93 protein-coding genes, 3 tRNA genes, 1 other RNA gene and 4 pseudogenes are annotated in these 108,651 nt (G+C 57.0%); 56 read left to right on the forward strand and 45 right to left on the reverse strand.

The features are described from left to right. From C7534_RS26745 to C7534_RS26800, 10 genes are all read right to left on the reverse strand, one after another. Positions 1-173: PAAR domain-containing protein (locus C7534_RS26745; RefSeq protein WP_177412285.1), on the reverse strand; the 173-nt coding region annotated here is incomplete at its 3' end. 652 nt (positions 174-825) lie between these two features. Beyond that, the gene (locus tag C7534_RS26760) at positions 826-1,566 is read right to left on the reverse strand and encodes a hypothetical protein (RefSeq protein WP_109787579.1); all 741 of its coding nucleotides are present in this window, start codon (positions 1,564-1,566) and stop codon (positions 826-828) included. A 136-nt stretch (positions 1,567-1,702) separates the two neighbouring features. Then, positions 1,703-2,100: a transfer-messenger RNA gene (gene ssrA, locus C7534_RS26765) on the reverse strand. A 114-nt stretch (positions 2,101-2,214) separates the two neighbouring features. Then, positions 2,215-2,466: a hypothetical protein gene (locus tag C7534_RS26770; RefSeq protein ID WP_109787580.1), complete on the reverse strand. Its 252-nt coding sequence runs from the start codon at positions 2,464-2,466 to the stop codon at positions 2,215-2,217. A gap of 301 nt (positions 2,467-2,767) precedes the next feature. Continuing rightward, on the reverse strand, positions 2,768-3,043 hold the full coding sequence (locus C7534_RS26775) for a hypothetical protein (protein WP_046031906.1): 276 nt from the start codon (positions 3,041-3,043) through the stop codon (positions 2,768-2,770). Between the two features lie 200 nt (positions 3,044-3,243). Beyond that, on the reverse strand, positions 3,244-6,054 hold the full coding sequence (locus C7534_RS26780) for an FAD-binding and (Fe-S)-binding domain-containing protein (protein WP_109787581.1): 2,811 nt from the start codon (positions 6,052-6,054) through the stop codon (positions 3,244-3,246). Continuing rightward, a complete protein-coding gene (locus C7534_RS26785; RefSeq protein WP_109787582.1) occupies positions 6,051-6,722 on the reverse strand; it encodes a LutC/YkgG family protein in 672 nt (223 codons plus the stop codon). The genes C7534_RS26780 and C7534_RS26785 overlap by 4 nt, the downstream gene beginning before the upstream one ends. Next, positions 6,722-8,176, reverse strand: coding sequence for a LutB/LldF family L-lactate oxidation iron-sulfur protein (locus C7534_RS26790; protein WP_109787583.1), 1,455 nt, complete (start codon positions 8,174-8,176; stop codon positions 6,722-6,724). Before C7534_RS26790 ends, C7534_RS26785 begins: the two co-directional genes overlap by 1 nt. Continuing rightward, positions 8,173-8,997 (reverse strand): (Fe-S)-binding protein, encoded by an 825-nt coding sequence (locus C7534_RS26795; RefSeq protein ID WP_109787584.1) that lies wholly within the window; start codon positions 8,995-8,997, stop codon positions 8,173-8,175. Before C7534_RS26795 ends, C7534_RS26790 begins: the two co-directional genes overlap by 4 nt. Before the next feature lie 151 nt (positions 8,998-9,148). Continuing rightward, a complete protein-coding gene (locus C7534_RS26800) occupies positions 9,149-10,843 on the reverse strand; it encodes a lactate permease LctP family transporter (protein WP_109787585.1) in 1,695 nt (564 codons plus the stop codon). 263 nt (positions 10,844-11,106) lie between these two features. Here C7534_RS26800 and C7534_RS26805 point away from each other — a divergent pair, with 263 nt between their 5' ends. Continuing rightward, positions 11,107-11,874 carry a GntR family transcriptional regulator gene (locus tag C7534_RS26805; protein ID WP_046031912.1) on the forward strand — a complete coding sequence of 256 codons (768 nt, stop codon included), beginning with the start codon at positions 11,107-11,109 and terminating at the stop codon, positions 11,872-11,874. A gap of 125 nt (positions 11,875-11,999) precedes the next feature. On the opposite strand, the gene smpB is transcribed toward C7534_RS26805, so the two are convergent. Then, positions 12,000-12,482, reverse strand: a complete 483-nt coding sequence (gene smpB / locus C7534_RS26810) for an SsrA-binding protein SmpB (protein WP_028623113.1) — start codon at positions 12,480-12,482, stop codon at positions 12,000-12,002. Between the two features lie 118 nt (positions 12,483-12,600). Here smpB and C7534_RS26815 point away from each other — a divergent pair, with 118 nt between their 5' ends. Genes C7534_RS26815 through C7534_RS26825 form a run of 3 tightly spaced genes read left to right on the forward strand, consistent with a single transcriptional unit; the run spans position 12,601 to position 14,753 of the window. Then, positions 12,601-14,004 carry a sodium-dependent transporter gene (locus C7534_RS26815; RefSeq protein ID WP_109787586.1) on the forward strand — a complete coding sequence of 468 codons (1,404 nt, stop codon included), beginning with the start codon at positions 12,601-12,603 and terminating at the stop codon, positions 14,002-14,004. A 7-nt stretch (positions 14,005-14,011) separates the two neighbouring features. Then, a complete protein-coding gene (locus C7534_RS26820; protein ID WP_046031914.1) occupies positions 14,012-14,446 on the forward strand; it encodes a type II toxin-antitoxin system RatA family toxin in 435 nt (144 codons plus the stop codon). Beyond that, positions 14,439-14,753, forward strand: coding sequence for an RnfH family protein (locus tag C7534_RS26825; protein WP_109787587.1), 315 nt, complete (start codon positions 14,439-14,441; stop codon positions 14,751-14,753). The genes C7534_RS26820 and C7534_RS26825 overlap by 8 nt, the downstream gene beginning before the upstream one ends. 61 nt (positions 14,754-14,814) lie before the next feature. On the opposite strand, the gene C7534_RS26830 is transcribed toward C7534_RS26825, so the two are convergent. Beyond that, positions 14,815-15,342, reverse strand: coding sequence for an outer membrane protein assembly factor BamE (locus C7534_RS26830; protein ID WP_109787588.1), 528 nt, complete (start codon positions 15,340-15,342; stop codon positions 14,815-14,817). A 97-nt stretch (positions 15,343-15,439) separates the two neighbouring features. Here C7534_RS26830 and fur point away from each other — a divergent pair, with 97 nt between their 5' ends. Further along, entirely contained in the window at positions 15,440-15,844 is a 405-nt protein-coding gene (fur, locus tag C7534_RS26835) for a ferric iron uptake transcriptional regulator (protein WP_003197684.1), read from the forward strand. A 75-nt stretch (positions 15,845-15,919) separates the two neighbouring features. Here the strand turns inward: fur and recN are convergent, their stop codons facing one another. Further along, a complete protein-coding gene (gene recN / locus C7534_RS26840) occupies positions 15,920-17,593 on the reverse strand; it encodes a DNA repair protein RecN (protein WP_046031917.1) in 1,674 nt (557 codons plus the stop codon). Positions 17,594-17,833: 240 nt separating this feature from the next. Between recN and grpE the strand changes: the two genes are divergently transcribed. The 8 genes from grpE to C7534_RS26890 all read left to right on the forward strand — a co-directional run bounded on the left by grpE (position 17,834) and on the right by C7534_RS26890 (position 28,306). After that, positions 17,834-18,400, forward strand: a complete 567-nt coding sequence (gene grpE / locus C7534_RS26850) for a nucleotide exchange factor GrpE (protein WP_109787589.1) — start codon at positions 17,834-17,836, stop codon at positions 18,398-18,400. A gap of 102 nt (positions 18,401-18,502) precedes the next feature. Then, positions 18,503-20,419, forward strand: coding sequence for a molecular chaperone DnaK (dnaK, locus tag C7534_RS26855; protein WP_007942898.1), 1,917 nt, complete (start codon positions 18,503-18,505; stop codon positions 20,417-20,419). Between the two features lie 297 nt (positions 20,420-20,716). Beyond that, entirely contained in the window at positions 20,717-21,841 is a 1,125-nt protein-coding gene (gene dnaJ / locus C7534_RS26865) for a molecular chaperone DnaJ (RefSeq protein ID WP_046031919.1), read from the forward strand. Positions 21,842-21,850: 9 nt separating this feature from the next. Next, entirely contained in the window at positions 21,851-22,657 is an 807-nt protein-coding gene (gene dapB / locus C7534_RS26870) for a 4-hydroxy-tetrahydrodipicolinate reductase (RefSeq protein WP_109787591.1), read from the forward strand. A 259-nt stretch (positions 22,658-22,916) separates the two neighbouring features. Further along, positions 22,917-24,053 carry a glutamine-hydrolyzing carbamoyl-phosphate synthase small subunit gene (gene carA, locus C7534_RS26875; RefSeq protein WP_046031921.1) on the forward strand — a complete coding sequence of 379 codons (1,137 nt, stop codon included), beginning with the start codon at positions 22,917-22,919 and terminating at the stop codon, positions 24,051-24,053. 119 nt (positions 24,054-24,172) lie between these two features. Further along, positions 24,173-27,394: a carbamoyl-phosphate synthase large subunit gene (gene carB, locus C7534_RS26880; protein WP_109787592.1), complete on the forward strand. Its 3,222-nt coding sequence runs from the start codon at positions 24,173-24,175 to the stop codon at positions 27,392-27,394. Positions 27,395-27,396: 2 nt separating this feature from the next. After that, the gene (greA, locus tag C7534_RS26885; RefSeq protein WP_046031963.1) at positions 27,397-27,873 is read left to right on the forward strand and encodes a transcription elongation factor GreA; all 477 of its coding nucleotides are present in this window, start codon (positions 27,397-27,399) and stop codon (positions 27,871-27,873) included. Between the two features lie 28 nt (positions 27,874-27,901). After that, a complete protein-coding gene (locus C7534_RS26890) occupies positions 27,902-28,306 on the forward strand; it encodes an MFS transporter (protein ID WP_109787593.1) in 405 nt (134 codons plus the stop codon). 9 nt (positions 28,307-28,315) lie between these two features. On the opposite strand, the gene C7534_RS26895 is transcribed toward C7534_RS26890, so the two are convergent. Beyond that, positions 28,316-28,624: a YhbY family RNA-binding protein gene (locus tag C7534_RS26895; protein WP_046031924.1), complete on the reverse strand. Its 309-nt coding sequence runs from the start codon at positions 28,622-28,624 to the stop codon at positions 28,316-28,318. A gap of 101 nt (positions 28,625-28,725) precedes the next feature. Between C7534_RS26895 and rlmE the strand changes: the two genes are divergently transcribed. The 19 genes and pseudogenes from rlmE to C7534_RS32980 all read left to right on the forward strand — a co-directional run. Beyond that, positions 28,726-29,355, forward strand: a complete 630-nt coding sequence (gene rlmE / locus C7534_RS26900; RefSeq protein ID WP_109787594.1) for a 23S rRNA (uridine(2552)-2'-O)-methyltransferase RlmE — start codon at positions 28,726-28,728, stop codon at positions 29,353-29,355. A 203-nt stretch (positions 29,356-29,558) separates the two neighbouring features. Then, the gene (gene ftsH / locus C7534_RS26905) at positions 29,559-31,469 is read left to right on the forward strand and encodes an ATP-dependent zinc metalloprotease FtsH (RefSeq protein WP_046031926.1); all 1,911 of its coding nucleotides are present in this window, start codon (positions 29,559-29,561) and stop codon (positions 31,467-31,469) included. 8 nt (positions 31,470-31,477) lie between these two features. Then, the gene (gene folP / locus C7534_RS26910; protein ID WP_109787595.1) at positions 31,478-32,329 is read left to right on the forward strand and encodes a dihydropteroate synthase; all 852 of its coding nucleotides are present in this window, start codon (positions 31,478-31,480) and stop codon (positions 32,327-32,329) included. Between the two features lie 16 nt (positions 32,330-32,345). After that, on the forward strand, positions 32,346-33,683 hold the full coding sequence (glmM, locus tag C7534_RS26915) for a phosphoglucosamine mutase (RefSeq protein ID WP_109787596.1): 1,338 nt from the start codon (positions 32,346-32,348) through the stop codon (positions 33,681-33,683). A gap of 66 nt (positions 33,684-33,749) precedes the next feature. Then, positions 33,750-34,505: a triose-phosphate isomerase gene (gene tpiA / locus C7534_RS26920; RefSeq protein ID WP_109787597.1), complete on the forward strand. Its 756-nt coding sequence runs from the start codon at positions 33,750-33,752 to the stop codon at positions 34,503-34,505. 4 nt (positions 34,506-34,509) lie between these two features. After that, positions 34,510-34,893 (forward strand): preprotein translocase subunit SecG, encoded by a 384-nt coding sequence (gene secG, locus C7534_RS26925; RefSeq protein WP_109787598.1) that lies wholly within the window; start codon positions 34,510-34,512, stop codon positions 34,891-34,893. 22 nt (positions 34,894-34,915) lie between these two features. Further along, a tRNA-Leu gene (locus tag C7534_RS26930) sits at positions 34,916-35,001 on the forward strand. A 97-nt stretch (positions 35,002-35,098) separates the two neighbouring features. Further along, positions 35,099-35,175, forward strand: a tRNA-Met gene (locus C7534_RS26935). 138 nt (positions 35,176-35,313) lie between these two features. After that, a complete protein-coding gene (gene rimP / locus C7534_RS26940) occupies positions 35,314-35,772 on the forward strand; it encodes a ribosome maturation factor RimP (protein WP_010463487.1) in 459 nt (152 codons plus the stop codon). Between the two features lie 47 nt (positions 35,773-35,819). Next, complete coding sequence (gene nusA / locus C7534_RS26945; RefSeq protein WP_007900474.1) at positions 35,820-37,301, forward strand: transcription termination factor NusA; 1,482 nt, start codon at positions 35,820-35,822, stop codon at positions 37,299-37,301. A gap of 27 nt (positions 37,302-37,328) precedes the next feature. Beyond that, a complete protein-coding gene (gene infB, locus C7534_RS26950; RefSeq protein WP_109787599.1) occupies positions 37,329-39,860 on the forward strand; it encodes a translation initiation factor IF-2 in 2,532 nt (843 codons plus the stop codon). Between the two features lie 159 nt (positions 39,861-40,019). Then, on the forward strand, positions 40,020-40,421 hold the full coding sequence (gene rbfA, locus C7534_RS26955; protein WP_109787600.1) for a 30S ribosome-binding factor RbfA: 402 nt from the start codon (positions 40,020-40,022) through the stop codon (positions 40,419-40,421). A gap of 3 nt (positions 40,422-40,424) precedes the next feature. Beyond that, entirely contained in the window at positions 40,425-41,342 is a 918-nt protein-coding gene (gene truB / locus C7534_RS26960; protein WP_027924464.1) for a tRNA pseudouridine(55) synthase TruB, read from the forward strand. A gap of 117 nt (positions 41,343-41,459) precedes the next feature. Beyond that, complete coding sequence (gene rpsO, locus C7534_RS26965) at positions 41,460-41,729, forward strand: 30S ribosomal protein S15 (protein WP_003177875.1); 270 nt, start codon at positions 41,460-41,462, stop codon at positions 41,727-41,729. Between the two features lie 198 nt (positions 41,730-41,927). Next, the gene (gene pnp, locus C7534_RS26970; protein WP_007942868.1) at positions 41,928-44,033 is read left to right on the forward strand and encodes a polyribonucleotide nucleotidyltransferase; all 2,106 of its coding nucleotides are present in this window, start codon (positions 41,928-41,930) and stop codon (positions 44,031-44,033) included. Between the two features lie 129 nt (positions 44,034-44,162). Beyond that, positions 44,163-44,238: transfer RNA gene (locus C7534_RS26975), tRNA-Thr, on the forward strand. Between the two features lie 161 nt (positions 44,239-44,399). Further along, positions 44,400-45,629, forward strand: coding sequence for a tyrosine-type recombinase/integrase (locus C7534_RS26980; RefSeq protein WP_109787601.1), 1,230 nt, complete (start codon positions 44,400-44,402; stop codon positions 45,627-45,629). Between the two features lie 226 nt (positions 45,630-45,855). Then, positions 45,856-46,190, forward strand: a pseudogene (locus tag C7534_RS26985) (IS3 family transposase); the annotation flags it as partial. A gap of 70 nt (positions 46,191-46,260) precedes the next feature. Next, positions 46,261-46,657: pseudogene (locus tag C7534_RS32980) on the forward strand (DEAD/DEAH box helicase); the annotation flags it as partial. A gap of 264 nt (positions 46,658-46,921) precedes the next feature. Here the strand turns inward: C7534_RS32980 and C7534_RS26995 are convergent. Next, complete coding sequence (locus C7534_RS26995) at positions 46,922-47,539, reverse strand: class I SAM-dependent methyltransferase (RefSeq protein WP_109787602.1); 618 nt, start codon at positions 47,537-47,539, stop codon at positions 46,922-46,924. A 78-nt stretch (positions 47,540-47,617) separates the two neighbouring features. Next, positions 47,618-48,856: a diaminopimelate decarboxylase gene (gene lysA / locus C7534_RS27000; protein WP_442963234.1), complete on the reverse strand. Its 1,239-nt coding sequence runs from the start codon at positions 48,854-48,856 to the stop codon at positions 47,618-47,620. A 128-nt stretch (positions 48,857-48,984) separates the two neighbouring features. Between lysA and C7534_RS27005 the strand changes: the two genes are divergently transcribed. Beyond that, positions 48,985-49,911 (forward strand): LysR family transcriptional regulator, encoded by a 927-nt coding sequence (locus tag C7534_RS27005; protein ID WP_109787603.1) that lies wholly within the window; start codon positions 48,985-48,987, stop codon positions 49,909-49,911. Positions 49,912-49,942: 31 nt separating this feature from the next. Here C7534_RS27005 and C7534_RS27010 read toward each other — a convergent pair whose 3' ends face one another. From C7534_RS27010 to C7534_RS27050, 10 genes and pseudogenes are all read right to left on the reverse strand, one after another. Continuing rightward, positions 49,943-50,749: a sulfite exporter TauE/SafE family protein gene (locus C7534_RS27010; protein ID WP_109787604.1), complete on the reverse strand. Its 807-nt coding sequence runs from the start codon at positions 50,747-50,749 to the stop codon at positions 49,943-49,945. A 9-nt stretch (positions 50,750-50,758) separates the two neighbouring features. Then, positions 50,759-51,976: an NAD(P)/FAD-dependent oxidoreductase gene (locus C7534_RS27015; RefSeq protein WP_335739953.1), complete on the reverse strand. Its 1,218-nt coding sequence runs from the start codon at positions 51,974-51,976 to the stop codon at positions 50,759-50,761. 45 nt (positions 51,977-52,021) lie between these two features. Further along, positions 52,022-52,375, reverse strand: a pseudogene (locus C7534_RS33165) (TIGR01244 family sulfur transferase); the annotation flags it as partial. Between the two features lie 29 nt (positions 52,376-52,404). Then, positions 52,405-53,268 carry an MBL fold metallo-hydrolase gene (locus tag C7534_RS27020; protein ID WP_109787645.1) on the reverse strand — a complete coding sequence of 288 codons (864 nt, stop codon included), beginning with the start codon at positions 53,266-53,268 and terminating at the stop codon, positions 52,405-52,407. 57 nt (positions 53,269-53,325) lie between these two features. Next, the gene (locus C7534_RS27025; protein ID WP_109787606.1) at positions 53,326-54,084 is read right to left on the reverse strand and encodes an amino acid ABC transporter ATP-binding protein; all 759 of its coding nucleotides are present in this window, start codon (positions 54,082-54,084) and stop codon (positions 53,326-53,328) included. Between the two features lie 4 nt (positions 54,085-54,088). Then, positions 54,089-54,778, reverse strand: coding sequence for an amino acid ABC transporter permease (locus tag C7534_RS27030; RefSeq protein WP_109787607.1), 690 nt, complete (start codon positions 54,776-54,778; stop codon positions 54,089-54,091). Positions 54,779-54,780: 2 nt separating this feature from the next. Next, positions 54,781-55,476, reverse strand: coding sequence for an amino acid ABC transporter permease (locus C7534_RS27035; RefSeq protein WP_109787608.1), 696 nt, complete (start codon positions 55,474-55,476; stop codon positions 54,781-54,783). 44 nt (positions 55,477-55,520) lie between these two features. Beyond that, positions 55,521-56,366, reverse strand: a complete 846-nt coding sequence (locus C7534_RS27040) for an ABC transporter substrate-binding protein (RefSeq protein ID WP_109787609.1) — start codon at positions 56,364-56,366, stop codon at positions 55,521-55,523. 99 nt (positions 56,367-56,465) lie between these two features. Next, positions 56,466-57,644 carry a trans-sulfuration enzyme family protein gene (locus tag C7534_RS27045; RefSeq protein WP_109787610.1) on the reverse strand — a complete coding sequence of 393 codons (1,179 nt, stop codon included), beginning with the start codon at positions 57,642-57,644 and terminating at the stop codon, positions 56,466-56,468. Between the two features lie 22 nt (positions 57,645-57,666). Then, complete coding sequence (locus C7534_RS27050; protein WP_177412289.1) at positions 57,667-58,860, reverse strand: PLP-dependent cysteine synthase family protein; 1,194 nt, start codon at positions 58,858-58,860, stop codon at positions 57,667-57,669. Positions 58,861-58,923: 63 nt separating this feature from the next. On the opposite strand from C7534_RS27050, the gene C7534_RS27055 reads away from it, so the two are divergent. Both C7534_RS27055 and C7534_RS27060 read left to right on the forward strand, forming a co-directional pair. Beyond that, the gene (locus tag C7534_RS27055) at positions 58,924-59,382 is read left to right on the forward strand and encodes an Lrp/AsnC family transcriptional regulator (protein WP_109787612.1); all 459 of its coding nucleotides are present in this window, start codon (positions 58,924-58,926) and stop codon (positions 59,380-59,382) included. Positions 59,383-59,809: 427 nt separating this feature from the next. Continuing rightward, the gene (locus tag C7534_RS27060; RefSeq protein WP_109787613.1) at positions 59,810-61,093 is read left to right on the forward strand and encodes a cystathionine gamma-synthase family protein; all 1,284 of its coding nucleotides are present in this window, start codon (positions 59,810-59,812) and stop codon (positions 61,091-61,093) included. A gap of 445 nt (positions 61,094-61,538) precedes the next feature. On the opposite strand, the gene C7534_RS27070 is transcribed toward C7534_RS27060, so the two are convergent. Next, positions 61,539-62,345 (reverse strand): helix-turn-helix transcriptional regulator, encoded by an 807-nt coding sequence (locus C7534_RS27070; RefSeq protein WP_109787614.1) that lies wholly within the window; start codon positions 62,343-62,345, stop codon positions 61,539-61,541. A 96-nt stretch (positions 62,346-62,441) separates the two neighbouring features. Here C7534_RS27070 and C7534_RS27075 point away from each other — a divergent pair, with 96 nt between their 5' ends. Continuing rightward, positions 62,442-63,398, forward strand: coding sequence for a threonine dehydratase (locus C7534_RS27075; RefSeq protein ID WP_109787615.1), 957 nt, complete (start codon positions 62,442-62,444; stop codon positions 63,396-63,398). A gap of 489 nt (positions 63,399-63,887) precedes the next feature. On the opposite strand, the gene radC is transcribed toward C7534_RS27075, so the two are convergent. From radC to C7534_RS27100, 5 genes are all read right to left on the reverse strand, one after another. Next, a complete protein-coding gene (gene radC / locus C7534_RS27080; protein WP_109787616.1) occupies positions 63,888-64,385 on the reverse strand; it encodes a RadC family protein in 498 nt (165 codons plus the stop codon). Positions 64,386-64,437: 52 nt separating this feature from the next. Then, positions 64,438-65,358, reverse strand: coding sequence for a recombination directionality factor (locus C7534_RS27085; RefSeq protein ID WP_109787617.1), 921 nt, complete (start codon positions 65,356-65,358; stop codon positions 64,438-64,440). A gap of 106 nt (positions 65,359-65,464) precedes the next feature. Next, the gene (locus tag C7534_RS27090; protein WP_109787618.1) at positions 65,465-66,469 is read right to left on the reverse strand and encodes a YqaJ viral recombinase family nuclease; all 1,005 of its coding nucleotides are present in this window, start codon (positions 66,467-66,469) and stop codon (positions 65,465-65,467) included. Between the two features lie 81 nt (positions 66,470-66,550). Then, positions 66,551-67,519 (reverse strand): DUF932 domain-containing protein, encoded by a 969-nt coding sequence (locus tag C7534_RS27095; RefSeq protein WP_109787619.1) that lies wholly within the window; start codon positions 67,517-67,519, stop codon positions 66,551-66,553. Between the two features lie 71 nt (positions 67,520-67,590). Beyond that, positions 67,591-67,920: a hypothetical protein gene (locus C7534_RS27100; protein WP_109787620.1), complete on the reverse strand. Its 330-nt coding sequence runs from the start codon at positions 67,918-67,920 to the stop codon at positions 67,591-67,593. 691 nt (positions 67,921-68,611) lie between these two features. Between C7534_RS27100 and C7534_RS27105 the strand changes: the two genes are divergently transcribed. The 4 genes from C7534_RS27105 (at position 68,612) to C7534_RS27120 (ending at position 71,803) form a co-directional block, all read left to right on the forward strand. Continuing rightward, entirely contained in the window at positions 68,612-69,304 is a 693-nt protein-coding gene (locus C7534_RS27105; protein ID WP_109787621.1) for a YagK/YfjJ domain-containing protein, read from the forward strand. Between the two features lie 83 nt (positions 69,305-69,387). Then, positions 69,388-69,798: a helix-turn-helix domain-containing protein gene (locus C7534_RS27110; RefSeq protein ID WP_109787622.1), complete on the forward strand. Its 411-nt coding sequence runs from the start codon at positions 69,388-69,390 to the stop codon at positions 69,796-69,798. Positions 69,799-70,108: 310 nt separating this feature from the next. After that, positions 70,109-70,312: a helix-turn-helix transcriptional regulator gene (locus C7534_RS27115; RefSeq protein WP_228389621.1), complete on the forward strand. Its 204-nt coding sequence runs from the start codon at positions 70,109-70,111 to the stop codon at positions 70,310-70,312. Positions 70,313-70,324: 12 nt separating this feature from the next. Then, complete coding sequence (locus C7534_RS27120; protein WP_109787623.1) at positions 70,325-71,803, forward strand: YfjI family protein; 1,479 nt, start codon at positions 70,325-70,327, stop codon at positions 71,801-71,803. Between the two features lie 177 nt (positions 71,804-71,980). Here C7534_RS27120 and C7534_RS27125 read toward each other — a convergent pair whose 3' ends face one another. Continuing rightward, the gene (locus tag C7534_RS27125; RefSeq protein WP_146206198.1) at positions 71,981-72,988 is read right to left on the reverse strand and encodes a hypothetical protein; all 1,008 of its coding nucleotides are present in this window, start codon (positions 72,986-72,988) and stop codon (positions 71,981-71,983) included. Between the two features lie 554 nt (positions 72,989-73,542). Continuing rightward, entirely contained in the window at positions 73,543-74,448 is a 906-nt protein-coding gene (locus tag C7534_RS27130) for a hypothetical protein (RefSeq protein ID WP_109787625.1), read from the reverse strand. Positions 74,449-74,764: 316 nt separating this feature from the next. On the opposite strand from C7534_RS27130, the gene C7534_RS27135 reads away from it, so the two are divergent. Next, a complete protein-coding gene (locus C7534_RS27135) occupies positions 74,765-75,070 on the forward strand; it encodes a DUF6388 family protein (protein ID WP_046031932.1) in 306 nt (101 codons plus the stop codon). Positions 75,071-75,121: 51 nt separating this feature from the next. Here C7534_RS27135 and nadC read toward each other — a convergent pair whose 3' ends face one another. Further along, positions 75,122-75,970, reverse strand: coding sequence for a carboxylating nicotinate-nucleotide diphosphorylase (gene nadC, locus C7534_RS27140; protein ID WP_109787626.1), 849 nt, complete (start codon positions 75,968-75,970; stop codon positions 75,122-75,124). A gap of 239 nt (positions 75,971-76,209) precedes the next feature. Between nadC and ampD the strand changes: the two genes are divergently transcribed. From ampD to C7534_RS27160, 4 genes are all read left to right on the forward strand, one after another. Beyond that, positions 76,210-76,770, forward strand: a complete 561-nt coding sequence (gene ampD, locus C7534_RS27145) for a 1,6-anhydro-N-acetylmuramyl-L-alanine amidase AmpD (RefSeq protein ID WP_046031934.1) — start codon at positions 76,210-76,212, stop codon at positions 76,768-76,770. Continuing rightward, the gene (gene ampE / locus C7534_RS27150; protein ID WP_046031935.1) at positions 76,767-77,603 is read left to right on the forward strand and encodes a regulatory signaling modulator protein AmpE; all 837 of its coding nucleotides are present in this window, start codon (positions 76,767-76,769) and stop codon (positions 77,601-77,603) included. The genes ampD and ampE overlap by 4 nt, the downstream gene beginning before the upstream one ends. Before the next feature lie 264 nt (positions 77,604-77,867). Then, positions 77,868-79,898 carry a methyl-accepting chemotaxis protein gene (locus C7534_RS27155; protein WP_109787627.1) on the forward strand — a complete coding sequence of 677 codons (2,031 nt, stop codon included), beginning with the start codon at positions 77,868-77,870 and terminating at the stop codon, positions 79,896-79,898. A gap of 167 nt (positions 79,899-80,065) precedes the next feature. Then, the gene (locus tag C7534_RS27160; protein WP_109787628.1) at positions 80,066-80,455 is read left to right on the forward strand and encodes a hypothetical protein; all 390 of its coding nucleotides are present in this window, start codon (positions 80,066-80,068) and stop codon (positions 80,453-80,455) included. Here C7534_RS27160 and C7534_RS27165 read toward each other — a convergent pair whose 3' ends face one another. Beyond that, positions 80,456-81,232, reverse strand: a complete 777-nt coding sequence (locus tag C7534_RS27165) for a TatD family hydrolase (RefSeq protein WP_109787629.1) — start codon at positions 81,230-81,232, stop codon at positions 80,456-80,458. 3 nt (positions 81,233-81,235) lie between these two features. Continuing rightward, complete coding sequence (gene cra, locus C7534_RS27170; protein ID WP_046031939.1) at positions 81,236-82,231, reverse strand: catabolite repressor/activator; 996 nt, start codon at positions 82,229-82,231, stop codon at positions 81,236-81,238. 290 nt (positions 82,232-82,521) lie between these two features. Here cra and ptsP point away from each other — a divergent pair, with 290 nt between their 5' ends. From ptsP to C7534_RS27190, 4 genes are all read left to right on the forward strand, one after another. Further along, the gene (gene ptsP, locus C7534_RS27175) at positions 82,522-85,383 is read left to right on the forward strand and encodes a phosphoenolpyruvate--protein phosphotransferase (RefSeq protein ID WP_109787630.1); all 2,862 of its coding nucleotides are present in this window, start codon (positions 82,522-82,524) and stop codon (positions 85,381-85,383) included. Then, positions 85,383-86,324: a 1-phosphofructokinase gene (gene pfkB / locus C7534_RS27180; RefSeq protein WP_109787631.1), complete on the forward strand. Its 942-nt coding sequence runs from the start codon at positions 85,383-85,385 to the stop codon at positions 86,322-86,324. The genes ptsP and pfkB overlap by 1 nt, the downstream gene beginning before the upstream one ends. An 11-nt stretch (positions 86,325-86,335) precedes the next feature. Further along, complete coding sequence (locus C7534_RS27185; RefSeq protein ID WP_109787632.1) at positions 86,336-88,075, forward strand: PTS fructose-like transporter subunit IIB; 1,740 nt, start codon at positions 86,336-86,338, stop codon at positions 88,073-88,075. A 149-nt stretch (positions 88,076-88,224) separates the two neighbouring features. Further along, positions 88,225-89,766 carry an alkaline phosphatase D family protein gene (locus tag C7534_RS27190; protein WP_109787633.1) on the forward strand — a complete coding sequence of 514 codons (1,542 nt, stop codon included), beginning with the start codon at positions 88,225-88,227 and terminating at the stop codon, positions 89,764-89,766. A 127-nt stretch (positions 89,767-89,893) separates the two neighbouring features. Here the strand turns inward: C7534_RS27190 and C7534_RS27195 are convergent, their stop codons facing one another. Further along, entirely contained in the window at positions 89,894-92,419 is a 2,526-nt protein-coding gene (locus tag C7534_RS27195) for a PepSY domain-containing protein (RefSeq protein WP_109787634.1), read from the reverse strand. Between the two features lie 130 nt (positions 92,420-92,549). Continuing rightward, the gene (locus C7534_RS27200) at positions 92,550-94,868 is read right to left on the reverse strand and encodes a TonB-dependent receptor (RefSeq protein ID WP_109787635.1); all 2,319 of its coding nucleotides are present in this window, start codon (positions 94,866-94,868) and stop codon (positions 92,550-92,552) included. A 207-nt stretch (positions 94,869-95,075) separates the two neighbouring features. Here C7534_RS27200 and C7534_RS27205 point away from each other — a divergent pair, with 207 nt between their 5' ends. Both C7534_RS27205 and C7534_RS27210 read left to right on the forward strand, forming a co-directional pair. After that, complete coding sequence (locus tag C7534_RS27205) at positions 95,076-95,756, forward strand: Fe2+-dependent dioxygenase (RefSeq protein WP_109787636.1); 681 nt, start codon at positions 95,076-95,078, stop codon at positions 95,754-95,756. Then, positions 95,753-96,520, forward strand: a complete 768-nt coding sequence (locus C7534_RS27210; protein WP_109787637.1) for a tetratricopeptide repeat protein — start codon at positions 95,753-95,755, stop codon at positions 96,518-96,520. The genes C7534_RS27205 and C7534_RS27210 overlap by 4 nt, the downstream gene beginning before the upstream one ends. Positions 96,521-96,578: 58 nt before the next feature. On the opposite strand, the gene C7534_RS27215 is transcribed toward C7534_RS27210, so the two are convergent. From C7534_RS27215 to C7534_RS27235, 5 genes are all read right to left on the reverse strand, one after another. Next, entirely contained in the window at positions 96,579-97,742 is a 1,164-nt protein-coding gene (locus C7534_RS27215; RefSeq protein WP_109787638.1) for a type III PLP-dependent enzyme, read from the reverse strand. 659 nt (positions 97,743-98,401) lie between these two features. Beyond that, complete coding sequence (locus C7534_RS27220) at positions 98,402-99,559, reverse strand: osmoprotectant ABC transporter ATP-binding protein OsmV (RefSeq protein ID WP_109787639.1); 1,158 nt, start codon at positions 99,557-99,559, stop codon at positions 98,402-98,404. Further along, positions 99,556-100,209: an ABC transporter permease gene (locus C7534_RS27225; protein ID WP_109787640.1), complete on the reverse strand. Its 654-nt coding sequence runs from the start codon at positions 100,207-100,209 to the stop codon at positions 99,556-99,558. The genes C7534_RS27220 and C7534_RS27225 overlap by 4 nt, the downstream gene beginning before the upstream one ends. A 12-nt stretch (positions 100,210-100,221) precedes the next feature. Next, positions 100,222-101,115 (reverse strand): glycine betaine ABC transporter substrate-binding protein, encoded by an 894-nt coding sequence (locus C7534_RS27230; RefSeq protein WP_046031951.1) that lies wholly within the window; start codon positions 101,113-101,115, stop codon positions 100,222-100,224. A gap of 20 nt (positions 101,116-101,135) precedes the next feature. Beyond that, entirely contained in the window at positions 101,136-101,852 is a 717-nt protein-coding gene (locus C7534_RS27235; RefSeq protein ID WP_109787641.1) for an ABC transporter permease, read from the reverse strand. 490 nt (positions 101,853-102,342) lie between these two features. Between C7534_RS27235 and C7534_RS27240 the strand changes: the two genes are divergently transcribed. From C7534_RS27240 to C7534_RS27260, 5 genes are all read left to right on the forward strand, one after another. Beyond that, the gene (locus C7534_RS27240; protein ID WP_046031953.1) at positions 102,343-103,926 is read left to right on the forward strand and encodes a peptide chain release factor 3; all 1,584 of its coding nucleotides are present in this window, start codon (positions 102,343-102,345) and stop codon (positions 103,924-103,926) included. 407 nt (positions 103,927-104,333) lie between these two features. Further along, the gene (locus tag C7534_RS27245; protein WP_109787642.1) at positions 104,334-105,725 is read left to right on the forward strand and encodes a DUF6002 family protein; all 1,392 of its coding nucleotides are present in this window, start codon (positions 104,334-104,336) and stop codon (positions 105,723-105,725) included. A gap of 220 nt (positions 105,726-105,945) precedes the next feature. Next, on the forward strand, positions 105,946-106,767 hold the full coding sequence (locus tag C7534_RS27250; protein WP_256594824.1) for a hypothetical protein: 822 nt from the start codon (positions 105,946-105,948) through the stop codon (positions 106,765-106,767). Continuing rightward, positions 106,760-107,992, forward strand: coding sequence for an MFS transporter (locus tag C7534_RS27255; protein ID WP_109787643.1), 1,233 nt, complete (start codon positions 106,760-106,762; stop codon positions 107,990-107,992). Before C7534_RS27250 ends, C7534_RS27255 begins: the two co-directional genes overlap by 8 nt. A gap of 150 nt (positions 107,993-108,142) precedes the next feature. Further along, positions 108,143-108,397, forward strand: coding sequence for a hypothetical protein (locus C7534_RS27260; RefSeq protein WP_077430885.1), 255 nt, complete (start codon positions 108,143-108,145; stop codon positions 108,395-108,397). A gap of 131 nt (positions 108,398-108,528) precedes the next feature. On the opposite strand, the pseudogene C7534_RS27265 reads toward C7534_RS27260, so the two are convergent. After that, a pseudogene (locus tag C7534_RS27265) lies at positions 108,529-108,651 on the reverse strand (dipeptide ABC transporter ATP-binding protein); the annotation flags it as partial.

A 108,651-nucleotide genomic window follows, 5' to 3' on the forward strand; every position in this document is an offset into this window, starting at 1 on the left:
TGAATCGAGGGAAACCCGGTGGTGATGACTGCGCCACAGCCACACTTATCGCCTACACGAGCAGAGCCCATGAAGTTGATATTTACGTTGGTACTGGCTGAATCAATCGGAGTGGTGCCATGACCTGGTATTGGGCAGACATGTTTGTCACCCAGTCGGGCAGAGGAAATCATGAATCGTCCTTGAGTCGTTGCGAGGGAATCTACCTTGAGTCTGGGACAGCATGACTCTGGCGGAATGGTTCGGTATAGCCTGTAGGATAACCCTACAATCCTGTCCGATTGGTCAGAATAATATCTTCGCCAGAATAGGTGAATAGTGGCAAATCGCCTTGAACACCTAGTAGCAGATCACGCGTTACAAAAGAAGGTCGCAACCCTGTATTGGATCCTGCAGGCGGCGCCACGCACTACTATGCGACCACGATGCTGGGTGGTAAAGGCTATGCAGATGCGGCAACTCGGTCATCACGTCTTCTTCAACCATTTGCCATAACTGCAAGCTGTTGGACACTGATGTTGTGGCTCGTTGTTGTTCGTGCTCCAGCCTTGCCCAGCGCCTGCTCAACGAATTATCGGAATCACCGGCGAGGCGATCAAGGATTGATCGCTTTGGCTGCTTGCCAAGCGTACGTGCGAGAGGTGAACTGCTGAGCGGTGGAGACAGAAAAAGCAAAGCCCCAAAGGTTCGCGGCTTCGGGGCTTCTATTTTCGCCTCCATCCGTAAATGTTTGGGGCGCGTGGCGGCGAGAATATCAGTGATGTGTCCGTGATTCACTACTCCGATAGGCGGGGCGTGATCGGTCAGAAATCCGAACTATTGATACTAACTAATCAGAGGAAGCAAAAGCGTCACAGCGGCTGACGATGCGATTTGAGCGGTTGTTTGGTACCCAGACACCAAATCGTTGACCTTTCCCAGGACATCGAAAAATCCTTTGACGAATTCTTTTCCCGAGCCCGGTTCCGCTTTGATTGACTCGCCGTGTCTAAGTATTGATCCGATGGCGTTATCCACCGCGGCTTCTAGCGCCTCCCCTCCATCGACAAGAAAACCCAGGAGCGCTGCACGTATCGCTTCAAGATGTTTGATGAAAAGTTTCTTAAGCTCCGGTGCAATCTCGGAGTCCAGGCATTCCTCTAGAAGCATGTCTAGCTTCTTAATAAATTCGTTGATCTGGGGGGAGCTTTCCGACGAACTCGCAGGGTGGAATTGCGACATCGCATAAATACCAAATCCCAAGCCAAGCATGGTTGCGTCATCAAGATAAGACTTGTAAGAATTCCATTGCGTGAGAAGGTTTTGGTTCGCCAGTAAGGCATCCACTCGATCTAAAGGTACGAGAAATCTGGCTTTGTCCCCAGGAACGAATTTTTCGACAACGGTTCTGCAATGGCTGACATCGTCCATCAGGGATCTAAGAGCATAAATCAAGCCGGGCAAGTCAGAGGGTGAGATCTTAAAAACCTTGGCCCAGACGTCAAGCGATGTTTCGTGATTAGGTGCTTTTCGAGCTGAATCCAGCAGCTCATAGAGTCGCTGGAATGGGTTCTGCACATCTTCCATGTTCTTTCCCGAAAAATTCTCTTGTGTAGAAGGAATAGGCTGTCATTAAGCTGGCATAGCCGAGCCAAAACCACCCATTCAGACACAAAAAAGGCACTTGCGCTAAACGCTAAGTGCCTGATTTGTATGCCTTGTTTGGTGGAGCCGGGGGGATTTGAACCCCCGTCCGCCAGTACTCCGCTGTCGGTACTACATGCGTAGCCGTTTCTATTAAGTTAACCCTCAGCGACCCGAAGGGCAGGGTGCTTTGGGCGAGTTGTGTAAGTTTTAGCCGCTTCGTCCACAACGTACTGCACGGCGATTCTGTTCTATATGACAATCACTTTGGGTTTACAGACATCCCCTGGTGATTGCTGGACCCGAAGGTACCAGAAGCTCAGGATCTAAAGCTGCTTACGCAGCGAGAGAGAATTCCTGGCCGTAGGTTTCGTCATTGGCAACTATAAGTAGTTGCAACAGTGGATTTACGAGTTCTGTTACCAACTCGGCATGCACCTAAAGTTTCGCAACCGGCGTCGAATCCTAAACGGCCCCGAGCCTGTTGCTCCGTGAATCAAAGTGAGCAACAAGCCTTTGCAGTGTACGCCAACACGCCTCAGAAGGCCACCCGCAAGGTTGGCCTCGATTGATCATGGGGTGGTTCCTTGTTCAATTTGCCATCGACAATGCCTGGCTGGCCTCGGTAGCGCATTTTTTGTCATCTTTGGCGGCTTGTGAAGCTTTGGCGCTGGCCAACAGTCTTTTGATCTCCGGCGCATTGCTGGAGGTCGCTGGCAGCGAATTCACTTTGGCTTCGAGCTCTTGCAGCTTGCTCGTACACAGGTTGTTGTCCGCAGCAAATACGGGAGAGGCCAGCATTGCAGCAGAAATGAACAGACCAGCGAGTGCGGTACGTTTCATGGGTATCTCCTCGAACTGATGGTCTCGGTGCTGCCGCATGGGCGGGCGGCTCGGCCGAGTCTGAAAAATCAGCCACGATTGATGGGCTTATCCAAAAGACTACGGAGCGGCACAGGAATTCGGTTTTTGCAGAAAAGCGATGAAAAAACTGTGTGACAGGAGCAATGGCACTAAAACGGATTACCAGACCCCAGATGCGACAAAACCCGCAATTGACGGGTTTTGGTTTGCTTCGTATTTGCTGGAGGCAGCACGCCAACACGGCCCAGAAGGCCAACCCGAAGGTTGGCCCGGAGCTGAGTTACTTCCCGCCTTTGTGCGCGTCGGTGATGGTCTTGATGATGTCGTTGGTCTCGGCGATGCAATCATCAATACCTTCCTTGGTGCCTTTTGCCTGGTCGGCTTTGGCCTGCTTGACGGAGGCCTCCACCTGGTCCGCCATTTCCTGAGGAACCTGTGCCTTGCCGTTTTCAATGGTTTGCAGGTTGACATCGCATTGGGTTTTTTCGGCCGCAAACGAAGTGGAAGCCATCATGGAAGCAGTAACGAACAAACCTAAAAGCACAGAACGATTCATGTGTTTCTCCTTGGACTGAAGGACCAGGCATTGCTGGCCATCAAAACGGTCTACCGATTTTTTAGGAGGTCCCGCATTAGCGGGACTTGGTCAGTGGACTGCGGCGGCACGTCAGGGTTCTTTTTTTTGCTTTAAATCTGTCGTTTCCAGCAAGAAGCATAAGCACGGCATGCCTATGCTTCTTCCTTTAGATCCTGCTATCAGGGCACCCTAGCCTGGGTAACGCGGTCCACCAGATAGACTAGTCCGTGGTAGTCAATGCCGCCATGTTGCGTCAAACCAATCTCACAAGTGCGGCTGGTAGAGATCCCTTCGCTGCACTGCTGAACCGCATCCTTGAGCGTGCGCAGCGAGTGGGCGTTCAGTTCGGGCGTCGTGAATCCTTTGTCACCGGCAAACCCGCAGCAGTGAATGCCTTCAGGAATCACCACGTTTTTACTGCATTTGCGCGCCAGTTCGATCAGCGCCTGACTTTCCCCAAGGTGCTGAGTGCTGCACGTGACGTGCACTGCAATCGGCGCTTCCTGCGGTGTGAAGTCGAGGCGATCCATCAAATGCGTACGGATGAAACGCACCGGGTCGTACAGGTCGAGTCGAACTTCACCCAGGTCTTGAACCAGCCGTAACGTGCACGGGCTGGTGTCGCAATAAATCGGATCAAGCCCGCCGCGACTGGCGTGCAGTAATGCGCCGATCAGTTCCTGGCGCTTGTGTTCGGCCTGTTCGGCGTAGCCTTTGGAGGCGAATGGCTGGCCGCAGCAGAGGTTGTCCAGGTTGTCCGGGAAGACCACTTGGTAACCGGCTTTTTCCAGCAGCCCACGGGTTTTGTCGTACAGCGACATCTGCTCTTTATCCGCCGCCGCCGGGCCCATGACCCGCGACACGCACGCCGCCAGGTACACCACGCGAGGGCGTTCGTCCGATACGGTGGGGCTGAAGCGAATGGCTTTTTCCGGCTGCGGCATGGCGTTGGTCCATTGCGGGACCTGACCTTTGGACAGCTTCGTCAGCGACGCCGAAAGTTTCGCCAGGCGTGGTGCTCCCAGCAGCATCCGTGCGCCATTGGCGACGTGCAGAGTGAAACGTGCACCTTGCAGCGCCGTGGCGAAATTGCCTTCCAGCCAGTTGGCAGTTTTCGTACGTGTTGCGTGACGGCTGCGCAGCTTTTTCACCAGCTCGCCGGTATTGATGCCGACAGGGCAACGTTGAGCGCAAAGACCGGTGGCCGCGCAAGTATCGATGCCTTGGTATTCGTAGGCCGCTTCGAGTTCGGTGGTATCAACGCCCGCACGCTTTTTCGCCTGAATATCCCGCCAGATCACGATGCGCTGGCGCGGGCTCAGGGTCAGGCCTTTCGAGGGGCAGACCGGCTCACAGAAACCGCATTCGATGCACTTATCCACAATCTCGTCGGCGGCCGGCAACGGCTTCAGATGCTTGAGGTGGATTTGCGGGTCCTCGCTGAGCACCACGTCCGGGTTGAGAATGCCGTTGGGGTCGAGCAGGCGTTTGAGCTGCCACATCAATTGGTAGGCATCGCTGCCCCATTCCAGCTCAACGAACGGCGCCATGTTGCGACCGGTGCCGTGTTCGGCCTTCAACGAGCCGCCGAATTCCACCGCCACCAACTGCGCCACGTCGTCCATGAACACTTGATAGCGTGCGACTTCTTCCGGGTTGTTGAAGCCTTGGGTGAAGACAAAGTGCAGATTGCCTTCCAGTGCGTGTCCGAAAAGGATCGCTTCGTCGTAGTGATGTTTGTCGAACAACTCGATCAGGCGATTGACGCCGATGGCCAGTTGTTCCACCGGGAACGTCACGTCTTCGATGATCACTGTGGTGCCGGTTTTGCGCACGGCGCCGACGGCGGGGAAGGTGTCTTTGCGAATCGCCCAGAGCCGGGCGTTTTCCACCGGGTCTTCGGTGAAGTCGACCTGTTTTTCCACCGGGAATGAAGACAGCGACGCCATGATCTGCGCCAGTTGTTCCTGCAACAAAGTGGACGATGCGGCGCGGGATTCGATCAGCAGCGCGCAGGCATTATTCGACAGGTGTTGTACGAAAGACGGCATGCCGGGTTTGTCTTGCACCGAGCGCAGGCTGCGGCGGTCGAGCAGTTCCACAGCCGACACCGGCTGGCTTTTCAGCACGCTGACGGCATTGCAGCAGGTTTCCACATCCGGGAACACGATCAGCGCGGACGCCTTGTTCGGGTGATCGATCACCGTGTCGTACGTCACGGCACTGATAAAACCGAGGGTGCCTTCGGAACCCACCAGCAAGTGGCTCAAGATATCCACAGGCTCGTCGAAATCCACCAGCGCATTGAGTGACAGGCCGGTGGTATTTTTCAGACGGTATTTGTGGCAGATTCTCGCAGCCAATTCAGCATTGGCGCGGGTCTCGCGGCCCAAGGTCGCCAGGCGTTCGAGCAACGAGGCGTGGCTTTGGCGAAACGCCGCGACACTGGCCGAATCTTCGGTATCGAGGCGGCTGCCATCGGTCAGCACCAGCCGAATGCCGGCCAGGGTGTGATAGGTGTTCTGCGCCGTGCCGCAACACATGCCGCTAGCATTGTTGGCGACGATGCCGCCGATTTTGCAGGCGTTGATCGAGGCCGGGTCCGGGCCGATCTTGCGGCCGAACGGTGCCAGCCAGGCGTTGGCCTGCGCGCCGATCACGCCCGGTTGCAGACGGATTTGCGTGCCTTGGCCGCGGATCTCGCGACCATTCCAGTTATCCCCCAACACGATCAGCACCGAATCGCTGATGGCTTGACCAGACAGGCTGGTGCCGGCGGCGCGGAACGTTACCGGGACGTGATCCCGTTGCGCCAGCTTGAGTAGCGAGACCACTTCGTCTTCCGACTCGACGCGAATCACCAGCTTCGGAATCAGCCGATAGAAACTGGCGTCAGTGCCAAAGGCCAGGGTCGATAGCGGGTCGTCGAAACGTCGCTCGTGGGGGATCAGTTTTTCTGCATCTCTGAGGAACGCCGTCGGTAGACTCATTGGTCCTCCAGGATCAGCACCACGAGGTCTTTCGGTCCATGCGCGCCGTACGCCAGGACTTGTTCGATGTCCGCAGTTTTCGACGGGCCGGATACCAGCAAAGCGTTGGTCGGCATGCCTTGGGCCCAATTGAATTCCTGCTGCACCTGATAGAAGTTGTCGCGGATTTCACTGGCCTTGAGCAGGGCGAAATGCACCGGCGGTACCAGGCTCATCAAGCGCGGTTCTTCACGCGTCGGCCAGAGAATCAGGCTGCCGGTTGCGGCAATGGCGCCAAGGGTGCCGGTGAGGCTGGCCGGGGTATCGTTGAACAGCTCGGCTTTCCATTCTTCAACCGGACGATCGTAGGCTTTGAGCGTTGGCAGCTCAGGATGATTCGCCCAGTGCCCAGTGATGCGTTGGCCGTGGGGCGTCGTCGGGGCGATCAAAAGGCTTGGCAACTGGCGATCACGCAGCAGTTGGGCGAGCAATGCGGGCCAGGCTTCACTGGAGGTCAGATGGATTTCGGTGTGCACCGCTTCCATCAGTTTGCGCAGTTGTGGAATGCGTTGTTCAGGTGTGTAGGTGTAGGGCGCTGTCACCAGTTCGACGTCGAATTCGTCAGGCACGGGCGTAGTGCCGGTCAGACTTTTCCGTAACTTGGCAAGGATGTTTTGCTTGGCGCTCATCAACGGTCTCCCTGTTTGGCCAGGTGTTCGCGGGCCATGTCGTGCAGTGAGCGGGCGGCGGGCTTTGGCGCGCTGTGGTTTTGCGTCCAGGGGCCGACATTGTTTGGCGTGAGGGCGCGCAGGCGAGTGGCGAAGAAACCGAACAGGCGATAAAGCGTCGGCGAACTGTTGAGCCTGGCCCAGGCGTTCCAGATGAACCGTTCCTTGCGCGAATACTTGCTGCCTTGACCGCGCATGACCTGATTCGGGCTGTCCGGGGCTTTGACGTTCTCTTCCCGCAGGCGACGCAGCAATGCAGGGATAGGAATTTTTACCGGGCAGACTTCGCCGCAAGCACCGCAAAGCGATGAAGCGCTGGGATGATCCGGGACTTTCGCCAGGCCGACCATGTGAGGCGTGATGATTTTTCCGATAGGCCCAGGGTAAACCTCCCCATAGGCATGGCCGCCGATTCGGGTGTAGACCGGGCAATGATTCATACAGGCACCGCAGCGGATGCAGTTCAGGGTCTGGCGCAATTCGCTGTCGGCAAACGCCTGGCTGCGACCGTTGTCGAGCAATACCAGGTGCACTTCCCGGGGGCCGTCGAGTTCATGCTCCTGGCGTGGGCCGGAGATCATGTTGACGTAGGTGGTGATCGGAATGCCCAGCGCCGAGCGGGTCAGCAGTGACAGCAGCGGCACCACGTCGCGCAGGTTTTCCACGACTTTTTCGATGCCGGTCACGGCGATATGCACGGGTGGGACAGCGGTGGTCATGCGCCCGTTGCCTTCGTTTTCCACCAGCAACAGGGTGCCGGTTTCGGCCACGGCGAAGTTGACGCCGGAGACGCCGATGTCCGCTTCGAAGAATTTCTGCCGCAAGACTCTGCGACCGATCTGAATGAGTTGGTCAACGTCCTTGGTGTATTCCACGCCAAGTTTGTCGTGGAACAAGGACGCGACCTGACCGGCATTCTTGTGGATCGCCGGCATAATAATGTGTGAAGGCTTCTCGTGGTCGAGCTGGACGATGTACTCACCCATGTCCGACTCCAGGCATTCAATGCCTTGAGCCTCGAGGACATGGTTCATCTCCATCTCTTCGCTGACCATCGATTTGCCCTTGATCACTTGCCGCCCCTCGTGAGCGCGGATGATCGAGAGGACGATGCCATTGGCTTCGTCCACCGTTTCCGCCCAGTGCACTGTCACACCGTTGCGGGTCAGGTTCTGTTCAAGCTGCTCGAGCAGGTCGGGCAACTTGGATAACGCACGGGCGCGGACAGCATTGCCCAGCGCTCGCAAATGTTCTCTTTCGTGGGCATCGCTGAAGGACGCTGCCCGTTTGGTCATCAGTGAATCCATCGCAGTGCGAAAGTTGTTTCGCAGTTGCTTGTCGTCCAAAGCCTTGTGAGCCCGGGTGCGAAAATCCTCTTCTACGGCAACCGTAGGAATAATCGTGGAAGTGCTCATCGGGCACCTCCGGTTCGCTGCCAGAGAAAACTGGCCAGGTGTTGGCCGCGCAGCGCTTCCTTTTGTTTCTCCAGCGAGCCGTTGATGTTCATCAGGCAACCGCAGTCGGCACTGAGTACCTTGTGCGCGCCGGACTCCTTCAACGACCGGGTCTTGTCCACCACCATCGCACCGGAAATGTCTGGCATACGGACGCTGAACGTCCCGCCAAAGCCACAACATTCACTTTCGTGATCGTGATTGACCCGCTCTACGTTGCTCAATTGCGCCAACAACTCGCGACCGTGCAGGTGGGTGTTCATTTCGCGGCGTGCCGAGCACGACGTGTGCAGCGCCACTTTGACCGGCTCGCCGCTGTCCTTGAGCTGCACCTTGCAGACAAACAGCAGGAACTCGGCCAGCTCATACGTCCTGGCCGCCAAGGCCTGAACCTGTTTCAACGTCTGCGGCTCGTCCTTGAACAAGTCGGCGTAGTGTTCGCGCAACATCCCGGCACACGATCCCGACGGCACCACCACCGGATAATCCCCGGCAAACAGCGCCAGTTGCGAGCGCGCCACCGTCCTTGCCTGCTCGGTGTAACCCGAGGTGTAGGCCGGTTGTCCGCAGCAGCTTTGCCCTTGCGGGTACTCGACACGAATACCTTCGCGTTCCAGCAAGTGAATCGCGTCTATCCCGGCTTCGGGGTAGAACAAGTCCACCACGCAGGTTCCGAACAGGTACACCCGTGACGGTTTCTCGCTGGGGTATTGCCGAGGCTCGTGCAGTGGCGGGGCGACGCGGGTCGCATTCGGCACGGCGTTGTAAAAAAGCTCGCTCATCAGGCGTGTCTCCGGGTGGTCCCGGTTATCCGTCCGCTGAGGCTGCTGAATATAGAGAGGGAAGCTTTCAGCAGCCTTGCAGACCGGGTTGTGAATTGCTGACGCCGGAATCGTGGTCCGGAGTCGGTTTTTGCTTTTTAACGTGTAGTACTTAGTGCACCAGCATGCCGGTGAACCAGTAGGCCTGGGCCAGGGTGATCAAGCCGACTATCGTTGCAAAGAATAGGCTGTGCTTGAGGGTGAAGCGGAACAGATCCGATTCCTTGCCCACCAGACCGGTCGCGGCGCAGGCCACGGCGATCGATTGTGGCGAGATCATCTTGCCGGTCACGCCGCCACTGGTGTTTGCCGCCACCAGCAACACATCGTTGACGCCGATCTGGTGCGCGGTGGTTGCTTGCAACGAACTGAAGAGTGCGTTGGAGGAGGTGTCGGAACCGGTCAGGAACACGCCCAGCCAGCCGAGGAACGGCGAGAAGAACGGGAACGCTGCACCCGTCGCCGCCAGCACCAGAGCCATGGTCGAAGACATGCCCGAGTAGTTGGTGACGAAAGCGAACGCCAGCACCATGCCGATGGACAGGATCGGCCAACGCAGTTCGTAGAAGGTCTCTTTCAAAGTGGTCAGACCAGTTTTGATGTTGATCTTCAGAACCAGCATCGAGATCAGCGCAGAGAAGAAAATCGCCGTGCCGGTCGCGGAAATCGGGTCAAGTTTGAACACCGCCGGAATGGCAGTCGGCGCCGCCACGATCGGAGCAACCTTGATCACCATTTGGTCCAGGTGCGGAATGGCGAAGTTGAATACGAAGCTGTACATCGAACCGCCAGCAGCGAACATGGCTTTGAACGGTTTCAGGGTCCAGATGGTGACCAGTACGGTGAGGATCAGGAACGGTGACCAGGCTTTGAAAATTTCACCGAGGCTGTAAGGCGAGGCCACGGTGGTGCGCGGTTGACCGAAGCCGCCGGCGCTGGCGGTCACCACGGACGCCGAGACGGCACCGACAATGTGTTGGCCCGCGGCGCGTTTCGGCTGCCAGACTTTCAGGAACAGGGTCAGCGAAATCAGGCTGACCAGAGCCGAGGTGATGTCCGGCAGTTCCGGTCCAATGAAGTTGGACGTGAAGTATTGGGTGATGGCGAAGCTCAAGCCAGCCACCAGGGCAGCGGGCCAGGTTTCCTTGACGCCGCGCAGGCCGTCCATCATGAACACCAGCCAGAACGGCACGAACAGCGACAGCAGCGGCAGTTGGCGACCGGTCATGGCGCCGATCTTGAACGCGTCGATGCCGGTCACTTGCCCGGCGACGATGATCGGGATGCCCAGGGCGCCGAAGGCTACCGGCGCGGTGTTGGCAATCAGGCACAGGCCCGCGGCATACAGCGGATTGAAGCCCAGGCCAACGAGCAGTGCGGCGGTAATCGCTACCGGCGCGCCGAAACCGGCTGCACCTTCCAGGAAAGCGCCGAAGCAGAAGCCGATCAGCAAAACCTGCAAGCGCTGGTCGTCGGTGATCGACAGTACCGAGCTGCGGATGACTTCAAACTGACCGCTCTTGACCGTCAGTTTGTAGAGGAACACGGCCGCCACAATGATCCAGGCGATGGGCCAGAGACCGTAGGCGAAACCATAACCGGCGGCGGCGAACGCCATGTCGACCGGCATCTGGAAGGCAAAAATCGCCACGGCGATGGATAACGCCAGGGTGATGCTGCCGGCCACATGACCTTTGAGGCGGAACACCGCCAACGCCAGGAAGAAAAACACGATAGGGATGACGGCTGCGAGGGCGGAGACGCCGAGACTGCCGAGCGGGGTGTAGAGCTGTTGCCAGGTTTGCATATGGGGTGGCCCCTAATTGTTGTTGGTCAGGCACTGGGCAGCGTTTTTGGTTAATTGGTAATACCAATTTACAATCGCTGTTGGCTAGGGTAAAAGCCTTATGCGCGGCGTGTCAATTTGCCGCCCTAAAACTTTTGTCGAATAAGCCGTGTGCAGCGCATCGGATCGGTTTGATCGAGCGTCGTCTTGCCAGATGCTGGCGTCGCGCCAATAGGCCAGAATAGAGATCCCGGCAAGCTGTCGGGATCGTGGAGAATTGAGTTATGGGGTTTGATCAGATTCGTCAGCGCCGTTTGTCTGACGATATTGTCGAGCGGCTCGAAGGGATGATCCTGGAAGGCACGCTGAAGCCTGGTGAGCGCTTGCCGGCCGAGCGCACGCTGGCTGAGCAGTTCGGTGTGTCACGCCCTTCATTGCGCGAGGCGATTCAGAAGCTGGCGGCCAAGGGTTTGCTGGTCAGTCGCCAGGGCGGTGGCAATTACGTCGTCGATTCGTTGGGGTCGACCTTCAGCGATCCATTGCTGCAGCTGTTGGAAAATAACCCGGAGGCGCAACGCGATCTATTGGAGTTTCGCCACACGCTGGAAGCGTCCTGCGCTTACTACGCGGCCTTGCGTGCCACCGATGTGGACCGTGAGCGGCTGACGGCCGCGTTTGATGAGTTGCAGGACTGTTATTCGCGTCACGATGACGTCAGTCGGGCTGAAGAGGGTGCGGCAGATGCGAAATTTCACCTGGCGATTGCCGAGGCCAGTCATAACGCGGTGTTGCTGCACACCATTCGCGGGCTGTTCGATCTGCTCAAGCGCAACGTGGTGACCAATATTGGCGGCATGTACAAGCAGCGCACCGAAACCCGCGACATGCTGATCACGCAGCACCGGGAGTTGTACCTGGCGATTATCGAGGGGCGGGCGGAGCAGGCGCGGGAAGTCTCCAGCCGGCACATTTTGTATGTGCAGGAAGTGCTGGAGGAAGTGCGTCAGGAAGTGCAGCGCATGGCTCGGGCGGAGCGGCGCAAAGGGATGTAGTCTGATCGTTCCCACGCTCCGCGTGGGAATGCATCCCGTGACGCTTCGCGTCACAAGGCGGACGCAGAGCGTCCATTGCTGCATTCCCACGCAGAGCGTGGGAACGATCAACTCAAGGCAAAGAGTTAGTCTTCCTTGCCCTTGTTGCGCACCGCACGCTGCAACTCGCGACCGGCGTCGCGCTCCCGTTCGGTATCACGCTTGTCGTATTCCTTCTTGCCCTTGCCCAGTGCGATCTCGCACTTGACCATGTGCTTGCTCCAGTACCAGGACAAGCATACGCAGGCATAACCTTTCTGTTGCACGGCCGCGGCGAGCTTTTCCAGCTCGCGGCGGTTGAGCAGCAACTTTCGGGTGCGGGTCGGGTCAGCAATGACGTGGGTGCTGGCGGTCATCAGGGGCGTAATGTGGCTGCCAAGCAGCCAGGCTTCGCCATCCTTGAGCAGCACGTAACTGTCGACCAGTTGCAGCTTGCTTGCCCGCAGACTTTTTACTTCCCAGCCGGCCAGGACCAGACCAGCCTCGAACCGATGTTCGATGAAGTAATCGTGTCGCGCCTTTTTGTTCTGCGCGATGGTCCCTGTTGGGTGTTTCTTCTGTTTAGCCATAGGGGCGGCATTATAGGGAGTTGCGCGCGAGTCGGCTACGGTATCGCTACGTGCTTGAGCAGGTTGATTGAATCCCGGACAATGCGGCCTCTTTTTTGAACGCTTGGGCGTGATAACGATGTCGACAGACAAGGTTTCTGTCCACGGCAGTTGGGCTAGCCGCTGGGTCTTCATACTCGCCGCGACCGGTTCGGCCGTGGGCCTGGGTAGTATCTGGAAATTCCCGTACATGGTCGGCGTCTATGGCGGCGGCGCTTTCGTGCTGATGTTTCTGGCCTGTATCGCGCTGATCGGTGTGCCGGTCATGCTGGCCGAAACCCTGATTGGTCGTCGCGCCCGGCAAAGTCCGGCCAACGCCTTGAAGGTGTTGGCGCTTGAAGCAGGGCATTCGGCCAAATGGTCGTGGGGCGCATTTGCCGGGATGATCACGGCGTTGCTGATCCTGTCGTTCTACAGTGTGGTCGGTGGCTGGTCGCTGGATTACATCATCGACATGGGGCGAGGCGACTTCCAGGGCGTGACGGCTGACCAGGTCGGCGCGTACTTCGGCAATGTGATCGCCGATCCTTGGCGCCTGACACTTTGGCACACGATTTTCATGCTGTTGTCTGCCGTGGTGATCGCCAAAGGCGTGGTCGCCGGGCTTGAGCGCAGCTTGCGGATCATGATGCCGCTGCTGTTTGTGATGGTCATCGTGCTGCTGGGTTACAGCATGACCACCGGCCACTTCATGGAAGGCGTGCATTTCATGTTCGACTTCCACCCGGAAAAAGTACTCGACGGTTTGCTGCCTGCCATGGGGCACGCGTTCTTCTCGCTGAGCGTCGGTGTCGGTTCGATCATGATCTATGGCGCCTACATGCCAAAGCATTCGTCGATTTCCGGCACCGTCGTGGGCGTGGCGCTGCTGGATACGTTCGTTTCGCTGGTGGCCGGCCTGGCATTGTTTCCGATTGTGTTCGCAGCGGGCTTGAACCCGAGCGAAGGCCCTGGCTTGATGTTCGTCAGCCTGCCATTTGCTTTCGGCAACGTAGCGTTTGGTCAGTTGATGGGCGTAGTGTTCTTCGTGCTGGTTGCGGTTGCTGCCTGGAGTTCGGCGATTTCGCTGCTTGAGCCCATGGTGGCTTACCTGGTTGAACGCACCAAAATCCGCCGCGCCTGGGTGACGTTCTGGTTGGCTTTCTCCTGCTGGTTCGTCGGTCTGGGTACCGTGTTTTCCTTCAATATCTGGAAGCAAGCCAAGTTTTTCGTGAACGATGGCGGGATGTTCCACCTCTACCAATGGGGGGCGACCGGTGGTCTGGACTTCTTTGGTGTGATCGATTTCTTTACCTCACGGATCATGTTGCCACTCGGTGGTTTGTGTTTCGTGGTGTTTGCGGGCTGGATCATGGGGCGTGAAGCGGTGCGCGACGAGTTGTCGATCCGCAGCCCGATGCTGTTCGGTCTGTCCCTGTTCTTGATGCGCTATGTGGCGCCCATCGGCATTCTCGTAGTGTTTGCCGCCCAGCTGTGGAAGTGACGCTGACATGACGACGCATATTCAACGTTCGGCCTTGCTGCCGTATCCGGCACAAGCGCTGTATGACCTGGTCAACGACGTAGCGCGTTACCCCGAGTTTCTGCCGTGGTGTTCGGCCGCCGAAGTGCTGGAAATTTCGCCTGAGTACATGCGTGCCAGCGTGGGTGTGGCCAAGGGCGGCCTCAGCCAGCATTTCGTCACCAGAAATACTCTGGTGCCGGGGCAATCGATCGAAATGAACCTCGAGGAAGGTCCTTTCACCCAATTGCACGGCGTGTGGGTGTTCAAGTCGCTGACTGAGAAGGCCTGCAAGATCAGTCTGGACCTGTCGTTCGACTACGCCGGGCCGATTGTTCGCGCAACGTTGGGGCCTTTGTTCAATCAGGCGGCCAACACGCTGGTGGACGCGTTCTGCCAGCGCGCCAAGCAGATACATGGTTGAGTCGGTGATTGAGGTCGAAGTGGTGTATGCCGCCGTGGATCGCCAGGTATTGCTCTGCGTAACGATGCCAGCAGCATCGACGGTGCGAGCCGCCGTGCAATGCTCAGGCATTGGCGCAGCGTTTCCGGAACTGGATCTGGCGGCTTGCCCTGTAGGGATTTTCGGCAAGGTCGTCGCTGATCCGGACAGTCGACGGGTTCTGGCTGGAGATCGCATCGAGATCTATAGGCCTTTGCTGGCCGACCCGAAGGAGGTTCGCCGGTTGCGCGCAGCCAAGGCTGCCGAGGCCAAAGCCCGGAATCAGTGATTCGGTCAAACGCCAGACAATAAAAAACCCGGTAATTCCGGGTTTTTTATTGCGTCGCAAATTATTGCGGCGTGGTGTCCAGCGGTTCTGGCGTCGGGACTGGAACGGTTTCTACACCGTCGACGTCCTTCTGGATCTGATCCAGCAACGAACCAGGCTTGGCCGGTTTTTCCGGTTTCGGCTTCTCGACATTTTCAACTGGCGCAGTGACTGTGGTGCCTTTGTCCTTGCCGAGAATGGCTTCGTCGCGGCTCACGCCTGGCATGAAATCACCAGAGAGGCTGACAAGCTGGTCATTTGGGTTGAAGATAACGCTAATGCGTTCCTGTTGGCGTTCACCGCCACCCGGTTGCAGGCTGTACAGATAATCCCAGCGATCGGCATGGAACGTGTCAGTCAACAGAGGGTTACCCATGATAAACCGTACTTGCTTGCGGGTCATTCCCGGGCGTAACTGGTCTATCATGTCCTGCGTGACGACATTGCCCTGCTGGATGTCGATTTTGTAAACCCCGGGGAATGAACAACCGGCGAGTGCGAGCAGTCCCACAAAGGTGAAACTGGTTAGCAAGAGCTTGGTGTTTTGCATCGGTGGGCGACTTCCACTATCTTGGCTGGGACAACGTAAACGCCGATCATACCCGCATTAAGAGAAGCTGCGAAGCAGCATCGCGAGAAAGCTGACCATGGTTGAAAATAGCGAACTACGCAAAGCCGGCCTCAAAGTGACCCTGCCAAGGGTCAAAATTCTGCAAATGCTCGATTCCGCCGAGCAACGCCACATGAGTGCCGAAGATGTTTACAAGGCGCTGATGGAGGCTGGTGAGGACGTCGGTCTGGCCACGGTTTACCGTGTACTGACTCAGTTCGAGGCAGCTGGCCTTGTGGTGCGGCACAACTTCGACGGAGGCCACGCGGTCTTCGAACTGGATGACGGCAAGCATCACGACCATATGGTCAACGTCGAAACCAGCGAAGTGATCGAATTCTTCGACGAAGAAATCGAGCGCCTGCAGAAAGCCATCGTCGACAAGTATGGTTTCGAGATGGTTGATCACAATCTGGTGCTGTACGTACGCAAGAAAAAGTAAGCATGTCGCGCGAATTTCAGATTCGCGAAACGAACGAAGGCGACCCCAGGGTCGCCTTCGTGCTGTCTGCTGTTCCTAAATTTTTGCGGTAACGACCATTTTTTTCGCGTGTGCCAGAGATTCCTTGGTGAGGTCGATGCCTCCCAGCATCCGCGCCACTTCTTCGATGCGATCATTTTTGCTCAGCTTGGAGACAGCCGTATGAGTTGCATCCTCGCCCCGCACCTTGTGTACGAACAGGTGTTGGTGACCCTGCGCAGCCACTTGCGGCAAGTGAGTCACTGTCAGCACCTGCCCCCGCTCCCCAAGTCGACGCAGCAGTTGGCCGACGATTTCGGCGGTCGGACCACCGATACCCACGTCCACTTCGTCGAACACCAGTGTTGGTACGCGTGAGGTTTGTGCGGTGATCACCTGAATAGCGAGACTGATCCGCGACAGTTCGCCACCCGAAGCTACTTTGGCCAAGGCTTTCAGTGGCTGGCCTGGGTTGGCGCTCACCAGCAGTTCTACCTGTTCGAGCCCGTTGGGTAACAGCTCATCGCTGCTGTTGGGTCGTAGTTCGATGGTGAAGCGGCCCCCCGGCATGCCCAGTCGCTGGATTTCCTGCTCCACGGCGCTGGCCAGGCTGCTCGACGCCTGGTGGCGCAAGTCACTCAGTTCACGCGCGCGCTCCTGATAATGACGGGCATAGGAGGCCAGCTCATCGCTGAGCCGCTCGATGGATTCGTCGTTGGCATTCAGGGTTTCGATTTCATCCAGCAGCCGTTGCTGCATCTCCGCGACTTCGGTCGGCTGGATGCGGTGCTTGCGTGCCATGGTGTAGATCGCATCCAGGCGTTCTTCCAGGTATTGCAGTCGCGCCGGGTCGGCGTCGAAGTTGTCGAGGAAGCGGTTCAGCTCGCCCACGGCTTCTTCTACCTGGATTTGTGCGCTGGTCAGCAGGCTGCTGGCTTCGCCCAGGGCGCCGATTGAATTGTTCACGCTCGAAAGACGGTTGAGGCTGGCGGTCAGGGCGTTCAGGACGTTGCCGGAATCACTTTCGCTGCATTGCTCGACGACTTGTCGGCAGATGCCCAGCAGGGTTTCGGCGTTGGTGAGGTTCTTGTGTTCCTGCTCCAGTTGTTCCAGCTCGTTTTCGCCGAGGCCGAGGTTTTCGAGTTCTTCGAGTTGATAGCTGAGCAATTGATGGCGAGCGCGCTGCTCGTCGCCGGAGTTGGAAAGGCGTTCGAGCTCCTGGCGCGTCTGGCGCCAGCGCTGGGCAGCCAGTTGTACCTGGCGGGCAAGGTCCGTGGCTCCGGCGTACTCGTCGAGGAGGCGGCGGTGGGTGTCGGTCTTGAGTAGCGATTGGTGTTCGTGCTGGCTATGGATGTCGATCAGCAACTCGCCCAGGGCCTTGAGGTCGCCGAGAGGGCAGGGCGTACCGTTGATGTAGCCGCGGGAGCGGCCTTCGGCAGTGATGACTCGACGCAGGATGCAGGGACCATCGCTTTCGAGGTCGCGCTCGGCGAGCCAGGCACTGGCTTCCGGAATATCAACAAGGTCGAAGGTGGCCAGGATGTCAGCCTTGTCTGCGCCTGGGCGGACCACGCCGCTGTCGGCGCGGTCACCCAGAGTCAGGCCCAGGGCGTCGAGCATGATCGACTTGCCAGCGCCGGTTTCCCCGGTGATCACGCTCATCCCGCGATCGAGTTCGAGATCGAGATGTTCAACGATGGCGTAGTTATGTACGGACAGGTGCACCAGCATAAAGGCCGCTCCCAGGCTTTAGGTCTGGTTATTTATACAGTGTTTTATTTGTGCCTGACAATGGCCTCGCTTGGCTCGATTTGCTTGGCCTGACGAAATGCCCGGTGCATCGGGTAATCGCAATGCAGCGCTTTTTGTAAGGGTAATCGCAAGAATCCCCTTGAAGCTGGATTTTGCGGCCCCATATACCGGGACAGAAGCGCGAGTTGAGCTCGCGGACGATATTGAAAGGAGAAATCTATGGCTGACGAACAGACAGTGGATACGCAAAATCTAGACGCCGATCAGGCTCTACAAGCTTCGGGCGATGACCTGACGGCTCGTGTACAAGTGCTCGAAGAGCAACTGGCAGGCGCGCAGGATCAGGCTTTGCGTGTAGCCGCCGATCTGCAGAACGTCCGCCGTCGCGCCGAGCAGGATGTAGAAAAGGCTCACAAATTTGCCCTGGAGAAATTCGCGGGCGATTTGCTGCCGATCATCGACAGCCTTGAGCGCGGTCTGGAGTTGTCCAACCCGGACGACGAAAGCATCCGTCCAATGCGCGAAGGCATCGAGCTGACCCTGAAAATGTTCCAGGACACCCTGAAGCGTTATCAGCTGGAAGTGATCGATCCGCATGGCGAACCGTTCAACGCTGTTCAGCATCAGGCAATGGCCATGCAGGAAAGCGCCGATGTCGAGCCGAACAGCGTGCTCAAGGTGTTCCAGAAGGGCTATCAGCTCAATGGCCGCCTGCTGCGCCCGGCCATGGTCGTGGTCAGCAAGGCGCCTGCGCCAGTTTCGCCTTCGATTGATGAGCAGGCTTGAAAATGGCCGCAAGGCCCCCATTTATAAGTCAAGCGTTTAAGTGCTACCGCAGTTAGCCACCACTGCTGCGGCAACCAAATCCAAAGTTTCGGGAGAGTGAACATGGGCAAAATTATCGGTATCGACCTGGGGACCACCAACTCCTGCGTCTCCGTACTTGAAAACGGCGTAGCCAAAGTTATTGAAAACGCTGAAGGCGCGCGTACCACGCCGTCGATCATCGCTTACGCCAACGATGGCGAAATCCTCGTTGGCCAGTCGGCCAAGCGTCAGGCTGTGACCAATCCGCACAACACCTTGTATGCGGTGAAGCGTCTGATCGGTCGTAAGTTCGACGAAGAAGTCGTACAGAAAGACATCAAGATGGTCCCTTACAAAATCGCCAAGGCTGACAATGGCGACGCGTGGGTAGAAGTGAACGGCCAGAAAATGTCGCCGCCACAAATCTCGGCTGAAATTCTGAAGAAAATGAAAAAGACCGCCGAAGACTACCTCGGCGAGCCAGTGACTGAAGCGGTCATCACCGTTCCGGCCTACTTCAACGACAGCCAGCGTCAAGCCACCAAAGACGCCGGCCGCATCGCGGGTCTGGACGTAAAACGTATCATCAACGAACCAACCGCAGCCGCTCTGGCTTACGGTATGGACAAGGCGAAGGGCGATCACACCGTGATCGTTTACGACTTGGGCGGCGGTACTTTCGACGTTTCCGTGATCGAAATCGCTGAAGTCGATGGCGAGCATCAGTTCGAAGTATTGGCCACCAACGGTGACACGTTCCTGGGCGGTGAAGACTTTGACATTCGTCTGATCGACTACCTCGTTGACGAATTCAAGAAAGAAAGCGGCATGAACCTCAAAGGTGACCCGCTGGCCATGCAGCGCCTGAAAGAAGCCGCTGAAAAAGCCAAGATCGAGCTGTCCTCTGCTCTGTCGACCGACGTGAACCTGCCGTACATCACTGCAGACGCCACCGGTCCGAAGCACTTGAACGTGAAGATTTCTCGCGCCAAGTTGGAAGCACTGGTTGAAGACCTGGTTCAGCGCACCATCGAGCCTTGCCGCATCGCTCTGAAAGACTCCGGTATCGACGTTGGCGCAATCAACGACGTGATCCTGGTAGGCGGTCAGACCCGTATGCCACTGGTTCAGAAACTGGTAACCGAGTTCTTCGGTAAAGAAGCTCGTAAAGACGTGAACCCGGACGAAGCTGTTGCCATGGGTGCTGCTATCCAGGGCGCGGTATTGGCCGGTGACGTCAAAGACGTTCTGCTGCTGGACGTCAGCCCGCTGACCCTGGGTATCGAAACCATGGGCGGCGTGATGACCGCGCTGATCGAGAAAAACACCACGATTCCTACCAAGAAATCGCAAGTGTTCTCGACTGCCGATGACAACCAGGGCGCTGTGACCATTCACGTGCTGCAAGGTGAGCGTAAGCAAGCGGCTCAGAACAAGTCCTTGGGCAAGTTCGACCTGGCCGACATTCCACCAGCACCACGTGGCGTGCCACAAATTGAAGTGACCTTCGACATCGACGCCAACGGCATTCTGCACGTAGGCGCCAAAGACAAGGCCACCGGCAAGACTCAGTCGATCGTGATCAAGGCCAACTCCGGTCTGTCCGAGGAAGAAATTCAGCAGATGATTCGCGATGCTGAAGCCAACGTCGACGCAGACCGCCAGTTCGAAGAGCTGGCAACCGCTCGCAACCAGGGCGATGCGCTGGTTCACTCGACGCGCAAAATGGTCGCTGACGCTGGCGATAAAGTGACTGCCGAAGAGAAGACTGCGATCGAAGCTGCTGTTGTTGCTCTGGAAGCCGCTGTCAAAGGCGACGACAAAGCTGCAATCGAAGCCAAGGTTGAAGAACTGTCGAAAGTCTCTGCTCCAGTGGCGCAGAAGATGTACGCCGAACAGGCTCAGCCTGCTGAAGGCGCGGCACCGCACGACGAAAAAGCTGAAAAGGCTGACGACGTTGTCGATGCCGAGTTCGAAGAAGTCAAAGACCACAAGTAAGTTGTTGGTCGCCCGGTTGACTGCCTTTAGGCGGTGACTGGTAGGATGTCGCCGCGCGGGAGCTTGCTCCCGCGTTGGCGTGTCTGGAATACGCGAATTTTTACAGCATGCGACAGCGTTCGCGTGCTGCTGGTATGGCCGGGAATGCTCCTGCTTTTCGAGCCGCAAGTACCGCAATGAATCAAAGACCAGGATCGTTGAATTGACGTGAGTTGGGTCCGGGCCTGTATTGGGGCTCAACGAGTTTGGCAAGGCTCAGGAGAGGTTTGCCGAACGTCCTCAAGAGTGCAAAGACTTATGACAAAGCGTGACTATTACGAAGTATTGGGTGTTGAGCGTGGCTCAAGCGAAGCAGACCTGAAGAAGGCCTACCGCCGCTTGGCGATGAAGCATCACCCGGACCGTAATCCCGATGACAAAGCGTCGGAAGAAATGTTCAAAGAGGCTAACGAAGCCTACGAAGTGCTGTCCGATTCCAGCAAGCGCGCGGCCTACGACCAGTACGGTCATGCCGGTGTCGACCCAAGCATGGGTGGCGGTGGTGCCGGTTTTGGCGGTCAGAACTTCTCCGACATCTTTGGCGATGTCTTCAGTGACTTCTTCGGTGGCGGTCGCGGCGGCTCCCGTGGCGGTGCCCAGCGCGGCAGCGACCTGCGTTACACCCTGGAACTGAATCTTGAAGAAGCGGTGCGCGGTACCACCGTGAACATCCGCGTTCCGACGCTGGTCAACTGCAAGCCGTGCGACGGCTCGGGTGCCAAGAAAGGCTCCTCGCCAGTCACCTGCCCGACCTGCGGTGGTATTGGCCAAGTCCGCATGCAGCAGGGCTTCTTCTCGGTGCAGCAGACCTGCCCGCGTTGCCATGGCCAGGGCAAAATCATTTCCGACCCGTGCAACTCCTGCAACGGCGAAGGCCGTGTTGAAGAGTACAAAACCCTTTCCGTGAAAGTGCCGGCCGGTGTCGATACCGGTGACCGCATTCGTCTGTCCGGCGAAGGCGAGGCGGGCGCTCAGGGTGGACCGACTGGCGACCTGTACGTGGTGATCAATGTGCGCGAGCACGCGATCTTCCAGCGTGATGGCAAACACCTGTTCTGCGAAGTGCCGATCAGTTTTGTCGATGCGGCGTTGGGCGGTGAGCTGGAGATTCCGACCCTTGATGGTCGAGTCAAACTGAAGATCCCTGAGGGGACCCAGACCGGCAAGCAGTTCCGCGTTCGCGGCAAAGGCGTCGCGCCGGTGCGTGGCGGCGGTGCGGGTGATCTGATGTGTCGTGTCGCGGTCGAAACCCCTGTCAATCTGGGTCGTCGTCAGCGTGAATTGCTGGAAGAGTTCCGTAGCTCCCTGGCAGACGACAACAGCCATTCGCCGAAAACCACCGGTTGGTTTGAAGGCGTGAAGCGCTTCTTCGGCGATTTGTAAGGAGTCGGCATGCGACGTATAGCTGTGATGGGCGCTGCCGGGCGCATGGGCAAAATTCTGGTCGAGGCCGTGCAGGAGCGCGCGCCGCTGACCGGTCTGACGGCGGCCATCGTGCGCCCCGGCAGCACGCTGATTGGTGTGGATGCCGGTGAGCTGGCCTCGCTGGGGCGTATTGGTGTGCCGTTGTCCGGCAATCTGGATGCGGTCGCTGACGAGTTCGATGTTTTGATCGACTTCACGCTCCCGGAAGTCATGCTGAAAAACCTCGCGTTCTGCCGCAAGACCGGCAAGGCCATGGTAATCGGCACTACCGGGCTGGATGCGGCGCAGAAGCAGTTGCTGGCTGAGGCGGGCAAGGAGATTCCGATCGTGTTCGCGGCCAATTTCAGTGTTGGCGTGAACCTGTCGCTGAAGTTGCTCGACATGGCCGCACGTGTGCTGGGTGATGAGGCGGATATCGAAATCATCGAAGCGCATCACCGACACAAGATCGACGCACCTTCAGGCACCGCGTTGCGCATGGGTGAAGTGATCGCCAGCGCCTTGGATCGTGATCTGCAAAAGGTCGCGGTCTATGGTCGCGAAGGTCATACCGGTGCGCGTGAGCGTGAAACGATCGGCTTTGCCACTGTTCGCGGTGGTGATGTGGTTGGCGATCACACGGTGCTGTTCGCCTGTGAGGGCGAGCGTCTGGAAATCACGCATAAAGCGTCCAGTCGCATGACCTTCGCCAAAGGCGCGGTGCGAGCGGCGTTGTGGCTGGATGGTCGTGAGCCAGGCCTTTACGACATGCAAGACGTGCTCGATCTGCGTTAAGATGCGCCCGAAATCGGGTTCAAACACAGTGTTTGAGCCCGGTTTTACACCGCCAAGCGACGTCCTGTCGCATTCTCCAGCCTTTCGGGCTCATTGGCGGTAGACCAAAAATGCCTTTTTCTGTAAGCTACAGCTTTAGTGTGTCCACTAAAAGCGCGCAGAATAATTCAGTGAAGAAGCGGGGTGACGTGTCCATACGTCACTCCGCTTTTTTACAACCTGCGATCGCCCTTTCAGGCTTTATTTACGGGAGGTCTTCTTGACTAAGCCAGCCATACTCGCCCTTGCTGATGGCAGCATTTTTCGCGGCGAAGCCATTGGAGCCGACGGTCAAACCGTTGGTGAGGTGGTGTTCAACACCGCAATGACCGGCTATCAGGAAATCCTTACCGATCCTTCCTACGCCCAACAGATCGTTACCCTGACCTATCCGCACATCGGCAACACCGGCACCACGCCGGAAGACGCCGAATCCGACCGCGTCTGGTCCGCTGGCCTGGTCATCCGTGACCTGCCACTGGTTGCGAGCAACTGGCGTAACACGATGTCCCTGTCCGATTACCTGAAAGCCAACAACGTTGTGGCTATCGCCGGTATCGACACCCGCCGCCTGACGCGCATCCTGCGTGAGAAAGGCGCACAGAACGGCTGCATCATGGCCGGTGACAACATTTCCGAAGCCGCCGCCATCGCCGCTGCACAGGGTTTCCCTGGCCTCAAGGGCATGGACCTGGCCAAAGTCGTCAGCACCAAAGAGCAATACGAATGGCGCTCGACGGTCTGGGATCTGAAAACCGACAGCCACGCGACGATCGAAGCCTCCGAGCTGCCGTACCACGTGGTCGCCTACGACTACGGCGTCAAGCTGAACATCCTGCGCATGCTGGTCGAGCGCGGTTGCCGCGTGACCGTGGTGCCAGCACAAACTCCGGCCGCAGACGTTCTGGCGATGAAGCCGGACGGCGTGTTCCTGTCCAACGGTCCTGGTGACCCTGAGCCGTGCGACTACGCGATTCAGGCGATCAAGGATGTGCTGGAAACCGAGATTCCGGTCTTCGGTATCTGCCTCGGTCACCAACTGCTGGCCCTGGCCTCTGGCGCCAAGACTCTGAAAATGGGTCACGGCCACCACGGTGCCAACCACCCGGTCCAGGACCTGGACAGCGGTGTGGTGATGATCACCAGCCAAAACCACGGTTTTGCGGTAGACGAAGCGACCCTGCCAGCCAACGTCCGTGCGATCCACAAATCGCTGTTCGACGGCACCCTGCAAGGGATCGAGCGTACCGACAAGAGCGCCTTCAGCTTCCAGGGTCACCCGGAAGCCAGCCCTGGCCCGAACGACGTAGCGCCATTGTTTGATCGCTTCATCAATGAGATGGCCAAGCGACGCTGATCGCTCACCTTTATTGGTGCAAGGCTTGAGGGCGGTCCCGACACCGGCGGTCCCCTCAAGGCTTCAAAGATTGAACAAGACGGCTTGCCGACTGACCTGCGGATTTGAGTGACAAACCCATGCCAAAACGTACAGACATTAAAAGCATCCTGATTCTCGGCGCTGGCCCGATCGTTATCGGCCAGGCCTGCGAATTCGACTACTCCGGCGCCCAGGCCTGTAAGGCCCTGCGCGAAGAGGGTTACCGCGTCATCCTGGTGAACTCCAACCCGGCGACCATCATGACCGACCCGGACATGGCCGACGCGACTTACATCGAGCCGATCAAGTGGCAGACCGTTGCCAAAATCATCGAGAAAGAGCGTCCGGATGCGCTGCTGCCAACAATGGGCGGCCAGACCGCTCTGAACTGCGCACTGGACCTGGAGCGCGAAGGCGTCCTGGAGAAGTTCGGCGTAGAGATGATCGGCGCCAACGCGGACACCATCGACAAGGCTGAAGACCGTTCTCGCTTCGACAAGGCGATGAAGTCCATCGGCCTGGACTGCCCGCGTTCGGGTATCGCCCACAGCATGGAAGAAGCCAACGCCGTTCTCGAGCGCCTGGGCTTCCCGTGCATCATTCGTCCTTCCTTCACCATGGGCGGCACCGGTGGCGGTATCGCTTACAACCGTGAAGAGTTCGAAGAAATCTGCGCCCGTGGTCTGGACCTGTCTCCGACCAAAGAGCTGCTGATCGACGAATCCCTGATCGGCTGGAAGGAATACGAGATGGAGGTTGTCCGCGATAAGAAGGACAACTGCATCATCGTTTGCTCCATCGAAAACTTTGACCCGATGGGCGTGCACACCGGTGACTCGATCACTGTTGCGCCAGCACAGACCCTGACGGACAAGGAATACCAGATCATGCGTAACGCCTCGTTGGCGGTACTGCGTGAGATCGGCGTGGAAACCGGCGGCTCCAACGTTCAGTTTGGCATCTGCCCGGACACTGGTCGTATGGTCGTGATCGAGATGAACCCGCGTGTATCCCGCTCTTCGGCACTGGCCTCGAAAGCCACTGGTTTCCCGATTGCGCGTATCGCTGCCAAGCTGGCGATCGGCTACACCCTCGACGAACTGTCGAACGAAATTACCGGCGGCGCTACGCCTGCGTCCTTCGAACCGTCCATCGACTACGTCGTGACCAAGCTGCCACGTTTTGCCTTCGAGAAGTTCCCGAAAGCCGACGCACGCCTGACCACTCAAATGAAGTCGGTCGGTGAAGTCATGGCCATCGGCCGGACCTTCCAGGAATCCCTGCAGAAAGCCCTGCGCGGTCTGGAAGTGGGCGTTTGCGGTCTGGACGAGAAGCTCGACCTGAGCAACCCGGAAAGCATGAGCGTGCTCAAGCGCGAACTGACCGTGCCGGGCGCCGAGCGCATCTGGTACGTGGCTGACGCCTTCCGTGCCGGCCTGTCGGTCGAAGACATCTTCGGCATGAACATGATCGATCCGTGGTTCCTGGTACAGATCGAAGATCTGATCAAAGAAGAAGAGAAGGTCAAGACCCTCGGTCTGACCAGCATCGATCGCGACTTGATGTTCCGCCTCAAGCGCAAAGGCTTCTCCGACATGCGTCTGGCCAAGCTGCTGGGCGTGACCGAGAAGGCTCTGCGTCGTCACCGTCACAAGCTGGAAATCTTCCCGGTCTACAAGCGCGTTGACACTTGCGCGGCCGAGTTCGCCACCGACACCGCTTACCTCTACTCGACCTACGAGGAAGAGTGCGAAGCCGCGCCGTCGGGCCGCGACAAGATCATGATCCTGGGCGGCGGTCCAAACCGTATCGGCCAGGGTATCGAGTTCGACTACTGCTGCGTACACGCGGCACTGGCTCTGCGTGAAGACGGTTACGAGACCATCATGGTCAACTGCAACCCGGAAACCGTTTCCACCGACTACGACACTTCCGATCGCCTGTACTTCGAACCGGTTACCCTGGAAGACGTGCTGGAAATCGTTCGCGTCGAGAAGCCCAAAGGCGTGATCGTCCAGTATGGCGGCCAAACCCCGCTGAAACTGGCGCGTGCCCTGGAAGAAGCCGGCGTACCAATCATCGGTACCAGCCCTGATGCCATCGACCGCGCCGAAGACCGTGAGCGCTTCCAGCAAATGGTCGAGCGTCTGAACCTGCGTCAGCCGCCAAACGCCACCGTGCGCAGCGAAGACGAAGCGATTCGTGCTGCCACCAAGATCGGTTACCCGCTAGTGGTTCGTCCGTCCTACGTACTGGGCGGTCGCGCGATGGAAATCGTCTACGAAGAAGAAGAGCTCAAGCGCTACCTGCGTGATGCGGTGAAAGTGTCGAACGACAGCCCTGTGCTGCTCGACCACTTCCTCAACTGCGCCATCGAAATGGACGTGGATGCGGTTTGCGACGGCACCGACGTGGTGATCGGAGCGATCATGCAGCACATTGAGCAGGCTGGCGTTCACTCCGGTGACTCCGCGTGCTCCCTGCCGCCGTACTCGCTGCCTGCTCACATCCAGGACGAGATGCGCGAACAGGTCAAGAAAATGGCCCTGGAACTCGGCGTTGTCGGTCTGATGAACGTTCAGTTGGCGCTGCAAGGCGAAGACATCTACGTCATCGAAGTCAACCCGCGCGCTTCCCGTACCGTACCGTTCGTGTCCAAGTGCATCGGTGTTTCCCTGGCCATGATCGCCGCTCGCGTGATGGCTGGTAAAACCCTGAAAGAAATCGGTTTCACCAAAGAAATCATTCCGAACTTCTACAGCGTGAAAGAGGCGGTGTTCCCATTCGCCAAATTCCCTGGCGTGGACCCGATCCTGGGCCCAGAGATGAAGTCCACCGGTGAAGTGATGGGCGTGGGCGATACCTTCGGCGAAGCATTCGCCAAGGCCCAGATGGGCGCCAGCGAAGTGCTGCCGACCGGCGGTACCGCATTCATCAGCGTGCGTGATGACGACAAGCCACTGGTTGCAGGCGTGGCTCGTGATCTGATCAACTTGGGCTTCGAAGTGGTTGCCACCGCCGGTACTGCCAAGCTGATCGAAGCCGCAGGCCTGAAAGTGCGTCGTGTGAACAAGGTGACCGAGGGTCGTCCGCACGTGGTCGACATGATCAAGAATGACGAAGTCACCCTGATCATCAACACCACCGAAGGCCGTCAGTCGATCGCTGATTCGTACTCCATTCGTCGTAATGCCTTGCAGCACAAGATCTACTGCACCACGACTATTGCTGCTGGCGAAGCTATCTGCGAAGCGCTGAAGTTCGGTCCCGAGAAGACCGTGCGCCGCTTGCAGGATCTACACGCAGGATTGAAGGCATGAGCATAACCAAGTACCCAATGACTGTTCAGGGCGCTCGCGCCCTGGAAGAAGAACATACTCACCTGACCAAGGTCGTCCGTCCGAAGCTCAGCCAGGACATCGGTACGGCCCGCGAGTTGGGTGACTTGAAGGAAAACGCCGAATACCACGCTGCTCGTGAGCAGCAGGGTATGGTCGAGGCGCGTATTCGTGACATCGAAGGCCGGATTCAGAATCAGGTCATCATCGACGTTACGAGCATTCCTCACACAGGCAAAGTGATTTTCGGTACCACCGTTGAGATTGCCAACGTTGAGACGGATGAGCGCGTGACTTACCACATCGTTGGTGAAGACGAGGCTGATTTCAAACTGGGCAAGATTTCGGTTGGATCGCCACTGGCCCGCGCCTTGATTGCCAAGGAAGAGGGTGATGTGGTGGCGGTGAAAACGCCAAGCGGCGTCATCGAGTACGAGATTGTCGAAGTTCGCCACATCTAAAGACCTGCGCCCGCTACGTGCGGGCGCGATGGGTTGGCAGCTGACTCAGATGTTGTGGGTTGGCGGCCTGTGGCTGTTACACATCGGTCTGGCGCCGGCGCTGGGTCAAATAGGCCTCGCGCCGCTGCTGATCGACGAAATTGCAGGCATGCTGAATGCGCTGATGGTGGGATTTGCCGCAGCGTGTGTGATTTTTCAGGCTTTGGTGCTGGTTCAGACCGAGGGCCTTGCCAGTCTATGGCGCGATATTCGCGGGCAACTGCTGCTGGTGGCGCTGTATGCGTGTGCGATGTTTTTCGCGGTGCGCTTTGCTTGGCCGGATGCGGTGCGTTGGCAGGTGTTCAGCTATCTGGTGTTGGGGTTTTCCGGGCTGCTGCTGGTGTTACAACCGGTGCCAGGAGGGAGTGGCAGGGTGCGCGAGGCACACCCTTGACCCTTGTCATCACTTGAAGCGATGGACGTTCGACAGCTGCTTGTTGACGCTGAAGTTCTTGCGGTAAATCAGTGCCATCTTGCCGATGACTTGAACCAGATCCCCTTTGCCAACCTTGCAGAGTTCTGCAATGGTCGCCAGGCGCGATTCGCGATCGAGGATGTTGAGCTTGATTTTGATCAGCTCGTGATCCGCCAAAGCGCGTTCAAATTCGGCTAACACACCTTCAGTCAAACCGTTGTCAGCCACAATCAAAACTGGTTTCAGATGGTGGCCAATGGATTTGTACTGTTTCTTCTGCTCTTGAGTGAGCGGCATAATCTGACCCTTTCGTCTGGATTCTGTAAAATGGCGGCCATTTTACCCGAGGGCTCGTGGATCCGCCCAATTAATCACGACCCTTATCATCGAGGTGCCCAATGGCGCGTTCCAAGACAAGCCTTGGTTGGCTGAAAAGACATGTCAACGATCCCTATGTGAAGCAGGCGCAGAAGGATGGCTACCGCTCGCGTGCGAGTTACAAACTTCTGGAGGTCCAGGAGAAATACAATCTGATCCGTCCCGGCATGAGCGTTGTCGACCTGGGTGCGGCGCCCGGGGGTTGGTCGCAGGTGACTAGCCGTCTGATCGGTGGTCAGGGGCGCCTGATCGCCTCGGACATTCTGGAAATGGACAGCATTCCGGACGTGACTTTCATCCAGGGTGACTTCACCGAGGACGGAGTGCTCGCGCGGATCCTTGAAGCCGTGGGTAATTCGCAGGTGGACCTTGTGATTTCCGATATGGCCCCCAATATGAGTGGTACGCCTGAAGTGGACATGCCAAAAGCCATGTTTCTTTGCGAGCTGGCGCTTGATTTGGCGGAACGGATACTCAAGCCAGGTGGTAATTTCGTGATCAAGATTTTTCAGGGCGAAGGGTTTGATGTTTACCTGAAGGATGCTCGTCGGAAATTCGACAAGATTCAGATGATCAAGCCAGACTCTTCTCGTGGCAGTTCCCGCGAGCAATACATGTTGGCTTGGGGTTACCGCGGGCGTAGTGAGTAAAACGAGGTTTTTTTGGCGGGGCGATAGGTTTTTCGTATTTCGCCCCGTGAGCATTAGCGAATATTGTGTAGAAAGTGTTTCACAAAGGGTTACAGACGGCGCCTGCCAGAGCCGTAGGTAATGTAGTAAGTTAGGCCGGTGAATATCATGCGAAGCGCGCGCCATTAGCGGAGCTTGCTTCAGAGGGTAGTTAATTGAACGATATGGCAAAGAATCTGATCCTGTGGTTGATCATCGCGGCTGTCCTGGTGACAGTGATGAACAACTTCTCCAGCCCTAACGAGCCGCAGACCCTCAACTATTCCGACTTCATCCAGCAGGTCAAGGATGGCAAGGTCGAGCGCGTAGCGGTTGACGGCTACGTGATTACCGGTAAACGCACCGATGGCGACAGCTTCAAGACCATTCGTCCGGCAATCCAGGACAACGGTCTGATCGGCGACCTCGTGGACAACCACGTCGTGGTCGAGGGCAAGCAGCCTGAACAGCAAAGCATCTGGACTCAACTCCTGGTCGCAAGCTTCCCGATCCTGGTGATCATCGCCGTGTTCATGTTCTTCATGCGGCAGATGCAGGGCGGAGCCGGTGGCAAGGGTGGGCCGATGAGCTTCGGCAAGAGCAAGGCGCGCCTGCTCTCTGAAGATCAGGTGAAAACCACTCTGGCTGACGTTGCCGGTTGCGACGAAGCGAAGGAAGAAGTCGGCGAATTGGTCGAGTTTCTCCGTGATCCGGGCAAATTCCAGCGCCTGGGCGGCCGTATTCCTCGTGGTGTGCTGATGGTCGGCCCTCCGGGTACCGGTAAAACCTTGCTGGCAAAGGCGATTGCCGGCGAAGCGAAAGTACCGTTCTTCACCATTTCCGGTTCCGACTTCGTTGAAATGTTTGTTGGTGTCGGTGCCAGCCGTGTTCGCGATATGTTCGAGCAGGCCAAGAAACATGCGCCATGCATCATTTTCATCGACGAAATCGACGCCGTCGGTCGCCATCGTGGCGCCGGCATGGGCGGCGGTCACGATGAGCGCGAGCAGACTCTCAACCAGTTGCTGGTGGAGATGGACGGCTTTGAAATGAATGACGGCATCATCGTTATTGCGGCAACCAACCGTCCGGACGTACTGGACCCTGCGTTGCTGCGTCCAGGCCGCTTCGACCGTCAGGTTGTGGTCGGTCTGCCGGATATTCGTGGTCGCGAACAGATTCTCAAGGTGCACATGCGTAAAGTGCCGATGGGTGACGATGTTGCTCCAGCGGTGATCGCGCGTGGTACACCAGGTTTCTCCGGTGCTGACTTGGCTAACCTGGTGAACGAAGCTTCGTTGTTCGCTGCACGTGCCGGCAAGCGCATTGTTGAAATGAAAGAGTTCGAGCTGGCGAAAGACAAGATCATGATGGGTGCCGAGCGCAAATCCATGGTCATGTCCGAGAAGGAAAAGCAGAACACCGCTTATCACGAAGCTGGCCACGCAATTGTTGGTCGTGTCGTGCCTGAGCATGATCCGGTCTATAAGGTCTCGATCATCCCGCGCGGTCGTGCGCTGGGTGTGACCATGTTCCTGCCTGAAGAAGACCGTTACAGCCTGTCCAAGCGCGCGCTGATCAGCCAGATCTGCTCGCTGTACGGTGGTCGTATCGCTGAAGAAATGACCTTGGGTTTCGATGGTGTCACCACAGGTGCGTCCAACGACATCATGCGTGCCAGCCAGATCGCGCGGAACATGGTCACCAAGTGGGGCCTGTCGGAAAAACTCGGTCCATTGATGTATGCCGAAGAAGAGGGTGAAGTATTCCTCGGTCGCGGCGGTGGCGGCCAGAGTGCAAGTTTCTCTGGTGAGACAGCCAAGCTGATCGACTCCGAAGTGCGCAGCATCATTGACCAGTGCTACGGTACGGCCAAACAGATTCTCACGGACAACCGTGACAAGCTTGATGCCATGGCCGATGCCTTGATGAAGTACGAGACGATCGATGCCGATCAGATCGATGACATCATGGCGGGTCGTGCGCCTCGCGAGCCTCGTGACTGGTCGGGTGGCACCGGTACTTCCGGTACACCTCCGGTGGTGCAGGATGAGCGTCCGGAAACACCGATCGGCGGTCCGGCTGCTGACGTATAAGGTTTGAAATGACTTTTGTTCCGTCTTCGACCCGGTTGCCTTGCGGCAACCGGGTTCTTGATTTGGCCCAGACGCATGTCATGGGTATCCTCAATGTCACACCCGATTCCTTTTCTGATGGTGGCCGATACAGTCAGTTCGATGCTGCGCTGCGTCATGCCGAGTCGATGGTGGCGGCGGGTGCGACGCTGATTGATGTCGGTGGCGAATCGACCCGCCCTGGTGCCCGTGCGGTTTCACCGCTTGAGGAGCTGGAGCGCGTAGCGCCTATCGTTGAGCGAATCAATCGCGAGCTCGATGTGATTATTTCTGTCGATACCTCCACGCCAGCGGTCATGCGTGAGACTGCGCGGTTGGGTGCGGGGTTGATCAATGATGTGCGTTCGCTGCGTCGGGACGGTGCCCTGGACGCTGCGGCGGCTACCGGGCTGCCGGTGTGTCTGATGCACATGCTCGGCGAGCCGGGCGACATGCAGAATGATCCGCACTATCAGGACGTAACCAGGGAGGTAGGCGAGTTTCTCGCCGAGCGCATGGTGCTGTGTGCATCGGTGGGTATCCCGCCAGAGCGGATTATTCTGGATCCGGGTTTTGGCTTCGCGAAGACCTTGCAGCACAATCTAAGCTTGTTTAAGCATATGCAAGCCCTGCATGCCTTGGGGCGGCCCCTGTTGGTCGGGGTTTCGCGAAAGAGCATGATTGGTCAGGCCTTGAATCGTCCGGTTGGAGAGCGCTTGTACGGTGGTTTGGCTCTTGCGGCGCTGGCTTCGGCCAGGGGGGCGCGTATATTGCGCGTCCATGATGTAGCCGAAACAGTGGACGTGGTGCGGATGATCGCCGCGGTGGAATCAGCCGAATAAGAATGATGGAGCACTTATGAGCAAAAAATACTTTGGTACTGACGGTATTCGTGGCCGTGTCGGTGAATACCCGATTACTCCTGACTTCATGCTCAAGCTGGGCTGGGCTGCTGGTATGGCGTTCCGCAAAATGGGCGCCTGCAAGGTGTTGGTTGGCAAGGACACCCGGATCTCGGGTTACATGTTTGAGTCCGCGCTTGAGGCCGGTCTGACGTCGGCAGGTGCTGATGTGATGCTCCTGGGGCCGATGCCAACTCCGGCGATCGCGTACCTGACGCGCACATTTCATGCTGAAGCCGGTATCGTGATCAGTGCCTCGCACAACCCTCACGACGACAACGGCATCAAGTTTTTCTCCGGGAAAGGTACCAAGCTTCCGGACGATATCGAGCTGATGATCGAAGAGTTGCTAGATACTCCGATGACCGTGGTTGAGTCGAGCAAAATCGGTAAAGTCTCGCGAATCAACGACGCATCGGGTCGCTACATCGAATTTTGCAAGAGCAGCGTTCCGACCGGCACCAGCTTCACTGGGCTGAAGATCGTGATCGACTGTGCCCATGGCGCGACCTACAAGGTTGCACCTAGTGTATTCCGTGAGCTTGGTGCTGAAGTCGTTGTGCTTTCCGCCCAGCCCAATGGCCTGAACATCAATGACAACTGTGGCTCAACTCATATGGGGCAACTGCAGGCAGCGGTATTGGCCGAGCATGCCGATCTGGGTATCGCCTTTGATGGTGATGGTGATCGTGTCCTGATGGTCGATCACACCGGTGCCATTGTTGATGGTGACGAGCTGCTGTACATCATTGCCCGCGATTTGCATGGGCGCGACAAGCTGCAAGGTGGCGTGGTTGGTACGCTGATGAGTAACCTCGGGCTGGAATTGGCCTTGGCGGACTTGTCGATTCCTTTTGTTCGCGCCAATGTTGGTGACCGTTATGTCATCGCGGACTTGCTGGAGCGTAACTGGCTGGTGGGTGGTGAAAACTCGGGTCATATCGTCTGCTTCAATCACACCACTACAGGCGATGCGATCATTGCTGCCTTGCAGGTGCTGATGGCGCTTAAAAGGCGCTCCGAGGGCCTGGCTCAGGCTCGTCAAGCGCTTCGCAAGTGCCCTCAGGTGTTGATCAATGTCCGGTTTGGCGGTGGTGCCAGCCCGCTCGATCATCCGGCGGTTAAGGAAGCCAGCGACCGTGTCACCAAGGCTATGGCGGGTCGTGGTCGTGTGCTCTTGCGCAAGTCCGGTACAGAGCCATTGGTACGTGTCATGGTCGAAGGCGAAGACGAAACGCAGGTTCGTGGTTACGCAGAAGAGCTGGCAAAACTGGTTACTGAAGTTTCTGCCTGAATTCGGCTTGCCAGCCTTGATTGTGTTGGGTAACATCTGCGCCCACTTTGACCGACGAGGTACAGCATGCGTCGCCCTATGGTAGCTGGTAACTGGAAGATGCACGGTACCCGCGCCAGCGTCGCTGAGCTGATCAACGGCCTTCGTGACTTGGCCTTGCCGAGCGGTGTTGATGTAGCGGTATTCCCGTCTTGCCTGCATATCAATCAAGTGATTGATGGCTTGCAAGGAAAGTCGATCTCGGTCGGCGCGCAGGACTCTGCGGTGGAATCCGAGCAAGGTGCGTTGACCGGTGAGGTTGCACCGAGTCAGTTGGTGGATGCAGGTTGTTCCCTGGTGCTTGTCGGGCACTCCGAGCGCCGCCAGATAATGGGCGAGCAGGATGCAGTGCTGATTCGCAAGTTCGCAGCGGCACAGGCATCTGGCTTGATTCCGGTGTTGTGCATAGGGGAGACCCTTGAGCAGCGTGAAGCTGGGAAAACGATCGAAGTTGTCTCAGCTCAGCTGGACAGCATTATCGACGAGCTGGGTGTTGGTGTGTTTGCAAAGGCTGTGATCGCTTACGAGCCGGTCTGGGCCATTGGCACCGGGCTGACGGCTTCGCCGCAACAGGCGCAGGATGTGCATGCAGCCATTCGGGCGCAGTTGGCGGAAAAGAATTCTGAAATCGCACAAGGTGTGCGGCTTCTATACGGCGGCAGCGTGAAGGCGGCCAATGCGGTCGAACTGTTCGGCATGCCGGATATCGATGGGGGTCTCATTGGTGGGGCTTCCCTGAATGCAGATGAGTTCGGTGCGATCTGTCGCGCCGCGGGAAACTGAAAAAATGCTGGAAACAGTCGTAGTCGTTTTTCATCTGCTGGGTGCATTGGGCGTAGTTGCTCTGGTATTGCTACAGCAGGGTAAAGGTGCAGATGCTGGTGCGTCTTTCGGAGCAGGTGCTTCAAATACTGTGTTCGGAAGCCAAGGTTCCTCTACCTTTCTTAGTAAGTTTACTGCTATACTTGCCGCAGGTTTCTTCATAACCAGCTTAGGGTTAGGTTACTTTGCTAAAGAGAAAGCTCACCAGCTGACTCAAGTAGGTTTGCCAAACCCAGCGGTGTTGGAAGTTCCAAAGCAACAACCGGCTTCTGATGATGTCCCGGTGCTTCAAGAGCAAAAGTCGGCTAATCCAGCGACTGACGTGCCTCCAGCTCAAGAGCAGAAGTAAGAAGGGTTTCAAACGTAGTATTGCCGAGGTGGTGGAATTGGTAGACACGCAACCTTGAGGTGGTTGTGCCCATAGGGTGTAGGGGTTCGAGTCCCCTTCTCGGTACCAATTAGTCAGGAGAGCCCGCTGTTGCGGGCTTTCTTGCAGGTGGAAGGTTACATTGACCCTGTAGGGGATCGGTCGTATACTTCCGCCCCAGCTTTGTCGCGGGGTGGAGCAGTCTGGTAGCTCGTCGGGCTCATAACCCGAAGGTCGTCGGTTCAAATCCGGCCCCCGCAACCAGTTTAAGGAGCCCCTTTTAAGGGGCTTTTTGTTAGCTGGACACTTTCAACGCCGCTGTTCGACGGCGTTTCAAGGATGGGCGTTTCGCCCATTTTTTTATTTTGCATAGCATGCACATACATGCACGAGGGGGTTCAGGTGTCGAGCAAGCTAGAAGAGTTGCAGGCCTTGTTGGCCCCGGTGGTCGTGGCCCTGGGCTATGAATGCTGGGGTATCGAGTTTTCGGCTCAGGGTCGTCACTCGATGTTGCGCGTTTATATTGATAAAGAGGGCGGCGTGCTGGTGGACGATTGCGCCATTGTCAGCCGTCAGATCAGCGGTGTCCTGGATGTTGAAGATCCAATCGCCGTGGAATACACCCTTGAAGTTTCCTCGCCTGGCATGGAACGCCCTCTGTTCACTATTGAGCAGTTTGCAAAATTTGCCGGTGAACAAGTGAAGATCAAGCTGCGCTCGCCTTTTGAAGGACGACGCAACTTTCAGGGCCTTCTGCGCGGTGTAGAAGAACAGGACGTCGTGGTGCAGGTGGAAGACCATGAGTTCCTGTTGCCGATCGATATGATCGACAAGGCCAACATTATTCCCAGTTTTGACTGAGACGCGGATCCCGCGGATCCAATGGCTTGCGAAAGGCGAGGCGTACGATGAGCAAAGAAGTACTGCTGGTTGTTGAGTCGGTATCCAATGAAAAGGGCGTACCGGCAAACGTAATTTTTGAAGCGCTGGAGCTGGCCCTGGCCACTGCTACCAAAAAGCGTTTCGAGGACGAAGTCGATCTGCGTGTGGAAATCAATCGCCACACCGGTGCTTATGAGACATTCCGTCGTTGGACGGTCGTCGAAGAAGCAGATCTGGACGATCCGGCCATCGAAACCTGGCCGAGCAAGGTTGCGGAAACGCATCCTGGTGCCAAGGTTGGTGATGTAGTCGAAGAAAAGATCGAGTCCATCGAGTTCGGCCGCATCGCTGCACAGACTGCCAAGCAAGTCATTGTGCAGAAAGTTCGCGAAGCCGAGCGTGCTCAAGTCGTTGATGCCTATCGCGAGCGCCTGGGGGAAATCATCTCCGGCACCGTGAAGAAAGTGACCCGCGACAATGTGATTGTCGACCTGGGTAACAACGCTGAAGCGCTGCTGGCTCGTGAAGACATCATTTCTCGCGAAACTTTCCGTGTTGGCGTACGTCTGCGTGCGCTGCTCAAGGAAATCCGCACCGAGAACCGCGGCCCGCAGTTGATCCTGTCGCGCACCGCGCCGGAAATGCTGATCGAGTTGTTCCGCATCGAAGTGCCGGAAATTGCTGAAGGCCTGATCGAAGTAATGGCTGCATCCCGTGATCCGGGTTCGCGCGCCAAGATCGCGGTCCGCTCCAAGGACAAACGCATCGACCCGCAGGGCGCTTGCATCGGTATGCGCGGTTCGCGCGTCCAGGCAGTGTCGGGTGAGTTGGGCGGTGAGCGTGTGGACATCGTCCTGTGGGACGACAACCCGGCTCAGTTCGTAATCAACGCCATGTCCCCGGCTGAAGTTGCGGCAATTATCGTTGACGAAGATGCCCATGCAATGGACATCGCCGTTGGCGCAGACAATCTGGCTCAGGCCATCGGTCGTGGTGGTCAGAACGTGCGTCTGGCTAGCCAATTGACTGGCTGGACCCTGAACGTGATGACCGAATCGGACATCCAGGCTAAGCAGCAAGCAGAAACCGGCGACATCCTGCGCAACTTCATCGACGAGCTGGAAGTCGACGAAGACCTGGCGCAGGTGCTGGTAGATGAAGGCTTCACCAGCCTGGAAGAGATTGCCTACGTACCGTTGGAAGAAATGCTCAACATCGACGGCTTTGACGAAGAAACCGTCAACGAGCTTCGCGCTCGTGCCAAGGATCGTTTGTTGACCAAAGCCATCGCTACTGAGGAAAAGCTGGCAGACGCCCATCCGGCCGAAGACCTGCTCTCGCTTGAGGGTATGGACAAGGATTTGGCGATGGAACTGGCGGTGCGCGGCGTAATTACCCGCGAAGACCTGGCCGAGCAGTCTATTGACGACCTGCTCGACATCGACGGCATTGACGATGATCGTGCCGGCAAGTTGATCATGGCCGCCCGAGCCCACTGGTTCGAGTAATTAGGCGCGGCCTGAGGAGAGAAGTGCATGACGCAAGTCACGGTGAAACAACTGGCCGATGAGGTCAAAACACCGGTAGAGCGCCTGTTGCAGCAGATGCGTGAGGCAGGTCTGCCGCACACCGCCGCCGAAGAAAGTGTGACTGACAGTGAGAAGCAATCGTTGCTGACTCACTTGAAAAGCAGCCACAAGGCGAAAGTGGAAGAACCACGCAAGATCACGCTGCAGCGTAAAACCACCAGCACCCTGCGTGTTGCTGGCAGCAAAAGCATCAGCGTTGAAGTCCGCAAAAAGAAAGTTTTCGTACAGCGCAGCCCGGAAGAAATCGAAGCCGAGCGCAAACGCGAACTGGATGAACGTCGCGCAGTAGAAAATGCTGCCCGTCAGAAGGCTGAAGAAGAAGCCAAGCGTCGCGCCGAAGAAGAAGCGCGTCGCCAGCCTGCTGCTGCGCAAAACGGTTCGACTGACGCTGTTGCAGCGCCTGCTGCAGTTGCTGAACCTGTGCGTGAAAGCGCGCCGGTTGTAGCGGCTGCACCAGCACCGTCTGCTGACGTTCGCAACAAGCAGAACGAACAGCGCCGTCCGGACAAACCACGTGCCGACGATAACAATCGTCGCAGCGGCGGTGGTGATGGCGAGCGCAAAAACGCTCCGCATCGTGCTTCGGTCAAAGAGAAAGCGCCTGCGCCACGTGTTGCGCCACGTACTACCGACGAAGAAAGCGATGGCTTCCGTCGTGGTGGTCGCGGCAAGGCCAAGCTGAAGAAACGCAACGCCCACGGTTTCCAGAGCCCAACCGGCCCTGTCGTGCGTGATGTGCAGATTGGCGAGACCATCACTGTTGGCGATCTCGCCAATCAGATGTCGGTCAAGGCTGCTGAAATCATCAAGTTCATGTTCAAACTGGGTACTCCAGCGACCATCAACCAGGTGCTTGATCAGGAAACTGCTCAGCTGGTAGCCGAAGAACTGGGCCACAAAGTGACCCTGGTCAGCGACACCGCCCTGGAAGATTCCCTGGCCGAGTCCCTGAAGTTTGAAGGTGAGACGTTCTCCCGTGCACCGGTTGTGACCGTCATGGGCCACGTTGACCACGGTAAAACCTCGCTGCTCGACTACATCCGTCGTGCGAAGGTAGCTGCTGGCGAAGCCGGCGGTATCACCCAGCACATCGGTGCGTACCACGTTGAAACTGATCGCGGCATGGTCACTTTCCTCGACACCCCGGGTCACGCCGCGTTTACCGCAATGCGTGCCCGTGGTGCCAAGGCGACCGACATCGTGATCCTGGTGGTTGCAGCGGACGACGGCGTGATGCCGCAGACCATTGAAGCCGTTCAGCACGCCAAGGCTGCCGGTGTTCCACTGGTTGTTGCAGTGAACAAAATCGACAAGCCGGGCGCTGATCTCGATCGCATCCGTAGCGAGCTGTCGGTTCACGGCGTGACCTCGGAAGAGTGGGGCGGCGACACCCCGTTCGTATCGGTTTCGGCGAAAGTCGGTACTGGTGTGGACGAGTTGCTCGAAGCTGTTCTGCTGCAAGCCGAAGTTCTGGAACTGAAAGCGACTCCATCGGCTCCTGGCCGTGGCGTCGTGGTTGAATCGCGTCTCGACAAAGGTCGTGGCCCGGTTGCAACCGTTCTGGTTCAAGACGGTACCCTGCGCCAAGGCGACATGGTGCTGGTCGGTTCGAACTACGGCCGTGTACGTGCCATGCTCGACGAGAACGGCAAGCCGATCAAAGAAGCCGGTCCTTCCATCCCTGTCGAGATCCTCGGCCTGGACGGTACCCCGGACGCTGGCGATGAGATGAGCGTGCTGTCGGACGAGAAGAAAGCCCGTGAAGTGGCTCTGTTCCGTCAAGGCAAGTTCCGCGAAGTCAAGCTGGCCCGTGCTCACGCCGGCAAGCTTGAAAACATCTTCGAAAACATGGGTCAGGCAGAGAAGAAGACGCTCAACATCGTCCTCAAATCCGACGTCCGTGGTTCGCTGGAAGCGTTGAACGGTGCCTTGAACGGCCTGGGTAACGACGAAGTGCAGGTGCGTGTTGTTGGTGGCGGCGTGGGTGGTATCACCGAGTCCGACGCTAACCTGGCACTGGCCTCCAACGCTGTACTGTTCGGCTTCAACGTGCGTGCCGATGCTGGCGCTCGCAAGATCGTCGAGCAGGAAGGTCTGGATATGCGTTACTACAACGTGATCTACGACATCATCGAAGACGTCAAGAAAGCCCTGACCGGTATGCTGGGCAGCGATGTTCGCGAGAACATCCTGGGTACTGCTGAAGTGCGTGACGTGTTCCGTTCGCCGAAGTTTGGCGCGATCGCCGGTTGCATGGTTATCGAAGGTGTTGTTCACCGTAACCGTCCAATCCGTGTACTGCGTGAAGACATCGTTATCTTCGAAGGCGAGCTGGAATCCCTGCGCCGCTTCAAGGATGACGCTTCCGAAGTACGTGCCGGCATGGAATGCGGTATCGGCGTGAAGAGCTACAACGACGTCAAAGTCGGTGACAAGATCGAAGTCTTCGAGAAGGTTCAGGTTGCTCGCAGCCTCTAACTCGCGCACTTCAAGGGCCACGTCGAGCCGCCGCATGCAGATGCGCGGCGCAGCGTCAGGACTCTAAACGCAACGCCCGGTCTGGCTTTTGTCAGGCCGGGCGTTTGCCGCTTTCAGACCCCTCGGGTTTCACCGTGGGGCAGTAACAGGTAACAAGACATGGCAAAAGAATACAGCCGTACCCAACGTATCGGCGATCAGATGCAGCGTGAGCTGGCACAACTGATCCGTCGTGAAGTCAAAGACCCGCGCGTCGGTCTGGTCACCATTACCGCTGTTGAAGTCAGCCGTGACGTCGGTCACGCCAAGATCTTCATCACCGTGATGGGCCAGGACAACGCCGAAGACATCGCGCAAAGCATCAAGGTGCTCAACTCTGCTGCCGGTTTCCTGCGCATGCAGTTGGCTCGCGAAATGAAGTTGCGCAGCGTTCCGCAGTTGCACTTCCACTACGACGAAAGCGTCGTGCGTGGCGCGCATCTGTCGGCCCTGATCGAGCGTGCGGTCGCTGAAGACAATCAGCACCCGGAAGCGGCTGAAGCCGAAGACACCAAGGAGTAATCGGTGGCTCAGGTCAAACGTATCCGTCGTAACGTCAGCGGTATTATTCTGCTCGACAAACCGCTGGGGTTCACCTCCAACGCGGCGCTGCAAAAGGTTCGCTGGTTGCTCAATGCCGAGAAGGCCGGGCACACCGGCAGTCTCGATCCGCTGGCCACCGGCGTTTTGCCGTTGTGCTTTGGTGAGGCGACCAAGTTCTCGCAGTACCTGCTCGATTCCGACAAGGGTTACGAAACCCTGGCGCAATTAGGCAAGACCACCACCACGGCCGATGCCGAGGGTGAAGTTTTGCAGGAGCGTCCGGTGACCGTTGGTCGCGCCGATGTCGAAGCTGTTTTACCCGGTTTTCGTGGGCAAATCAGTCAGATACCGCCGATGTACTCGGCGCTCAAGCGTGATGGGCAGCCGCTGTACAAGCTGGCCCGTGCAGGCGAAGTAGTGGAGCGCGAACCGCGTTCTGTTACTATTGCGCGCTTGGAATTGCTGGCCTTTGAGGGTGATACTGCGCGGCTTGCGGTGGATTGCAGCAAAGGCACCTATATCCGCACCCTGGTGGAGGATATCGGTGAGAAACTCGGTTGTGGCGCTTACGTTGCTGAATTGCGACGTACCCAGGCCGGGCCTTTCACGCTGGCGCAGACGGTCACGCTCGAAGAGTTGGAAGCAGTACATGCCGAAGGCGGCAATGAAGCGGTTGATCGCTTCCTGATGCCATCGGACAGTGGCTTGCTGGATTGGCCGCTGTTGCAGTTCTCGGAGCACAGCTCGTTCTACTGGCTTAACGGCCAACCGGTACGAGCCCCGGATGCACCGAAGTTCGGCATGGTGCGGGTACAGGATCACAACGGTCGTTTCATCGGTATCGGTGAAGTGAGCGAAGACGGGCGCATCGCGCCGCGTCGACTGATTCGGTCAGAATGACCGGACGAGGGTGGCTGTTAACAGGCACGGTCACTACTCATTTTTAGATACAGGGATTTGTCCCTGGCCTGTTGAAACTGTTTTTCTGAAACAGTTTCCTGATAAAAGGATTGCCTCATGGCTCTCGACGTTCAAGAAAAAGCTCAAATCGTAGCTGACTACCAGCAAGCTGTTGGTGACACTGGTTCGCCAGAAGTGCAAGTTGCACTGCTGACCCACAACATCAACAAGCTGCAAGGTCACTTCAAGGCCAACGGTAAAGATCACCACTCCCGTCGTGGTCTGATCCGCATGGTAAACCAGCGTCGTAAGCTGCTGGACTACCTGAAAGGCAAGGATCTGGGTCGCTATCAGACTCTGATCGGTCGCCTGGGTCTGCGTCGCTAATAAGCGATTGCGCTAGAGGTTGGTTGTCTGTCGTTCGTCAGTGGGTTTCCTGCTGGCGCATGGCAGGCTCCCAGCCTCAAGTTTTATCTGGATACCTGCTTTACCCTGGACAATCACTGTCGGGCCGATTCCCGGCGTTGCCCAAGAATTTCGCAAGAAGACAAGTTCCCCAAGAGCCACAAAAGAAGGTAGGACACCGTGAACCCGGTAATCAAAAAATTCCAGTTCGGTCAGTCGACCGTTACCCTCGAGACTGGCCGTATCGCCCGTCAGGCCTCCGGCGCAGTATTGGTCACCGTTGACGACGACGTCAGCGTATTGGTGACCGTAGTCGGTGCCAAGCAAGCCGATCCAGGCAAGGGCTTCTTCCCTCTGTCCGTTCACTACCAGGAAAAAACTTACGCTGCCGGTAAGATCCCTGGCGGTTTCTTCAAGCGCGAAGGCCGTCCTTCCGAGAAAGAAACCCTGACTTCCCGACTGATCGACCGTCCGATCCGTCCTCTGTTCCCAGAAGGCTTCATGAACGAAGTGCAGGTTGTCTGCACCGTCGTTTCCACCAGCAAGAAGACCGATCCGGACATCGCTGCGATGATCGGTACCTCGGCTGCCCTGGCCATCTCCGGCATTCCTTTCGATGGCCCGATCGGCGCTGCCCGCGTTGCGTTCCACGAAAGCACCGGCTACCTGCTGAACCCGACTTACGAACAACAGAAAGCTTCGAGCCTGGACATGGTCGTTGCCGGTACTTCGGAAGCCGTGTTGATGGTTGAATCGGAAGCCAAAGAGCTGACCGAAGACCAGATGCTGGGCGCGGTACTGTTTGCTCACGACGAGTTCCAGGTTGTGATCAACGCCGTTAAAGAACTGGCTGCCGAAGCTGCCAAGCCGACCTGGACCTGGGCTCCACAGCCAGAAGCCACTGCTCTGCTGGGCGCTATCCGTGCCGAGTTCGGCGACGCGATCTCCCAGGCTTACACCATCACCATCAAGGCCGACCGTTACGCTCGCCTGGGTGAGCTGAAAGACCAGGTTGTTGCCAAGCTGTCCGGTGAAGAAGGCCAACCTTCGTCCAGCGAAGTCAAAGCGGCTTTCGGCGAAATCGAATACCGCACCGTTCGCGAAAACATCGTTAACGGCAAGCCACGTATCGACGGCCGCGACACCAAGACCGTACGTCCGTTGAACATCGAAGTCGGTGTTCTGCCTAAGACCCACGGTTCGGCTTTGTTTACCCGTGGCGAAACCCAGGCTCTGGTTGTTGCAACACTGGGCACCGCCCGTGACGCACAACTGCTGGATACCTTGGAAGGCGAGAAAAAAGACCCGTTCATGCTGCACTACAACTTCCCTCCATTCTCGGTAGGTGAGTGTGGTCGCATGGGTGGCGCTGGTCGTCGCGAAATCGGTCACGGCCGTCTGGCCCGTCGTTCGATTGCAGCCATGCTGCCTGCCGCTGACGTGTTCCCGTACACCATTCGTGTTGTGTCGGAAATCACCGAGTCCAACGGTTCGAGCTCGATGGCTTCCGTTTGCGGCGCTTCCCTGGCCCTGATGGACGCTGGCGTTCCGATGAAGGCACCGGTTGCCGGTATCGCGATGGGTCTGGTTAAAGAAGGCGAGAAATTCGCCATCCTGACCGACATCCTGGGTGACGAAGACCACCTCGGCGACATGGACTTCAAAGTAGCCGGTACCGCCAAGGGTGTTACCGCGCTGCAGATGGACATCAAGATCAAAGGCATCACCGAAGAAATCATGGAGATCGCTCTGGGCCAAGCCCTGGAAGCGCGCCTGAACATCCTCGGTCAGATGAACCAGATCATTGGCCAGTCGCGTACCGAACTGTCGGAAAACGCTCCGACCATGATCGCGATGAAAATCGACACCGACAAAATCCGTGATGTCATCGGTAAAGGCGGCGCGACCATTCGTGCGATCTGTGAAGAGACCAAGGCTTCGATCGACATCGAAGACGACGGCTCGATCAAGATCTTCGGCGAAACCAAGGAAGCGGCTGAGGCGGCACGCCAGCGCGTTCTGGGCATCACCGCTGAAGCTGAAATCGGCAAGATCTACGTCGGTAAGGTTGAGCGCATCGTCGACTTCGGCGCATTCGTCAACATCCTGCCAGGCAAGGACGGTCTGGTTCACATCTCGATGCTGAGCGACGCTCGCGTTGAGAAAGTGACCGACATCCTGAAAGAAGGCCAGGAAGTGGAAGTACTGGTACTGGACGTGGACAACCGCGGCCGTATCAAGCTGTCCATCAAAGACGTAGCAGCAGCCAAGGCTTCGGGCGTTTAATCAGCCCAACTCCTTAGTGCAATAAAATGCCCCGCCGTGCAAACGGCGGGGCATTTTTTTGTCTGTTGAAATGACTGTGGCGAGCCTCAAGTTGCCGGACCTTGCGACCGGTGCTAGGTTTAGCCCACCGCCCGTGTAGCTCAGCCGGTAGAGCAGCGCACTCGTAACGCGAAGGTCGCAGGTTCGATTCCTGTCTCGGGCACCATATCTGATTCCAGTCGGCTCCTATGCGTTCTACTGGCCTAAATAAAAACGGAGCGCTCGCGGTTTTTTCTTCCGATTGATTGCGATCGCTTCCGATGCATTCCAAGCAAAATTAGTACATCATTCAGCACTTCTTAATTCGAGTGACTTGGTGATGTACTGATGCCCCTCACAGACACTGCTGTGCGCCAGGCTAGACCGGCCGAAAAAAGCTTCACACTCACAGATGCGAACGGTCTATCTCTGTTCGTAGCGCCCAGTGGCGCCAAGTCGTGGCACTTTAGATTTTCCTGGCTCGGTAAACAGCCGCGTATGTCGCTGGGTACCTATCCGGAAATAGGCCTCAAAAACGCCCGAGAACTGCGTGATCAGGCGCGCACTCTCGTAGCAAAAGGCATAGACCCACGGATGCAGCGCAGAGAGGATAAGCGCGCCGCCGCGTCTGGCGCTGTGAAGACCTTCGAAGTCGTGGCCAATGAGTGGCACGCTTTCAAAGTCCCACGGCTGGTGGTGACCAGAAAAGGCGCCGCATACCAGTCGAGATTTTACTTGGACAAGGATTTGATCCCTGTGCTGGGAAAGTTGCCAGTAGCCGTGGTAACGCGCACCGATGTCCTGGACGCAGTGCGCAGGGTTGAAAAGCGTGCGGCGTTGAATTCGGCCCGCAAGTGCCGGGCTTGGCTAAACGAGATTTTTCGATTCGCCATCGCTTCGGGCTATTTAGATATAAATCCGGCTGCTGATCTAGATATCGTCGCCGCCAAAGAACCACCTGTAAAGCACAACCCCATGCTGAGGCAGCGCGACCTGAAAGCATTCCTTCACACGCTTAGGGGCTTTGACTGTGCGGGATATACGAAGAGCGCCATTCGGATTTTACTGTTAACCGGTGTTCGAACGGGCGAGCTGCGCCACGCGACGGCAACCCAGTTTGATTTGGATGCCGCGTTGTGGACGATTCCGCCTGAGGGTGTCAAGCAATTGAGGAAGGTGATTCGAACGAAGGAGGGTGGTGAGGTTCCACCTTATCTAGTGCCGCTGTCGCGGCAGGCGGTTGAAGAGGTGCACAAAGTGCATCGGTTGACTGGCGGCTACAAGCTGCTGATCGCGGGTCGCAATGATCCGAGCAAGCCAATTAGTGATGGCACCGTCAACTCTGCATTAAAGCGCATGGGATATGAAGGGAGGCTGACCGGGCACGGAATACGCGCCACTATATCAACGGCCTTAAACGAGATGGGTTACAGCGAGGATTGGATTGAGGCGCAGCTTTCGCATGCTGGTTCAAGCAAGGTTCGGAAGACCTATAATCATGCGGAGTACGTAGAGCAGCGGCGAGCGATGATGCAGGAGTGGGCTGACTATTTAGATAATCTTGAGTTTTCGTGCTGATTTTTAGGTCGCGAACTAGAGGTGACAGTTTGGGGTGGGTTGCACAATAGCTCTGAGCGGCTACAGAGCTCCCTGCCATCCTCGGCATGAGGTTGACACTGCAAGCTGGTGGGCACGACCTGGTGTTCAATTCAAAGGACATTTTCAGCCGCGTGCCCATCGTTCAGGGTGGAGCTCCCCTACGGGCATGATCCGTATGCGTACCTGAAAGATGTACTGACGCGATTGGCTGTATTTGGCTGTGGTGCTGGATCTGTTTTCTCGTCAGATCGTTGGCTGGACAATGAAGTCGCAGATGACCAGTGATTTGGCCATTGATGCATTATTAAGATGGCGGTTTGGAGGCGAAAACCGAAGCAGGAGGTGATGGTTCACTCCGACCAAGGCAGCCAGTACAGCAGCTCCGATTGGCGCAGTTTTTTGAAGGCGAACAATTTGGTTGCCAGTATGAGTCGCCGAGGCAACTGTCACGACAATGCCGTTGCCGAGAGCTTTTTCCAGCTTCTAAAACGGGAACGTATCAAGCGAAAAATCTACACCACGCGGCAAGATGCTCGTAGCTGCGTAATTGCACGGACTTGCACACTCGATTGCATTCGACTTGAACACCCAATTGCATTCCCACTGAACAGATGCAGCTGGCCTAGTCGTGGCTACCAATATTGCCCATGCCCACCAGATAGCTTTGGCACTAGAGGCCAAGGGAGAAAGTTTTCGGGTCGTGACTAACAGAACCCCTGATGCTCAAAAAGCGATCAATGAATTCAAGAGTAGCGACTGCCGGTGGGTAGTCGCTGTAGGTATGATCAGCGAGGGGACTGATATACCTCGTCTACAGGTCTGCTGCTACCTTAGTCGTATACGGACAGAACTGCACTTCCGACAGGTGTAGGGACGAGTTCTTCGGAGCACGGGTGAGACTGACGACCAAGCGTGGTTGTTTGTATTAGCGGAGCAAAAACTCAAATACTTTTCCCAGCGTATTGCCGATGACTTGCCAGAAGATATGGCAGTTTTAAGCTATGTTCATGCGCGTGAGACGGATTTATGTTCGTCAGCCGATTATAGTGCTTTCGGTAGGCAAGATGGAGAGCTTGAAAATCGTGGCGCTGTATGCACCTGTGCTGGCAGTGCCGGCGTTAGACACGCTTTATCGCAGGGCGGAATTGCAGCGATACCGTCCTATCAAGTCAGTTTTTCGCAACATTTTCGTCAGCAATTGTTGGCAGCTTTCTAATGTGGCTCTCGATTGGTGAATTGACGGCGCTTAATGTGATGTCGATGATTCGATCTCAGCGAAGTTTTCGGCAGTAGCAGTACACAAATTTCTGGACGGTTCCGAACGGAGTGTGATGTTCTTCCTTTTCATGCCCGAGCAATTCGAAAGGTGCACCAAACTCAGAGTGCAATTCGTCCGCGCTATAACGCCTCACAGGTAAACCGCTGCACTGGGTAGGCCCATCTTCTGCAAAAGTGGCAACAATTACGTATCCACCGGGCTTTACAGATGTCAGTACTTTTTCGAGATACGCCTGTCGCTCATCTGCACCGGTGAGAAAGTGGAACACGGCCCGGTCGTGCCAGACATCATAAGTCTGAGGTGCAAGCGATACTCGAGTGACATCCCCTTCAATCCAGATGACTTTTTCTGCCTTACTGCCCAAGCGGTGTTTTGCTGTGGCAAGCGCCGAAGCAGAGAGGTCAAGAACAGCCAGCTGGGTAAAGCCGTTTTCTATCAGGTCATCAATCAGTGTCGACGCCCCGCCACCAACGTCAATGATCGATGCCGAAAAGGAGGCGCCCGTTTTTTGAATTAGTCGCAACGAGTTGGTGGCGTGCTCCTGGAACCAGCTGACAGCATCTGCAGGCTTACTCGAATATACCTGCTCCCAATGCGCTTTCGATTGCATAGCAAGTTGTCCTCATTGACGATTTAGGAAATTGTAGAACCGTTTCATCACTTGGTTTTGACGCAGGCCATCTGGCCCTTAAAGGCCCAACTCTAAGGCCAGCAAGTCCGATAATGGCTGTGGTCGTCTAATCAATCTGGCTTGTCCTTGCTCGATCAATACTTCCGGCAACAGGGGGCGGCTGTTGTAATTGGATGACATGGAGGCGCCGTACGCACCTGTGTCATGCATGATCAGCAAGTCGCCAACCTGCGCCTCGGGTAGCAGGCGAGGTGTCACACCGTGTTCATCCTGCGTAAAGATATCGCCCGATTCACACAGGGGGCCGCCCACCACGTAGTCGTGTTCAGGGCGATGGATGGGCGCCCCCTCGGCATCCAGCAAGGTCATGTGGTGATAGGCGCCATAGAGGGCAGGGCGCATCAGGTCATTGAAGCCTGCGTTCACCAAAATGAAGTGTCGGCTCCCGACTTTTTTGACTGCGCGGACTTCGGTCACCAGACGACCTGATTCGGCCACCAGAAACCGCCCGGGTTCGATCTCCATCCGTACCGGATGACCAAGAAACGCTTCGATGTCCTGCCTGGCCTGACGCCATGCGTTGGCATAACGCTGGATGTCTACCGGCTCATCGCCTTCGCGGTAGGGCGTAGACAGCCCGCCACCGATGGAAAAGGCTTCGATGTCGTGGTCGAGCATTTTCACCGCCGAGGCCATTGCATTGCCCACTTGCTCCAGATGCGCATAATCCACGCCCGAGCCGATATGCATGTGTAATCCCACCAGCTTCAGCCCGAACTGCCGAATGACGTCGAGCGCTTCGTGAACCTGGTCATGCCAGATGCCATGCTTGCTGTTTTCACCACCGGTATTGGTCTTGCGGCTGTGACCATGGCCGAACCCCGGGTTGATCCGTAACCAGACGCGATGGCCCCTGGAGCGTTCGCCCAGCTGGCGGAGCATGTCGATCGACCCGGTATTGACCTCGATATTCAGCTCGACCACGCGGCGCAAAGTAGCCTCGTCGAACAGATCACAGGTAAACACGATGCCTGCTGGTGTGCCGGCCGGGCTGAAACCTGCCAATAGTGCCCGCTCGATTTCACCCAGCGAGACGGCATCGACCCGAACGCCTTGCTCTCGTATCAAGCGCAGGATGTGCAGGTTGGAACAGGCTTTTTGTGCGAATCGAACGGTCTCGAAGCACGCCAGTTGATCGACGCGTGCCTTGATGGTCTGTGCGTCATAACACCAGAATGGGGTGCCATGTTCTGTGGCAATAGCGGCTAACTGCTGGAAGTCGGGCTGGTTGGGCATAGAGATAGTCGATCTGATCTTGAGAGTGGAGACCATCATGCCGATTGCAGAACATTCAATAAAATATCTTCTTTTTAGTTATCAATTCAGTTCTGATATGGGCTTCAAGCGATCAATGAAGGTTGGGTATGAAAGTCTCGATGCGGCATATCGAAGTTTTCCGAGCGATCATGCAAGCAGGCAGCGTCACGGGAGCGGCGCGCTTATTGTTGACCTCCCAACCGACGCTCAGCCGGGAACTGGCCCGGCTTGAAAGCCTTTCGAGTTTGCGTTTGTTTGATCGGGAGGGCGGCAGGTTGGTACCGACGGCTCAGGCAATAATGTTGTTTGAAGAGGTCGAACGCTCCTATATCGGGTTGGAACGAATCAATAGCGTTGCGCAATCGATCCGTCGTTTCGAACATGGGCAACTCAGCATCACCTGCCTGCCGCTGTTTTCTCAGACGTTATTGCCCAACGTTTGCAAGCAGTTTCATCAACAGCATTCGGGCATAGGCTTGAGTATCACCGCGCAGGAATCGCCCTTGCTCGAGGAGTCTCTCAGCGCACAGCGTCACGACCTTGGCTTGACCGAAAGTGAACAGGTGCCAAGAGGCACCCGAGGGGAATTGCTCTTTTGTGCCGATATGGTCTGCATACTGCCAGAGGGGCATCCTTTGCTGTCCAGGTCGCTGCTGGTAATTGAGGACTTTCGCGGTGTCAATTTCATCAACCTGTCGGGCCTGGACATTTACCGTCAGAAGCTCGATCAGCACTTTCTTCACGCCGGTGTGGATCGGCATACCGTGATCGAAACCACCAATGCTGCGTCGGTCTGTGCCATGGTCAGGCAACAATTGGGTGTGGCGATCATCAACCCATTGAGCGCCGTGCAAGAGTCAGGCAGAGGATTGATCATTCGACCAATCAACGTGTCCATTCCCTACCGAGTCATGCTGATAAGGCCTGATTTTCGACCCTCCTCAGTTTTCGTTGACGCCTTTTACAAGGCATTGGGTGTTGAGGCGTTGAGTCTTGCCAGTGCCCTGGACAAGAGAATGGCGGGGGCCAGTTAGGTCGACGTACCTATGCTCAGTCCCAGGTTTTTTATATCCAGGTTTTGAGCATCAGGTAGCCCGCAACCACCAGGCATACGGCGGAAAAACCCAGTTGTATAGATTTGGCGGGAATCCTGGGTGAGAGGACTCTTCCCAATAGCATTCCGCTCACACTCGCAGCGATAAAAACCCCGCCAGTGACCGTTATGTGGGCTCCTGCATGAACGGCGCCTGCCACCGCAATAGCCGAGATCAGGGCGATGGTCATGAGTGAAGTCGCGACGATGCCATGCATGCGAATATCTGAAAGTTGTTGAAAGGCAGGCACGATCAAGAACCCGCCCCCCACGCCCAGCATCCCGGTGAGAAAGCCGGACAGTGAGCCGACTACCGCAAGGCTCGCTGAGCATTTTGGTGTCCAGCGCAGTCGGCCGGTCTGAGGGTTGATCATGCAATTTTTTTGTTGCCAGCACTGCTGATTGTCGGCGGCCTTGGCCGAGATGCCGCTCGCCTGTCGAATCATGCGAATCGCCACAATGACCATGATCAGGCTGAACAGCGAGGTCAGTACGGTGTTGGGCAGCAGATGGGCAAAATGCACGCCCAAACGCGAGAACACCGCCCCCAACAATGCCATCAACAGGGCAGCCCGATAACGTACCAGGCCTTTCCTCAGACCATCCATGGCCCCGACAGCGGCCGCCGCGCTGACGGCAAACAACGCAACGGGGGCCGATTCCGTCATTGACCATCCCAGGCCGATCACTAGCGCCGGTACAGCCAGAATTCCACCCCCTGCACCTGTCAGGCCGAGAATGATGCCGATGGCAATCCCGAATATTCCACTCAGTAGCATGCTCGCACCTCACTCAACCTTGGAGAGGCTGGTCAACCACTCACGACCTTTGAGCATGCCGTTCCAATAGAACCAAGGCAGGAACCGGGCTTTAAGGAACCATGCACTTTGTCGGGCGACCGTTGCGTCCAGGGGAAATGTCGGCAGCAGTTTCCCGCCGTAGCCAAACTCCGCCAGCACGACTTTGCCTTTTTCGACGGTCAACGGACATGAACCATAACCGTCGTAGCGCAGCGGAATGGGCTGGTTGCCGCGTACTGCCATGAGGTTCTCGGCGACGACGACGATTTGCTTGCGTGCAGCGGCAGCGGTCTTGGCGTTACTGGTGGAGCACACATCACCGAGCGCAAATACGTCCGGATAGCGGCTGTGTTGTAGAGTCCCCGGATCCACCTCACACCAACCGGCATCGTCCGCCAGAGGGCTTGTGCGGATGAAGTCGGGGGAGACCTGTGCGGGGACGACATGGAGCATGTCGAAGGTCTTGGCCAGGCGAATGACTGTGCCGTGTTCGTCCTTGCTTTCAAACCAGGCTGTCCGGCTGGGGCCGTCAACTTTGACCAGGTTCGAGCCGAATACCAACTGTGCTTGATACTTCTCGATGTATTTCATCAGGGGGGGGACGAAAGCCGGTACGCCGAACAGCACTGCGCCAGCGAGATTGAACTCGACCTGCATGTTCTGCAGAACGCCTGACTTTTGCCAGTGATCGCAGGAAAGGTACAGGGCCTTTTGCGGAGCACCGGCACATTTGATCGGCATGCCGGGTTGGGAGAAGAGGGCCTTGCCTTTGCGTAATCCCTGCACCAGTTGCCAGGTGTAAGCGCAAAGGTCATAGCGGTAGTTGGATGTCACCCCGTTCTTGCCCAGGGTTTGCTCCAACCCTTCGATTTTCTCCCAGGCAAGCCTAAGCCCGGGACAGACGATAAGATTTTGATAAGCGACGCTTTTGCCGTTACTCAGCTCTAGACGTTTTCCTTCGGGCAGGGCCTTGACCACTGCCGCCTTGATCCAGGTTACGCCACGGGGGATGACCTGCAACATGGGTCTGACAGTCTTGCGCACGTCATAAGCCCCTCCACCGACCAGCGTCCAGGCCGGCTGATAATAGTGGTGGTCATTGGGTTCAATGAGCGTGATCTGCAGATCGGGCGCACGCTTGAGCAGGCTCGCCACGACACCAATGCCGGCCGACCCGCCACCAATGACGACGATGTCGGCTGTGATGTCGAGGCAGCTAGCGGCAACTTCGCTACGTGCGGCACACGCCGACGCTTTTTGGTAGAGCTTGGTAGAGCGATTACCGGTGCGACAGAAAGCCAATACCGGTGCCGGCAGGCTGTCCAGCAGGTGGGCAAAGTGCTGTACATCGTTGTCGCTGATGGTGTCGGGTTGAACCGGGAAATAAGCAAACTCAAGGTCTAGCCGTTTGGCTTCGGCGTGTATGGCTGCGCTGGCAGGTTGATCCGCGCCGCCTTCACAATCCGGTCGGTTACAGATGATTGAGCGAAACCCCAGTTTGGCGGCTTCGTTCAAATCTCCTGGGGTCAATTGACCGGTTGTTGCAAAGTTTTTGTTGTGGGTGGTGATTTGCATGCCATTTAAACTCGTAAAGAGGTTATCCATTTCGCTCTGCCTGAACTCAATCAAGGTCCTCAGAGCATATTGAGCGGTATCTTCAAATAGCTGATGCCGTTGGCCCTGGCCGTAGGTGTCTCACCGGCTCGCATGTTGATCTGCACTGAGGGCAGCAGCAGCCTGGGCTGGTCCAGGGTCTTGTCGCGTGCCGTGCGCAGAGCAACGAAATCAGCCTCGGCGATGCCCTTGCCGATATGGATGTTGTGCGCGCGCTCCTTGTCCACTGTGGTCTGGTGACAGTAGGCGTTACGACCGGGCGCCTTGTAGTCGTGGCACATGAATAGCCGAGTGTTGCCCGGCAGCTCGAGCAGCCGGCCAATCGAGCGGTATAGCTGGTGTGCATCACCACCGGGAAAATCGCAGCGGGCAGTGCCACTATCGGGCATGAACAACGTGTCACCGACGAATGCGCAATCTTCAATCAGGTACGTCACGCAGGCCGGCGTATGGCCAGGCGTGTGCAACACGCGGACGGTCAGGGCGCCGATATGGAAAGTCTCGTTGTCGGCGAACAAGTGGTCGAACTGACTGCCGTCCGGGGACAAATCATCGTCGGCGTCGAACAGGGCGACAAAGGTCTTCTGTACCTGAGGAATGCGATCGCCAATGCCGATCTGTCCGCCCAGTTGCCGCTTGAGGTAGCGTGCAGCCGAGAGGTGGTCAGCATGCACGTGGGTTTCCAGAATCCACTCCAGCGTCAGCGCGTTGGCCCTTACATACTCAATAAGGCGTCCAGCACTTGAATACGTGATACGCGCGGCGGCGGCATCGTAATCGAGCACCGGATCGATGATCGCGCAATGCCGGGTCACTGGGTCGCTGACCAGATAACTGTAAGTACAACTCTGGGCGTCGAAGTAAGGCTCGATATGAAATTGCACGGTCATTGCCTCCATTTTCAAGGGAGGCAGCTATCGAGCCTGCCCCCTGTACTCCATTCAGCAAGCTTGTGGCATGCCACTCTCGGCCCAGGGCGAGCGGATATCGGACAGGAATCGCTGGGCGCGAGGATGCTCAGGACGCAGGAAGAAAGACTCGGGTGTCGCTCGTTCGAGCACCTTGCCTTGATCCATGAAGATCACTCGATCGGCCACTTCGCGTGCGAAACCCATCTCGTGGGTAACGCACACCATGGTCATGCCTTCTTTGGCCAGGCTTTTCATTGCCTGGAGCACTTCGCCGACCATCTCTGGGTCCAACGCGGAAGTGGGTTCATCGAACAGCATCACCGGAGGGTTCATTGCCAATGCCCTGGCGATGGCCACGCGCTGCTGCTGGCCACCCGATAACTCGGATGGGAAAGCGCATGCCTTGTGAGCCAGCCCCACGCGGTCCAGCAAACTCATGGCCAGATCGTCCGCTTCCTTGGCGCCCAGCTTGCGCAGGCGACGCGGTGCCAGCGTGCAGTTCTCAAGAACGGTGAGGTGGGGAAACAGATTGAACTGCTGGAACACGAAGCCAATACCGCTGCGCAAGGCGTTCACGCTGACGGAGCGATCATAGATATCCACGCCATCGATAAAGATATTCCCACTCTGGATAGCTTCCAGCCGATTGAGCGTGCGAATCATCGTTGACTTGCCGGAGCCGGACGGACCGCAGACCACGACCACTTCACCCTTGGCGACGGTTTCGTTGATGTCAGCCAGGGCATGGTAACTGCCGTACCACTTGTTAACGTTTTTCAGTTTGATCATGGTGTTAAACCTTTGCAGTTCGCACAGCGAGACGTCGTTCCAGCCAGAAGGCGAAGCGAGACAGGCTGAAGCACATGACGAAGTAAGTGAGGCCGAGTACGGCATAGACCTGGACCGGCTTGGTGAGCAGTTGAGCGCTGATCTGTGAGGCAACGAATGACACTTCCGAGAGGCTGATGATGTAACCCAGCGAGGTCTCCTTGATGGTGGAGACGAACTGATTCACCAGCGAGGGCAGCATGTTGCGAAAGGCCTGGGGCATGATCACCAGGCGCATCGTAGCCAGGTACGAAAAGCCGAGTGAACGGGAGCTTTCCATTTGCCCGCGAGGCAGTCCGAGAATCCCGGCGCGAATGATTTCGGCGAGGTAGACCCCATCAAAAATCACCAGGGCAGCCAGCATGGTGCCAAATTGGTCAGTGCGTTGACCGGTCAAGGTCGGTAGCAGGAAATAGGCCCAGAAAATCACCATCAGCAATGGCGTTCCGCGCAGTACGTACACAAGCCCCGTGACCGGCAGACGCAACAACCGGTAAGGGCTGATGCGGCAGAGCGCAAGCAGTACCCCAACAGGGAAGGCCAATACCAAGGCCATCGCTGCCAGGATCAGCGTCATTAACAAACCGCCCAAGGGGCCGTTCGGGTATTGGCCAATCAGGTAGAAAAGCCCGTAGTTGTGGATGATATCGAGCATCGTCAGGCACTCCGGACGGGATAGCGTTGCTGGTACCAACTGGACAGCAGCGTGATGATGATCGAGACGCCGACATAACCTACCGTGGTAACGGCGTACGATTCAAAACCCCGAAATGTGGAGCTTTCCACCTGCTGGGCCTGATACATCATTTCAGCGACGCCGATCACCATGGCGATGCTGGTGTTCTTCCACAGGTTAAGTGTCTGGCTAATCAGCGGCGGCACTGTCACCCGCAGTGACTGCGGGAGGATGACCAGGCGCATGGTGCTGAGGAAGCCAAAGCCCAGGGTCCGGCCAGCTTCCATTTGTTCCCTGGGAATGGAACGCAAGCCGCTACGGATGTCCTCGGACATATACGCCGCGGTGTACAGCACCAGGGCGATAACCGCGCTGACCGCTTCGATATTGTGGTCGTAGATCCAGCTCTTGATCGGGGTTGGCAGCAGCTCCGGTGCCCCGAAATACCAGAACAGCATGTGTGCCAGCAGCGGGACGTTGCGTATGGCTTCCACATACGTGATCGCGATTGCCCGCAGTGCAGCGTAAGGGGCCATTCGCAATACAGCGATGACGATTGCCAGCGGTAGGGCAATGGCCAGCGAGATCAAAGCGAGTTGGATGGATAGCAGGAAGCCACTGATGAGCCAGTCGTGATACTGCCCCGAGAGCACAACCGATAAATCAAACGTATTCATAACTAGGCCCGTGGCCCGACCCTGAGGTCGGGCCCTCAATGAAGTTAGTTGATTTGGTCGGTGTCGATCTTGAAGGAGCGACTGGCGAACTTCATGTTAGTCTCAGGACCAAACCACTTGGTGAAGAGCTTGTCAGCCTTGCCGGACGACTCCAGATCGCGCAGCGTCTTGTTCACCTGTTCCTGGAAGGCGGGTTCTTCTTTTCTCAGGCCCAGCGCAATGTGCTCGGCGGACAGGGGTGTTGGGAGAATCCGAAAATCTTTTGCCGCATCACCCAGCTTGGCGAAGTTGCCGGCCAATGAGGTCTCGTCATTGGCGTAACCCAGGCCTTTGCCTTGTTGCAAGGCGAGCAGGGCTTGAGGGTTGCTGTCGAACGATACGATCTGGGCGTCAGCGATCTTCGCGCGGATGCTCTGCTCCATGGTGGAGCCTTTGATCGTCAAGATTTTCTTGCCGGCCAGTTGGTCGAGTTGAGTGATACCACTGTCGGCCTTGACCATGACTTTCTGACCTGTAATAAAGGTCGAAAGAGAGAAGTTGATCAATGCTTCCCGTTCTTTGTTATGGGTCAGGGACGCCGCCAGAAGATCGACACGGCCTTGTTGTAATTCAGGAATACGTGCAGCGACGGTCAATTGCTTGAGTACCGGTTTGACCCCGATGTTCGCGGCAATGGCATTGCACATGTCGACGTCGTATCCGACGATCTCGCGCGACGCGGGGTCCTTGATGTAGCTGAACGGCTCGTCGGTGCCGAGCACCCCACAGACTAATTCACCCTTGGCTTTGATATCGCTGAGTTGATCAGCTGCAGCAGAGAAGCTGGTTGCCAGCGTCAGTGCCAGTACTGCGGTTTTCCAGTGTTTTTTGAGCATGCGGTTCGTTTGCATTTTATAGACCTTATTGTTTGATAAACGGAACGCCAGTTTTCATGAATCGTCGGTGCAGGGGACTTCGAAAGCCTCTTGTGGTTGGAGTGGGAATTTCTGTTATTCAACGTTGGTCATGGGTAGCCGCACAAAGCCGGCATTCAAGTCGGCGATTAGATCGTCGACATGTTCCAGGCCGATGGAGAGTCGGATCAGGTTCTCGCTGATGCCCAGGCTGATTTTCTGTTCATGGCTCAACGAGTTGTGCGACATGCTGTAGGAGTGGTTGATCATGCTCTCCACCCCGCCCAGGGAATCGGCCAGCACAAAGATCGACAGCTGCTCAATGAACGGTGCCATCGCCTTGCGGTCGGCCTTGAGTTTCAGTGAAACCACCGCGCCACCAGAACGCATTTGGCGTTTGCACAGTTCGTGCTGCGGATGGCTTTCCAGCCCCGGGTAATACACGGCCTCGACCTGCGGGTGCTGGCTGAGAAAGCGGGCGATCGTTAGCGCATTGCTGCACTGGCGCTCCATGCGTACGTCGAGGGTCTTGAGCCCACGCAGGGCGAGGTAGCAGTCGAACGGCCCCTGGACTGCTCCAATGGCCATACTGATGCCGCGCAGGCGGGTGAACAGTTGCTCATCGGCGGCCACCACGACACCCCCGATCAGATCGGAGTGCCCACCAATGTATTTACTCGCCGAGTGCATCACCAGGTCGACGCCGTACTCGACTGGACGCTGGTTCCAGGGTGAGCAGAAGGTGTTGTCGACGCAGGTCAGGATGCCGTGTGCACGGGCAAACTCTGTCACACACGGGATGTCCACCAGTTGCAGCAGAGGGTTGGTCGGTGTCTCGATCCAGATCAGCCGGGTATTGTCGCGGCGGCTAGCGGCCAGTGCCTCAAGGTCATTGAGGTCGACGTAAGTGGTGGTGAGCCCGGACGTCTTGCTTCGGTAGTCTTCCATCAGGCGGAAGGTGCCTCCATAGACGCCCGCCATCACGATTACATGGGAGTCCTTGGGCAGTAGCTCAAGCACGGTGGCGGTAGCAGCCAGACCCGAAGCGCAGGCCACGGCACCGAACCCGTGTTCCAACTGCGCAATGCAGCTCTCATAAGAATGTCGGGTTGGGTTGCCTACTCGCCCGTAAGCGTAGTCTGGGTTGTCGTCGAGGCTGCGCTTGATGAACGAACTGGAGGTGACGATCGCCGGGAAGATTGTGTTGTCGGCATAGGTCGACTGTTCGCCAGCGTGAATCACTTGGGTCGAAAAGTTGCTCTTGTTCTGGTTCATAGTCAGTCGTGACTCACGTGTATTAAAGGTAGCAATCGAGTTGTTTCGCATAGGGTGTGATGTCGCCGATGTGGCGAGCGACCCAGTCGCGGTCGTAATAGGTGTCCAGATAGCGTTCGCCGCCATCGCACATCAGGGTCACGATTGAACCCTGCAGGCCTTGCTCCTGCATCCTCGATGCGACTTTCAGTGCGCCCCACATGTTGGTACCGGTGGACCCTCCTGCCTTCCTGCCGAGCACCCTTTCCAGCCAATAAAGGGTGGCGATGCTGGCTGCGTCAGGGATTTTGAGCATGTCGTCGATCACTTCTGGCAGGAAGGACGGCTCGACCTGGGGACGACCGATGCCTTCGATACGACTGCCTTGGCTGCCGGTAAGACTTGAGTCGCCTGTTCGATAGCTGTCATAGAAAACCGAGTTCTCGGGGTCCACCACGATCAGTTGAGTGTCATGACCCTTGTAGCGGATGTAACGGCCGATGGTGGCGGTGGTGCCACCAGTCCCTGCGCTCATGACAACCGCGCGGGGAATGGGGTGCGCCTCGCCGGTCATCTGCTGGAAGATGCTGTCGGCAATATTGTTGTTGCCGCGCCAATCCGTTGCCCGCTCGGCGTAGGTAAACTGATCCATGTAGTGCCCGTCGCTTTCGCGCGCCAGGCGCTGCGCCTGGGCATAGACCTCTGACGAATGATCAACGAAGTAACAGTGCCCGCCGAGCAGTTCGACCTGCTCTATTTTTTTGCTCGCGGTGTTGCGCGGCATGACGGCGGTGAAACGCAGGCCAAGCATTTTGGCAAAGTAGGCTTCGGACACAGCGGTGCTGCCCGAGGATGCCTCGACCACATGGGTGCCTTCTCGGATCTTGCCACTGCAAATGGCATGTAGAAAAAGCGAGCGCGCCAGCCGATGTTTGAGACTGCCCGTTGGATGTGTGCTCTCGTCCTTGACGTAAATGTCGATGCCCTTCAACCCTGGAATTTCCAGCTTGTGGATGTGGGTATCGGCGGAGCGCAGCAGATCGCAGGAGATACGACTGATGGCTGTATGGATCCAATCGTTCACAGAGTTTCCCTCGCCCCGGCAGGCGTCAACGGCATAAGGACCATCGCCTGAGGCGTGGCGAGTGTGGCGATGATCTTCTTCATTTTTGAGTGGCTCCAAGCGCGGTTTTATGGTGTAAATCCTACTGCCGCCCACTCGAAATTTAATTTCCATTTCTTCAGTTCTTAGGCTATTTTTTAGAAAAATATTCTACGAACTCAAAGATAAGAAGAAAAAATGGATAGCTTTGATCGCCATATCCTCTCCCTCCTGCAACGCGATGCCGACATGCCTATCAAAGATCTGGCTGAAGCCGTCAACCTTTCAACGACCCCCTGCTGGAAACGGATCAAGAAACTCGAGAAAGAGGGCTATATCAGGGCCAAAGTAGCCCTGCTGGACCCCGTCCTGCTGGGTCTTGGGTTATCGGTGCTGGTGCAGGTCAAGACGCAGCGTCATGACAAGGTCTGGCTGGATACATTCGCCAAGACGGTGTCGCAGTTCGAAGAAGTGATGGCGTTCTATCGGATGTCGGGGGACTGGGACTATATGTTGCGCGTTGTGGTCAGTGACATTGCCGCCTATGACACGTTCTACAAGAAGCTGATCACGAGCATCGACGGGCTTTCCAACATCACATCAAGCTTCGCCATGGAGCAGATCAAGTACACGACGGCGCTGCCTTTGCCTCGATAATCTGCTCTACGTGGCAGATGCATCAGCCACAAAGCGATCTTTGGTAGGATTGCAATGTACCCGTTACAGGCCCGTGCCCTGCCCCCCATTCTGCTGCTACCGCTCAGGGAACGGGTCGATTACCGAAAGCGATACACCTTCCAAAACAACGTTCTATTGTTGGACGGCCATCGCCCAGAGGAATTCTAAGTACCTTCAGATCGCCACTCCAACCAAATACGCTTTCGCATATAGGGATTTAACGAAATCGACCGTTTTGGAGAATGATATTTCCCATTTCACGAAAAACCTGACAAAAATTGAAAAATTCATACTCCCCTTTCTGAATACACTCTTTCCATTACAAACAGGCTCAGAAACGATGCCGGCGAGGTTGGTACGTTTATGAGCGATGAGTCTTGATAGCAAACGCAGAAAGGGGTGGCTTATGTCTTATTCCAACTATCACAAAAAAACTATCGGAAGCCATGCGTTGCACCCTGAGACACTGATGATGTCTTATGGTTACGATCCGTTCCTCTCGGAAGGCGCAGTCAAACCACCGGTTTTCCTGACCTCCACCTTTGCATTTCGCTCGGCCGAGGAAGGTGCAGAATTCTTCGATGTCGTGTCAGGTCGTAAACCGACTCCGCAGGACTCATCAGCCGGCCTGGTCTACAGCCGTTTCAATCATCCCAACCTCGAAATCGTCGAAGATCGCCTCGCGCTGCTGGATGGCTCAGAAGCCGCCGCAATTACATCCAGTGGAATGTCCGCCATCAGTGCTGTTTTGTTTGCGTTCCTGCGCCCAGGGGATCAACTGATACAATCGGCGCCGCTGTACGGTGGTACTGAGACTCTGATTAGCAAGATTCTCTCGGTTTGGGGCATCGGTTCTCATGGTTTTGACGACGGCCTGTCCATGCAATCCATTGCAAATGCACTGGAAACTGCTGCCTGCAAGGGGCCAGTAAGGATTTGCTATATCGAGACTCCGGCTAACCCGACCAACTCACTGATCGACCTGGAAGGGTTGCGCAAGGAAATAGACGCTTTCGAAACGCGCCATAGCTACCGGCCAATCATTGTCTGCGATAACACCCTGCTCGGGCCTATCTTCCAGAAGCCAATTAAACACGGTGTTGACCTATGCGTATATTCGCTGACCAAGTATGTGGGTGGACACAGTGACCTTGTTGCCGGAGGCATCACGGGCACCAAAGAGCTGATCAGCAAAATACGCAGCGTTCGCAGCTCGTTCGGTTCGCAACTCGATCCGCATTCCTCATGGATGATCTCCCGCTCGATGGAAACGCTCGTCCTGCGCATGAAAGAGGCCGCAAGAACCGGCACCGTGATCGCTCGCTGGTTGGCCAGCAACCCCCACCAGAAAGTCGTCGTTCTGCATCCAGAGCTTATTGAGGATGGCAGCTATCAGGAGGTCTACCGCCGGCAATGCACGGGCCCTGGCTCAACCTTCTCGTTCGTACTGGACGGCGGTCGCGAACGGGCCTTCCGCTTTATCAACGCCCTGCATCTTTTCAAGTCGGCTGTCAGTCTCGGAGGCACTGAGTCCCTGGTTTGTCATCCAGCTTCGACCACACAATCGGGTGTGCCGCAGGCTCTGCGCAGTAAAGCAGGGGTGTCCGAGGGGTTGATCCGGATCTCGATTGGCCTCGAGCACGAGGAAGACCTGATCGCTGATCTGGATAATGCTCTGCGTCATTGCTGAGCATCTGAGGAAAACAATGAGAAGCTGAAAAAATAGGCTGACGGGGGACTGAGTCTGAACAGCAAATGGTAGATATCAATCCCCCGAAATACTGGGTTCGCTGGAGGTGTTTGATACGTCGACCTGTCCACCAGCACGAGACATAGTACTGCTGACTGTGGTCGGCTTGCTGGTGACAGTGGTCATACCTTCGGAATATGCCCGTTGACCCTGCGGGCGTGGGCCGCACAATGCGTCTCACCCAGATGGGAGAGTTGAAGATCATCCTTGCCCAAGAGGCCTTGGCGGATGCAGCTCCGCCGCGAGCAATAGCTCCAGCTCCAGCTCCAGCTCCAGCTCCGCAGATTGCGCAAATCCAACCCGCTGTACAACCTGCAACTCAGCCAGTCCGAAAGTCTACTAAGCACTAAAAACAGATCAAATACCCGCTCCAACAGAACCTCAACTATCTACGCAGCTGTGCCGGACTTACTCCAAGGCGTTGCCTGAACGTGGTCGCCATATGCGCCTGGGAGTTAAAGCCGCAGGTGTGGGCGATCTCCGCCAGTCTGGCTGTCGAGTCGCGCATCAGTGCACGGGCCTTGGCAAGGCGTCGGTCGATCAGGTAACTGTGCGGACTTTTGCCCGTTGCGTTCTTGAAGGCTCGAATGAAATAGCCTTCGGATAATCCCAGTAACCCCGCCATCGCCTGTATTCCCAACTGGCCGTCGAGGCCTGCATCGATGAACTCGTCGAGTAGACGCATCCGGCTACCGGTTATCGAACCTTGAGGGGGCGCCGACCATGTTTCGTTGTCCTGCGCCTGTTCAGCCAATGCGAGTGCCCAGACCTCCCAATCGTCCTCCACAGAGGCTTGTAACAGCGCGGCGCGCATGCGCAGCGCCAGGGTAATGGCCTGTGGATCAATGCGATTGTTGAATGCACGGTCTCCTGCCAATGCAACACCGTCGGTGCGCATGACCCGCAGGTATTCACCGCCCTTGGGGGATTCGGACAACACGTCACAACCTGCGGGGACGAATGCCAAACCATTGGGCGTGGCGTCGAAGGGATACACTCGGTCGCTGCCGATGGCGTGCAGGCCTCGCTGGCTATCGAAAGCAAAGCCGATCGTAGCCTGGGTTGCTACATATCGGGCCGCGTAAGCAGCGCCGGGTAGCAACTCGATCAACCATGGTCCGGCCTCGGCACGACGGACCGGTTCAGGAAGGAGCGGGGGCAGGAGGCGGTTTCGATGGCTCATGAACACCATAGTAATAAAGAGGGCACGCAAAAGTCAGGTCAGTTTTCTGAAAGCCGGCGTGAGGCGCCCGTGCCTAGACTGGGCAAAATCCACGGGAGACAACTCATGTACAGACTGACCCGCGACGATATCGAACAAGCGGCTTGCCATGTTTATCAGGTAATGCCTGCGACTCCCCAGTACGCCTGGCCTCTGCTGGCCGAGCGGTTGGGTTGCACTGTGTGGGTCAAACACGAAAACCATACACCTACCGGTGCTTTTAAAGTGCGTGGGGGCATTACCTTCATGCACTGGCTCAAACGCGCGCACCCGGACGCCAAGGGTATTGTCGCCGCTACCCGCGGCAACCACGGTCAGAGCCTGGCGCTGGCAGCGGGCGCGCTGGGTTTGAGAGCGATGATTGTAGTGCCGGAAGGTAATTCGGTAGAAAAGAACAATGCCATGCGCGGCTTAGGCGGCGAAGTGGTCGAGCGTGGGCGCGATTTTGATGAAGCCCGTGAAGAGGCCGCGCGCCTGGCGCAAGTGCATGGCCTCTATTTGGTTCCGCCGTTCCATGCCGAGTTGGTCAAAGGCGTGGCCACTTATGCGCTGGAACTGTTCAAGGCCGCGCCGAATCTGGATACCGTCTACGTACCGATTGGCTGTGGATCCGGGATTTGTGGGGTGATCGCCGCCCGCGATGCGTTGGGTCTGAAAACCCAAGTGGTGGGCGTGGTGTCCAGTGAGGCAGCGGCAGCCAAGTTGTCGTTTGAAGCGGGAGAAATCCTTGAAACCGCTACGGCGAATACCTTCGCTGACGGCTTGGCCGTGCGTAAACCGATTCCCGACGCCTTTGCCATCTACGGGACGGCTGCCGCACGCATCATATCCGTCAGCGAGGAGCAGATTGCCGAGGCCATGCGTGTGTATTACACCGACACCCACAACCTCGCGGAAGGGGCCGGTGCGGCGGCCTTGGCAGCGCTGATGCAGGAACGTGAAACGATGCTGGGAAGAAGGGTTGGGGTGATTCTATCCGGCGGGAATGTAGATCAATCGGTGTATGCAAGAGTGATTGAGTAAAAAGACCACGCCAGGGAGGGTGAGTAATTGCATGGACTTGACCACCCATTTGCATTCGACTTGACCAGTGCACATGAGCGCCATGACTGGCTAGACTCGACCTGTTGGCGCCGACGCCGAACTGACCCAGTTACCGAGATCTATCTGACCCAGTCTGATTCCTCGCGATCCATCGCCTTTGCTGGATTTGTGCCGATTTGGAGGAGGGGCTGTCTTGCGTCAGCATATGGGTCAATTCGGCGTCAGCGACAACATTTCAGTGCTCTAAACAGCGACTCCGGGTAGGGATTATCGTTGCTGACTCGCAGGATGCCCAGTTCGTAAATTTTCCTCAAAGTGGTAGGCGCCGGCGTGGACGCAGGCACTCAGGCTGAAATAGCCACGTATAGGCTGCTGATCGATGGCTAAAAAAATAAGTGATGGGGATTGTGCCGATGACCGCCCTAGCATCAGCCAAGGGCAGTCTATTCGACGATGTGAGCCTAGGCGTTACAGGTAACCTTGTTCGGCCAACGACACGCAACCTTCATGGCCCACCACTACATGATCCAATATTCGGGTGCCGATCATGTTGAGGGCGTTCTTGAGGGTGGTGGTCAGTATGCGATCGGCTTGGCTGGGCTCTGGGTCGCCGGAGGGATCGTTGTGAACCAGAATCACTGCCGCGGCGTTGTGATCCAGGGCGATTTTGACCACCTCCAGAGGGTACACGCTGGCACCATCCAGCGTGCCTCTGAACAGCTCCCGAAACCCGATAACCCTGTGTTTGGTATCGAGTAGTAACAGAGCAAAGACTTCGTACTCATGGTACTGCAGCAGTGTTTGCAGGTGGCTGAAGACCTCCTTCGGCTCTGTCAGTGCCCGGCCTTTAGACAGGCGACTCATTGCCAGTTGTTGCGCCATACGCAGGATGTCAGCTTCGCTGACAGGGGATTCCATTACGTAGGTGTTGGTCGTTTCACCTGCTTGGAGTTTGTGATATTTCATGCTGGTATTCCTGTTCGAATGAGGGAGCGCGCAAGGAAGGTTGAGAAGGGCATCACTGGGCCGAAGGCCTGCTGTGTTGCCGCGTGGCTTGCGACTCCAGCTTTTGGGCGAGCGAGGATTTCGCAGGCGCTGCCAGTTGGGTTAGGTGCTGTACAGTGCCGGGCTGATCTTCCAGGACGGGGAAAAACTCCTCGACGACGGCACCGGTGTCCTCCTCGCTGTCCTCGAAGGCCCCATTGTTAAAGCCCTGCTGGGCCGCGTGATCCAAGGCGCTCTGGTCAAAGCCGGAGGCTTGCCGGGCTTCGTCCAATTGCTTGGCTTCCAGCAAGGCGTCTTCTAGGCTCAGCCCGCTGCGCACTGTGATGTCCACGTAGAAGATCGGCGTGCCATGGCTCTGGCGGGTGGATTTGCCACGTAGACGCAGCTCCAGCGGCAGACAAGCCAGGCGATCGCCGGAGATGGCTTGTAGGTAGTGCAGACGTGCCGCCAGGGTGCGGATGCTGTTAAAGCCCGTGGTCCGAAAGACAAAGCTACCCAGCGGGTCATCGTCACCAATCACCACGTTCAGCCGTCCGTAAGGTTTGCAGGCATTGCCTTGAGCCAGTGAACAGCCATCGGGTGAAGGACAGGGCAACGATTGCATGCCGTCCTTGGTCAGACGCTTGCAGGTCTCACCATTGCCTACGCACAAAGGCCTGCCAGTGTTTCGGTCGAACAAGCTGTAGTCAGCGCGAAAGTTAAGATCCGGCTCGTTGAACAGCAGCCGAATCGGAATGCTGCGCAGCTTGCCGTCCTGGCCATTGCGAAGTTCTTCGTTAAGGGGATGCAGCAACCAGCCGTCGCGGTTTTGTACCTGCGAGGTAATGGTGAACTGATCATCTTTCTCCGGCAGACGTTTGCCGTTTTTCTCGACGACCTTGCCGATGGAAATGCGCCCGAGCACGGGCGGGGTGATAGCCAGACCTTTGAGCATGGGAGTTCTCCTGCATCTGAAATAAAAACGCCACCGAGACCGCGTAAACTGCCAGGGTGGAGTCGGAGAGAAAGGGCATGGGAATAAGGGAGAAGCGAGCAAACGTTCAGGCCAGCAGAAAACGCCGACTGCCGGTTTTTGTGGTTGCGTAGCGCACTTGCAGATAGGGTTTTTCTTTCAGTAGGCGTGGGATATCCAGGGCCATGCTGTCTTTGGCTTTCTTCCAGGTAATACAGCCGGTGGCGAAGGTCGCCCGGCTGGCCTCGCCCATGGCCTGTTGCAATGTTTGCTTGAGCTGGGCTTCCTGCTTCTCCTGCCGAGCAATCGACTCACGTACGCTCTGCAATGCGGTAAAGGTCGTACAGAGCTGCATGTCCTGGCTGAAGTCCACGCTCTGGCCACTGTCCTGTGGATAGAGGCAGCGCAACGCCTGCTCCGCTGAGGCAGATCCGTCTGCCGGCGGCGGGGTATCACTGACGACGTAATCCCAGAACAGCCGCTCCAAGTCGACCAGCCGAGCAATCAGTGAGTCGTCGCGTTCGATACGATGGGTTTCCAGGTGCTGACCACCGAGTAGTACCGCCACATCAGCGGCCTGCTTACCGGTGACGGCGAGCTGGTGCATGACTTGCAATTGCACATACTCGGGCACACCTTCTTTCCAGAGGCGTGCGCCGTTTATGCCGGCGGTTTTGCATTCGAGAATCTGCACGTCTGAGGCACCGATCACCTCACGGTCGATGTTGGCCAGCATCCAGGGAAGTTTGGGATCAGGATGCTGCAGCACCGCATTGACCCGCCGCACCCGGTGACCACTGCGCCGGGTGTAATGCGCTGCCACGATAGGCTCCAAAATGTTGCCCCAGTAAGCCGGGCTCTCCTCATCTTGCGGATCGAGCTTGGGCAGTGCGGTATCGCGGCCGGTTTTCTCCAGCCACAGTTCCAGCTGGGACTTGTAAGGGTTCAGGCCCACCGCAGCGGCGGCGTCCGAGCTGCCGATGCCCTGTTTACGTACGGCCAACCAGTCCTCGCGCGGCAGTTGTTTAGTCCCCACCAGACGTAAGGCAGGACGGGGTTTGCTGCTGGGTTGTTGCAGAGTTTGTGTGCCCATGATGTTTTCCTGTGCGGCATAAAAAACGCCCGGCCAGCAGAAGCTGACCAGGCGCTTTAATGATTAAGTAAGTGAGTGGAGCTAGGCGGCGAGTTGCAATGCAGCCTGCAGGGCGCGTTGTTTGATGACAGCCCCTTGGCCAAACCAGGCCGAGTCCATGCGGTATTCGGTACTTCGGGCACGCCGCTCGTGATCAACGTATTCGGTCACCGCATTGAGCAAACCCCAGGCGGTTCCTTGAGCCGATACCAGTGTGGCGCCACGTCCCTGACCTTCATACAGGCTCTGCACCTTGCGCAGCGCCCGCTCGTTAGGAAGTACTGCGGGTAACGGACTATTGGGGCTGGCATCACACAATACGTTCATGAAAAACCCCAAGGCCTCGTGCCATTGAACCTTGCGTTCAGACAGGATTCGCATGCGGTGCATGAAGTCGTCCCACTGGGAGACGGCTATACCTAACTGCTTCTTCACCACTTGCGGATCAAAGCGGGTGTTGTGCGGCACTTTGATTGCCCGGGTCGTTCCATCAAGAGCGATGGTCAACGTGTTGTTGCAGACCACTCGCACCGTGGTGGGGGTTGCGGTGGTGGCCAAGGTGCCGTCACAGGAAGTGGCCAGCAGCAGGTAACCATTGACCTGATCGTTGCCCTTCAAAGCAGTGGATTGGCCAGTACGGGCCAAGGCCCAGAACTTACGACCACCTTTCAATACTCCGGCGGTTTCCAGCTCGTAGCCGGAGACCTCGGTCAGATCCCGATAGAACTCTAGGACTTCACGCGGTTGTACGATTTGGTAGCGGTTGGAGACCACAGACAGCGCAGCTTTGGTGTCGGAGCGATACAGCACTTTTTGTTCCGGGAACGAGTGGATGGTGCCGAGATGACCGACAGCATCTGCCATGAAACGCACGGGCGATTCTTGAATCTTCCAGTCCATGCCTGCTTCACGCTGCCAGACTTCGAGCGGTTGTTGGGGCGACAGGCAACTGCCCAGGCCATGCCAGGGCGTTGCGCCAACGTAAGCCATTTGTTCGATGAGGTGAGCCATGGGAATGATTCCTTGCGAATGAAGGGAAAAGAGCGTCGTTTCATCAACAAGCGACGCCTGTTCACAACGGCTTAACGGTGGACGCTGAAGCTGTAACCACACTGCAGGCACTGGTAGTTGTTCAGCACCTTGTCATCCATCTGTGCGCCCAGCGTGGACCCGGCTATCCCGCCAGCCACGCCGCCAAACAGTCCCCCGAGAAGTGCACCAGCAATACTGCCAATGGCGATCCCTACTGGCCCGCCGACCACACCCAACACCGCACCAACTTCTGCGCCCGACAGGGCTCCGGCGGCACCACTGGCCGCGCCGCCCGCAGCACCAATCAACCCTCCTGCTTGTTTGCCAATATTTTTCGTAACGACACGTCCAGAGTTACAGCTGGGGCACGGGGTATACATATTCAGATCCTCTAAAGTGATGAGCTTGTTTGCCCAAAAGCAGGCGTATCCCCGACAGCATTAGATACCGTGGGGCGTTCATCGGAGTGATATAGGTCTGAGATTATTTTGATTGAACTCATATCGGTTGACTGCGCTACGGCAAAGCCGTGAAAAACCAGCCTTTTGGAACCCTCAACGACATGAATACGGCAGTGCTGTAAGTTTTTACAGGTCAGCGGTATGGGATGTCTAAATAACTAAAAGCGCTGATGGCACACAGCAATCGACTCATACGCTTTATTCTGAATGAAAAATGGAATCTTTTTAGAGTTGAATAAGTGGATATTCTTATTGTAGTTCTGGGGATTGAATTTTCACTGAGCCTATTTCTCGGGATTTTTTGCAGGTACGGCATTGCTGTTGTTACGGTTAAAGTAGTATGTATCTAGCACGCTCTGTAATTATGACTAATAATCAGCATAGTTGTCATTGAGTGTTGAGTCTTCCATAGCACTCACCTGATGGGTGTGTGCTGATAGATACCTACAAGCCTAGCTCGCCATAAGCAGCAATAACGTATGGCGTGACTACAAGTCAAAGCCCTTTGAAAGTTGTTATCAGCGTATAAGCCGAAGCAAGGTGCCGAATTGCACCTGGTGTTGTGTTCCTCCCGGTGGATCCTTAATGCACTGCCTACAGGAAATCGATCATGTTTCAGCATCAACCCAAACGTCATCCCAGCAATACTAGTCTGAAGTTACATTACGATAATAAATACCGTGGGTTTGCCGTGCAGCAGCAGTTGGCCCATGGTCCGTTGATTGAGAACTACCTAGAGCGTGGCTTGGAAACTTTGCTGCACTGTCTCTCGGTACAGTCCCGTACCTTAGTCTGTCGGGTGGATTTACGTTATCCCGTTGGGTTGATGCCTTCCGATGCGCTCATCAGTAACGAGGTGATGACTCGCTTCTTCTACCAGTTAAATAAGGAGTTGGCCTGGGCAGATACCAAATACTCGACTGAAATTCGCTATATCTGGTGTCGGGAGCGCAACAGCAGCGAGGCACCCCATTATCACCTCATGCTATTGCTCAACTACGACGCCATTGGAGGCTTAGGTAACTACGGGCCTAGCGCAGACGGCACTTACAGCAGGGATAACTTGTTTCATCGCGTCGTGCGCGCTTGGGCGTGGGCAATTGGGTGTGCTGCACACGACATGTCAGGGTTGGTGCATGCCTGCCAGGACAAACTCAGTGGCCAGGTTTATCAATGTCTGGAGCGGCGCTTTCCTGATTCACTCAAACAAGTGGTCTACGCCATGAGCTATTTGTGTAAGGAGTACAGCAAGTCACAGGAGCTGAGGCAGGGCTTTGCAGTGTTTACCACCAGCCGAATCTGAGTGCGGTCAGATAGGTGTTCAATGTGCCTATTGTATGGTGCGGCAATGCCGCACTGTTCCTCACCAGAAAAGGAGTCTTTCGCATGAGCTACAGCGAGCATTGGCGCCGTGAGTTTCTCACTCGGCACCCTGAGTATGAAAGTCAGTCACAGGTAAGTTCGCAAGAGGCAGTGCAGCCGCCTGCGCCTGTAAGTTTCGTATTTCCCTTATCTACTTTTACAACGGCTAACTCTGAATTCTCGAATCAACTTCCTCAGCAAGGGCCCAGGAGACAACATATTCCCACGCAGGACCGCTCGATATCTTCAGACATCCTCAGGCAAGTATGTTGTTTACGTCAACGACTGAAGCTAACCCAGCAGGACCTAGCCAAACAGTTGGGGATCAGCTCTCGCACGCTGCAGGACTGGGAGCAGGGGCGCCGACAGCCAAGCGGACCTGGTAGGGCCTTACTACTGCAATGGGTTGACCAGCAGGCGGCTCATGGCTGCTGAATTATTCAAGCGAAGGGTGCAGCCGAAAGGGGGGCTTGAGCGGATGTAGGGGGGAGTGCGGCTGCTATTTTTGCTACTAATAGCAAAAATAGCAGCCGCAGTGGACCCTGGCAGATTCGATGGGGTGAAATCGCCAAGCACAAAATGCACGGCGATGTCTATAGATCTGCTTAGGGGGATGTGGCGTTTAGCACCTTCGACGACTTGGGGTGGCAGGGGGTTTAAAGTCCTTTTCATCGAATCCGTAGTCGAAGAGGGTGTAGAAATGATCAAAGAAAACAGTAATAAACTAATGTTAAGAATTTTGCGTATGCGGCAGTTGCGAGAGCGTCTCGGGCTGAGTACGTCGACCATCTACGATCGCTTAAATCCAATGTCGCCCAGGTACGACTGCAGTTTTCCCCGGCCGATTAAGTTGGGGGCGTCAGCTGTAGGTTGGATTGAGGAAGATGTTTGTCGGTGGATTGAGTCCCGAATTGCAGAAAGCCGAAATGTTTACAGCGTGAATTCTTGAGAGGAGTGGTTTATGAGTTTTTCTAATGGTGTGTCAAGTTGGCTTCCTGTTCCAGGAGGAGCATTTCCAAGGTCTATGGCTTTGCCGATTATCGGGGGCGCAGTAGATGAAGCTGAGCGCAATATAATGGCCCCGCGAGCACTTATTTATTCAGCTGCATTACCAGCCATGGCGAATGCGGTTCAAGGTTTAATTGATGTCTGTAAACCAAATGGCCAAATCGGTCCGGTATCAATAATGGTGCTCACGGTGGCCAACTCTGGGGAGCGAAAGTCGACCGCAGAGAATGTATTTATGGGAGGCGTTCGGCGCTTTCAGGATGAGATGGATGTGATTTATCAATCAGAGCTCTCTGATTGGCGTGCGAAACAGTCGATCTGGGACGCTCGTCGAAAGGCTATCTTGAAAGAAACTCTACTATTGGATCAGTCGGAGGGGGGTGATCCGAATAAACAACTCATGGAGCATCAAGCCTGTGCGCCGATCAAGCCTAGACGCTTCAAGTTGCTGTACGAAGATGCTACCTCAGAGGCGTTGTTTCTTGGTTTGCACCAGAACATTCCAGTAGCTGGACTTATCTCCAGTGAGGGTGGTGGCGTGCTGACGGGTAAGGCATTCAATGACCTCTCAAAACAGAATGCGCTATGGAGCGGGGATACCATAACGGTTGATCGTGTGTCGGCTGAAAGTTATGAGGTCAGAGGACGGTTGACGGTATCGTTAATGGTTCAAGAAAGTTCCTTTTTTAGCTATATGGAGAAAAACGGTGAAAAATCACGTGGGTCTGGCTTGTGGGCTAGGTTTTTGGTTTGCAGTCCAGAGTCTACTCAGGGGACTCGGTTTATTACGGAAGGCGCCGCGCGCTGGGATTGTTGTGACAGGTTTTCTGAGCGCGTCGGCGAGATCCTTAAAAGCAGTGTTGAGTTTCTAGCTGACCCCAAGAAGCCGAAGTTGGTGGTTAGGTTTTCTCAGGCGGCGATTCACCGGTGGGTCAGTATTTTTAATGGCGTGGAGGCGCAGATTAAGCCGGGAGGGCGATATTTTGGTATGGGGGATCATGCTTCCAAGTTGGCAGATAATATCGCCAGGGTTGCTGCTATATTTCATTTCTTCGAGAAAAAAGATGGAGACATAGCTGTGGAAACCTTGGAGGCAGCTATCGATGTTTGCTTTTGGTACTCCGATGAGTTTTTACGGATGTTTTCATTGCCACCTCAAGACGAAGCCGATGCTCTGGAATTGGATGATTGGTTGCAATTAAAGCGTGAGTCCGGTGAGCGGTATGTGGCAAAAAACTTAGTTCTGCAAAAGGGACCTGGTCATTTGCGAAAAGTGAAGCGTCTAGATCCTGCTATTGAGGTACTCGTAGCTCAGGGGAAGGTGTTGATGTGTAAATTTGAAAATGTCACATACCTTGATCTTTTTCCTGAACGCTCCATGAGCAACATGAATACTAGATGTGTTCTTTCCCCTTTGAAGACTTCAATTTAGGGGTGTGGTATGCAGAGGGCCTGATGGTGCCGTGTAGCGCTAAGCTATGTTAGCGCGCTCAGCCATGAGGAAATAATCCGCAATCGTCAGCCATTACTGGGCGATCGTATGCCTGTTGCTACTTGTGAATTGAGAACGTCACCGTCACGGTGGCGTTTTCATTTAGATTAATATCGCTCATTGGGCGTTTTGAATGACGTCATTTACAGACCGGGCCTCTGTTAGCCGCTCTAGGTAGATTTGCAGTTGATCCATATCGCCAGTGGTCTCCAGCGTTTCAATTGCTGACCTCGGCAGCGCTCCAAAGCGCTGTTTAAGTTGCAAAGCTAACGCTGTTCTCACACCCTCAATCCGGCCTGTGGTACGTGCTGCGTCGACATCCATCTGGCGCGACTCTTCCGTGTCTCGCGAGGGAAATGAATGACGCAGGATATGCCCGAGTCTTTCGCGGTCTGTCTGCCGTCGGTTGCTGCGTTTACCGATGTTGGCAAAGTCGAACAGAAGTTCGCGGACCTCATGCTTCAAATCGTCGATATTCGTGATATCAAGCATTTCGAATTCGCGGTTCGCTTTGTAAATGCGCGTAGCCATCGTATCGGCGACTTCAGTCTTATTACTATTCGCGAGGACAGGTTTGTTGTAGAGCATGCCTTTGACCATGGTGCGAATAAGCTGGGAAGTCATCTTGCTGGAGGGTTGCTTGTTTTTGGCGTGACCTCCTTGGGCCGCGCGTACACCATAGTGTTTGCCCTCTAGGTTCTTGAGTACTTCTAGCATCGCCAGGTGCCGATTGGCCAGCATCAAGGCCGTGATCATATCCTGCAAGTAATGCTCATAGGCGGCGGTTGGGGCCGGCGTACTCTGTGGTGGCATCTGTTTGTCGTGGATAAACTGCACATAGACTGCTTGACGCAGGGCCGTCTCGGCATGTTCGACCAACTGTTCTTCAATCGCGACTTGGCCCTGCCGGATAGTCAGGTCGACCTGTTTATCCTGGCGAGGTTGTATCTCAAAACTTCTCATCCTTTCATACAGCGACTGCAATTGTTGATTTCGTGCGGGGGGAGGGGTGCCTAGCTGATTGAACACGCTCTCTACGACATTTCCAGCTTGAGTGAGCAGCATTGCCAGCGTGCCTACGTTCGGTCTTTCTGGGCTAGTCTGGCTGTAATTGCGGAATGACACGGGCACATCCCTATCCTGGATATTGAAGCGACAGGGTAGCAGCGATGCTCAGATTGCGGTGCGTTTCAGTGCGCGTGCTTCAGGCATGTTTTCGTAAGGGCGACTATCGACATCTATCCAATCCAAGTAGTGGTAGCGCATTGCTAGAGCGCTTCCAGCCCTATGCTGTTTCTACCGCTGGTCATCAGTGAGAGTTTGCAGTGGTTGATTGGGGGTCAAGTAGTGAGCCCATTCGCTCATCAGGGCGCGTCGTTTATCTAAAAAATCAGTGCGAGAGTAAGCGCCTTCTGTTTGGTCGCGCTCGTCGTGAGTGAGTGCCATTTCACAAGCTTTGCGAGGGTAGCCCCTACGCCACGTCTACGAGCGCGTAGCCATGCCATGTGTGTCTCAGTATTCCATCGTGAGTGAAGCGAACCTCACCCCTCGGGTTGGCTCAGCTTCACTTAAATAGTACATTTAATAGTACATCTATCGGTTGCTATGCAGTGGGTCGCCAGTAAATACGGCATGTTATTGGTCGTATGCGATTCCTGTCTCGGGCACCATTCCCCCGTTTATTTCACCTTTCTGCTCAGATCATCCACCTCGCGTTTGAGCTGATTCAGTTGATTGTCTTGATCGCTGACTTCCCGCTTCAGGCTGGACAGGTCGCTGGAGCTTGAGCTGGAACTCGATCCAGCACTGCGCTTGAGGTCTTCGACCTGGCTGGCGAGTCTTTTGAGGTCATTATCCTGTTCGTCGACTGAGCGCTTGAGACTGGCCACTTCGCTGGAACTGGAACTGGAGCTGGAGCTCGAACTGCTGCTGCGTTTGAGGTCGTCCATCTGACTGGCGAGCTTTTTCAGGTTGTTATCCTGCTCGCTGACGTTGCGTTTGAGATCAGAAACTTCGCTGGAGCTAGAGCTGGAACTCTGGCCACTGTTGCGCTTGAGCTCGTCCAACTGCTTGGCCATGGCGACCAGGCCGTTTTGCTGTTCGCTGACGGTACGCTTGAGGTCCGTCATTTCGCTGGTGTTGGTGCTGGAGCTCGAACCGCTGTTGCGTTTGAGTTCGTCCATTGCCTTGGCGAGATTTTTCAGGCCGGTTTCGTGTTCGCCGAGGGTACGCTTGAGGTTGGTCACTTCGCTGGCGTTGGAGCTGGAACTGGAGCCGTTGTTACGCTTGAGCTCTTCGATGAGGCGCGCTTGTTCACTGACGGTTTTCTTCAGCTCTTCCAGATCAGCCGTATTGGTTTTTATGGTTCTTTGTAATTTCTCCACATCCTCGGTACTGACGCTGGATCTGACCATCACGTCTTTGCCGTAATAGTTGTGGAAAGCGAGAAATTTATCGGAAGTCGAAGCGCTGTCGGTGTTGTACTCCAAGGCTTGAGCGGTATTTGACAGCGCCAGGCTGCCAAGAAGAAGGGCAGCCGTGCCAGCAGAGAGAAGGGCAGACGAACATTTGGTAAGACCGGACATCACTAGGGTTCCTTGTGAAGTGCTTATATGGCACATCGCTATGACTTTACCTTTTACGTGTTGTTCCTGCGACGCGAGACAAAATTTTCAGAAAGGTTCCTCCAGTCTTTTTTTGTAGATTTGATGTAAAAGTCCATATAAATCGGCAAGCAAACGTCCTATATTCGAAGCTTGCACAAGCACCGCTTTGCAGTTTTCAGATGATCCCCGAATGGTTCTGAAGGCCAGATAAACCGGGCTTCAACCGGTTTTTTGCGTCAGAGAGATCCTTGATGATCCAGATCCATCTTCCATTCCCCAGATCAGCGAGAACGACATGACCGTTAAAGAATTGACCCAGGAAGCCAGGCACGCAGAAGCGCTGAAGAAGTACGTGCTGGACGCGCCTGAATTGATGGACGAAATCAAAGACCTGCCCGCCGATGATCAGAAAGACCAGATCCAGTGGGCGTTCGAGGACGAGGCCGAGGCCCAGGGCTTGCAGCCGTGGGAATTGACGCTCAAGTACACTTCGACCCCGGAAGAGTACGAGGCTGCACGCCTGGCACTGCACAAGGAGGCGGCCGAGGTGTTGGGCGTTGAGTGGGAAGAGTACTGCGAGATGAACAATCTGGTGGTCTGACAAAAACGCCAGCCTGAACAAGGCTGGCGTTTTTCGTTCTACAAGGCTCGATCAGAGGCTTAACCGCATCGACAGATCGACAGCCTTCACGTCCTTGGTCATCGCGCCAATCGAGATGTAATCCACCCCGGTTTCGGCGATGGGCAGCAGCGTGCTTTCGTTGATCCCGCCACTGGCTTCCAGTTTTGCCTTGCCTGCGTTCAGACGCACGGCTTCGCGCATGTCATCCAGGCTCAATTCATCGAGCATGATGATGTCGGCACCCGCCGCCAGCGCTTCTTTGAGCTCATCCAGGCTTTCCACTTCGATCTCCACCGGTTTACCCGGTGCAATCTTGTGGGCGGCGTTAATGGCTTCCGGGATGCCACCGCTGGCAGCGATATGGTTTTCCTTGATCAGGAAGGCGTCGTAAAGGCCGATACGATGGTTATGGCAACCGCCGCAGGTGACGGCGTACTTTTGCGCCAGACGCAAGCCAGGCAGGGTTTTTCGGGTGTCGAGCAGCTTCACTTGAGTATTGGCGACAAAGTCCGCCAGGTATTGCGCACGCGTGGCCACGCCCGACAGCATTTGCAGGAAGTTCAGCGCGCTGCGTTCGCCGGTGAGCAGTGAGCGCGCCGGACCTTCCAGGTGGAACAGAATCTGATTGGGTATTACCCGCTCGCCATCCTTGACCTGCCAATGCACCGCAACCCGCGGGTCCAGTTGCCGGAACACAGCATCGACCCACGCCGTGCCGGCAATGACGGCGGCATCACGGGTGATGATGGTGGCTTTTGCCAGGCGCTCGGCCGGGATCAACTGTGCGGTGATATCGCCGCTGCCGATGTCTTCACGCAACGCACGGCGTACGTTGGCTTCGATTTCGGCAGTCAAATCGGCGAGGCGTAGATTCGGCATAACGGACTCCACAAACAAAGTGCCCCGATTATAGGGCCATGGCACGAATCAACCCAAGGTGTCCGAGGTGTTCCGTTGACGCTGAGGGCTGCAATTGGTCGATTCGCTGGCTAAGTCGATGCCCGCCTGCAGCGTCTATTTCAGTGCGAAGCGCCGACTCAATGGCGGCAAGTGATCGCGTCCCGAGGGGCTATCGCGGCATACTGAGCGCCAACACAGACTTCGTTGAAGGAACCTGTATGCAGTTGGACCTCGCGAGCGGTTGGTGTCAGGACGTGCATGTATGCCTCTCACCCAACCACAATGCGCGCCCCTCGGGCGAAATTTCCCTGCTGGTGATCCACAACATCAGCTTGCCGCCTGCGCAGTTCGCCACTGGCAAAGTGCAGGAATTCTTCCAGAATCGTCTGGATGTCACGGAGCATCCTTATTTTGAAGGCATTGCTGACTTGCGGGTGTCGGCCCACTTTCTGATTGAGCGTGACGGTACTGTCACTCAGTTTGTCTCTTGTCTTGATCGGGCTTGGCATGCTGGTGTTTCAAGTTTCGAGGGCCGGGAAACCTGTAACGATTTTTCCGTGGGCATCGAGCTCGAAGGCACGGATGATCTGCCGTTCACTGATGCTCAATATCACGCGCTGACAGCTTTGACCCGCCAACTGCAAAGTGCTTATCCCGGCATCACCGCGCAGCGTATTTGCGGACATAGCGACATTGCACCGGGGCGCAAGACCGATCCAGGACCCGCGTTCGACTGGGCACGCTATCGCGCAGCCCTGGCAAAAGAGGAAGGACAATGAGTTTTCTGGTGTTGCTGTTGGCGGTATGGATCGAGAAATTCTCGGCCCTGCGTCATCGGGTCCAGCGTGATGGCGGTTGGGTGCGCGAGCTGAACAAGCTTGAGGTCACGCCACGTCTGATCGACCGGCCATGGTTGATATTGGTCATCCTGGTGTTGTTGCCGGTCGCGCTGCTGGGCTTGCTGCTGGTGGTGCTGGATCCGGTGGCTTACGGTCTGCTGGCGTTACCGGTGCATTTGCTGGTGGTGATTTACAGCCTGGGACGCGGTGACTTGCTGGCCGGTCTCGGTCCGTTTCGCGATGCCTGGCGCCGCGAAGACCTGCAAGCTGCCGCGCATGTGGCCAAACGGGACCTGGATATTTGCGCCGACAGCGGCGAGCAATTGCTGGAGCGGGTCGAAGCGCACTTGCTGTGGGAGGCCTACCAGAGTTTCTTTGCGGTGATTTTCTGGTACTTCCTGCTCGGACCGGTCGCGGCCCTGAGTTATCGCCTGTTGGCGCTGGCCGAAGAGCATGGGCAGAACCCGGGCGTGGTCGAACGCGCGGCACAATTGCGTCATGCCTTTGATTGGGTACCGGTGCGGTTGCTGGCGGCGAGTTTTTCGCTGGTCGGCAATTTTGTCGCCGTTAGTCGGGTGATGTTGCATGAGTTGCTGAACTGGAACATCAGCGCCGCCCAGTTGATCGAGAAGGTTGGGCTGGTGGCCGGTGAAATTCCTGCACCGGTCGTCGGGCCGGATGGCATCAACAATCTGGACCGGATCTGGGAGTTGCTATTGCGCGCGGCAGTGCTCTGGTACGCCGGTTTCGCGCTGTGGACCGTCCTGCCGTAACCCATCGATGCCTGTAGCAGCTGGCGCTGCCTGCGTCCGGCTGCACAGCCGCCATGTATCCAAACGACGCGTTCACCCTGCCAAACCACGGTGCATGCTTCGCAGCCGCATGCAGGCTGCTGCGGGCCTGTGCCTCCTCCCGTTAACCTTAAGTTACAAAACCACCTGCCGATTTAAGATATACAGGGATAGCGCTGAATAGTGGCTATCTGCCGCTGAGCTGCGCCTGCCAAATAAAAATAAGAATGCAAAGGGAGACTTCCAGTGAAGAGCTTGCTCTATCCCGCCGTCGCGCTGATGAATCGACTGAGCTTCGGCATGAAGTTCAGCCTGATCAGTGTGCTGTTTTTGGTGCCGATGCTAGTCACCAACTTCTATCTGGTGCGCGATTCCTATCGTGAGTTTCAGGGCACACAAGTTGAACTGCAGAGCCTCGACCTGCTGGGCAGCGGCCTGACGCTGCGGCGAGACCTGGAAACCCTGAACAATCTGGTGCAGATCAACGTCACACTCGGGCAGTCTGGCAAGGCCGGCAATATCGAGTCGCAGATCGGCACGCTAGGGCAAAGTATCCTGGCGCGTCTGCAAGGACTGACGGCGATGACCACAGATCCGGAGCAGATCAGCGTTTTCAACGGCAAACGCGATGAAATGATCGCGGCGTTCAAGGCCCAGCAAGCGGAAACCTCCCTGCAAAGCAAAAGCGGAATGATCGGCAAGCTGCTTGGTAATGCGCAGATTTTCAGCCAGATCATCGCCACTCAGGCTGGCCTCAGCCGTGACAGCCAAAGCGACATGCGTCAACTGAGCGAACTGATCACCAACGTCACCCCGCCTGTGACCCAACTGTTGGGCGATGGCCGGGCGATGGGGTCCTATTCCCTGGGGCAGGGCTTTCTCAACTCGGCATCCAGCACTCGGTTCGATGAGTTGTTGGCGCAGATCGAAAAACTCCAGGGCGAATACAGCCTGAAATTGCAGGATGCACTGGGCTCCAGCAAAGCGGCGCATGAAACCCTGGCCGCTCAAGCCGATAGCAGCAAAGCCTCCCTGAAAAAAGCCAGTGAGCTGTTCGAAGAAAAAGTGGTGATGGCAGACACCCTCGATGCACCCTGGCAGGGTTTTTACGATCAAGTCACTGCCCTGATGGACCAGACCTACCAACTCAACGAAGCCACGCTGAAGTTCCTGGGTTCCCAGTTGCAGCAGCGACTGGAGCAGAACCGCACTCACATGGTCTTGCAGGCCGTGGCGTTGTCAGTGGTGTTTGTATTGATTTTTTACCTTTACGGCGGCTTCTACGCGTCCACCCGCACCACCCTCAAACGACTTGGCGCCATGATGGACACGGTCGCTGCGGGCGACATGACGGTGACCTTCCGCGCCGAAAGTCGTGATGAACTCGGTGAGCTGGGCGAGGTGTTCAACGGCACCGTGAAGAAAATCCATGACCTGATCGAACGCGTCGGGCAGACCGTCAACGAGGTCGAGCGCCAGGCCGGGCAGGTTCAAAGCGTTTCTACCCAGAGCAACCAGGCGGTGGCCGGGCAACGTAGTCAGATCGAACAGGTCGCCACTGCCATGAACCAAATGTCGGCGACCTCCCTTGAGGTGGCGCGCAGTGCCGCCGCTGCAGTCAGCAGTGCCCACAGTGTCAACGACGAGACCATCAGCGGTCGCGGGCTGGTGGCGTCCCAGCAGGGCAGCATCGCGCAATTGGCCAGCGAGATCGATCAGTCGGTGCTGGTGATCAATCAACTGGCCAGCGACAGCCAGTCCATCAGCCGCGTACTGGAAGTGATCAAAAGCATCGCCGAGCAGACCAATCTGTTGGCCCTTAACGCCGCCATCGAAGCCGCTCGGGCCGGGGAACAGGGGCGTGGTTTTGCGGTGGTGGCCGATGAGGTCCGCACGCTGGCCAAGCGCACCCAGCAATCGACCGAAGAAATCGAGCAGATGATCAGCAAGCTTCACAGCGGCGTCGGCGCGGCGGTGAAAGCCATGGGCATCAGCCATCAGGTGGCCGATGGCACGGTCGGGCAGTCGGAGAAGGTCCAGCAGGCGCTGGAAAACATCCTCGGCGCTGTCGGCATGATCGTTGACCAGAACCAGCAGATCGCCGCCGCTGTCGAGCAGCAGACTGCCGTGGCCCACGACATTGATCAGAACATCGTCGAGATCAACCGGGCCGGGGAACGGACCGCCGAAGGCGCGCACCAGACCGAAGATGCCAGCCGCGCGTTGTCCGCTCAGGTGGTGGAGCTCAAACACCTGATCAGCGCGTTCAGGGTTTGAGTAAAAGTTGTGGGAGCGAGCACGCTCGCTCCCACAGTTTTTGCGCATAATCTGTAGTAACTTTTACCTTTGTGAGTAGGTAAGGTCCTGATTTCCTGCGTGTTCAGATTTTTCGTCTTCAATGGAGGAAGATCAATCACTCTGACCTGCCCTGAGGAGGCCCGGTTATGTCGGCCGCAACAATTGGAGTCCAGGGGCATTGCGCCCATTGCGGGAGCACGCGTGTGCTCGAGGCCTGGCAACTCAACGCTATTGCTATCAACGAATCGTTTACCTGTACTCACTGCCATAAAGCCTTGCAGTTGCGTGATCCGAAACAGATCAAGCGCTTCAAGTCGCTGGACTCACTTTCCATGCTGCGGGCAAGCACGCGGGTGATGGTGTGTTCGGCGATTCTGGTGGCATTGGTCATGGAATGGATCGGGATGCTCAGCGTGGTCGAACAGCTGAATTTTTCACTGATCGCGATTCTGGCTTACTTTCTGGTCATTCAATTTGCCCGGCGCCGGCAACACATCACGTTAATTCTGGAAGCCGCCAAAGCCCACGCCGATTGATTACCAGTTGAACAGCTCGCAGGCATTGGCCGTGCTGACGGTGGCCAACTGCTCGGGGCTGATTGCCATGATTTGCGCCAATGCGCCACAGATTGCGGGCAGGTGCGCCGGGCTGTTGCGTTGACCGGGAAACATGACCGGGGCCATGTCCGGTGAGTCGGTTTCCAGCACCACGCAGTCAAGTGGCAACTCGGCGAGCACACGGTGCATGCGCAGCGCCTGCGGCCAGGTCGCGGCACCGCCCAGACCCAGTTTGAACCCGAGCTTGATGTATTCGCGAGCTTCTTCCTTGCTGCCCGCAAAGGCATGGATGATCCCGGCACGTTTCAACCGAAAGCGCTTAAGCGTGGCAATCACCGCCGCATGGCTGCGTCGAACGTGGATCAGTGCCGGAAGATGGAAGTCCGCCGCCAGTTGCAGTTGCGCCTCGAACAGCGCCTGCTGGCGCTCGCGATCCAGGGTTTCGATGAAGTAATCCAGACCGATCTCGCCCACGGCGCACACCTGTCGATGGCCGGCCAGACGCGTCAGCCAGTCAGCCAGTTCACGCAGATCTTCAGGCCGGTGATCTTCGAGGTACACCGGGTGCAAACCGAATGCTGCATGCAGGTCGGGATCGTTTTGCACGAGGTCCCAGACCCGCTGCCAATTGGCCTGATACACCCCCAGCACGACCATCCGTCGCACGCCCAATGCGCGGCTTTCGGCAAGCAGCGCCTGACGATCCTCGTCGAAATCGGAAAAATCCAGATGAGTGTGGCTGTCGATCAGCTCCACGGTTCAGTCCCGGTGAATGCGCTGCTTGAAGGTCCGTGCGATGGCTTGCACGCCAGGTTGGTAATCGGACTGCTCGATGGCGGCCAGTGCCAGTGCCAGGGCTTTATCGGCAATCAGTTGATGTTGTTGGGCCATGGCGTTGACTGGCAGCGGCAGGAAGTCCAGCAACTGCGTGTCGCCAAACGTACCGAGACGCAACGGACGGGTTTTCAACGGGAAGTCGTGCAAGGCGTCGAACACGCCCTGGAGCAGCACGTAGGAAGTGGTGACCAGCGCATCGGGCAGATGCCCCAGGCGCTGCAACATTTCTTCCATCAACTGCTTGCCGCATTCGCGGCTGAACGACTCGCCATGCTCGATCAATACTTGGCCTTTGAACCCCTCGAGTGCCTCTTTGAAGCCGGCCGAGCGCTCCTGGCTGATACTCAACTCGGGGCGCGCGCCGATCAAGGCGATCTGCTTGGGCTGCGGGTCCAGTAGACTGCGGGTCAATTGCAGGCTGGCCTCGCGGTCATCACTGATCACCGAACAGAAATGCTCGGGCTCCATGACCCGGTCGATGGCGATGATCGGGATGCCTTTGGCCTGCAACTGGCGGTAGCTGTCGTCACCGGCCGGCAGGCAACTGGCAACGATCAGTGCATCGCAGCGCCGGGCACGGAACAGTTGCAGCAATTGTCGTTCGCTGTCTGGCGCATCGTCGGAACTGGCGATCAGTAATTGATAGCCGCGTGCCCGGGCGCCTTGTTCCAGCAATTTGGCGATTCGTGCGTAACTGGGGTTTTCCAGGTCCGGCAGAATAAAACCCAGGGTGCGGGTGTGCCGACTGCGCAGACCGGCCGCTTGAGGATTGGGCGTAAAGCCATGTTGTTCGACGACCGCGCGCACGCGTTCGACGGTAGCACTGCTGATGCGTTGCTGTTCAGCCTTGCCATTGATGACATAACTGGCGGTGGTTACGGACACACCGGCCAACTGTGCGATATCACTGAGTTTCAACTCGGGATTTCCTTGTTTTTTCGAGCTTGCCCCGACATTTTCGCCAATCCTACCCGAATCAGGCAGACGACTATTGTCCAACCACATCCGACAAGTTGGGCTTCAAGGATGGGACATTATCGAGTAACGTGCCAAGTATTCTAGATTAAACGTTTCAGCAGGCGTATTTTCAGCGTTATAAACACCTTTGGCAGGTTCTGCCGTGATACCGCCAAAAGTGAAGGCTAAGCGCCTAAGCTGATTCATTCAAAACAATACCTGGCGCCATCAGACGCCAAAAAGGAGAAAGCATGCTCGAGCTCACCCTAGAGCAGATTTCCATGGGCCAGTCGGCTGTGGATAAGTCTGAAGCATTGGCGTCGTTGGCCAGGCATCTGGTTGCCGATGGACTGGTTGCCGAGGGTTACCTGGCCGGTCTGCAAGCACGGGAAGCTCAGGGCTCGACCTTTCTCGGCCAAGGCATTGCCATCCCCCACGGTACGCCACAAACCCGCGACCAGGTGTTTTCCACCGGCGTGCGGCTGATGCAGTTTCCCGAAGGCGTTGACTGGGGCGACGGTCAGATCGTGTACCTGGCGATCGGTATCGCGGCCAAGTCCGATGAGCATTTGCGTTTGTTGCAACTGTTGACCCGCGCCCTCGGCGAAACCGATCTGGGCCAGGCCTTGCGCCGTGCGAGTTCCGCCGAGGCCTTGTTGAAACTGCTGCAAGGCGCGCCGCAGGAATTGGCGCTGGATGCACAGATGATCGGTCTTGGTGTATCCGCCGACGACTTCGAAGAACTGGTCTGGCGCGGTGCGCGTTTGCTGCGCCAGGCCGATTGCGTGAGCAACGGTTTTTCCGCTGTGTTGCAACAGGTCGAAGCACTGCCGCTGGGCGATGGCCTGTGGTGGTTGCACAGCGAACAAACGGTCAAGCGCCCGGGCCTGGCCTTCGTCACCCCGGACAAACCAATGCGCTATCTGGGCCAGCCGCTCAGCGGTCTGTTCTGCCTGGCCAGCCTGGGTGAAGCTCATCAAGCCTTGCTCGAACGCCTGTGCGCCTTGCTGATTGAAGGTCGCGGCCACGAATTGGGCCGCGCCACCAGCAGCCGTAAAGTGCTTGAAGTCCTCGGCGGCGAATTGCCGGCGGACTGGCCGAGCGCCCGCATCGCATTGGCCAACGCCCACGGCTTGCACGCGCGCCCGGCGAAGATCCTCGCGCAACTGGCGAAAAATTTTGTAGGTGAAATACGCGTACGTATCGTCGACAGCCAGGACAGCGCGGTGTCGGTGAAGAGTTTGAGCAAACTGCTCAGCCTCGGCGCCCGTCGCGGTCAGGTGCTGGAGTTCATTGCCGAACCGAGCATTGCCGCCGATGCCTTGCCCGCCTTGCTGGCGGCCATCGAAGAAGGCCTCGGTGAAGAAGTCGAGCCGTTGCCGGCCGTGAGTCAGCAGCGCGAAGAACTCACCGATGTCGCCGAAGTACTGCTCGCCCCGGCGTCCGGCAGCCTGATACAAGCCATCGCCGCGGCGCCCGGAATTGCCATTGGCCCGGCCCATATTCAAGTGCTGCAAACCATCGATTACCCGCTGCGCGGTGAGTCCGCCGCAACTGAACGCGAGCGCCTCAAACAGGCACTGGCGCAGGTGCGCCAAGACATCGAAGGCTTGATTGAACGCAGCACGTCCAAGGCCATCCGCGAAATTTTCATCACTCACCAGGAAATGCTCGACGACCCGGAACTGAGCGATGAAGTCGACACCCGCCTCAAGCAAGGTGAAAGCGCTGAAGCGGCGTGGATGGCGGTGATCGAAGCGGCGGCCCGGCAACAGGAGTCGTTGCAGGACGCCTTGCTCGCCGAGCGTGCGGCGGACTTGCGTGACATCGGTCGGCGCGTGTTGGCGCAACTGAGCGGCGTTGAAACGCCGAAAGAGCCTGACCAACCTTACATTCTGGTGATGGACGAAGTCGGTCCGTCCGACGTCGCACGTCTCGATCCGGCGCGTGTCGCCGGCATTCTCACGGCGCGGGGTGGCGCCACGGCGCACAGCGCCATCGTGGCCCGAGCCTTGGGTATTCCGGCGCTGGTCGGTGCCGGTGCGGCGGTGTTGCTGCTGGCGCCGGGCACGCCGTTGCTGATCGATGGCCAGCGCGGTCGCCTGCACGTAGACGCTGATGCGTTGACCTTGCAACGCGCCACCGAAGAACGCGACACCCGCGAACAGCGCCTGAAAGTGGCCGCTGAACAACGTCATCAACCGGCGCTGACCACCGATGGTCACGCGGTCGAAGTGTTCGCCAACATTGGTGAAAGCGCCGGTGTCACCAGCGCGGTGGAGCAGGGTGCCGAAGGCATTGGCCTGTTGCGCACCGAACTGATTTTCATGGCCCACCCGCAGGCGCCGGACGAGGCCACCCAGGAAGTTGAATACCGTCGCGTGCTCGACGGCCTGGCCGGTCGGCCGCTGGTGGTGCGCACCCTCGATGTCGGTGGCGACAAACCGCTGCCGTATTGGCCCATCGCCAAAGAAGAAAACCCGTTCCTCGGCGTGCGCGGTATTCGCCTGACGCTGCAACGCCCGAAGATCATGGAAGCGCAGTTGCGCGCCTTGCTACGGGCCGCCGATAACCGTCCGCTGCGGATCATGTTTCCGATGGTGGGCAGCGTCGATGAATGGCGTCAGGCACGGGACATGACCGAACGCTTGCGTCTGGAAATCCCGGTCGCCGACTTGCAACTGGGGATCATGATCGAGGTGCCGTCGGCCGCCTTGCTGGCGCCGGTGTTGGCCAGGGAAGTCGACTTCTTCAGCGTCGGCACCAACGACCTGACCCAGTACACACTGGCCATCGACCGTGGTCATCCGACCTTGTCCGCTCAGGCCGACGGCTTGCACCCGGCGGTGCTGCAATTGATCGACATCACCGTGCGCGCGGCGCATGCCCATGGCAAATGGGTCGGGGTGTGCGGCGAGTTGGCGGCGGACCCGCTGGCGGTGCCGGTATTGGTCGGCCTGGGTGTGGACGAACTCAGTGTGTCGGGTCGCAGCATTGCCGAGGTCAAGGCGCGGATTCGCGAACTCAGCCTCGCCCAGACGCAAATTCTCGCCCGACAGGCCCTGGCCGTGGGCAGCGCCAATGAAGTGCGCGCATTAGTGGAGGCTCTGTAATGGCCCGGATTTTAACCCTGACCCTCAACCCGGCGCTGGACCTGACCGTCCAGTTGCCGCGCCTTGAACCCGGCCAGGTCAACCGCAGCGACGCCATGCACACCCACGCCGCTGGCAAAGGCATAAACGTGGCGCAGGTGCTGGCCGACCTTGGGCATCAGTTGACCGTCAGCGGGTTTCTCGGGGAAGACAATCTGCAGGCGTTCGAAACCCTGTTTGCCAAACGCGGTTTTGTCGACGCGTTTATCCGCGTTCCCGGTGAGATTCGCAGCAACATCAAGCTGGCGGAAAGCGACGGGCGCATCACCGACGTCAACGGTCCAGGGCCGCGAGTGAGTGAAGCGGCGCAGCAGGCATTGCTGGATCGTCTCGATCAGATTGCGCCCGGCCATGATGTGGTCGTCGTCGCCGGAAGTTTGCCGCAGGGCGTCAGCGCGCAGTGGTTGCAGGCGTTGATTGTACGCTTGAAAAAACTCGGTTTGAACGTCGCCCTCGACACCAGCGGCGAGGCATTGCGCGCGGCGCTCAAGGCCGGTCCGTGGCTGATCAAACCCAACACAGAAGAGTTGGCGGACGCGCTGGGCTGCGAGGTTGTGTCGGTCGCGGCACAAGCCGACGCCGCGAGCCGCTTGCACGCGCAAGGCATCGAGCACGTGGTGATTTCCCACGGTGCCGAGGGCGTGAACTGGTTCAGTGTCGGCTCGGCGCTGCATGCCACACCCCCCAAGGTCAGCGTTGCCAGCACCGTGGGCGCGGGCGATTCGTTGTTGGCCGGCATGCTCCATGGTTTGCTAAAGCCCGATACGCCAGAGCAGACCCTGCGCACCGCCACGGCGATTGCCGCGATGGCGGTCACTCAAATCGGTTTCGGCATCGGCGATACCGCGCAATTGGCGCAGCTCGAACAGGGTGTACGCGTGCGTCCCCTGACAGAACAATAAGAGGGTTTGTCATGAAGTTAGCCATTGTTACGGCCTGCCCGAACGGCATGGTCACCAGTGTGCTGTGCGCCCGTTTGCTCGATGCAGCGGCCCAGCGTCAGGGCTGGATGACCTGCGTTGAAGTGGTGGATGCCACGCATCCGGAGCGGCAATTGTCGGCGGCCACTCTCGACGCCGCAGAGTGGGTCCTGCTGGTGACCAGCGCGCCGGTGGATATGGCGCGGTTTGTCGGCAAACGCGTGTTCCAGAGCACCCCGGCGCAAGCCCTGCAGGATGTTGAAGCGGTGCTGCGGCGCGGCGCTGAAGAAGCTCAGGTTTACGTTGCTCCCGAAACGGTTGTCGAGCCTGTCGCGACCCCTAAAAACGCGCCACGACTGGTTGCGATCACCGCATGCCCGACCGGGGTCGCCCATACGTTCATGGCCGCCGAAGCCTTGCAGCAAGCGGCCAAGCGACTGGGTTATGACTTGCAAATAGAAACCCAGGGCTCGGTCGGCGCGCGCAATCCATTGAGCGCCGCCGCGATTGCCGAGGCCGATGTGGTGCTGCTGGCCTGTGATATTGAAGTCGCCACCGAGCGTTTCGCCGGCAAGAAGATTTACCGTTGTGGCACCGGCATTGCCCTCAAGCAAGCCGAAGCGACGCTGAACAAAGCGTTGGCCGAAGGTCAGCAGGAAAGCGCCGCCAGCGGCTCCAAAGGCCCGGCCAGGCAAGAGAAAACCGGCGTCTATAAACACTTGCTGACCGGTGTGTCGTTCATGCTGCCGATGGTGGTGGCGGGCGGCTTGATGATCGCGCTGTCCTTCGTGTTCGGCATCACCGCGTTCAAGGAACCCGGCACGTTGGCGGCAGCCTTGATGCAGATCGGCGGCGACACCGCGTTCAAACTGATGGTGCCGCTGCTGGCGGGTTACATCGCCTACTCGATTGCCGACCGGCCGGGCCTGGCGCCAGGGATGATCGGTGGTCTGTTGGCCAGCACTTTGGGTGCCGGTTTTATTGGCGGGATCATTGCCGGTTTCATCGCCGGTTACGCGGCGCAGGCGATCAACCGTTATGCGCGTTTGCCGCAGAGCCTTGAGGCGCTGAAACCGATCCTGATCATCCCGTTGCTGGCGAGCCTGTTCACCGGACTGGTGATGATTTACGTGGTGGGCAAACCCGTGGCCGGGATGCTCGAAGGGCTGACGCATTTCCTCGACAGCATGGGCACCACCAACGCGATTCTGCTCGGTGTACTGCTGGGCGGCATGATGTGCGTCGACTTGGGCGGGCCGATCAACAAAGCGGCTTACGCGTTCTCGGTGGGGCTGCTGGCCTCGCAAAGCTATGCGCCGATGGCCGCGACCATGGCCGCCGGCATGGTGCCGCCGATTGGCCTGGGCATCGCCACGTTTATTGCCCGGCGCAAATTTGCCCAGACCGAGCGCGAGGCCGGTAAAGCGGCGTTGGTGCTGGGGCTATGCTTCATCTCGGAAGGGGCGATTCCGTTTGCCGCGAAAGACCCGTTGCGGGTGATCCCGGCGAGCATTGCCGGTGGTGCGCTGACCGGGGCGTTGTCGATGTATTTCGGCTGCAAACTGATGGCGCCGCACGGTGGCTTGTTTGTGCTGGCGATCCCGAATGCAATCAACCATGCGCTGCTTTACTTGCTGGCGATTGTGGCCGGGAGTTTGTTGACGGCGGTGGCGTATGCGCTGGTCAAAAGGCCTGAAACGGTCGAGTTGGCACTGGAACCCGCCAACGCCTGACGCCCTTTTTTGTAGGCGCCGAGCTTGCTCGCGATGACGGTGTAACAGCCAGCATTTTCGTTGAATGTTAAACCGACATCGCGAGCAAGCTCTGCTCCTACAGGGGTGTGTCACAGTCCATTATGTTTTTCCGTTTCAGGGAGAACACCATGAGCGAATTCGACCTCGGTCGTCGTCGTGTCATCCAAGCGGTGGGGGCCGGGCTGTTGTTACCAAGCCTGGCGCCGGCGGTGATCGCTTCGGTCAAGGATCGTCCGCAACTCAGCGACGGCGTGCAGTCCGGTGATGTGCTGGGTGACCGGGCGATGGTCTGGAGTCGCAGCGATCGCCCGGCCCGTATGGTCGTGGAATGGGACACGCGCAGCCTGTTCAGCAACCCGCGCCGATTTGTCTCGCCGCTGGCCGATGCCCGCACCGATTTCACCGCGCGTGTCGAGCTCACCGGGTTGCCCGCCGATCAGGCGATTTTCTATCGCGTGACCTTCGAGGACGCTCAAAGCGGTGTCGCCAGCGAACCCTGGTTCGGCCATTTGCGCAGCGTGCCGCAAACCCGCCGCGACATTCGTTTTATCTGGAGTGGCGACACCGCCGGCCAAGGCTTCGGTATCAACCCGGACATCGGCGGTATGCGCATTTATGAAGCCATGCGTTTGCGCTTGCCGGACTTCTTTATCCACAGCGGCGACACGATCTACGCCGACAACCCCATCCCTGTGCAACTGACCACCGAAAACGGTCGGGTGTGGCGCAACATCACCAGCGAAGCCAAGAGCAAGGTCGCACAAAATCTCGACGATTTTCGGGGCAATTACCGCTACAACCTGATGGACGAAAACATCCGTCGCTTCAATGCCGAGGTGCCGCAGATCTGGCAATGGGACGACCACGAAGTGGTGAACAACTGGTCGCCGGGCAAGCAACTCGACGCGCGTTATCAGGAGAAAGATATCCACAGCCTGGTGAGCCACGGGCGGCAGGCCTGGCTCGAATATGCACCCATGCGTTGGCAGGACGCCGACAATGGTGGGCGGATTTATCGCAAGCTCGGCTATGGGCCGATGCTCGATGTATTTGTACTCGACATGCGCAGTTATCGCGGTGCCAATGATGACAACCTCGGCGCCGCAAAACCCTTTCTCGGGCGCGAGCAGCTGGACTGGCTCAAGCGCGAATTGAAAGGCTCGACCGCCCAGTGGAAAGTCATAGCCGCCGACATGTCGTTAGGCCTTGGCGCGCCCGACGGCGAGATCAGCCCCGGTGTGACGCGCTGGGAAGCGGTGGCCAATGGTGACCCGGGGCCGGCTCAGGGGCGTGAGCTGGAAATCGCTGAGTTGCTGGGTTTCCTGCGAGCACAGCAGGTGCGTAATTTCGTGTTTTTGACGGCGGACGTGCACTACTGCGCGGCGCATCACTACCACCCGGATCGTGCCGCGTTTCAGGATTTTGAACCGTTTTGGGAGTTTGTCGCCGGGCCTTTGAACGCGGGGAGTTTCGGGCCTGATCAGTTGGATAAAACCTTTGGCCCTGAAGTGGTGTTCGAAAAGGCGCCGCCCGTGCAGAACGCGTCACCGTTTGCCGGTTTTCAGTTTTTTGGCGAGGTGAATATTGATGGGCAGACGGGGGAGATGAGTGTGGTGTTGCGGGATCTGGATGGGGTGAGTGTGTTTGAGCAGAAGGTGACGCCGGTCTAATGTTTGTACACCTGCCCCCCCTGTAGGAGCTGAGCTTGCTCGCGATGGCGGCCTGTCAGTCACCCTCATTGTTGACTGTTAAACCGTCATCGCGAGCAAGCTCAGCTCCTACACGGAGTGGGGTGTGTCAGTAAACGTCGCGGCGGTAGCGGCCTTGTTCGATCAGGCGATCGACCTCTGCAATCCCGAGCACTTCGTTGAGTACGTGATCGACCCCTGATGCCATCCCCTGCAAGCTGCCGCAGATGTAAATCACGGCGCCGTCGGCGAGCCATTTCTTCAGCTCATCCGCCGACTCCCGCAGGCGATCCTGCACGTAGACCTTCTCGGCCTGATCCCGCGAGAATGCCAGGTCGAGCCGCTCCAGGTCGCCTGAGATCAGCCACTCTTCCAGTTCATTGCGACACAGGTAATCGTGTTCCCGATGACGCTCGCCAAACAGCAGCCAATGGCGTTGCTGGCCGTCGGCAATGCGCGCCTTGAGCAAACTGCGCAACCCGGCAAGGCCGGTGCCGTTACCCAGCAGAATCATCGGCACCGGCTCGGCCGGCAGATGGAACCCGCTGTTGCGTCGCACCCGCAGGCTGACGTTGCCACCCACTGGCACGTGTTCGGTCAGCCAGCCGGAGCCAATGCCCAGGCTGCCGTCGGGATGCTGTTCCTGGCGCACGATCAACTCCAGCAATCCATCAGCAGCAATCGAGGCAATGGAGTATTCGCGCATGGCCAACGGCACCAGCGCATCAGCCAATGCCTGAGCGTGCAGGCCGACCAGATGGGCTCTGTTTTCAGGTAGCTGGCGCGTGGCGAGCGCTTGCTCCAAAGGTTGTGACAAACCATCGAACACCACCGCGGCGCGCCCGTCGATGCCCAGGCCGTCGAGGAAGTGCTCGATCGCCCACGGGCAGTTACGCGGCAACACCTCCACCAGATCTCCCGCCAGCCAACTGCTGGTGGACGGGGCGGTGAGGCCCAGCAAGTACACCGGCGAGCCGCTGCTGTCCGGGTTCATCAATTCGCGGTGGGTCAGTGGCCAGTTGTCGTAGCTCGGCGCTTGCCAGGTGTCGACCGGTGTTTGCCCGGTCAGCAGGCCCAGTTGTTGCTGCCAGTGACGCAAGGCGTACGGGTCACCGCTGTCGACTTCCACCGGCGCGAACAGGGTCTTGCCGCCATGCTCGCCCAGCCAGGTGTGCAAGCGTCGGGCGAAACCGCAGAAGTGTTGATACTGGCGATCACCGAGTCCAAGTACCGCATAGTTCAGGCTCTGCAGGCTTGACGCCCGGCCCAGCATCTTGCGTTCGAAGCCGCGCGCGCTGTCCGGCGCTTCGCCGTCGCCGAACGTGCTGACCACGAACAACGCATTAGTGGAGTCGAGCAAATCCTGTTCACTGACACTGGCCAGTGGCCGCACCTTAACCGGCAACCCGGCGGCTTGCAGCTGCCCGGCCGTTTGCCACGCCAATTGCTCGGCGAAACCGCTCTGGCTGGCGAAACCGATCAGCCAGGCCGGCGCATCGCTGTCGGGATGATCGAGACTTTTGCGCGCGTCCTTGATCTGCTTTTTCTTGCGCCGACGATCGAGGTACAGCAACCAGCCCGTGACGAAAAACAACGGCATCGTCAGCGAGGCAATCGTCAGGATGATCCGCCCGACAATGCCGAAGTAGCTGCCAACGTGCAGCGCGTAAATGCTGGTCAGCAGTTGCGCCTTGAGGCTCTTGTCGCTGTAACGGTCGTGCTGCTTGACGATGCCGGTCGCCGGATCGAGGGTGATCTGGTTCTGGGCGCGGTCGTGGGGTGAGGTTTTCAGCAGGTAATACACGGTCGCCGGCTGGCCGGCCACGGGTGGCATTCGGATGTTGTAAGCGCTGAGTGCCGGGCCGGCGGCGCTGTAGACGCTGCTCCAGATGGCCGAGTAATCGGCAGTCGGCGCCGGACCACTGGGGGCCGGGCCGCGATTGCGCACGCGCTCGTTTTGTGGCGCGTCGGACAGCAATCGGGTCAGGCCCTTGTTGTACCACTCATACGACCAGGACAACCCGGTCAGTGCTGCCAGGAGATAAAACACCAGGCACCAGGTGCCGGCCACGGAGTGCAAGTCCCAGTTGAAGCTACGACCCTTTTTCTTCCAGTCCAGGGTCAGCCAGGCACGCCAGCTTTTCCACTGGCGCGGCCAGCGCAGGTAAAGACCGGACAGGCAGAAGAACACCAGGATCAGCGTACAGGCCCCGGTAATCTGCCGCCCGGTATCGCCCATGGCGAGGAAGCGGTGCAGTTGCAACATGAAGCCGAAGAAGTCCTGGCCGGTGGCATCGCCCATGAAGTCGGCGGTGTACGGGTCGAAGTAACGCATTTCGCCACGGCGTTCACCCGGCGGCGGGGTGAAGAACACTTTGGCGGCACGGCCGCTGTCGGTTTCGACGTTGAGCATCGAGACCTTTTTGCCGGACGCGGCTTCGATGCGTTCGACCAATTCAGCGGGCGGCAGGACGCCAGCGACCTGCTTCTGGACCTGCAACACAGAAGGGTTCAGTACGCTCAGGATTTCATCCTGAAACGACACCATGGCCCCGGTGATGCCCATCAGGGCCAGGACCAGTCCGGCACTGATGCCGAAAAACCAGTGCAACTGGAACAGGGTTTTCTTCAACACGTCACTCGCCTTGTTCGTTCAAAAATAGTCTTCACGGCGCGCATTATGCCGTGGGTTGTCGAGAAACATTCTTTTTTACACACAAAAGCCCTACTCACGAATGAGCAGGGCTTTTTTCCTCACACTTTTATTAGAAGTGGAAGTTGGTGCTCAGCAAGGCAGTACGACCGGCCGCCTGGTTGGCGAAGTGAGTCGAGAACGCTTTGTCGTAGTACGTTTCGTCGGTCAGGTTCTGCACGTTCAGTTGCAGGTCGACGTTTTTGCTCAGCTTGTAGGCCGCCATTGCGTCGTAACGAACGTAGGAATCAACCATGGTGGTGTTGGCAGCGCTGCCAAACACATCGTCGACGTAGAACGCACCGCCACCGATGGTCAGCTTCGGCGTGACTTGATAAGTCGTCCACAGGCTGGCGCTGTTTTTCGGCGTGTTAGGCAGCTCGTTACCGTCGTTGGCCGCACCCAGTGGGCCACCATCGACTTGCTCACTGTCCATGTAGGCGTAACCGGCGAAGACCTGCCATTTATCGGTGAGCTTGCCGGTGGCCGACAGTTCGACACCTTGAACGCGAGTCTTGCCGACGTTTTCGTATGTCGTGGTGTTGGTTTGCACACGAGCGTTTTCTTTCTCGGTGCGGAAGATATCGGCGGTCAAGGACAGACGATCGTTCATCAGGTCCCACTTGGTGCCGATTTCGTAGTTCTTGGTGGTTTCCGGTTCCATATCGCTTTTCAGCAGGTTGCCGTTGCGATCAGGTGTGCCACCCAATGGGTTGCCTTCCGAACCTTCGCCCAGGGTGTTGCCCGGTGGCGTGGCGGACGTCGCGTAGGACGCATAGATGCTGCCGTTTTCAGCAGGTTTGTACACCACGCCGAACTGACCGGTGACGAATTCGCTGGTGTCATCGCCCTTGGACGTGGTCACGCTGGAACTGTTGAAAGTCTTGTAGTCGGTGTCGAAATGGTCATAACGCAGACCCATGTTCACCAGCCACTGCTCAGACAATTCCAGGGTGTCGAACACATACAGCGCGTACGTGTTGGCCTTGGTGTCGGTACCGGCGTAGTTACGCGAGATTGCACCGTTCCATGGATCGTTCTGGTTCGGGTTGGACAGCGAGGTGCAGTTGAAACCGCTTGGCCTGCCGATCAAGGCCGGAGAGCAGTTAGTGGTCACCGCTGCGGTACGCGGGGTGGTATCGGTGTTGACGTTGTACGAGGATTTTTCGTTTTCCTCGTGAGTGAACTCGACACCCGTGGCGAAGCTGTTCTTGAACCCGGCGATGTACACGTCACCAAACAGATCGGTCTGGTTAGTGGTGGTCTCGGTGTTGCTGACACGGGTATTCGCCCGACGCCAGAGGCTGCCATTGTTGACGTTGCCCTTGCTGTCGTCCGGCTGGGTCAGGATGTAATCCTGCATGCTGGTGCCGTGGCGCAGGGTGTTCTTGACGGTCAGCGCATCGTTCAGATCGTGCTCGATGGAGAAGGTCGCGGTGTCGGTACGGGTCTTGCGGAAATCGCGGTCGTTCAGACCATACCAGTTGCTGCTGTTGCCGCCGTCATTAGGCTTGTCAGGATTGGCCTTGGTACGCGCAGCCGAGCCAGCGACCGGGATGGAGTACGGAATGCCCGAGTCCGGCGTGTCGTTGCTTTCGAGGTGGTAGTAGTCGAGGTTGACACGGGTCTCGGTGCCCAGGCCGAAGGCCAGGGACGGTGCGATACCCCAACGATCGTAATCGATGCTCTGGCGGCCGGCGACGTTGCTTTCGTGGGTCAGCAGGTTCAGACGGCCGGCGGCGGTGTCGGAGAACTGATAGTTGCCGTCGAAGGTGTAGCGCTGGGTCTGGTCGGAGCCCCAGGTAAAGCCACCGTCGAGCGAATCCCCCAGGTGCGCTTTCTTGCTCACCAGGTTGATGCTGCCGCCAGCGGCGCCACGGCCGCCAATGGCCGAGTTCGGGCCTTTGCTGACTTCAATCGATTCAACGGCGAAGATCTCGCGGCTCTGCGAACCGGTGTCGCGCACGCCGTCCAGGTAAGTGTCGCCCTGGGCATCGAAGCCGCGAATGAATGGACGGTCACCCTGTGGGTTGCCACCTTCACCGGCACCAAAGGTGATGCCCGGAACGGTGCGCAGTGCGTCTTGCATGTTCATCGCGCCGGTGTCCTTCAGGACTTGTTGCGGGATGACGGTAATCGAACGCGGTGTGTCCACCAGTGGTGCGGTGTACTTGGGCGAGGACGCTTTTTCGACGTTGTAGGAAGTCTCGTCCTGAGCCTCGCCAGTGATGGCGGTAGCGCCCAGCGAAATCACATTACTCGGTGCTTTTTCGTCAGCCTTTTCCGCCGCGAAAACCATGTGCCCCGCCGAGCCGGCGGTAATCGCCATGCCAATGGCCGATGCGAGCAAACGTGGTGAACTGACCGGTACTTGTGTTTGTTGACGCGACATTTGAATTCCCCTCCCCAAGGATTTGAGGCGGCGGAATATAGGGTAGACGCGTATTTGTATCAATTGCGAAACGTTACTATTCGCGAGGAATTTACATTCTTTACAATTTAACCTTACGCTTTTTGCTGTTTCGTTCGTCGTGAGGGTTTTACACGGACAATAAGAATCAATACCATTAGCACCCCTTTGGTTTCAGGTGTCCCTGCCATGCTGCTGCACATTCCAGGCTTGTTCTCGAAAGAAGAAGTGCAGCGTATCCGCGAGGCTCTGGAACAGGCCGATTGGGCGGATGGCAAAATCACTGCCGGCTATCAGTCGGCTAAAGCCAAGCACAACCTGCAACTGCCTGAAGGTCATCCGCTGGCCAAGGAAGTCGGCGCGGCGATGCTCGAACGGCTGTGGAAAAATCCGCAGTTCATGTCAGCCGCGTTACCGCACAAGGTCTTCCCGCCGTTGGTGAACTGCTACACCGCCGGCGGCAGTTTCGATTTTCATATTGATAACGCCGTGCGCCAGCCCAAGGGCAGCATCGAGCGGGTGCGCACCGATCTCTCGGCGACGCTGTTCTTCAGTGAACCTGAGGACTACGACGGTGGTGAACTGGAAATCCAGGACACCTTCGGCCCTCAGCGCGTCAAGCTGCCTGCCGGCGACATGGTTTTGTATCCCGGCACCAGCCTGCACAAGGTCAACGCCGTCACCCGCGGCACGCGTTACGCGTCGTTTTTCTGGACCCAAAGCCTGGTGCGTGAAGACAGTCAGCGCGCCTTGCTGTTCGAGATGGATGGGGCGATCCAGCAATTGACGCTGGACATGCCGGATCACCCGTCGCTGATTCGGCTCACTGGCACTTATCACAACCTGCTGCGCCGTTGGGTCGAGGTATGAGTTATCAACTGCGCCGTGAGGAAGTCCTCGACGGTGACCGACTCAAATCCATGCTTGAGGAAAGTCCGGCACGTGCGGCTCAAGCCATTTTGATCGCCGCCCGAGAAGGCGTACTCGATGCTCAGGCACTGCTCGGGCAAATCCTGCTGGACGGCAATGGCATCGCACAGGACCAGCCGCTGGCCACGCGCTGGTTCGCGATTGCGGCTCAAGGTGGGCACTTGATGGCGCGCAACATGCTGGGTCGTTGTCATGAGCACGGTTGGGGCTGCGTGGCGGATGCCTCGATTGCCGCTCGGCATTACCGGGTCGCGGCGCAGGCCGGGCTGGATTGGGCGATGTACAACTACGCCAATTTGCTGGCCACCGGGCGAGGTGTAATCGAAGACCAGGCGCAGGCGTTCAGCTTCTATCGCCGAGCGGCTGAATTGGGTCACGCGAAATCGATGAACCTGCTGGGGCGTTATCTGGAGCAAGGACAAGTGTGCCCGGCAGACGCGGCATTGGCGCGTGACTGGTATCGCCGTTCGGCGGTCGGCGGGGATTTTCGCGGGCAGTTCAGTTATGCCGCGGTACTGGCCGAGGAGGGGGGCGTCGAAGAGGCAATGACCTGGTTGCACAAGGCATTAGCCGGCGGCAATCTGAATTTCCTGCGAGTGGCGAGCAAGGCATTGATGAGCGCCGTGAACCCACAGTTTCGCGAGTTGGCACCGGCGTATATCCGACGCATTGACGAGCTTGAACGACAACTGGCGCCTCTGTAGCGCAGGCACAAAAAAGCCCATGACTCGTCATGGGCTTTTTCATTTCTACGCGTAGCGCTTAAACGTAAAACGATTTCAGCGGCGGGAAGCCATTGAATTCAACAGCGCTGTAACTGGTGGTGTAGGCACCGGTCGACAACCAGTACAAACGATCACCAATGGCCAGGTTCAGCGGCAGGCCGTACTTGTAGTTTTCGTACATGATGTCGGCGCTGTCGCAGGTTGGGCCGGCGATGACCACTTCTTCCATCTCGCCTTTCTTCTCGGTCCAGATCGGGAACTTGATGGCTTCGTCCATGGTTTCGATCAGGCCGGAGAACTTGCCCACATCCGTGTACACCCAACGCTCGACGGCGGTGCGGGATTTACGTGCCACCAGCACCACTTCGCTGACCAGGATGCCGGCGTTGGCGATCAACGAACGGCCCGGCTCGAGGATGATTTCCGGCAGGTCGTCACCGAAGTCTTCCTTGAGGAAACGGATGATTTCTTCAGCGTAGGTTTCCAGGCTGTTGGTGCGGGTGATGTAGTTGGCCGGGAAGCCACCGCCCATGTTGATCAGCTTGAGGTGAATGCCGTCTTCTTCCTTCAGGCGTTCGAAGATCACTTTGACCTTGGCGATCGCCGCGTCCCAGACGCTGATGTCGCGCTGTTGCGAGCCGACGTGGAACGAGATGCCGTACGGCACCAGGCCCAGGTCGCGAGCGAGGATCAGCAGGTCCATGGCCATGTCGGTCTGGCAGCCGAATTTGCGCGACAAAGGCCAGTCAGCCGTGGTCGAGCCTTCGGTGAGGATGCGCACGTAGACTTTCGAACCTGGTGCTGCCTTGGCGATGTTGCGCAGGTCGGCTTCGGAGTCGGTGGCATACAGACGCACGCCCTTCTCGTAGAAGTAGCGAATGTCTTTGGATTTCTTGATGGTGTTGCCGTAGCTGATGCGATCCGGGCCGACGCCCTGGTTCATCACTTTATCGAGCTCGTAGATCGAGGCGATGTCGAAGTTCGAACCTTTCTCTTTGAGCAGGTCGATGATTTCGACGGCCGGGTTGGCCTTGACGGCGTAGTAGACCTTGGCGAATTCGAAACCGGCGCGCAGGTCGTCATAGGCCTGGGCAATCATCGCGGTGTCGATCACCACGAACGGGGTTTCCTGTTTGTCGGCGAAGGCCTTCATTTTGTTGAAAGTATCGCGCGCGAAATAGTCTTCGACATTGATCGACATACTTGGGACTCCTAGTGGCAAACATTAGTAATCAATGGGTGCAAATGAACGTCCTCCGTATCCCCACTTTGGTTCGCCTACTTCCCAAGGCATGTCGCCGAAAGCAAAAAGGCCATGGGAAGTGCAGCTTTCCCTTGGCCTTGCTGTCTCGTCGTCAGTACTTGAGCCGGATGGATCGTTTCCAGCATGGACGTTCGGCGCGAACTTTAGGGCGTGAGGGGCTTGAGATCAACAAAAAATGTCGCGTTTTTGCACTCTTCTGACGCGCGTTACGAGCATCACTCTTTGTAACCGACTCAGATGACAGTCGGATGTTCCCGAGGAATTGTGAAGTGTTAAAAATACCTGCACGTTCGACGCTTTTGTGCGCCAGATGGCTGATAACTACGATAGCGTCAACTTCGGCGACGTTGTCCACCAAAAGTTGAGTTGAGGGGGGATTTGGTTCTTTCAGAAGGTATTTCTGGATAGGTTTTGGAGGTGTCGCTGTTGATATTTTTTTCCGCTCTGTCGATCACTCCAAAATTGCACAGACCTTGTAGGACCGAGCCTGCTCGCGATGGTTTTTTACAGTCGACATCTTCGTTGACTGACATTGCGCTATCGCGAGCAGGCTCACTCCTGCAGGGTTTTGCATTTTTACCGGGTGATTGGAGTTATCAGGCGACCACCGCCTCGGCAGGCGACACGATGTTGGTCTTCATGCCGCGCGAACGACCTGAGCTCAAGTAAGCCGCAATCGACTCCTGCGTCACCTCGCCCAAAAACACTCGCTCGGCATCCATCACCGGCAGCCACGAGCGATTGAACTCGTACATGCGCGACAGCAGGATGCGTAAATGCTCGTCATACGCTGCGGTCGCGTTGAACTCGCGCAGGTACTGGCCGCAAGTACCATTCTGACGGTGCAGGTCGCGGCGTCTGACGTATCCCAATGCCTTGTTGTCAGCACAGGTCACCACGACATAGCGGCGGTCCAGTTCATCCATCAGTTCCAGCGCCTCGGCCACCGGGGTGTCCGGGCTGACCGACGGCGCGTTGTCTGCGGCGTCTTCGGCTTTCACCAGCAGCAAGCGCTTGAGGGTGCTGTCCTGGCCGACGAAGTTGCTGACAAAGTCGTCTGCGGGATGGGCGAGCAGGGTGTCCGGGTGATCGATCTGCAGCAGCTTGCCGGCGCGGAAGATCGCAATCTTGTCGCCCAGCTTGATCGCCTCGTCGATGTCGTGGCTGACCATGATCACGGTCTTGTTCAGAGCACGCTGCATCTCGAAGAACTCGTTCTGGATCATTTCTCGGTTGATCGGGTCGACGGCGCCGAACGGTTCATCCATCAGCAACAGCGGTGCATCCGCCGCCAACGCACGAATCACGCCGATCCGTTGCTGCTGCCCACCGGACAACTCACGCGGGTAGCGATTCAGGTATTGCTTGGGTTCCAGCTTGATCATGCTCATCAATTCGCGGGCGCGGTCGTGGCATTTCTGCTTGGCCCAGCCGAGCAGTTTGGGCACCACCACTATGTTCTCTTCGATGGTCATGTTGGGGAACAGGCCGATCTGCTGGATCACATAGCCGATGTTGCAGCGCAGGGTCACCGCGTCGAGGTCGGTGGTGTCTTCGCCGTTGATCAGGATCTTGCCCGAGGTCGGCTTGATCAGGCGGTTGATCATTTTCAGCGTGGTGCTTTTGCCGCAACCCGATGGCCCGAGGAACACGCAGATTTCGCCTTCATTGACGGTCAGGCTTACCGAGTCCACGGCTTTCACATCTTTGCCGTTACTTTGGAAGGTCTTGCTGAGGTTTTGAAGTTCGATCATTTCAGGAGTCCTTTTGGAGTCAGCGAGCGTTGCAGCCATTGCAGAAGCAGGTCGGCGAAGATGGCCAGCAGGCTGACCAGCACGGCGCCGACGATCAGCATCGACATGTCGCTGCGGCTGATGGAAGCGAGAATGAGGACGCCGAGGCCACCGGCGCCGATGGTCGCGGCGATGGTCATGACGCCAATGTTCATGACCACGGCGGTGCGCACGCCGGCGAGGATCACCGGCACTGCGATGGGCAGTTCAACCATGCGCAGGCGCTGGCCGAAGGTCATGCCGATGCCGCGCGCGGCTTCGCGGATGCCCGGCTCGACGCTGGTCAGCGCGAGGTAGGTGTTGCGCATGATCGGCAGCAGCGAGTACAGAAATACCGCCGTGATTGCAGGCATTGGGCCCAAGCCCTGGCCGAACTTGGAGTAAAACGGCAGCAATAGCCCAAACAGCGCAATGGACGGCACGGTCAGCAGCACCGTGGCGCTGGCTTGCAACGGGCCGGCGAGTGTCGGGAAGCGTGTCATCAGGATGCCCAGCGGCACGCCTGCCAGAATCGCCAGCGTCACGGCGATGCCGACCAGCGTGATGTGTTGCCAGGTCAGGTGCAGGACCAGCGGCCAGTCGAGATGGGAAAAGGCGTTCAGAAATTCCATGGCTTTTCCTCCTCAGTTGAGTGGGTGCTGGCGCAGGAAATCTGCGGCAACGGATGAAGGGCTTTGGTGATCGACATCGACCCGCGCGTTGAGCTGGCGCATGGTTTCGTCGTCGAACAGTCGGGCCAGTGGCTTGAGCTGTTCAGCCAGTTGCGGGTGTTCGTCGAGGAAGGCTTGGCGCACCACCGGCGCGGCGGTGTAGTCCGGGAAGTAATGCTTGTCGTCTTCGAGCAGTTTCAGCTTGAAGGCGTTCAATCGGCCGTCGGTGGTGTAGACCAGACCGGCAAACACCTGGCCATTGCGCAAGGCGGTGTAGACCAGCCCTGCGTCCATCTGGCGGATGTTTTTGCGGGTCAGGTTCATGTCGTACAACTGCACCATGCCGCCCAGACCGTCGGAACGGTTGGCGAACTCGGTGTCCAGCGCCACCAGGTGGTTGGCTTTGGCCTCGTCCCGTAGTGCCGTGTTCAGCTCACTGATGGTATTGATCTGCGGGTATTCATCCGCGACGTTTTTTGGCAGCGCCAAGGCGTAGGTATTGCTGAACTTCGACGGCGTCAGCCAGACCAGGCCTTTTTTCGCGTCGAGTTCTTTCACCCGGGCGTAGGACTGTTCGCTGTCGAGTTTTTCCGTCACATGGTTGTAGGCCACCAGCGACACACCGGTGTACTCCCAGAGCATGTCCAGTTGGCCACTTTCATGGGCGCTGCGGGCCAGATTGCTGCCCAAACCGCCGGTGACTTGAGTGTCATAACCTTTGCTGCGCAGGTATTGGGAAGTGATTTCCGCCAGCAGGGTTTGTTCGGTGAAGACCCGGGCGCCAATGCGGATGACCGGTTTTTCAGCGGCGTGGGCAAATCCTGCGAACAGCAGGATGCAGCCTAGTAAAAAGCTTGAGGTTTTCATGTTGATTCCTTTGCCGAGGCTTAAGACGGGCGCAAGCCGCGTTCGAGCCAGAGGCGGCTGGCGAGTGTCACCAGGCCGTCGAGCAGCAACGCCAGCAGGGCGGTGCAAGCCGCGCCGAGCAGCAATTGCGGCTGATTGTTCAGGGCGATGCCGGGAAAAATCAGGCTGCCCAGGCTGTTGGCACCAATCAGGAACGCCAGCGGTGCCGTCCCGACGTTGATCGCCAGCGCCACGCGCACACCACCGATGATGATCGGCACGGCGTTCGGCAATTCGACCTGCCACAACACTTGGGCCGGGGTCATGCCGATGCCGACGGCCGCTTCCTTGAGGGAGCCCTGGACGTTTTTCAGGCCTTCATAGGTATTGCGCACGATGGGCAACAGCGAGGCGAGGAACAGGGCGAAGATCGCGGGGCCGCTGCCGATGCCGAGGATCCCCAGGGCGATGGCCAGTACGGCGAGAGGCGGCACGGTGTTGCCGATATTGAAGAGCTGCATGAAGCGTTCAGCACGGCCAACCATGGTCGGGCGGCTGAGGAAGATGCCGGCGGGGATGCCCACAACGAGGGCGGCCAGCATGGAGGCGAGGACGAGAACCAGATGAGCTTGCAGGTAAAACAACAAATCGTCGCGGTAATGTTCGATCGTGTTGATGCCGATCCAGTGGATCAGCAGGGCCAGAAGGGCGAATACCAGCGCGCCTCCTATCAGCCCTTTGCCATAGTGGATAGCCACAGGCGGACTCCTTTTTTCTTTGTCGGCGAACGCAGTCCCGAGTGGCAATCCCATTCCTGGCTGCCGGGATTATCAACGTTCGCGAGAAGCAGCTCTTCATGCTGATGAAACCGCATGAGATCGAGCCATAAGCGCAGCCTCGTCAGGCTAACTGGCTGAATTTTCAGCCCCTGGTACGAGTGCCGTAACAGGGGAGTGGACGTCTGCACCTTTTAAAAGGTTCCATAATTAACAGCATTTAGCCACCCCGCATCTCGTTTTGCCCCTGTAGCAGCTGCCGAGCCGGCGAGGCTGCGTTCGGCGACGAAGTCGTCGTCAAGGCATCCATCGCTATCTGCCCGAGGCACCGCGGCGCCTGGTTTTACGACGGCTTCGCCGCCGGACGCCGCCTCGCAGGCTCGGCAGCTGCTACAGGCGAACGGTGGTTCGTAGGTCATGTTTTGAGCTATACTCGCCGCCCTTTTTTGAATCACCTGCCAGGCGATTTCCCATGACCAAACAGGCCGCCGAAGTCGCGAAACGCCGCACTTTCGCCATTATTTCCCACCCCGATGCCGGTAAAACCACCATCACCGAGAAGCTCTTGCTGATGGGCAAGGCGATTGCGATTGCGGGCACGGTGAAATCTCGAAAATCCGACCGCCATGCCACCTCCGACTGGATGGAAATGGAAAAGCAGCGTGGTATCTCGATTACCACGTCGGTCATGCAGTTCCCGTATCGCGACCATATGGTCAACCTGCTCGACACCCCGGGCCACGAAGACTTCTCCGAAGACACCTACCGCACCCTGACCGCGGTGGACTCGGCCTTGATGGTCCTCGACGGCGGTAAGGGTGTAGAGCCACGGACCATCGCGCTGATGGACGTTTGCCGTCTGCGTGACACGCCGATTGTCAGCTTCATCAACAAACTCGACCGTGACATCCGCGACCCGATCGAACTGCTCGACGAAATCGAAGCGGTCCTCAAGATCAAGGCCGCGCCGATCACCTGGCCGATCGGTTGCTACCGTGATTTCAAAGGCGTGTACCACCTCGCCGATGACTACATCATTGTGTACACCGCTGGCCACGGCCACGAGCGCACCGAAACCAAGATCATCGAGAAACTCGACTCCGACGAAGCCCGCGCCCATTTGGGTGACGAGTACGACCGCTTTGTCGAGCAGCTTGAGCTGGTGCAGGGCGCCTGCCACGAGTTCAACCAGCAGGAGTTCCTCGACGGCCAACTGACGCCGGTGTTCTTCGGTACTGCACTGGGTAACTTTGGTGTCGACCATGTGCTCGACGCCGTTGTGGACTGGGCGCCGAAGCCATTGGCCCGTGTGGCCAACGAGCGCACCGTCGAGCCGGTGGAAGAGAAGTTCTCGGGCTTCATCTTCAAGATCCAGGCGAACATGGACCCGAAACACCGCGACCGTATTGCCTTTATGCGTATCTGCTCCGGCAAGTACGAAAAAGGCATGAAGATGCGCCACGTGCGCACCGGCAAGGACGTGCGGATCGGCGATGCGCTGACCTTCTTCTCCTCCGAGCGTGAGCAACTGGAAGAAGCCTTCGCCGGCGACATCATCGGTTTGCACAACCACGGCACCATCCAGATCGGCGACACCTTCACCGAAGGCGAAGTCCTGGGCTTCACCGGTATCCCGCACTTCGCTCCGGAACTGTTCCGTCGCGTGCGTCTGCGTGATCCGCTGAAATCCAAGCAACTGCGTCAGGGTTTGCAGCAACTGGCCGAAGAAGGCGCGACCCAGGTGTTCTTCCCCGAGCGCAGCAACGACATCATCCTCGGCGCCGTCGGTGTGCTGCAGTTCGATGTGGTCGCCAGCCGCTTGAAAGAGGAATACAAGGTTGAGTGCTCCTACGAGCCGATCACCGTTTATTCCGCGCGCTGGATCGATTGCAGCGACAAGAAGAAGCTTGAGGAATTCTCCAACAAGGCCGTGGAAAACCTCGCGGTCGATGGCGGCGGTCACTTGACCTACCTGGCCCCGACCCGAGTCAACCTGGCACTGATGGAAGAGCGCTGGCCGGACGTGAAATTCCGTGCGACGCGTGAACATCACTAAGCGCTGAACAGTAAGACCCAAGCCCCGTTGCGCAAGCACCGGGGTTTTTTTATGACTGACGTTTGCCTGTAAAAGGGGGAAATTCATCTCGGGTGAACTAATGTTCCTTGATGGAAAACGATCCGCCATTGTTCGTCTTGCTTGCACAAAATCGAACTTCGCAGGCTGTTGGAGGGTGAGCACAAACCGATGATTATGTTGTGATAGCGGTTAAACAGAGACATGACTGATAGGTCGAGTCGATCAGGATGAAAGATGCTTCTGTAGGGTTTTTTTCCGATTTTTGTAGCTCGGCTCCGGTTTCAAGTTCTCTTGGCTTTTTTCACGGGACACGGCACTCGTTGAGGTCTAGCGTTCGTTGGGTATTTCGCAAGTAGCGATTTTCCACGTGCAGGAGCGCAAGACAAATGGACCTGATGAAAACCGACTCAAGTGCAACGGCGACACAAGGACCTAAGCCCCCGGTTTCTGTTCTCGAGCGTTATTACGAGCTTATCGTCAAAGGTGCTTCCGATTTCGAAGTCAGCAGCAGCGACGGTTCTTTCGAGCCTTCAATGAGGTTGCCTGCACTGGACTCCCGTATGCAGGATTTTCTTTCTGTTGCCACTGCACAGTTTTTTGAGTTAGGTCACTATCGAGGTGTACCGCTACGCCTGTTCGACCTGCGGCAAAACGCAAACACGCAAACAACGAAGACCTTTGCCTCCACGCTGATCGTTGCACGTGCTATCCGGCATATTCAGGAAACTGGCGAAAGCATTTTGTTGTTTTCCCCTTCTTCCGGTAACAAGGCTATTGCATTGCGTGATGCGGTTCTACGTGCGTTGAAAGCCAAACTTGTTCATCCCGAGCAATTACGTATTGTCACGCTGACACCTGCGCAAACTACCGATAAATTGCGTAGAACCGAACTCTACGATGACCCTCGGTTGCGTGCCCTGAACCCGATATTTGTCCTTGATGGCGACTCGCCGGAGGCTGTGAAGGTTATTGGTCAGCGGTTCAAAGAACTGTTCAGTCGTGAACCATTTGGTGATTCGAAGTTGTGGCATTCCCTGCGACTGGAGAATTATCGATTCTCTGACCAAGCCCGAGCTTTTTTTGATTTCGAGTATGGTGATGCTTGGGATACCGATCGAAAAACAGTGCATGTGCACGCGGTATCGAGCGCCTATGGGCTTCTTGGATATTGCTCTGGCGTAGAGGCGTTGAAACGCCTAGGAAAACAGGTTTCTACACCTTCGTTTCTTTTGGTTCAACACTTGGCTACCAGTGACATGGTTCTGCATTTGCTCGATGGAAATTTCGAGGGCACTTCTACTCCACTCTATACACAGGCAGACGACGGTCTGTGGGTGCAATCGGCGTCTGCACATTTTCCTGCTACGACTTGGAGTCCCGACGAGACTCTCGAATCCACTTTTTACACGCACTTGCCGCCTACCGCTGTGGAAATGACTGGGCATGTTCGGGCCAATGGAGGCTCTGGAATTGTCGTTTCGCTGTATGAATGTATGCAACGCTACAGTGAATGCGTTCAGATGCTCGCCAATACCTCAGTGAGGTTGCCCAGCGACCCTCGCGATCTGAAGGAGTGGTCATTGGTGATGGCGATGACCGGTTGCTTGAATGCGATTGATAGACAGCTATTGGAGGAGGTGGACGGTTGCACCATTCATGGATCAGGCACCTATAGTCTTGGGGACTATGAGGTTGTGCCGTTTGATGGGCTTTCATTCATTGCAACTGCTGATGAGATGATTGAGACCCTTCGTAACCGAAATAATGCTGAACGCTGATTTTCGGATGAGTCGGAAAACAGTCTGTCACTTTCGTATTTACAGTGGGGCCTCCCGAGCCGGAACTCTGGCTCGTCTTACGTATCTCGGGGTGAATGAGGGACTGCGGTACATCGCTCCTTTTGTAGCTCAATGCTTTTTCGAGAGTTCGTGTATAGACCAAGAAGGGACTTTGGAGTGGGAGCAACTGGATGACTTTATAAAACGAAATAAAGCCGACATGAGTTTGCTGATGACCTCATCGGATGTTATCCAGCAATACCAAAAACCAAGTGATGTTGTCGGGCTCAGTAGGATTCATCAAAAAGTTGATGTTTCTGCTGGTTGGGAGCACGTGCTGGGGCAACTATCTAATCGTGAAAGCAAACGCCGGGCTCAATCGATAAAACGTGGCTTTCAGTACGATGTGTCAATTGAAGATGAGGATTTTTTCTCCTTTTACCGCACCATGCATGTTCCGACGATGAACGCGCGTTACGGTGATTTTGCGCGAAGCGTGGAAGAGCAGGACGCTTTTTTGAATTTGTTCAAACGAGGCGTTTTGTTTCGAGTCCAGATGCATGCTGAGTGGGTTGCGGGAAGTGTTTCTCAGATTGACTGGTCTACGCGTACCTTGAATGCACGTTTGATCGGGATGAAGGGTGGGAGTGCAGTTTATCGTGCAAACGGTGCGCAGAATTTTGTTTATCACTCGATCCTTGAATGGGCCTCCAATCAATCATCCATCGACTGGGTCGATTTTCAAGGTTGTGAGCCATTTTTAAGCAAAGGAACATTCCAATACAAAAAGCGCTTTGGGGCTCAAGCTGTTGTTCCGGAAAACGGCTTCGGACAGTGGAGGATCTTGATTCGAATGCCGACGCTTTGTGCTGCGGTGCGAAAATTTCTGATTAACAACCCTCTAATAGGTCTGGATGCTGATGGCCGGCTACAGGCGCAGTATTTTTTCGATTCGGATCACGAGATTCGCTCAGACATTCCTTACGCCTCAAAAGGTATTTACAGCCAAGTGAACCGCAATCTGGACCAGTGGCATGGTTAGCCGACTTGCTCACCTTATTCGGTTGGATGGCTACTTCTGCTCTATGGCCTGGCTGCTTGCTGCGTTGATTTTCATCAGTCGGTTGAGCGCCATGGCCAAGTTGTTCATGGCGTTGTACCTGCGTCAGGCACTGGGGTTGCCGTTTGAAACGGTTGGATGGCTGTTGTCCGGTTACGGTGCAGGATTACTGATTGGGTCAATGGGCGGTGGAGTGCTGAGTGATCATTTCTCCACGGCGCGGCTTACTGCATTGTTGATGTTCGCCTCGGTGTGGATTTTGGTGCTATTGGGGCTGGTCACCGACGTGCCCTGGCTGGCTGGATTGCTGCTGTTCAGCGGTGTTCTCGATGGTGCAATTCGTACGCTTCATCAGCGTTTGATCCTGGAGTATTGCCATGTTGAGCGGCGTGTTCGTGCGCAATCATTGAGTCGAGTTGCCATCAATCTGGGTATGGCTATAGCTGGGGTGGTGGGTGGCGTTCTGGCACAGGCTGATTTTCGGTGGGTGTTTTTTGTCAGCGCGGCTATGACGTTATTGGCCTTGGTCTGGTTTGTCCGGTCGACTATTCATCGAGATGTTCTGATGTCGGATGAGTTCTATGCCGCAGCATTGGACGCCAGGTCCCCATTCCAGAACAAACCGTTCTTATGGTTACTAGCGGCTTCAGGTTTGCTCGGCCTTGCTTTCGAACCGGTCTACAGCATGTTGGGCAACTATTTGCTCGATTACTATCGACTGCGAGCTGAGGGTGTCGGATGGCAATTTGCGCTCAATGCATTGCTCGTGGTTTTGCTGCAAATTCCGTTATCCCATTGGAGTGAGTCATGGGGGGCGCGGCGGCAACTGTTGGCGGGCGCCTTTTTGCTCGCTTTCGGGCTTGGAGTTCTGCCGTTGGGGAGCGGGATGCTATTTGTCTGCCTATCGACCGTTGTCTGGACTGTAGGCGAAATTCTGTTTATGCCGACCTTGAACGTCCTGGTCATGCAACGTGCGCAAGTCGGTAGAAGTGGGCTTTATTTTGGCCTTTTCTCTATGTGTTGGGGGATGAGTGCGCTTCTTTCGCCGACCCTTGGCGGCCAGCTATATGGTCACTTTGGCGGGCATAGTGTCTGGATCGCAAGTGCGGTGTTGGCGATGTGTTCTATGCCGCTCATATACCAAGCGACACGTCCCTGTATGCATCCAGTGATCAAATCCTCGCTAAAGAGCGAGACGGCCACTTAAGGAGTTTGGAAATAACCATTATTCAAAACCATTCTGTCGATCCACGGCATTTCCACCCCTCCGTTAGCGTCCTATCTGGAGAACCACGCGGATCGGAACTAGATTTCACTCAGCGCCAGATAGGCACTCTACGAAAGGATGGAATCGACTATGAACAGATTGCTACGTGTTTTATTGCTGTTGAAAGTGATGGTGATGCTGTCACTCGGCACTTCGATGGCGTGGGCCGAGTGCACGCAACATGATGAGCAGGCTTCGAGCGGGCAGGGAGGATACAGTGGCTTGATGCTCGCCAAATCCGAATCCGAGCCAGGCGATCAGGGGCAGGGTGGTGCGGATAACGACGATGACTCGACGACTGACGAGCCGGATTCCGATGATGACGAAGGCGACAGCCAGTCGTAACGCCCGGAAAAAAGAAAACCCCTGCTCCCGTGCTGATGCGCAGTGGTGGGAGAAGGGGTTTCTGGTTAACGCTTCTTGATGACGTGTGCGATTCAATCGCTGTGGGAGTGAGCTGGCTCACTCCCACATTTTTATGCCGCGCCGTCGAGGAATTGCTCGGCGTAGTGGCAAGCCACCTGGCGGTTATCGAGAGGGCGCAGGGCTGGCTCTTCGGTGCTGCAGCGCTCGGTGGCATACGGGCAGCGCTTGTGGAA

Origin of the sequence: Pseudomonas sp. OV226, assembly GCF_003148705.1 — a bacterium.
Classification (GTDB): Bacteria; Pseudomonadota; Gammaproteobacteria; order Pseudomonadales; family Pseudomonadaceae; genus Aquipseudomonas.

Bases quoted from the DNA above. Each gene is read 5' to 3' on its own strand.
- C7534_RS27055 (WP_109787612.1), top strand. From the start codon at position 58,924: ATGGATAGCTTTGATCGCCATATCCTCTCCCTCCTGCAACGCGATGCC.
- C7534_RS26805 (WP_046031912.1), top strand. From the start codon at position 11,107: ATGGGGTTTGATCAGATTCGTCAGCGCCGTTTGTCTGACGATATTGTC.
- C7534_RS27050 (WP_177412289.1), bottom strand. From the start codon at position 58,860: ATGGAAATTAAATTTCGAGTGGGCGGCAGTAGGATTTACACCATAAAA.
- C7534_RS27040 (WP_109787609.1), bottom strand. From the start codon at position 56,366: ATGCAAACGAACCGCATGCTCAAAAAACACTGGAAAACCGCAGTACTG.
- C7534_RS27215 (WP_109787638.1), bottom strand. From the start codon at position 97,742: ATGTCGATCAATGTCGAAGACTATTTCGCGCGCGATACTTTCAACAAA.
- C7534_RS26790 (WP_109787583.1), bottom strand. From the start codon at position 8,176: ATGAGCACTTCCACGATTATTCCTACGGTTGCCGTAGAAGAGGATTTT.
- recN (WP_046031917.1), bottom strand. From the start codon at position 17,593: ATGCTGGTGCACCTGTCCGTACATAACTACGCCATCGTTGAACATCTC.
- C7534_RS27005 (WP_109787603.1), top strand. From the start codon at position 48,985: ATGAAAGTCTCGATGCGGCATATCGAAGTTTTCCGAGCGATCATGCAA.
- C7534_RS27230 (WP_046031951.1), bottom strand. From the start codon at position 101,115: ATGAAAACCTCAAGCTTTTTACTAGGCTGCATCCTGCTGTTCGCAGGA.
- ampE (WP_046031935.1), top strand. From the start codon at position 76,767: ATGAGTTTTCTGGTGTTGCTGTTGGCGGTATGGATCGAGAAATTCTCG.
- C7534_RS27205 (WP_109787636.1), top strand. From the start codon at position 95,076: ATGCTGCTGCACATTCCAGGCTTGTTCTCGAAAGAAGAAGTGCAGCGT.
- carB (WP_109787592.1), top strand. From the start codon at position 24,173: ATGCCAAAACGTACAGACATTAAAAGCATCCTGATTCTCGGCGCTGGC.
- ampD (WP_046031934.1), top strand. From the start codon at position 76,210: ATGCAGTTGGACCTCGCGAGCGGTTGGTGTCAGGACGTGCATGTATGC.
- C7534_RS26830 (WP_109787588.1), bottom strand. From the start codon at position 15,342: ATGCAAAACACCAAGCTCTTGCTAACCAGTTTCACCTTTGTGGGACTG.
- C7534_RS27130 (WP_109787625.1), bottom strand. From the start codon at position 74,448: ATGTCCGGTCTTACCAAATGTTCGTCTGCCCTTCTCTCTGCTGGCACG.
- lysA (WP_442963234.1), bottom strand. From the start codon at position 48,856: ATGCCCAACCAGCCCGACTTCCAGCAGTTAGCCGCTATTGCCACAGAA.
- C7534_RS27075 (WP_109787615.1), top strand. From the start codon at position 62,442: ATGTACAGACTGACCCGCGACGATATCGAACAAGCGGCTTGCCATGTT.
- C7534_RS27245 (WP_109787642.1), top strand. From the start codon at position 104,334: ATGGACCTGATGAAAACCGACTCAAGTGCAACGGCGACACAAGGACCT.
- C7534_RS27030 (WP_109787607.1), bottom strand. From the start codon at position 54,778: ATGCTCGATATCATCCACAACTACGGGCTTTTCTACCTGATTGGCCAA.
- C7534_RS27060 (WP_109787613.1), top strand. From the start codon at position 59,810: ATGTCTTATTCCAACTATCACAAAAAAACTATCGGAAGCCATGCGTTG.
- C7534_RS27210 (WP_109787637.1), top strand. From the start codon at position 95,753: ATGAGTTATCAACTGCGCCGTGAGGAAGTCCTCGACGGTGACCGACTC.
- folP (WP_109787595.1), top strand. From the start codon at position 31,478: ATGACTTTTGTTCCGTCTTCGACCCGGTTGCCTTGCGGCAACCGGGTT.
- C7534_RS26760 (WP_109787579.1), bottom strand. From the start codon at position 1,566: ATGGAAGATGTGCAGAACCCATTCCAGCGACTCTATGAGCTGCTGGAT.
- rlmE (WP_109787594.1), top strand. From the start codon at position 28,726: ATGGCGCGTTCCAAGACAAGCCTTGGTTGGCTGAAAAGACATGTCAAC.
- C7534_RS26820 (WP_046031914.1), top strand. From the start codon at position 14,012: ATGACGACGCATATTCAACGTTCGGCCTTGCTGCCGTATCCGGCACAA.
- dnaJ (WP_046031919.1), top strand. From the start codon at position 20,717: ATGACAAAGCGTGACTATTACGAAGTATTGGGTGTTGAGCGTGGCTCA.
- C7534_RS27225 (WP_109787640.1), bottom strand. From the start codon at position 100,209: ATGGAATTTCTGAACGCCTTTTCCCATCTCGACTGGCCGCTGGTCCTG.
- dapB (WP_109787591.1), top strand. From the start codon at position 21,851: ATGCGACGTATAGCTGTGATGGGCGCTGCCGGGCGCATGGGCAAAATT.
- C7534_RS26825 (WP_109787587.1), top strand. From the start codon at position 14,439: ATGGTTGAGTCGGTGATTGAGGTCGAAGTGGTGTATGCCGCCGTGGAT.
- C7534_RS26780 (WP_109787581.1), bottom strand. From the start codon at position 6,054: ATGAGTCTACCGACGGCGTTCCTCAGAGATGCAGAAAAACTGATCCCC.
- pfkB (WP_109787631.1), top strand. From the start codon at position 85,383: ATGGCCCGGATTTTAACCCTGACCCTCAACCCGGCGCTGGACCTGACC.
- C7534_RS27010 (WP_109787604.1), bottom strand. From the start codon at position 50,749: ATGCTACTGAGTGGAATATTCGGGATTGCCATCGGCATCATTCTCGGC.
- tpiA (WP_109787597.1), top strand. From the start codon at position 33,750: ATGCGTCGCCCTATGGTAGCTGGTAACTGGAAGATGCACGGTACCCGC.
- C7534_RS27110 (WP_109787622.1), top strand. From the start codon at position 69,388: ATGAGCTACAGCGAGCATTGGCGCCGTGAGTTTCTCACTCGGCACCCT.
- C7534_RS26995 (WP_109787602.1), bottom strand. From the start codon at position 47,539: ATGCAATCGAAAGCGCATTGGGAGCAGGTATATTCGAGTAAGCCTGCA.
- C7534_RS27200 (WP_109787635.1), bottom strand. From the start codon at position 94,868: ATGTCGCGTCAACAAACACAAGTACCGGTCAGTTCACCACGTTTGCTC.
- C7534_RS26795 (WP_109787584.1), bottom strand. From the start codon at position 8,997: ATGAGCGAGCTTTTTTACAACGCCGTGCCGAATGCGACCCGCGTCGCC.
- C7534_RS26770 (WP_109787580.1), bottom strand. From the start codon at position 2,466: ATGAAACGTACCGCACTCGCTGGTCTGTTCATTTCTGCTGCAATGCTG.
- C7534_RS27255 (WP_109787643.1), top strand. From the start codon at position 106,760: ATGGTTAGCCGACTTGCTCACCTTATTCGGTTGGATGGCTACTTCTGC.
- C7534_RS27035 (WP_109787608.1), bottom strand. From the start codon at position 55,476: ATGAATACGTTTGATTTATCGGTTGTGCTCTCGGGGCAGTATCACGAC.
- C7534_RS26775 (WP_046031906.1), bottom strand. From the start codon at position 3,043: ATGAATCGTTCTGTGCTTTTAGGTTTGTTCGTTACTGCTTCCATGATG.
- C7534_RS26800 (WP_109787585.1), bottom strand. From the start codon at position 10,843: ATGCAAACCTGGCAACAGCTCTACACCCCGCTCGGCAGTCTCGGCGTC.
- C7534_RS27025 (WP_109787606.1), bottom strand. From the start codon at position 54,084: ATGATCAAACTGAAAAACGTTAACAAGTGGTACGGCAGTTACCATGCC.
- fur (WP_003197684.1), top strand. From the start codon at position 15,440: ATGGTTGAAAATAGCGAACTACGCAAAGCCGGCCTCAAAGTGACCCTG.
- ptsP (WP_109787630.1), top strand. From the start codon at position 82,522: ATGCTCGAGCTCACCCTAGAGCAGATTTCCATGGGCCAGTCGGCTGTG.
- nadC (WP_109787626.1), bottom strand. From the start codon at position 75,970: ATGCCGAATCTACGCCTCGCCGATTTGACTGCCGAAATCGAAGCCAAC.
- C7534_RS26895 (WP_046031924.1), bottom strand. From the start codon at position 28,624: ATGCCGCTCACTCAAGAGCAGAAGAAACAGTACAAATCCATTGGCCAC.
- C7534_RS27090 (WP_109787618.1), bottom strand. From the start codon at position 66,469: ATGGGCACACAAACTCTGCAACAACCCAGCAGCAAACCCCGTCCTGCC.
- C7534_RS27085 (WP_109787617.1), bottom strand. From the start codon at position 65,358: ATGCTCAAAGGTCTGGCTATCACCCCGCCCGTGCTCGGGCGCATTTCC.
- grpE (WP_109787589.1), top strand. From the start codon at position 17,834: ATGGCTGACGAACAGACAGTGGATACGCAAAATCTAGACGCCGATCAG.
- C7534_RS26785 (WP_109787582.1), bottom strand. From the start codon at position 6,722: ATGAGCGCCAAGCAAAACATCCTTGCCAAGTTACGGAAAAGTCTGACC.
- C7534_RS27100 (WP_109787620.1), bottom strand. From the start codon at position 67,920: ATGTATACCCCGTGCCCCAGCTGTAACTCTGGACGTGTCGTTACGAAA.
- rpsO (WP_003177875.1), top strand. From the start codon at position 41,460: ATGGCTCTCGACGTTCAAGAAAAAGCTCAAATCGTAGCTGACTACCAG.
- C7534_RS27045 (WP_109787610.1), bottom strand. From the start codon at position 57,644: ATGAACCAGAACAAGAGCAACTTTTCGACCCAAGTGATTCACGCTGGC.
- C7534_RS27160 (WP_109787628.1), top strand. From the start codon at position 80,066: ATGTCGGCCGCAACAATTGGAGTCCAGGGGCATTGCGCCCATTGCGGG.
- smpB (WP_028623113.1), bottom strand. From the start codon at position 12,482: ATGGCTAAACAGAAGAAACACCCAACAGGGACCATCGCGCAGAACAAA.
- C7534_RS27260 (WP_077430885.1), top strand. From the start codon at position 108,143: ATGAACAGATTGCTACGTGTTTTATTGCTGTTGAAAGTGATGGTGATG.
- infB (WP_109787599.1), top strand. From the start codon at position 37,329: ATGACGCAAGTCACGGTGAAACAACTGGCCGATGAGGTCAAAACACCG.
- rbfA (WP_109787600.1), top strand. From the start codon at position 40,020: ATGGCAAAAGAATACAGCCGTACCCAACGTATCGGCGATCAGATGCAG.
- C7534_RS27095 (WP_109787619.1), bottom strand. From the start codon at position 67,519: ATGGCTCACCTCATCGAACAAATGGCTTACGTTGGCGCAACGCCCTGG.
- C7534_RS26890 (WP_109787593.1), top strand. From the start codon at position 27,902: ATGGGTTGGCAGCTGACTCAGATGTTGTGGGTTGGCGGCCTGTGGCTG.
- C7534_RS27220 (WP_109787639.1), bottom strand. From the start codon at position 99,559: ATGATCGAACTTCAAAACCTCAGCAAGACCTTCCAAAGTAACGGCAAA.
- dnaK (WP_007942898.1), top strand. From the start codon at position 18,503: ATGGGCAAAATTATCGGTATCGACCTGGGGACCACCAACTCCTGCGTC.
- C7534_RS27115 (WP_228389621.1), top strand. From the start codon at position 70,109: ATGCGGCAGTTGCGAGAGCGTCTCGGGCTGAGTACGTCGACCATCTAC.
- C7534_RS27185 (WP_109787632.1), top strand. From the start codon at position 86,336: ATGAAGTTAGCCATTGTTACGGCCTGCCCGAACGGCATGGTCACCAGT.
- C7534_RS26815 (WP_109787586.1), top strand. From the start codon at position 12,601: ATGTCGACAGACAAGGTTTCTGTCCACGGCAGTTGGGCTAGCCGCTGG.
- C7534_RS27190 (WP_109787633.1), top strand. From the start codon at position 88,225: ATGAGCGAATTCGACCTCGGTCGTCGTCGTGTCATCCAAGCGGTGGGG.
- ftsH (WP_046031926.1), top strand. From the start codon at position 29,559: ATGGCAAAGAATCTGATCCTGTGGTTGATCATCGCGGCTGTCCTGGTG.
- C7534_RS26980 (WP_109787601.1), top strand. From the start codon at position 44,400: ATGCCCCTCACAGACACTGCTGTGCGCCAGGCTAGACCGGCCGAAAAA.
- secG (WP_109787598.1), top strand. From the start codon at position 34,510: ATGCTGGAAACAGTCGTAGTCGTTTTTCATCTGCTGGGTGCATTGGGC.
- C7534_RS27135 (WP_046031932.1), top strand. From the start codon at position 74,765: ATGACCGTTAAAGAATTGACCCAGGAAGCCAGGCACGCAGAAGCGCTG.
- glmM (WP_109787596.1), top strand. From the start codon at position 32,346: ATGAGCAAAAAATACTTTGGTACTGACGGTATTCGTGGCCGTGTCGGT.
- C7534_RS27120 (WP_109787623.1), top strand. From the start codon at position 70,325: ATGAGTTTTTCTAATGGTGTGTCAAGTTGGCTTCCTGTTCCAGGAGGA.
- nusA (WP_007900474.1), top strand. From the start codon at position 35,820: ATGAGCAAAGAAGTACTGCTGGTTGTTGAGTCGGTATCCAATGAAAAG.
- C7534_RS27070 (WP_109787614.1), bottom strand. From the start codon at position 62,345: ATGGTGTTCATGAGCCATCGAAACCGCCTCCTGCCCCCGCTCCTTCCT.
- C7534_RS27105 (WP_109787621.1), top strand. From the start codon at position 68,612: ATGTTTCAGCATCAACCCAAACGTCATCCCAGCAATACTAGTCTGAAG.
- radC (WP_109787616.1), bottom strand. From the start codon at position 64,385: ATGAAATATCACAAACTCCAAGCAGGTGAAACGACCAACACCTACGTA.
- C7534_RS27250 (WP_256594824.1), top strand. From the start codon at position 105,946: ATGAGTTTGCTGATGACCTCATCGGATGTTATCCAGCAATACCAAAAA.
- C7534_RS27240 (WP_046031953.1), top strand. From the start codon at position 102,343: ATGACCAAACAGGCCGCCGAAGTCGCGAAACGCCGCACTTTCGCCATT.